This window comes from Pseudomonas sp. 1912-s (genome assembly GCF_029269205.1).
GTDB lineage: Bacteria > Pseudomonadota > Gammaproteobacteria > Pseudomonadales > Pseudomonadaceae > Aquipseudomonas.
In genome coordinates, this window is sequence record NZ_JARIXR010000009.1 from 110,948 (window position 1) to 224,540 (window position 113,593).

110 protein-coding genes and 1 riboswitch (2 of these 111 cut by a window edge) are annotated in these 113,593 nt (G+C 60.9%); of the genes, 54 read left to right on the forward strand and 56 right to left on the reverse strand.

Annotated elements, in window-relative coordinates:
• The 3 genes from P3C29_RS13995 to ltaE all read right to left on the reverse strand — a co-directional run.
• Position 1, reverse strand: partial view of an aspartate kinase gene (locus P3C29_RS13995; protein ID WP_010165647.1) — a 1-nt sliver only. Its footprint begins 1,241 nt before the window's first position; just 1 of its 1,242 coding nucleotides falls inside the window; the start codon is cut by the window's left edge — 1 of its three bases falls inside, at position 1; the stop codon falls past the left edge of the window.
• Positions 2-96: 95 nt separating this feature from the next.
• Complete coding sequence (gene alaS / locus P3C29_RS14000) at positions 97-2,715, reverse strand: alanine--tRNA ligase (RefSeq protein WP_201125099.1); 2,619 nt, start codon at positions 2,713-2,715, stop codon at positions 97-99.
• Positions 2,716-2,861: 146 nt separating this feature from the next.
• Positions 2,862-3,866 (reverse strand): low-specificity L-threonine aldolase, encoded by a 1,005-nt coding sequence (ltaE, locus tag P3C29_RS14005; RefSeq protein ID WP_275964737.1) that lies wholly within the window; start codon positions 3,864-3,866, stop codon positions 2,862-2,864.
• Between the two features lie 191 nt (positions 3,867-4,057).
• Positions 4,058-4,227: riboswitch (FMN riboswitch) on the forward strand.
• A gap of 114 nt (positions 4,228-4,341) precedes the next feature.
• Here ltaE and P3C29_RS14010 point away from each other — a divergent pair.
• Positions 4,342-4,851: a 6,7-dimethyl-8-ribityllumazine synthase gene (locus P3C29_RS14010; protein ID WP_003214313.1), complete on the forward strand. Its 510-nt coding sequence runs from the start codon at positions 4,342-4,344 to the stop codon at positions 4,849-4,851.
• A gap of 146 nt (positions 4,852-4,997) precedes the next feature.
• Here the strand turns inward: P3C29_RS14010 and astE are convergent, their stop codons facing one another.
• From astE to P3C29_RS14045, 7 genes are all read right to left on the reverse strand, one after another.
• Positions 4,998-6,002 carry a succinylglutamate desuccinylase gene (gene astE / locus P3C29_RS14015; RefSeq protein WP_275964738.1) on the reverse strand — a complete coding sequence of 335 codons (1,005 nt, stop codon included), beginning with the start codon at positions 6,000-6,002 and terminating at the stop codon, positions 4,998-5,000.
• Positions 6,003-6,013: 11 nt separating this feature from the next.
• Positions 6,014-6,304: a hypothetical protein gene (locus tag P3C29_RS14020; protein WP_003214319.1), complete on the reverse strand. Its 291-nt coding sequence runs from the start codon at positions 6,302-6,304 to the stop codon at positions 6,014-6,016.
• 23 nt (positions 6,305-6,327) lie between these two features.
• Positions 6,328-7,674, reverse strand: a complete 1,347-nt coding sequence (gene astB / locus P3C29_RS14025) for an N-succinylarginine dihydrolase (RefSeq protein ID WP_275964739.1) — start codon at positions 7,672-7,674, stop codon at positions 6,328-6,330.
• Between the two features lie 176 nt (positions 7,675-7,850).
• Positions 7,851-9,320: a succinylglutamate-semialdehyde dehydrogenase gene (gene astD / locus P3C29_RS14030; RefSeq protein WP_275964795.1), complete on the reverse strand. Its 1,470-nt coding sequence runs from the start codon at positions 9,318-9,320 to the stop codon at positions 7,851-7,853.
• Complete coding sequence (gene astA, locus P3C29_RS14035) at positions 9,317-10,342, reverse strand: arginine N-succinyltransferase (protein ID WP_003214325.1); 1,026 nt, start codon at positions 10,340-10,342, stop codon at positions 9,317-9,319. The genes astD and astA overlap by 4 nt, the downstream gene beginning before the upstream one ends.
• 49 nt (positions 10,343-10,391) lie before the next feature.
• On the reverse strand, positions 10,392-11,411 hold the full coding sequence (aruF, locus tag P3C29_RS14040; protein WP_010165630.1) for an arginine/ornithine succinyltransferase subunit alpha: 1,020 nt from the start codon (positions 11,409-11,411) through the stop codon (positions 10,392-10,394).
• 247 nt (positions 11,412-11,658) lie between these two features.
• The gene (locus P3C29_RS14045) at positions 11,659-12,879 is read right to left on the reverse strand and encodes an aspartate aminotransferase family protein (RefSeq protein WP_275964740.1); all 1,221 of its coding nucleotides are present in this window, start codon (positions 12,877-12,879) and stop codon (positions 11,659-11,661) included.
• Between the two features lie 314 nt (positions 12,880-13,193).
• On the opposite strand from P3C29_RS14045, the gene P3C29_RS14050 reads away from it, so the two are divergent.
• Positions 13,194-18,188, forward strand: a complete 4,995-nt coding sequence (locus tag P3C29_RS14050) for a DUF6543 domain-containing protein (protein WP_275964741.1) — start codon at positions 13,194-13,196, stop codon at positions 18,186-18,188.
• A 3-nt stretch (positions 18,189-18,191) separates the two neighbouring features.
• Here P3C29_RS14050 and P3C29_RS14055 read toward each other — a convergent pair whose 3' ends face one another.
• From P3C29_RS14055 to acs, 7 genes are all read right to left on the reverse strand, one after another.
• Positions 18,192-19,172 carry a GlxA family transcriptional regulator gene (locus P3C29_RS14055; RefSeq protein WP_010165624.1) on the reverse strand — a complete coding sequence of 327 codons (981 nt, stop codon included), beginning with the start codon at positions 19,170-19,172 and terminating at the stop codon, positions 18,192-18,194.
• Positions 19,173-19,329: 157 nt separating this feature from the next.
• The gene (locus tag P3C29_RS14060; protein WP_003214336.1) at positions 19,330-20,094 is read right to left on the reverse strand and encodes an ATP-binding cassette domain-containing protein; all 765 of its coding nucleotides are present in this window, start codon (positions 20,092-20,094) and stop codon (positions 19,330-19,332) included.
• A gap of 27 nt (positions 20,095-20,121) precedes the next feature.
• Positions 20,122-21,234: a succinylglutamate desuccinylase/aspartoacylase family protein gene (locus P3C29_RS14065; RefSeq protein ID WP_275964742.1), complete on the reverse strand. Its 1,113-nt coding sequence runs from the start codon at positions 21,232-21,234 to the stop codon at positions 20,122-20,124.
• Position 21,235: 1 nt separating this feature from the next.
• Positions 21,236-21,934, reverse strand: a complete 699-nt coding sequence (locus P3C29_RS14070) for an ABC transporter permease (protein WP_010165618.1) — start codon at positions 21,932-21,934, stop codon at positions 21,236-21,238.
• On the reverse strand, positions 21,931-22,620 hold the full coding sequence (locus tag P3C29_RS14075; RefSeq protein WP_003214341.1) for an ABC transporter permease: 690 nt from the start codon (positions 22,618-22,620) through the stop codon (positions 21,931-21,933). Before P3C29_RS14075 ends, P3C29_RS14070 begins: the two co-directional genes overlap by 4 nt.
• 91 nt (positions 22,621-22,711) lie before the next feature.
• Positions 22,712-23,497 (reverse strand): ABC transporter substrate-binding protein, encoded by a 786-nt coding sequence (locus P3C29_RS14080; RefSeq protein WP_010165608.1) that lies wholly within the window; start codon positions 23,495-23,497, stop codon positions 22,712-22,714.
• Between the two features lie 667 nt (positions 23,498-24,164).
• The gene (gene acs, locus P3C29_RS14085; RefSeq protein ID WP_201125104.1) at positions 24,165-26,120 is read right to left on the reverse strand and encodes an acetate--CoA ligase; all 1,956 of its coding nucleotides are present in this window, start codon (positions 26,118-26,120) and stop codon (positions 24,165-24,167) included.
• 394 nt (positions 26,121-26,514) lie between these two features.
• Between acs and P3C29_RS14090 the strand changes: the two genes are divergently transcribed.
• From P3C29_RS14090 to P3C29_RS14115, 6 genes are all read left to right on the forward strand, one after another.
• A complete protein-coding gene (locus tag P3C29_RS14090) occupies positions 26,515-26,784 on the forward strand; it encodes a DUF2790 domain-containing protein (protein ID WP_010165605.1) in 270 nt (89 codons plus the stop codon).
• 146 nt (positions 26,785-26,930) lie between these two features.
• Positions 26,931-27,794 (forward strand): AraC family transcriptional regulator, encoded by an 864-nt coding sequence (locus tag P3C29_RS14095; RefSeq protein WP_201125105.1) that lies wholly within the window; start codon positions 26,931-26,933, stop codon positions 27,792-27,794.
• Positions 27,795-27,922: 128 nt separating this feature from the next.
• Positions 27,923-29,176 (forward strand): DUF1479 domain-containing protein, encoded by a 1,254-nt coding sequence (locus P3C29_RS14100; RefSeq protein WP_275964743.1) that lies wholly within the window; start codon positions 27,923-27,925, stop codon positions 29,174-29,176.
• A 416-nt stretch (positions 29,177-29,592) separates the two neighbouring features.
• A complete protein-coding gene (locus P3C29_RS14105) occupies positions 29,593-30,843 on the forward strand; it encodes a ribonucleotide-diphosphate reductase subunit beta (RefSeq protein WP_023659243.1) in 1,251 nt (416 codons plus the stop codon).
• 145 nt (positions 30,844-30,988) lie between these two features.
• Positions 30,989-31,702, forward strand: coding sequence for an HNH endonuclease (locus P3C29_RS14110; RefSeq protein ID WP_275964744.1), 714 nt, complete (start codon positions 30,989-30,991; stop codon positions 31,700-31,702).
• A gap of 73 nt (positions 31,703-31,775) precedes the next feature.
• On the forward strand, positions 31,776-32,417 hold the full coding sequence (locus P3C29_RS14115; protein WP_275964745.1) for an HAD-IB family hydrolase: 642 nt from the start codon (positions 31,776-31,778) through the stop codon (positions 32,415-32,417).
• Between the two features lie 154 nt (positions 32,418-32,571).
• On the opposite strand, the gene P3C29_RS14120 is transcribed toward P3C29_RS14115, so the two are convergent.
• Entirely contained in the window at positions 32,572-33,531 is a 960-nt protein-coding gene (locus P3C29_RS14120; RefSeq protein WP_275964746.1) for a LysR family transcriptional regulator, read from the reverse strand.
• Positions 33,532-33,792: 261 nt separating this feature from the next.
• Here P3C29_RS14120 and argH point away from each other — a divergent pair, with 261 nt between their 5' ends.
• From argH to P3C29_RS14150, 6 genes are all read left to right on the forward strand, one after another.
• On the forward strand, positions 33,793-35,220 hold the full coding sequence (gene argH / locus P3C29_RS14125) for an argininosuccinate lyase (protein ID WP_010169780.1): 1,428 nt from the start codon (positions 33,793-33,795) through the stop codon (positions 35,218-35,220).
• A 120-nt stretch (positions 35,221-35,340) separates the two neighbouring features.
• Complete coding sequence (locus tag P3C29_RS14130; protein WP_003211504.1) at positions 35,341-36,219, forward strand: amino acid ABC transporter permease; 879 nt, start codon at positions 35,341-35,343, stop codon at positions 36,217-36,219.
• Positions 36,220-36,243: 24 nt separating this feature from the next.
• Complete coding sequence (locus P3C29_RS14135; RefSeq protein WP_275964747.1) at positions 36,244-37,008, forward strand: amino acid ABC transporter ATP-binding protein; 765 nt, start codon at positions 36,244-36,246, stop codon at positions 37,006-37,008.
• A gap of 25 nt (positions 37,009-37,033) precedes the next feature.
• Positions 37,034-37,855, forward strand: coding sequence for an ABC transporter substrate-binding protein (locus P3C29_RS14140; protein WP_275964748.1), 822 nt, complete (start codon positions 37,034-37,036; stop codon positions 37,853-37,855).
• A 176-nt stretch (positions 37,856-38,031) separates the two neighbouring features.
• Entirely contained in the window at positions 38,032-39,201 is a 1,170-nt protein-coding gene (locus tag P3C29_RS14145; protein ID WP_169386048.1) for an MFS transporter, read from the forward strand.
• A gap of 64 nt (positions 39,202-39,265) precedes the next feature.
• Positions 39,266-40,213: a hypothetical protein gene (locus tag P3C29_RS14150; protein ID WP_275964749.1), complete on the forward strand. Its 948-nt coding sequence runs from the start codon at positions 39,266-39,268 to the stop codon at positions 40,211-40,213.
• Here the strand turns inward: P3C29_RS14150 and P3C29_RS14155 are convergent.
• Positions 40,210-41,016, reverse strand: coding sequence for a sulfite exporter TauE/SafE family protein (locus P3C29_RS14155; RefSeq protein WP_275964750.1), 807 nt, complete (start codon positions 41,014-41,016; stop codon positions 40,210-40,212). The two genes, P3C29_RS14150 and P3C29_RS14155, sit on opposite strands and share 4 nt — an antisense overlap.
• Before the next feature lie 115 nt (positions 41,017-41,131).
• Between P3C29_RS14155 and P3C29_RS14160 the strand changes: the two genes are divergently transcribed.
• The 4 genes from P3C29_RS14160 (at position 41,132) to P3C29_RS14175 (ending at position 43,050) form a co-directional block, all read left to right on the forward strand.
• Positions 41,132-41,902, forward strand: a complete 771-nt coding sequence (locus P3C29_RS14160) for a helix-turn-helix transcriptional regulator (protein ID WP_275964751.1) — start codon at positions 41,132-41,134, stop codon at positions 41,900-41,902.
• Positions 41,903-42,006: 104 nt separating this feature from the next.
• Positions 42,007-42,327 (forward strand): helix-turn-helix transcriptional regulator, encoded by a 321-nt coding sequence (locus P3C29_RS14165; RefSeq protein WP_201125116.1) that lies wholly within the window; start codon positions 42,007-42,009, stop codon positions 42,325-42,327.
• Between the two features lie 74 nt (positions 42,328-42,401).
• Positions 42,402-42,737: a type II toxin-antitoxin system RelE/ParE family toxin gene (locus P3C29_RS14170; RefSeq protein WP_275964752.1), complete on the forward strand. Its 336-nt coding sequence runs from the start codon at positions 42,402-42,404 to the stop codon at positions 42,735-42,737.
• The gene (locus P3C29_RS14175; RefSeq protein ID WP_169386056.1) at positions 42,712-43,050 is read left to right on the forward strand and encodes a helix-turn-helix transcriptional regulator; all 339 of its coding nucleotides are present in this window, start codon (positions 42,712-42,714) and stop codon (positions 43,048-43,050) included. Before P3C29_RS14170 ends, P3C29_RS14175 begins: the two co-directional genes overlap by 26 nt.
• 34 nt (positions 43,051-43,084) lie before the next feature.
• Here P3C29_RS14175 and P3C29_RS14180 read toward each other — a convergent pair whose 3' ends face one another.
• A complete protein-coding gene (locus P3C29_RS14180; protein WP_275964753.1) occupies positions 43,085-44,023 on the reverse strand; it encodes a GlxA family transcriptional regulator in 939 nt (312 codons plus the stop codon).
• Positions 44,024-44,139: 116 nt separating this feature from the next.
• Between P3C29_RS14180 and P3C29_RS14185 the strand changes: the two genes are divergently transcribed.
• On the forward strand, positions 44,140-44,934 hold the full coding sequence (locus tag P3C29_RS14185) for an SDR family oxidoreductase (protein WP_275964754.1): 795 nt from the start codon (positions 44,140-44,142) through the stop codon (positions 44,932-44,934).
• A 6-nt stretch (positions 44,935-44,940) separates the two neighbouring features.
• Here P3C29_RS14185 and P3C29_RS14190 read toward each other — a convergent pair whose 3' ends face one another.
• The 3 genes from P3C29_RS14190 to P3C29_RS14200 all read right to left on the reverse strand — a co-directional run bounded on the left by P3C29_RS14190 (position 44,941) and on the right by P3C29_RS14200 (position 48,631).
• Positions 44,941-46,335, reverse strand: coding sequence for an amidase family protein (locus tag P3C29_RS14190; RefSeq protein ID WP_201126228.1), 1,395 nt, complete (start codon positions 46,333-46,335; stop codon positions 44,941-44,943).
• Positions 46,336-46,535: 200 nt separating this feature from the next.
• On the reverse strand, positions 46,536-47,321 hold the full coding sequence (locus tag P3C29_RS14195; protein ID WP_275964755.1) for a hypothetical protein: 786 nt from the start codon (positions 47,319-47,321) through the stop codon (positions 46,536-46,538).
• A gap of 251 nt (positions 47,322-47,572) precedes the next feature.
• The gene (locus P3C29_RS14200; RefSeq protein ID WP_169386060.1) at positions 47,573-48,631 is read right to left on the reverse strand and encodes an MBL fold metallo-hydrolase; all 1,059 of its coding nucleotides are present in this window, start codon (positions 48,629-48,631) and stop codon (positions 47,573-47,575) included.
• Positions 48,632-48,755: 124 nt separating this feature from the next.
• Between P3C29_RS14200 and P3C29_RS14205 the strand changes: the two genes are divergently transcribed.
• From P3C29_RS14205 to P3C29_RS14220, 4 genes are all read left to right on the forward strand, one after another.
• Positions 48,756-49,376: a TetR/AcrR family transcriptional regulator gene (locus tag P3C29_RS14205; RefSeq protein WP_010169794.1), complete on the forward strand. Its 621-nt coding sequence runs from the start codon at positions 48,756-48,758 to the stop codon at positions 49,374-49,376.
• A 190-nt stretch (positions 49,377-49,566) separates the two neighbouring features.
• Entirely contained in the window at positions 49,567-50,625 is a 1,059-nt protein-coding gene (locus tag P3C29_RS14210; protein ID WP_275964756.1) for a diguanylate cyclase, read from the forward strand.
• Between the two features lie 239 nt (positions 50,626-50,864).
• Complete coding sequence (locus P3C29_RS14215; RefSeq protein WP_275964757.1) at positions 50,865-52,184, forward strand: PAS domain-containing methyl-accepting chemotaxis protein; 1,320 nt, start codon at positions 50,865-50,867, stop codon at positions 52,182-52,184.
• A gap of 79 nt (positions 52,185-52,263) precedes the next feature.
• Positions 52,264-52,779, forward strand: a complete 516-nt coding sequence (locus P3C29_RS14220; RefSeq protein ID WP_169386064.1) for a DUF1003 domain-containing protein — start codon at positions 52,264-52,266, stop codon at positions 52,777-52,779.
• A gap of 105 nt (positions 52,780-52,884) precedes the next feature.
• Here the strand turns inward: P3C29_RS14220 and P3C29_RS14225 are convergent, their stop codons facing one another.
• Positions 52,885-53,769, reverse strand: coding sequence for a LysR family transcriptional regulator (locus P3C29_RS14225; RefSeq protein ID WP_201125122.1), 885 nt, complete (start codon positions 53,767-53,769; stop codon positions 52,885-52,887).
• 79 nt (positions 53,770-53,848) lie between these two features.
• Between P3C29_RS14225 and P3C29_RS14230 the strand changes: the two genes are divergently transcribed.
• Together P3C29_RS14230 and P3C29_RS14235 are read left to right on the forward strand one after the other, a co-directional pair.
• Entirely contained in the window at positions 53,849-54,544 is a 696-nt protein-coding gene (locus tag P3C29_RS14230; RefSeq protein ID WP_010169799.1) for a CTP synthase, read from the forward strand.
• Positions 54,541-54,864, forward strand: coding sequence for an antibiotic biosynthesis monooxygenase (locus tag P3C29_RS14235; protein ID WP_201125124.1), 324 nt, complete (start codon positions 54,541-54,543; stop codon positions 54,862-54,864). The genes P3C29_RS14230 and P3C29_RS14235 overlap by 4 nt, the downstream gene beginning before the upstream one ends.
• A 170-nt stretch (positions 54,865-55,034) precedes the next feature.
• Here P3C29_RS14235 and P3C29_RS14240 read toward each other — a convergent pair whose 3' ends face one another.
• A complete protein-coding gene (locus tag P3C29_RS14240; protein ID WP_010169801.1) occupies positions 55,035-55,358 on the reverse strand; it encodes a DUF2025 family protein in 324 nt (107 codons plus the stop codon).
• Between the two features lie 231 nt (positions 55,359-55,589).
• On the opposite strand from P3C29_RS14240, the gene P3C29_RS14245 reads away from it, so the two are divergent.
• The gene (locus tag P3C29_RS14245; RefSeq protein WP_275964758.1) at positions 55,590-56,717 is read left to right on the forward strand and encodes a glycerophosphodiester phosphodiesterase; all 1,128 of its coding nucleotides are present in this window, start codon (positions 55,590-55,592) and stop codon (positions 56,715-56,717) included.
• Positions 56,718-57,395 (forward strand): AraC family transcriptional regulator, encoded by a 678-nt coding sequence (locus P3C29_RS14250; RefSeq protein WP_275964759.1) that lies wholly within the window; start codon positions 56,718-56,720, stop codon positions 57,393-57,395. It abuts the gene before it with no gap.
• On the opposite strand, the gene P3C29_RS14255 is transcribed toward P3C29_RS14250, so the two are convergent.
• Entirely contained in the window at positions 57,336-58,265 is a 930-nt protein-coding gene (locus P3C29_RS14255) for a sterol desaturase family protein (RefSeq protein ID WP_201125126.1), read from the reverse strand. The two genes, P3C29_RS14250 and P3C29_RS14255, sit on opposite strands and share 60 nt — an antisense overlap.
• 140 nt (positions 58,266-58,405) lie before the next feature.
• Here P3C29_RS14255 and P3C29_RS14260 point away from each other — a divergent pair, with 140 nt between their 5' ends.
• The 4 genes from P3C29_RS14260 (at position 58,406) to P3C29_RS14275 (ending at position 62,933) form a co-directional block, all read left to right on the forward strand.
• Positions 58,406-58,711, forward strand: a complete 306-nt coding sequence (locus tag P3C29_RS14260; protein ID WP_010169805.1) for a PepSY domain-containing protein — start codon at positions 58,406-58,408, stop codon at positions 58,709-58,711.
• Between the two features lie 185 nt (positions 58,712-58,896).
• Positions 58,897-60,072 carry a GAF domain-containing sensor histidine kinase gene (locus P3C29_RS14265; RefSeq protein ID WP_275964760.1) on the forward strand — a complete coding sequence of 392 codons (1,176 nt, stop codon included), beginning with the start codon at positions 58,897-58,899 and terminating at the stop codon, positions 60,070-60,072.
• Positions 60,073-60,172: 100 nt separating this feature from the next.
• Entirely contained in the window at positions 60,173-61,195 is a 1,023-nt protein-coding gene (locus P3C29_RS14270) for a transporter (protein WP_010169807.1), read from the forward strand.
• 121 nt (positions 61,196-61,316) lie between these two features.
• Positions 61,317-62,933 (forward strand): inorganic phosphate transporter, encoded by a 1,617-nt coding sequence (locus P3C29_RS14275; protein ID WP_275964761.1) that lies wholly within the window; start codon positions 61,317-61,319, stop codon positions 62,931-62,933.
• 105 nt (positions 62,934-63,038) lie between these two features.
• Here P3C29_RS14275 and P3C29_RS14280 read toward each other — a convergent pair whose 3' ends face one another.
• From P3C29_RS14280 to P3C29_RS14290, 3 genes are all read right to left on the reverse strand, one after another.
• Positions 63,039-64,013, reverse strand: coding sequence for a biotin-dependent carboxyltransferase family protein (locus tag P3C29_RS14280; RefSeq protein WP_201125129.1), 975 nt, complete (start codon positions 64,011-64,013; stop codon positions 63,039-63,041).
• Positions 64,010-64,888: an allophanate hydrolase subunit 1 gene (locus P3C29_RS14285; RefSeq protein WP_010169810.1), complete on the reverse strand. Its 879-nt coding sequence runs from the start codon at positions 64,886-64,888 to the stop codon at positions 64,010-64,012. The genes P3C29_RS14280 and P3C29_RS14285 overlap by 4 nt, the downstream gene beginning before the upstream one ends.
• Before the next feature lie 153 nt (positions 64,889-65,041).
• Complete coding sequence (locus P3C29_RS14290; RefSeq protein WP_010169811.1) at positions 65,042-65,830, reverse strand: 5-oxoprolinase subunit PxpA; 789 nt, start codon at positions 65,828-65,830, stop codon at positions 65,042-65,044.
• A gap of 106 nt (positions 65,831-65,936) precedes the next feature.
• Between P3C29_RS14290 and P3C29_RS14295 the strand changes: the two genes are divergently transcribed.
• Positions 65,937-66,854, forward strand: coding sequence for a LysR family transcriptional regulator (locus P3C29_RS14295; RefSeq protein WP_010169812.1), 918 nt, complete (start codon positions 65,937-65,939; stop codon positions 66,852-66,854).
• On the opposite strand, the gene P3C29_RS14300 is transcribed toward P3C29_RS14295, so the two are convergent.
• Positions 66,775-67,746 carry a LysR family transcriptional regulator gene (locus tag P3C29_RS14300; protein ID WP_275964762.1) on the reverse strand — a complete coding sequence of 324 codons (972 nt, stop codon included), beginning with the start codon at positions 67,744-67,746 and terminating at the stop codon, positions 66,775-66,777. The genes P3C29_RS14295 and P3C29_RS14300 overlap by 80 nt on opposite strands.
• A gap of 111 nt (positions 67,747-67,857) precedes the next feature.
• Here P3C29_RS14300 and P3C29_RS14305 point away from each other — a divergent pair, with 111 nt between their 5' ends.
• Together P3C29_RS14305 and P3C29_RS14310 are read left to right on the forward strand one after the other, a co-directional pair.
• Positions 67,858-68,616: an SDR family oxidoreductase gene (locus P3C29_RS14305; RefSeq protein WP_275964763.1), complete on the forward strand. Its 759-nt coding sequence runs from the start codon at positions 67,858-67,860 to the stop codon at positions 68,614-68,616.
• 57 nt (positions 68,617-68,673) lie between these two features.
• Positions 68,674-69,582 carry a LysR family transcriptional regulator gene (locus P3C29_RS14310; protein WP_275964764.1) on the forward strand — a complete coding sequence of 303 codons (909 nt, stop codon included), beginning with the start codon at positions 68,674-68,676 and terminating at the stop codon, positions 69,580-69,582.
• Between the two features lie 57 nt (positions 69,583-69,639).
• Here the strand turns inward: P3C29_RS14310 and P3C29_RS14315 are convergent, their stop codons facing one another.
• Positions 69,640-70,077, reverse strand: a complete 438-nt coding sequence (locus P3C29_RS14315; RefSeq protein WP_275964765.1) for a multidrug/biocide efflux PACE transporter — start codon at positions 70,075-70,077, stop codon at positions 69,640-69,642.
• An 89-nt stretch (positions 70,078-70,166) separates the two neighbouring features.
• Here P3C29_RS14315 and P3C29_RS14320 point away from each other — a divergent pair, with 89 nt between their 5' ends.
• On the forward strand, positions 70,167-71,021 hold the full coding sequence (locus P3C29_RS14320; RefSeq protein ID WP_010169817.1) for a LysR family transcriptional regulator: 855 nt from the start codon (positions 70,167-70,169) through the stop codon (positions 71,019-71,021).
• Between the two features lie 93 nt (positions 71,022-71,114).
• Here P3C29_RS14320 and P3C29_RS14325 read toward each other — a convergent pair whose 3' ends face one another.
• Positions 71,115-71,957, reverse strand: a complete 843-nt coding sequence (locus P3C29_RS14325) for a LysR family transcriptional regulator (protein WP_275964766.1) — start codon at positions 71,955-71,957, stop codon at positions 71,115-71,117.
• Positions 71,958-72,068: 111 nt separating this feature from the next.
• Between P3C29_RS14325 and P3C29_RS14330 the strand changes: the two genes are divergently transcribed.
• Positions 72,069-72,794, forward strand: coding sequence for an SDR family oxidoreductase (locus tag P3C29_RS14330; protein WP_275964767.1), 726 nt, complete (start codon positions 72,069-72,071; stop codon positions 72,792-72,794).
• Positions 72,795-72,935: 141 nt separating this feature from the next.
• Here P3C29_RS14330 and P3C29_RS14335 read toward each other — a convergent pair whose 3' ends face one another.
• Genes P3C29_RS14335 through P3C29_RS14350 form a run of 4 tightly spaced genes read right to left on the reverse strand, consistent with a single transcriptional unit; the run spans position 72,936 to position 75,478 of the window.
• Positions 72,936-74,162, reverse strand: a complete 1,227-nt coding sequence (locus P3C29_RS14335) for an RNA polymerase sigma factor (protein ID WP_275964768.1) — start codon at positions 74,160-74,162, stop codon at positions 72,936-72,938.
• Positions 74,159-74,641, reverse strand: coding sequence for an SRPBCC family protein (locus tag P3C29_RS14340; RefSeq protein WP_275964769.1), 483 nt, complete (start codon positions 74,639-74,641; stop codon positions 74,159-74,161). The genes P3C29_RS14335 and P3C29_RS14340 overlap by 4 nt, the downstream gene beginning before the upstream one ends.
• A gap of 30 nt (positions 74,642-74,671) precedes the next feature.
• Positions 74,672-75,016 (reverse strand): YciI family protein, encoded by a 345-nt coding sequence (locus P3C29_RS14345; protein ID WP_169386078.1) that lies wholly within the window; start codon positions 75,014-75,016, stop codon positions 74,672-74,674.
• 42 nt (positions 75,017-75,058) lie between these two features.
• Positions 75,059-75,478 carry a nuclear transport factor 2 family protein gene (locus P3C29_RS14350; protein ID WP_275964770.1) on the reverse strand — a complete coding sequence of 140 codons (420 nt, stop codon included), beginning with the start codon at positions 75,476-75,478 and terminating at the stop codon, positions 75,059-75,061.
• Positions 75,479-75,624: 146 nt separating this feature from the next.
• On the opposite strand from P3C29_RS14350, the gene P3C29_RS14355 reads away from it, so the two are divergent.
• The 3 genes from P3C29_RS14355 to P3C29_RS14365 all read left to right on the forward strand — a co-directional run bounded on the left by P3C29_RS14355 (position 75,625) and on the right by P3C29_RS14365 (position 78,103).
• Positions 75,625-76,110 carry a GNAT family N-acetyltransferase gene (locus P3C29_RS14355; protein ID WP_201125138.1) on the forward strand — a complete coding sequence of 162 codons (486 nt, stop codon included), beginning with the start codon at positions 75,625-75,627 and terminating at the stop codon, positions 76,108-76,110.
• 19 nt (positions 76,111-76,129) lie between these two features.
• Positions 76,130-76,735 carry a pyridoxamine 5'-phosphate oxidase family protein gene (locus tag P3C29_RS14360; RefSeq protein WP_063027754.1) on the forward strand — a complete coding sequence of 202 codons (606 nt, stop codon included), beginning with the start codon at positions 76,130-76,132 and terminating at the stop codon, positions 76,733-76,735.
• Positions 76,736-76,915: 180 nt separating this feature from the next.
• A complete protein-coding gene (locus tag P3C29_RS14365) occupies positions 76,916-78,103 on the forward strand; it encodes a hypothetical protein (RefSeq protein ID WP_275964771.1) in 1,188 nt (395 codons plus the stop codon).
• Between the two features lie 48 nt (positions 78,104-78,151).
• On the opposite strand, the gene P3C29_RS14370 is transcribed toward P3C29_RS14365, so the two are convergent.
• Positions 78,152-78,631 carry a GyrI-like domain-containing protein gene (locus P3C29_RS14370; protein ID WP_275964772.1) on the reverse strand — a complete coding sequence of 160 codons (480 nt, stop codon included), beginning with the start codon at positions 78,629-78,631 and terminating at the stop codon, positions 78,152-78,154.
• Positions 78,632-78,827: 196 nt separating this feature from the next.
• Between P3C29_RS14370 and alaC the strand changes: the two genes are divergently transcribed.
• Entirely contained in the window at positions 78,828-80,045 is a 1,218-nt protein-coding gene (gene alaC, locus P3C29_RS14375; protein ID WP_076015830.1) for an alanine transaminase, read from the forward strand.
• A 121-nt stretch (positions 80,046-80,166) separates the two neighbouring features.
• Here alaC and P3C29_RS14380 read toward each other — a convergent pair whose 3' ends face one another.
• Positions 80,167-81,522, reverse strand: coding sequence for a GntP family permease (locus P3C29_RS14380; protein ID WP_010169829.1), 1,356 nt, complete (start codon positions 81,520-81,522; stop codon positions 80,167-80,169).
• A gap of 84 nt (positions 81,523-81,606) precedes the next feature.
• Positions 81,607-82,140: a gluconokinase gene (locus P3C29_RS14385; protein ID WP_169386084.1), complete on the reverse strand. Its 534-nt coding sequence runs from the start codon at positions 82,138-82,140 to the stop codon at positions 81,607-81,609.
• Positions 82,141-82,352: 212 nt separating this feature from the next.
• Between P3C29_RS14385 and P3C29_RS14390 the strand changes: the two genes are divergently transcribed.
• From P3C29_RS14390 to P3C29_RS14415, 6 genes are all read left to right on the forward strand, one after another.
• A complete protein-coding gene (locus tag P3C29_RS14390; protein ID WP_201126229.1) occupies positions 82,353-83,384 on the forward strand; it encodes a LacI family DNA-binding transcriptional regulator in 1,032 nt (343 codons plus the stop codon).
• Between the two features lie 341 nt (positions 83,385-83,725).
• A complete protein-coding gene (locus P3C29_RS14395) occupies positions 83,726-83,962 on the forward strand; it encodes a DUF6124 family protein (RefSeq protein WP_275964773.1) in 237 nt (78 codons plus the stop codon).
• 177 nt (positions 83,963-84,139) lie between these two features.
• A complete protein-coding gene (locus tag P3C29_RS14400) occupies positions 84,140-84,772 on the forward strand; it encodes a glutathione S-transferase (RefSeq protein ID WP_010169833.1) in 633 nt (210 codons plus the stop codon).
• Positions 84,773-84,788: 16 nt separating this feature from the next.
• Positions 84,789-85,526 (forward strand): NAD(P)-dependent oxidoreductase, encoded by a 738-nt coding sequence (locus P3C29_RS14405; protein WP_275964774.1) that lies wholly within the window; start codon positions 84,789-84,791, stop codon positions 85,524-85,526.
• 11 nt (positions 85,527-85,537) lie between these two features.
• Positions 85,538-86,947 (forward strand): MFS transporter, encoded by a 1,410-nt coding sequence (locus P3C29_RS14410; protein WP_275964775.1) that lies wholly within the window; start codon positions 85,538-85,540, stop codon positions 86,945-86,947.
• 135 nt (positions 86,948-87,082) lie between these two features.
• A complete protein-coding gene (locus P3C29_RS14415; protein WP_201125148.1) occupies positions 87,083-87,592 on the forward strand; it encodes a hypothetical protein in 510 nt (169 codons plus the stop codon).
• 214 nt (positions 87,593-87,806) lie between these two features.
• Here the strand turns inward: P3C29_RS14415 and P3C29_RS14420 are convergent, their stop codons facing one another.
• Together P3C29_RS14420 and P3C29_RS14425 are read right to left on the reverse strand one after the other, a co-directional pair.
• Positions 87,807-89,126, reverse strand: a complete 1,320-nt coding sequence (locus tag P3C29_RS14420) for a PAS domain-containing methyl-accepting chemotaxis protein (protein WP_201125149.1) — start codon at positions 89,124-89,126, stop codon at positions 87,807-87,809.
• Positions 89,127-89,293: 167 nt separating this feature from the next.
• The gene (locus tag P3C29_RS14425; RefSeq protein ID WP_169386089.1) at positions 89,294-90,163 is read right to left on the reverse strand and encodes a LysR substrate-binding domain-containing protein; all 870 of its coding nucleotides are present in this window, start codon (positions 90,161-90,163) and stop codon (positions 89,294-89,296) included.
• A 98-nt stretch (positions 90,164-90,261) separates the two neighbouring features.
• On the opposite strand from P3C29_RS14425, the gene gstA reads away from it, so the two are divergent.
• Positions 90,262-90,864: a glutathione transferase GstA gene (gene gstA, locus P3C29_RS14430; protein WP_275964776.1), complete on the forward strand. Its 603-nt coding sequence runs from the start codon at positions 90,262-90,264 to the stop codon at positions 90,862-90,864.
• A 107-nt stretch (positions 90,865-90,971) separates the two neighbouring features.
• On the opposite strand, the gene P3C29_RS14435 is transcribed toward gstA, so the two are convergent.
• The 9 genes from P3C29_RS14435 to P3C29_RS14475 form a co-directional block, all read right to left on the reverse strand.
• Positions 90,972-92,366 (reverse strand): aromatic amino acid lyase, encoded by a 1,395-nt coding sequence (locus P3C29_RS14435; RefSeq protein WP_275964777.1) that lies wholly within the window; start codon positions 92,364-92,366, stop codon positions 90,972-90,974.
• Positions 92,363-93,367, reverse strand: coding sequence for an ornithine cyclodeaminase family protein (locus P3C29_RS14440; RefSeq protein ID WP_010169841.1), 1,005 nt, complete (start codon positions 93,365-93,367; stop codon positions 92,363-92,365). Before P3C29_RS14440 ends, P3C29_RS14435 begins: the two co-directional genes overlap by 4 nt.
• Positions 93,368-93,604: 237 nt before the next feature.
• Entirely contained in the window at positions 93,605-94,531 is a 927-nt protein-coding gene (locus P3C29_RS14445) for an aliphatic sulfonate ABC transporter substrate-binding protein (protein ID WP_275964778.1), read from the reverse strand.
• A complete protein-coding gene (locus P3C29_RS14450; protein WP_169386094.1) occupies positions 94,531-95,544 on the reverse strand; it encodes an ABC transporter substrate-binding protein in 1,014 nt (337 codons plus the stop codon). The genes P3C29_RS14445 and P3C29_RS14450 overlap by 1 nt, the downstream gene beginning before the upstream one ends.
• A gap of 224 nt (positions 95,545-95,768) precedes the next feature.
• Positions 95,769-98,408: a TonB-dependent receptor gene (locus tag P3C29_RS14455; RefSeq protein ID WP_201125154.1), complete on the reverse strand. Its 2,640-nt coding sequence runs from the start codon at positions 98,406-98,408 to the stop codon at positions 95,769-95,771.
• Positions 98,409-98,661: 253 nt separating this feature from the next.
• The gene (locus tag P3C29_RS14460) at positions 98,662-99,597 is read right to left on the reverse strand and encodes a FecR domain-containing protein (protein WP_275964779.1); all 936 of its coding nucleotides are present in this window, start codon (positions 99,595-99,597) and stop codon (positions 98,662-98,664) included.
• Positions 99,594-100,103: a sigma-70 family RNA polymerase sigma factor gene (locus P3C29_RS14465; protein ID WP_010169846.1), complete on the reverse strand. Its 510-nt coding sequence runs from the start codon at positions 100,101-100,103 to the stop codon at positions 99,594-99,596. Before P3C29_RS14465 ends, P3C29_RS14460 begins: the two co-directional genes overlap by 4 nt.
• Positions 100,104-100,265: 162 nt before the next feature.
• Complete coding sequence (locus P3C29_RS14470) at positions 100,266-101,045, reverse strand: PhnD/SsuA/transferrin family substrate-binding protein (protein WP_010169847.1); 780 nt, start codon at positions 101,043-101,045, stop codon at positions 100,266-100,268.
• 9 nt (positions 101,046-101,054) lie between these two features.
• Positions 101,055-101,996, reverse strand: coding sequence for a fatty acid desaturase (locus tag P3C29_RS14475; protein ID WP_275964780.1), 942 nt, complete (start codon positions 101,994-101,996; stop codon positions 101,055-101,057).
• A 334-nt stretch (positions 101,997-102,330) separates the two neighbouring features.
• Here P3C29_RS14475 and P3C29_RS14480 point away from each other — a divergent pair, with 334 nt between their 5' ends.
• Both P3C29_RS14480 and P3C29_RS14485 read left to right on the forward strand, forming a co-directional pair.
• Entirely contained in the window at positions 102,331-102,768 is a 438-nt protein-coding gene (locus tag P3C29_RS14480) for a GNAT family N-acetyltransferase (protein ID WP_275964796.1), read from the forward strand.
• Positions 102,769-102,829: 61 nt separating this feature from the next.
• Positions 102,830-103,648, forward strand: coding sequence for a methyltransferase (locus P3C29_RS14485; RefSeq protein ID WP_275964781.1), 819 nt, complete (start codon positions 102,830-102,832; stop codon positions 103,646-103,648).
• Between the two features lie 88 nt (positions 103,649-103,736).
• Here P3C29_RS14485 and def read toward each other — a convergent pair whose 3' ends face one another.
• The 3 genes from def to P3C29_RS14500 all read right to left on the reverse strand — a co-directional run bounded on the left by def (position 103,737) and on the right by P3C29_RS14500 (position 105,592).
• Positions 103,737-104,276 (reverse strand): peptide deformylase, encoded by a 540-nt coding sequence (def, locus tag P3C29_RS14490; protein ID WP_003213049.1) that lies wholly within the window; start codon positions 104,274-104,276, stop codon positions 103,737-103,739.
• A gap of 3 nt (positions 104,277-104,279) precedes the next feature.
• Positions 104,280-105,224, reverse strand: a complete 945-nt coding sequence (locus P3C29_RS14495) for a YihY/virulence factor BrkB family protein (RefSeq protein WP_010169851.1) — start codon at positions 105,222-105,224, stop codon at positions 104,280-104,282.
• Between the two features lie 182 nt (positions 105,225-105,406).
• Entirely contained in the window at positions 105,407-105,592 is a 186-nt protein-coding gene (locus P3C29_RS14500) for a CsbD family protein (protein ID WP_003213044.1), read from the reverse strand.
• Positions 105,593-105,802: 210 nt separating this feature from the next.
• Here P3C29_RS14500 and P3C29_RS14505 point away from each other — a divergent pair, with 210 nt between their 5' ends.
• The gene (locus P3C29_RS14505) at positions 105,803-106,180 is read left to right on the forward strand and encodes a hypothetical protein (RefSeq protein WP_201125160.1); all 378 of its coding nucleotides are present in this window, start codon (positions 105,803-105,805) and stop codon (positions 106,178-106,180) included.
• Between the two features lie 157 nt (positions 106,181-106,337).
• Here the strand turns inward: P3C29_RS14505 and fadD1 are convergent, their stop codons facing one another.
• Positions 106,338-108,029, reverse strand: coding sequence for a long-chain-fatty-acid--CoA ligase FadD1 (gene fadD1 / locus P3C29_RS14510; RefSeq protein WP_275964782.1), 1,692 nt, complete (start codon positions 108,027-108,029; stop codon positions 106,338-106,340).
• A 317-nt stretch (positions 108,030-108,346) separates the two neighbouring features.
• Entirely contained in the window at positions 108,347-110,035 is a 1,689-nt protein-coding gene (gene fadD2, locus P3C29_RS14515; RefSeq protein WP_275964783.1) for a long-chain-fatty-acid--CoA ligase FadD2, read from the reverse strand.
• Between the two features lie 209 nt (positions 110,036-110,244).
• On the opposite strand from fadD2, the gene P3C29_RS14520 reads away from it, so the two are divergent.
• Together P3C29_RS14520 and P3C29_RS14525 are read left to right on the forward strand one after the other, a co-directional pair.
• Positions 110,245-111,189 carry an alpha/beta hydrolase gene (locus P3C29_RS14520; RefSeq protein ID WP_010169854.1) on the forward strand — a complete coding sequence of 315 codons (945 nt, stop codon included), beginning with the start codon at positions 110,245-110,247 and terminating at the stop codon, positions 111,187-111,189.
• Between the two features lie 58 nt (positions 111,190-111,247).
• Entirely contained in the window at positions 111,248-111,718 is a 471-nt protein-coding gene (locus tag P3C29_RS14525; protein WP_003213034.1) for a MaoC family dehydratase, read from the forward strand.
• 56 nt (positions 111,719-111,774) lie between these two features.
• Here P3C29_RS14525 and P3C29_RS14530 read toward each other — a convergent pair whose 3' ends face one another.
• Positions 111,775-112,242: a PA2169 family four-helix-bundle protein gene (locus P3C29_RS14530; RefSeq protein ID WP_010169856.1), complete on the reverse strand. Its 468-nt coding sequence runs from the start codon at positions 112,240-112,242 to the stop codon at positions 111,775-111,777.
• Between the two features lie 206 nt (positions 112,243-112,448).
• On the opposite strand from P3C29_RS14530, the gene P3C29_RS14535 reads away from it, so the two are divergent.
• Both P3C29_RS14535 and P3C29_RS14540 read left to right on the forward strand, forming a co-directional pair.
• Positions 112,449-112,685, forward strand: coding sequence for a DUF3820 family protein (locus P3C29_RS14535; RefSeq protein ID WP_003213031.1), 237 nt, complete (start codon positions 112,449-112,451; stop codon positions 112,683-112,685).
• A 12-nt stretch (positions 112,686-112,697) separates the two neighbouring features.
• A protein-coding gene (locus P3C29_RS14540; protein ID WP_275964784.1) for an aminotransferase class V-fold PLP-dependent enzyme crosses the window boundary here: on the forward strand, positions 112,698-113,593 show its 5' portion. It continues 280 nt past the right edge of the window; the window shows 896 of its 1,176 coding nt (coding positions 1-896); the start codon lies at positions 112,698-112,700; its stop codon lies off the right edge, out of view.

The window sequence follows — 113,593 nt, forward strand, 5'->3', positions numbered from 1 at the left end:
TTTCTAAGCCGCCTCAGCCCGTAAAGGGGCGCCTATTATTCAATCAACCAGCACTGACCGAGCCCGTGACTAGACCACGGGCTCATTAACAGCGTCTTAAATACCTGCCTCGACAAACGGCACGGTCAGGGCCAGGGCCGCGTCCAGGGCACCGGCGTCTACACCACCGCCTTGCGCCATGTCCGGACGACCACCGCCCTTCCCGCCCACTGCCGCGGCGGCTTGCTTCATCAAATCACCGGCCTTGAGTTGGCCAGTAAGGTCCTTGGTTACACCGGCAACCAGAACGACCTTATCCTCATGGACACTGCCGAGCAGGATCACTGCGCGGCCGAGCTTGTTCTTCAACTGATCGACCAAGGCCAACAGCGCCTTGCCATCCTGACCGTCCAGGCGCACGGCCAGGACCTTCACGCCTTTGACGTCCAGGGCGGAAGCCGACAGGTCATCGCCCGCCGCGCTGGCCGCCTTGGCCTGCAACTGCTCCAGCTGTTTTTCCAGCTGACGGTTGCGCTCCAGTACACCGGAGAGCTTGTCGATCAGGTTGTCGCGGCTGCCCTTGACCAGGCTGGCCGCTTCCTTGAGTTGTTCTTCAGCCGCATTGAGGTAGGCCAGGGCCGCAGCACCGGTGACCGCTTCAATACGACGCACGCCGGAAGCCACACCGCCTTCGCTGATGATTTTCAGCAGGCCGATGTCGCCGGTACGGCTGGCGTGGATACCGCCGCACAGCTCCACCGAGAAGCTGCCGCCCATGCTCAGCACGCGCACTTCGTCGCCGTACTTCTCACCAAACAGCGCCATCGCGCCCTTCTTCTTGGCGGTCTCGATGTCGGTTTCTTCGGTTTCCACCGGAGTGTTCTTGCGAATCTCGGCGTTGACGATGTCTTCCAGGGCCTTCAACTGCTCAGGCTTGATCGCCTCGAAATGACTGAAGTCAAAGCGCAGACGCTGGCTGTCCACCAACGAACCTTTCTGCTGCACATGCTCACCCAATACCTGACGCAACGCGGCGTGCAGCAAGTGAGTGGCAGAATGGTTCAAGGCAGTTGCATGCCGTACGTCGGCATCTACTTGAGTGTCCACCGGCGCACCGACGGTCAGGTTGCCCAGCACCAGCACGCCGTGGTGCAGGAACGCACCGCCGGTCTTGGTGGTGTCGCGCACATCAAAACGACCGGAGGTCGAGCTCAGGAAACCACAGTCGCCGACCTGGCCACCGGACTCGGCGTAGAACGGGGTCTGGTCGAGGACCACAACCGCCTCGTCACCTTCGTTCAGCACGTCGACCGACTTGCCGTCCTTATAGATAGCCACGATCTTGGCCGAGCCAACGGTGGCCTCATAACCAATGAACGAAGTGGCTACATCAACCTTTACCAGCGTGTTGTAGTCCAGGCCAAAGGAGCTGGCGGAACGGGCACGGACGCGCTGGGCTTCCATCTCACGCTCAAAGCCTGCTTCGTCGATGGTCAGCTCGCGCTCGCGGGCGATGTCGGCGGTCAGGTCCATCGGGAAACCGTAGGTGTCGTACAGCTTGAACACCACATCGCCCGGCACCACGGTGCCTTTGAGCTCAGCCAGGTCCTGTTCGAGGATCTTCAGGCCGTGCTCCAGGGTCTTGGAGAACTGCTCTTCTTCAGCCTTGAGCACGCGCTCGATGTTGGCTTGCTGCTGCTTGAGTTCCGGGAAGGCATCGCCCATCTCGGCCACCAGCGCGGCAACGATCTTGTAGAAGAAGCTGCCGGTAGCACCCAGCTTGTTACCGTGACGGCAGGCCCGACGGATGATGCGGCGCAGCACATAGCCACGGCCTTCGTTCGACGGCAGCACACCGTCAGCGATCAGGAAGCCGCAGGAACGGATGTGGTCCGACACGACCTTGAGCGACGACTGATTGTCGTTGGCGCAGCCAATGGCCGCAGCCGAAGCGCTCAGCAGGTTGGTGAACAGGTCGATCTCGTAGTTGGAGTGAACGTGCTGCATCACCGCACTGATCCGCTCCAGGCCCATGCCGGTGTCGACCGACGGGGCTGGCAGCGGATGCAACACGCCATCGGCGGTGCGGTTGAACTGCATGAACACGTTGTTCCAGATTTCGATATAGCGATCGCCGTCTTCTTCCGGCGAGCCCGGTGGGCCACCCCAGATGTCGGCGCCGTGATCGTAGAAGATCTCGGTGCAGGGGCCGCACGGGCCGGTATCGCCCATGGTCCAGAAGTTGTCGGAGGCGTAAGGCGCGCCTTTGTTGTCGCCGATGCGAATCATGCGCTCAACCGGCACACCGATCTGCTGGGTCCAGATGTCGTAGGCTTCGTCATCGGTGGCGTAGACGGTCACCCAGAGCTTTTCCTTCGGCAGCTTCAGCACGCCGGTCAGGAAGGTCCAGGCGAAGGTGATCGCATCTTTCTTGAAATAGTCGCCGAAGCTGAAGTTACCCAGCATCTCGAAGAAGGTGTGGTGGCGGGCGGTGTAGCCCACGTTTTCCAGGTCGCTGTTCTTGCCGCCGGCGCGTACGCACTTCTGGCTGCTGGTGGCGCGGGTGTAGGCGCGCTTTTCCTGGCCCAGGAAGCAGTCCTTGAACTGGTTCATCCCCGCGTTAGTGAACAGCAGGGTTGGGTCATTGCCTGGGATCAAGGAGCTGGAGGCGACACGGGTGTGACCTTGCTCTTCGAAGAAGCGAAGGAAGGCTTCACGGATTTCTGCGCTTTTCATTAGGTTCTTCCACGGAGGCTGCGGCCAAAGGCCAGTGCTAAACGTCATCAGACGGAGCGACGGCAAAGGGCCGCATTATATCGGCCCTTTGCCCGTGGTACAGCGTGTTTATGTGATAGAAACAGTCAATTAGACGGTCTGCACTGTCATTTTCGGGAAAACTCGACGAATGTCGCGAGCACTTGCTCCATCTGTGCCCGATTGACGTCCAGGTGAGTGACCATGCGCAGGCGCGGCGCGGCACTCAACTTGATCCCGCGCTCGGCGGCAAACGCCTTCAAGGCCTGGGCCCGATCGCCGATATCAACGTAGACCATGTTGGTCTGCACCGGCTCCACCGTGTAACCCGCCTTGCGCAGTTCATCTCCCAGCCATTGGGCATTGGCGTGGTCGTCGGCCAGGCGCTGCACGTGGTGGTCCAGGGCATACAGCCCCGCCGCCGCCAACGAACCGGCCTGGCGCATGCCGCCACCGACCATCTTGCGCAAACGGCGGGCCTTGGCGATCAAGGCCGTGGAGCCGCACAACACCGAGCCGACCGGCGCACCCAGGCCCTTGGACAGGCACACCGACACCGAATCGAAGTGCCGGGCAATCTCCCGGGCATCCACGCCCAGCTTGACCGCCGCGTTGTAGAGTCGCGCGCCGTCGAGGTGCAAGGCCAGGCCGTGTTCCCGGGTGAATGCCCGCGCAGCCGCCAGGTATTCAAGAGGCAGGACTTTGCCCTGCATGGTGTTTTCCAGCGCCAGCAAGCGTGTGCGGGCGAAGTGGAAGTCGTCCGGCTTGATCGCCGCCAGCACCTGCTCAAGGTTCAGGGAACCGTCAGCCTGCACGTCCAGGGGCTGAGGCTGGATCGACCCCAGCACTGCCGCGCCGCCGCCTTCGTATTTGTAGGTGTGGGCCTGCTGACCGACGATGTATTCCTCGCCCCGCTCGCAGTGCGCCATCAACGCCAGCAGGTTGCTCATGGTGCCGGTGGGCACGAACAACGCGGCGGCAAAACCCAGGCGCTTGGCCAGTTCGGCTTCCAGGCGGTTGACGCTCGGGTCTTCGCCGTAGACATCGTCGCCACTGGCCGCAGTCGCCATTGCGTCGAGCATGCCTGGGGTCGGTTGGGTCACTGTGTCGCTGCGCAGGTCAATCACGGTCATCAAACTAGCCTCTAGCGGATTTGGGGCGTTTCTTGTGTTGATGATTACTGCGGGCAAACCCGCGGAATATCAAGCCCCGTGCTTGCACAATCGAATACCAACCAAACAAACCGATATAGGTTATCGATAAACCAACCGTGCAGTTTCTGAAAAACCATGATAAAAACTCTCCGCCGCCAGGGTTCTGGCGGCAACGTTCTCAGGGCGGGGTGTAATTCCCCACCGGCGGTAATTGCACGCAACGTGCATAGCCCGCGAGCGCTTGGCGCCTCGAACTGCCTCGGCAGGACGGCGACAAGGTCAGCAGACCCGGTGTGATCCCGGGGCCGACGGTCATAGTCCGGATGAAGAGAGAACGGGATTGGCACCTAAGGGCCGAACGCTGGATTTCATGCTCGCATGACCCGGCTGTCCGTACCCTTAAATCCCATTCGATTCATATCGCCCTGTTTTTTTCTTAAACAGGAGTCAGAACATGCAACCCACCGCAATCGACAGCAAAAGCAAAAACCATCACGGCGAGCGCGTCGCGTTTATCCAGGCCTGCTGGCACAAGGATATTGTCGATCAGAGCCGTAAAGGCTTCCTCGCCGAAATGATCGCCCAGGGCTACCAGGAATCGGACATCGATTTCTTTGAAGTCGGCGGCGCCTTTGAAATGCCCCTGCACGCCAAGCTGCTGGCCAAGTCCGGCCGTTATGCCGGTATCGTCGCGGCCGCCCTGGTGGTGGACGGCGGGATCTACCGTCACGAGTTCGTTGCCCAGTCAGTGGTCAGCGGCCTGATGCAGGTTCAACTGGAAACCGAAGTGCCGGTGTTCTCGGTATCCCTGACCCCGCATCACTTCCACGCGGGCAGCGAGCACCACACCTTCTTTTATGAGCACTTCGTGCACAAGGGCCAGGAAGCGGCACGCACCTGCGCCGACACCCTGCACAAGGTGCGCGCGCTGCGTCGCAATGAGCCACGGGCTCTAGCGGTTTAAGCAACACCACAAAGCCCAGTCTCAGAGCCGGGCTTGTGTGGGAGCTGGCTTGCCTGCGATAGCATCGCCTCGGTGTATCTGGCAGACCGAGTTGATCCTATCGCAGGCAAGCCAGCTCCCACATTTGACCGAGTCGGCCTCGGGATTCAGGCCAGGCTGGCATCCGTAGTCGGCACAATCAATATCCCGGCTCGCAAGCCATTCTTGACCTTCGGGTTCGGGAAGATGATGCGCGCGCCCTCCTCCTCGATGACCCAGCGGGTCTTGGCAATGTCCTCGGCCAGCAGGTAACCCTTCTCCAACTCCGAAAAGTTTTCCACGTCGGCCGGCAAATGCAGGACGAAGGTATCGCTGTGCTTGATCACTTCCCGTGAGACGCTGAACAGCTTCAGGCCGTCCAGGCTCTCGGTAGCTGGCTCGTTGCCTTCGATGATCTGCTTGAGGCGCGCCTCCAGGCGGGACACGTCCACGCCCTGGTTCTGCCCGAACGGCCGGGCCTTGCCCAGCTCCAGGGTAAAGGACTCGGCCTCCAACTGTTCGTAGGTAAACGCCGTGAAGGTGATCGAGGTCTTGTTCTGCAACAACACCGCTTCCATGCCGGCAGCTCGCAGGCGCGCCAGTTCGCGGCGTGAATGCTGGCGACCGTCCTTCCACGGGTACAGCGCGAACTGCTCGATCTTCGAGCCACGAATGGCGGTGTGCAGGTCGTAATGCAAACGGCTACGCCCCGGCACGCTGAAGAACGTGCGGGCCAACTGCTCAAGCTCGGCAGCGCGCATGGCTTCAGGGCCGATGTTTTGCTCGTGACGGCCGTTGAACAGCCGGTTGACGTCCAGTTCGAGATAACGCTCGCCGCGGCGCATGGCCTCGGGGTTACCGAACAGGAACAGAATACGGGTACGGGGCTTGATCTCCCCGCGGGCAATGCCATGCAGCAAGCGGTCGGCCAATTCGATCGGCGCGGTTTCATTGCCATGGATGCCGGACGACAACAGCAGGTCGCCGCCGCTGTCCCGCGCCTCGGGAGGCCGCACTTCCAGCGCGCCCTCGCTGAGCCAGCGCAGTTGCACGCCGTCGACAGTCAGTTGAATTTTTTGCGCCGGTTCGCGACCGGCGAGGGTCAGTTCAAGCAGTTTGCCGAGGGCGAGCATAAGCAGCTTCCTTAGTGGTTGCAGCCAGGACCGTGGACGTGATCGTCGTCATCACCTTCAACGTCGGCCGGTTCCATTTCCAGTTGCAGGCTCATCAGGTTGGTGGCCAATGGGCGCATCAGCAGGTTGGCGTATTCGGCGTCGCCTTCTTCCACGTCCACGCCGATCAGCAGTTGGCCGCGGCCGTCGTGCTGGATCCAGATCTCCTTGCCCTGCCAGACCACGGCGACGCGGGTGCAGGAAGTTTCCAGCTGGGTGCCGTCAGTGTCTTCAAGGATCAGTTTCAGGGTGTCGGTGGTCATAAATAGTTCTCAGCCGTGCGGCGTTAATTGATCTGGAAAGGATAAACCGAGCCCAGTTTAAGGATTTGCGTCAGTTCATCCAGTGCCGTCCGGCACTCAAGCAGCAATTGCGGGTCAGCCAGGTCGGTTTCCCGCAGGCTGTCGCGGTAGTGCTTGTCGACCCATTGGGTGAGCGTGTCGTACAACGGCGCCGTCATGATAACCCCTGGGTTGACCGCCGCCAGTTCGGTTTCATTCAAGGCCACGCGCAAGCGCAGGCACGCGGGGCCACCGCCGTTCTGCATGCTTTGCTTGAGGTCGAAGACTTTGACTTCGCGGATCAGCCCGCCGGAAGACGTCAGGCCTTGCAGGTACTGCCAGACGCGCTCGTTGGCGCGGCATTCTTCCGGCACGATCAGCAGCATCGAGCCGTCGGCGCGGGTCAGCAACTGGCTGTTGAACAGGTAGGAACGCACCGCGTCTTCCACACCGACCTGGGCCCGGGGCACGCAGATCGACTGGAAATTGCCGCCGAGCTTGCCGAGTTTGCCCTGCAGCTCGCCGAGCATCTGTTCGGTATTGAGGAACGCATCCTCGTGATAGAACAGCACTTCGCCGTTGCCCACCGCGATCACATCGTTGTGAAACACGCCGGCATCAATCACCGCCGGGTTCTGCTGGGCGTAGACCACGCCGTCATCCCGCAGGCCGTGCAAACGGGCGACCGCCTGGGAAGCTTCGAGGGTCTGGCGCGCCGGGTACTTTTGCGGCGCCGGGTAGCGGGTATCGAACGCGCTGCGGCCGAACACGAAAAACTCTACGCCCGCCTCGCCATAGTCACGGCAGAAACGGGTGTGGTTGGCCGCGCCTTCGTCGCCGAACTGCGCCACTGCCGGCAAGGCCGCGTGGTGGGCGAAGTGTTTTTGATCGGCAAACATCGCCCCCAGCACGCGGCTGGTGGTCGGGTGTTCGATGCTGCGGTGGTATTTGCAGTTGAGGTTGGCGGCAGTGAAATGCACGCGGCCATCGGCGGTGTCGGCGCTTGGGCTGACAGTCGCGGCGTTGGCCACCCACATGCTCGACGCCGAGCAACTGGCGACCAGCAACGGCATGGCCTGCTTGGCCGCTTGCTGGATGACTTGCGCGTCGGTGCCGGCAAAGCCGAGGCTGCGCAAGGCGGCCACATCAGGACGCTCCTGGGGCGCCAGCACACCTTGTACGAAGCCCATTTCCATCAGGGCTTTCATCTTCGCCAGGCCCTGCAACGCCGCTTCCTTCGGGTTGGAAGACTGCTGGCTGTTGCTCTGGGACGCGACGTTGCCGTAGGACAAACCGCCGTAGTTATGGGTCGGCCCCACGAGACCGTCAAAATTGACTTCACAGGATTTCATCGGCGAGGCTCCACGAACATCTGTATTTTTATAGGCATCAAGTGCAGATCTGTATCTGTTAACCCGATCAAGTGTGGGAGCTGGCTTGCCTGCGATGCGGGCAACTCGGTCATTCAGATACACCGAGGTGATGCCATCGCAGGCAAGCCAGCTCCCACATTAGATCAGTGTCACTTTCACTTAAGCGTTACGCCTGGGGTCAGCGACGCAGGCAGCACCAGGCTCGGGGTCTCAAGCGAGGCCACCGGGTACGCGCAATAATCCGCCGCGTAATAGGCGCTGGCGCGATGGTTGCCCGAAGCCCCTACGCCGCCGAACGGCGCGCTGCTCGCGGCACCTGTCAGCTGTTTGTTCCAGTTGACGATCCCGGCACGGCTCTCCAGCCAGAACTGCTGGTAACGCGCTTCGGAATCCGACAGCAAACCCGCCGCCAAGCCGTATTGTGTGTTGTTGGCCTCGGCAATCGCCGCCTCGAAATCAGCGTAGCGGATCACTTGCAGCAGCGGGCCGAACAGCTCTTCGTCAGCACGATCAGCGACCTCGGTCACATCAATAATGCCCGGGGTCAGCAGCGCGGCCTGGGACTGTGGCTGAGTCATCTCCAGCAACGCGATCGCGCCATTGGCCAACAGCAATTCCTGGGCATCCATCAACGCCTTGGCGGCGCCGAGGGAAATCACCGAGCCCATGAACGGCGCCGGTTGTTGGTCGAACGCGCCCACTTCAATGGTCGAGCTCACCGCCACCAGGCGTGCGAGCAGTGCATCGCCCCAGGCGCCTTCCGGCACCAGCAAGCGACGGGCACAGGTGCAACGCTGGCCGGCCGAGATAAACGCCGACTGGATAATGGTGTACACCGCGGCATCCACATCGGCCACTTCGTCCACCACCAGCGGGTTGTTGCCGCCCATTTCCAGTGCGAGGATCTTGTCCGGGCGCCCGGCGAATTGCTGGTGCAGATGGTTGCCGGTGCGGCTGGAGCCGGTGAAGAACAAGCCGTCGATGCCCGGGTTGGCCGCCAGGGCGATCCCGGTTTCCCGTGCGCCTTGCAGCAGGTTCAGCACACCCGCCGGCAGGCCGGCGTCGATCCAGCATTGCACGGTCAGTTCGGCGACTTTCGGGGTCAGTTCGCTGGGCTTGAACAGCACGGTATTACCCGCCAGCAACGCTGGAACGATGTGCCCGTTGGGCAAGTGACCCGGGAAGTTGTAAGGGCCGAACACCGCCACCACACCGTGGGGTTTGTGACGCAAGACGGCCGTGGCGTCGCCCAATGGGCCGCTCTTCTCGCCGGTACGTTCGCGGTAGCTCTGCACCGAGATCGCAACCTTGTTGACCATGCTGGTGACTTCGGTGGCCGATTCCCACAAAGGCTTGCCGGTTTCCTCACCGATGCAACGGGCGAGTTCGTCGGCACGGCTTTTCAGGTTGGCGGCGAAGGCTTCCAGCACGCTCAGGCGCTCCTCCAGGGAACGCTTGGCCCAAGCCGGGAACGCCTGGCGCGCGGCCTGAACGGCGGACTCGACCTGCTCGGCAGTCGCGCTGTTACCCGACCACACCACCTGCTGGGTCACCGGGTTCAGCGATTCAACCACGTCACCCTGGCCAGCCAGCCAGCTACCTGCGATATACAACGAATTCATTATTTCGACTCCCGGGCAGCGGACAACGGTACGGCACGCACTTGATCACCGGCGATCAGTTGCAGGCGCTTGGCGGTCTGTTGATCGACCACCAGGGTGCCGGCAGCCAACCGCGCCGGTGCTGCGGTGATGCGGCAATCTTCACGTTTACGGTTATGGATCAGGAACGGCGTGGCGTCGTCGCCCGGCGTGCCAATCGCCAACACCAGCGCTTCGCTGTCGCGTACCGCGCGGATCTTGGTGGTTTCACACTCCACCGCCGGGCCTGCGTCGAAGATGTCGACGTAACCCTGGTAGCTGAAGCCTTCGCTCTTGAGCATGCTCAAGGCCGGCTCGGTGTCGGTATGGACCTTGCCGATCACGTTGCGCGCGTCTTCGGACAGGAAGCAGGTGTACAGCGGAAACTTCGGCATCAGCTCGGCGATGAACGCCTTGTTGCCCACGCCGGTAAGGTAGTCGGCCTGGCTGAATTCCATCTTGAAGAAGTGCCGGCCCAGGCTTTCCCAGAACGGCGAGCGCCCGGCTTCGTCGGACATGCCGCGCATTTCGGCGATGATCTTGTTACCGAACAGCTGCGGGAATTCCGCGATAAACAGCATGCGCGCCTTGGCCAGCATGCGGCCGTTAAGGCCGTTGCGGTAATCGGCGTGCAGGAACAGCGAGCACAGCTCGGAGTTGCCGGTCAGGTCGTTGGCCAGAAACAGCGTCGGGATTTCGCGATAGATGTTCAGTTCCTGGGAGGCGCTGACGGTAAGGCCGACCCGGAAGTTGTACCAGGGCTCGCGCAGGCCGACCGCGCCGGCGATGGCGGAAATCCCCACCACACGGCCTTCGTCGTTTTCCAGCACGAACAGGTAGTCTGCATCACCGCGCCCGGCTTCGCCGCGAAAGGTCTTCTCAGCCCAGCCGACCCGGTGGGTCAGGCGCTCTTCGTTGGCCGGCAAGGTGGTGAGGCCGGTGCCGGTGCTGCGCGCCAGATCAATCAGGGCCGGTAAATCGCTGCTGCGTACGGGACGAACGATCATGCTATCTCCTCAAACGGGCCGCTGTTGTCAGCCACCCGCGAAACTCTGTTTATACCGCTACCAGGCGCACGCTCGCGCCTTCGCCAACGCCCAGGGCCTCGGCGGTTTCCAGGTCCAGGGTCACTGGCTTGCCGGGCGCGTAGTCCAGCTCCAGCATCACTGCGCGGTAATCCTGCAACTGGCCGTTGCTGACCAGGTACTGGCGGCCGACACCCTTGGCCATCTCGCCGATCTTCACCGGCACTACACGGCTCTGGGCGATCGAGCGAATGCCCGACACCCGTGCGTGCAGCGTGGGGCCGCCGTCGAAGATGTCGATGTAATGGTCGGTCTCGAAGCCTTCGCGCATCAGGATGTCGAAGGTGATCTGCGCCCGCGGGTGCACCTGGCCCATGGCTTCCTGGGCGGCGTCCGGCAACAGCGGCACGTAGATCGGGTAATGCGGCATCAATTCGGCAAGGAAGGTCCGGCTCTTCAACCCGCACAGGCGTTCGGCGGCGGCGTAGTTGAGGTCGAAGAAGTTGCGACCAATCGCATCCCAGAACGGCGAATCACCGTTCTCGTCGCTGTAGCCCACGATCTCGGTGACCACCGAATCGGCAAAACGCTCCGGGTGACCGGCCACGAACAGCAGGCGGCCACGGGAGTTGAGTTCCGACCACGGCGAACCCACCAGCTCCGGCACCACGTAGAAACTGGTCAACAAGCTGTTGCCGGTCAGGTCGTGGCACTGCGAAAGCACGTGGATCTTGTTGTGGATCTTCAGCTCGCGAGAGGCGTGCACGAAGGTTTCGTTACGGAAGCTGTAGAACGGTTCCGAGTAGCCGGCCGAAGCGACGATGGCCGAGCAGCCCACCAGCTTGCCGGCGGCGGTGTCTTCGAGGACGAAGAAATAGCTTTCTTCACCGTTGAAACTGACCTCGGCGGCGAAGGACGCTTCGCTTGCGGCGATCTTGTCGCTCAGGCGTTCGACATCATCCGGCAAGGAGGTGACACCAATCGGGCTGTCCGCAGCCAGACGCTGTACCTCGCCCAGATCAGCCATTTGCGCGGGGCGCATCACCAGCATGGTGTCACTCCTTAACTCGAAAAACTCACAGAGGGAAAAATGCCGGACAGGGGGGAACTGCCTACACAGGACTTATTGTGTAAGCAGATCCATGTGGGAGCCGGGCTTGCCCGCGATGACGGTGTGTCAGTCAGCACAGGTGTTGCCTGTGGCACCGCCATCGCAGGCAAGCCAGCTCCCACACTTGATCCGGTCCGGCCTTAAAATTTTTGTTCGACGCCAGGATCGCCAGGCGCCAAACGGTCCATCAGGCTAGCGTCAGCTTTTTAACAGCACGTTCGAAGCGGTCCAGGCCTTCCTGGATGTCGGCATCTTCCACCACCAGACTCGGGGCGAAACGCACCACGTCCGGGCCGGCTTGCAGGATCATCAAGCCTTCACGCTCGGCGGCGTTGAAGATGTCCTTTGCCTTGCCCTTCCAGGCATCGCTCAGCACGCAGCCGAGCAGCAGGCCCAGGCCCCGCACTTCGGTGAAGATGCCGTATTGCTGGCCGATCTTCTCCAGGCGGGAAACGAACAGGTCATGCTTGGCATTAACACCGGCCAGCACTTGCGGGGTGTTGATCACGTCGATCACCGCTTCCGCCACCGCGCACGCCAGCGGGTTACCGCCGTAGGTGGTGCCGTGGGTGCCGACCACCAGGTGCTTGGCCAAGTCCTCGCGGGTCAGCATGGCTGCGATCGGGAAACCACCGCCCAGGCTCTTGGCGCTGGTGAGGATGTCGGGCACGACGCCGTAATGCTGGTAGGCGAACAGCTCGCCACTGCGGCCCATGCCGGTTTGCACTTCGTCGAACACCAGCAGCGCGTTGTTCGCGTCGCACAGGTCGCGGGCACCTTGCAGGTACGAAAGCTCAGCCGGCAATACGCCGCCTTCACCCTGGATCGGCTCCAGCACCACGGCGCAGGTCTTGTCCGAAACGGCGGCTTTCAGTGCCTCCAGATCGTTGTAAGGCACGTGGGTGATGCCAACGATTTTCGGACCGAAGCCGTCGGAATACTTCGACTGGCCACCCACGTTCACGGTGAACAGGGTGCGGCCGTGGAAGCTGTTCAGCGCGGCGATGATTTCGTATTTCTCGGTGCCGAAGCGGTCGAACGCGACACGACGGGCCAGCTTGAAAGCGGCCTCGTTGGCTTCGGCGCCGGAGTTGCAGAAGAACACACGCTCGGCAAACGTGGCGTCGATCAACTTGTGGGCCAGGCGCAGGGCCGGCTCGTTAGTGAAGACGTTGGACACGTGCCACAGCTTGTTGGCCTGTTCGGTCAGTGCACCGACCAGCGCCGGGTGGGCGTGGCCCAATACGTTGACCGCGATGCCGCCGGCAAAGTCGATCAGCTCTCGGCCCGCCTGGTCCCAAACGCGGGAACCTTCGCCACGCACGGGGATGAAAGCGGCAGGTGCGTAGTTGGGAACCATGACCTGGTCGAAATCGGCACGTTGCACCGGGGCTTGCTCAACGGACATCGGAGTCTCCTGAAGAGGAACGCCTGCCTGAAACTGGCGGGCGATGCAGGGATTGTAAGGACAGTTTTCAGCGCGGCCTTGCCGCCAAGCGACAACTTCTTATAGCGCCAACCCGTGATTTTCGCGGGTTTACGCCAATGCGACAAATAGCATCGCAATGGCGCAGTTTAAACCGCCCGGCGTGGTTATGGGCGCCGTTGGCCGTAATTGATTTGAACCGGCGGCCGCGAGCGCCAATGCGCAACTATGTAGCTCCCGGGCAGGCGACTGCTTTGTGAAAGTGTTGATCTCATCTGCCTAAAAGGAAAGGCGCCATGCCTGGCATCGACGATCAACGTTTCTCCCCTGATGTTGCAGAACACCCCGACAGCCATTATCAACTGCTGGCCCAGGCCACTCCCGAATGGCTGGTGCTCGCCTCCGTGAACCGCCGCGCACGACTCAAGAACGCCACGCCTCATGTAAAGCCCTGGTACAAAACCGCCACCGGCGAGCAGCACCGCCAGTTACGCCTGCACACCGTCAGCCACTGGACCGCGCAAAACCAGGTCGAGCAACGCCTGGCATCGCTTCAAGACGTCAACGCGTTCGCCGCCCCCTTGCTGGCCGCAGCCCTGAAAAGTCGGTTCGGGCTCACGCTGGATGTCAGGGCCACATTTTTGCGCTTGTACATCCCCACCACCATTCCCTGGTTTGCGGTTAAAACCGGCGCCGCGCGCACCTGGACCGTTTCGCTGCTGGACGCCGCGCTGCACAACTTCGAGGCCAGCGAGACCCGGCCCGACGCCTTCGAGGCCGCCAGCGCGTTCATTACCCAGCCCGATGCACGTGGCCACTTCCAGGTGTTGCCCGAGATCAACCGCAGCCTGTCTGTCCCCGCGTTTACCCAACTGTGCAGAACCCTGGATATCGGTGCGCAGTACAAAATCTACCTGGAAGAGAACCTGGGCATCACCAATGGCCTGGTCGCGACGGTTCTGCAACGCGAAGTCAGGGCGAGTGAGCGTGCCGCACTGGAGAGCGCGTTAAAGCTGGCCCATATGAAGGGCGACCTGGACGGTTCTATTTATGAGGCGTTGCAGGGCGTGCTGGATGGCCGGCCCGGCATGCAGATGGCGGGCAAGCCTGTGCATTGCCATGACCTGAGCATGATGTCTGCGCGACTGACCGCGATTGTGCTCTTCGCACCCGACCTGGAGCGCCATCGCGCCACGGTGCCGGTGGTGGCCTACGTCCCGGACGACCCGGAACACCCCATCAAGCAATACGCCTCGACGGGCGCTCTGTGTGCCGAACTCACCCGGCAACTGCGCGACAGGGACTATCAACATTTCTTCAGCCGGTTCGTCGCCCACGAAGACCGTGGGTTCTTTTTCGCCAACCTCAACGACCGCCTGAGCAAGATCACCTGGCACCCTCACAACCCTGCCGATCCGCAACCCACCTGGCGCGAAACCCCGCAGGCCCGGCCCAACCTGCAACTGAGTGCGCCGGGGTTTTCCGGTGATTTATTGACGCATGTGTATCAGCAAAAGCTCAACAAGATCCTCAACGACGCCCAAGTCATCGCCGTTTCCACCGCCAGGGTCGACCAGAAAGCGCGCTGGGAGCTGTGGGATTCGTTCCAGAAAATCGCCACAACGCTGCTTGATATCGCCGCGCTGGTGGTTGCTCCGCTGGTGCCCGTACTGGGAGAACTGATGATGGCCTATATGGCCTATCAACTGCTGGATGAAACCTTCGAAGGCATCGTCGACTGGGCGCAAGGCCAAACCACTGAAGCCTTTGAGCACCTGATGGGCATGGTCGAGGCGTTGGTGCAACTGGGTACCTTCGGTGCGGGCGCAGCGATTGTCGCTGGTGAGTTTCGAGCGCTGTTACCGCAACGTACGGTCGCCTTCATCGACAGTTTCAAACCGGTTCAGGCTCCCAACGGCAAACCTCTGTACTGGAAGCCTGACCTGAAACCCTATGAGCGCAAAGCCACGCTCCCCGAACACTCAACCCCCAACAAACAAGGTATCCATCAACACCTGGACCAGGCCGTGATCCGCCTGGACGACACCCCCTACGTGCTGAATAAATCACCCGGCGATGACGACTTCTCGCTGTTGCATCCGCGCCGCCCCGACGCCTATCAACCCAAAGCCTGGCACAACCAAACCGGCGCCTGGCAAACCGAGCTTGATCACCCCTTGTACTGGGACACAGACACACTGCTGCGTCGGCTGGGGCATACGGCAAGTACCTTCAGCCGCGAGCAACTGGAGCAGATACGACGTGTGAGCAACACCCCTGAAAACGTGCTGCGCCAGGTGCATGTTCAGCGCGAGCCCACCCCCGTGCTGCTGGAGGACACACTCAAGCGCTTCAAGATCGAGCAAGACATTTCGGCCTTCATCGAACAAATGAACAGCGACGATCCGGCGGTGTATAGCAACGCGTCCCCCCTGACTCAACTGCAATTACTCTGCGACAGCGGCATCTGGCCCGAAACCAGAACGCTGCAGGTGGTCGATGCCAGAGGCCAGATACTGTGGCAGTACGCGCCCCGCCAGAACGTCGCACGGGTGCGGATCAGCCAGGCGCAACTCACCAGCGGCGACTTGCCGAAGACCTTGCTTTTGTCATTGGATGAGCCTGAGATCAAGACACTGTTGGGCGAGGCGTTTGGTCAACCGCCCCGAGCGCTTGATGTGCGCGCCCGCCTACTCAGGAAAAAAATTGCACAGACCGCTGAAGCACAAAAAACCAACCTGTTCGAGTCGCGCTACAGGGCCGCGAACCCACCCGAGCACGGCGCCGCTCAGCGACTGATGGACAGTAAACCCGGGCTCCCGGCCTCGGTAGCCAATGTGCTGCTGGAGCAGGCCAGCGACCTGGAGCGGGCGGAACTTCGCAGCGCAAAAATTCCCAAGCGCCTGGACCAACTGGCCAGCTGGGCACGCCAGGAAACCCGCTTGAACCGCGCCTATGAAGGCCTGTACCTCAACGCCCCGACAAACCTGGACACCCACACCCTGGCCCTGCATTCCCTGCCGGAGTTGCCGGGATGGTCGGGCAATGTTCGCCTGGAAGTGCGTGAACACACCTTCAGCGGCGCCCTGCGCGACAGTATTGGCAACGCCACCGCAAAGGAACGCAAAGTACTGGTGCATGAGGAGGGTCAATATCAGGCCTACGACAACGAAGGCCTGCACCTGCAGGCCGATTCCGATTTTTACACGGCGGTGCTGCAAGCCCTGCCCGACAACGAGCGCAATGCACTCAACCTTCACATCCGGCAAGGTCCACAACTACGCCAAGCCCTTGCCAGGGTGGCCTTGCACCGTGACCGGCTGCGGCCCATTCTCGAACGCCACCCCGTCAGACCACCCGCCGCCGGTCAAATCCCAAGGCTGCCAGGCGGCCTTAAGGGTTATCCGGAACCCCACCCGCCGATGCCCGCAGTGGGTGCTCCACTGTCTTTGCTCCAGCGCGCACAAGCGCTCTATCCCGCCGACACGCCAGAGCAAAACACATTATTGCTGCAGCGCCTGAATCGTCTCCCCGGCGGTGCATTGCCACAGTTGGAGCAATTGCACATGGAATACGCACGGCTGTCCCGGGATATGGCGGATTGGCGTAGAGACATCCCCCGCACCGATCCACAAACACACGCCCCGCTTTCCGCTGACACCTACGCCTATGAACAGCAAAAACGTGGCGTACTGGCCGAGCAGATCCAACGCTGCTGGCGCCGGGAAACCGCGCCTGCCATGAATGAAGATGGCGGAATTGTCGGCTATAGCCTGGTGTACGAAGAACCCATCATGGGGCAACTGCCCACACTGACAGCCAACTTCGAGCATGTCTCGACACTCGGCTTGATGGGGGATGAAGGCGCCTCGGGCGCCCTGGGGTTCATCCAGCACTTTCGCAATCTGCGAACCCTGGAATTGCGCGGCATGCCGCTGGGGGTTTTTCCCGATGAATTGGCGACGATGCCGCACCTGACCGAACTGGTGCTCGACAGCTGCAACGTTCAACTGACCGGGCAGAGCCTGGCGGCGCTGTCGTCGATGACGCGCCTGGAATCCCTGGATCTGTTCAACAATCCGCTGGGCAGAGTACCGAGTGTCGAAGCGATGCCCAGCCTCAAGTACCTGGACCTGTCCTCCACCGGGATTGACCAAATCCCGGCCGGCTTACTCACACGCCCCAGGCTTGAAAGTGCAATTCTCAATAACAACCGCATCGCCGAATTGCCCGATGCGATATTCGAACTGTCGGGCGCGATCAGTGAGGGGTTAGACCTGGAGAACAACCCCTTCCCCGAGCCCCTCATCGCCCGTATCAAACAGCATTTCCAGCACACCGGGGAACGCTGGGAAACGACTGCGCCATGGCCCGACATCAATAGCCTCAAAGCACTCTATCCGACCTTCAGCACCCACGAATGCAACCGGTTCATCTTCAACATGCCCGGCAGTCTCGAAGCCGGTCGACTGGAACTGACCCGCCTGGGCGCCGAGTACGAAAAACTGACAGCAGACCTGCAAGAGTGGCAAATCAGCGTCCCCACGCACCACCCCATCCTGGGCACGGAACTCCCGCAGCAGGTTCGCGCGCAGGAGCAAGTCAAACGCCAGGCGTTCAAGGAATTGCTGGAAGCCTGCTGGCGCCGCGAACTTTCAACGGATGACGCCGACGACGGCCCCACCCTCACCCACGAGCTGAGTTACACCACCACGCTGCTGGGGGATTTCCCCACCGTGACCGCCAATTTTGATCATGTGACACTGCTGTCGCTATACGGCGAAGACGCCACCAGCGGCATCGGCCATTTTCTTGAAAGTTTCCCCAGGCTCAGAAGCCTTTCCATCCAGGGCTACCGGCTGCAACGCATCCCCGAGCAAGTCTTCCGGCTGGCACGCTTGCATGAACTGATCCTGCCACACGGCGATATCCACCTCACTGTTGAGTCGAACAACGCGCTGGCAGACCTGCACCAGCTGACCTATCTGGACTTGAGCGACAATGTGTTGAGCCTCACGCCGCGGCTGGGCAAGATGCAGCAACTGGCGATCCTGGACTTGCAATCCACCGGTATCCAGCAGGTACCACAAGGGCTGTTTTCATTGAGGAACATCGTCGCCGCCGACCTCAGGGACAATGCAATCCGGCATATCGACAGCGGCATCCTGGAAATGCCCGCGTCAAATTTCAACGCAATACTATGGGACGGGAATCCACTGTCGAGGCCAAGCCTGGCCAACCTGCGACGTTATGCGCAACGCCACCGCGTGGGTTTGTCGATCGAGCAATAAAGCCTAACCGCGCTCGGACGGCACCGACGACAACTCGAACGGGCTGCTGCTGCGGCGCTGGTTACGGTCTTCACGGGGGGTGGCGCCAAAGAAGTTGCGGTAGGCGCTGGAGAAGTGCGGCCCCGAGGAGAAGCCGCACGACAGGCCGATCTGGATGATCGACTTGCTGGTTTGCATGAGCATCTGGCGGGCCTTGTTCAGGCGCAATTCCAGGTAGTACTGGCTGGGAACACGATTGAGGTATTGCTTGAAGATGCGTTCGAGCTGTCGTCGGGACACGCACACATGCTGGGCGATTTCGTCGGTGGTCAGCGGCTCTTCGATGTTGGCCTCCATCAGCAGTACGGCCTGGGTCAGCTTTGGATGACTGGAGCCCAGGCGGTTTTGCAGCGGGATACGCTGGCGCTCGCCGCCTTCGCGGATGCGCTCCACCACCAGTTCCTCCGAGACCGCGCCCGCCAGTTCGGCACCGTGATCACGGGCCAGCACCGCCAGCAGCAGGTCGAGTACCGACATGCCACCGCAGGCGGTCAGGCGGTCACGGTCCCAGTCGAACAGATGGCTGGTGGCGATGACCTTGGGGAAACGCTCGGCGAAATCGTCCTGCCAGCGCCAGTGCACGGCGGCGCGATAACCGTCGAGCAAACCCAGTTGTGCCAACGGGTAAACACCGGCCGACAAACCGCCGATCACGCAACCGGCGCGCACCAGTTGTTTGAGTGCGGTGCTGAGTTGGGACGCGATGACGGTCGGCGGCTCATCCGCCAGCAGGAACAGCTTTTGAAAGCCTTCCAGCTTGCCGGCCCACGGCTCACCCGGCAGTTGCCAGGCGCCGTCGACGGGCGGTTCGGCCTGCAAAAACGAGAGTTCGTACACCACGTCCGGATGCACCCGCTGAGCAACGCGCAAGGCCTCCTCAGCCAGCGCAAGCGTCAGTGCTTTAGTGCTGGGCCAAATCAGGAAACCAATTCGATGGGCAGTCATGGAGTGCTATCCGAAGCGAAAAACAGTAATGAAGACAAAGGCCAATGCTAGCCCGTAAACCAACACAAATCTCAAAACATATAGAGATCTAATGGGGGAGCTGGGCCAGCTTAAGCTGTGAAGCTTGCACTAATTCAGTGCATAAAAGCAGTTCTGTTTACTTCAAGCTGCCGGAAAGAAACTGCTGCAAACGCTCAGACTGCGGATTAACCAGCACTTCGCGCGGGTTGCCACGTTCTTCGACGATGCCTTTGTGCAGGAACACCAGTTGGTTGGAGACTTCACGGGCGAAGCCCATTTCGTGGGTCACCACCACCATGGTCCGGCCTTCCTGGGCCAGGTCCTGCATCACTTTGAGCACTTCGCCCACCAGCTCCGGGTCGAGGGCCGAGGTGGGCTCGTCAAACAGCATCACCTCAGGTTCCATCGCCAACGCACGGGCAATCGCCACACGCTGCTGCTCGCCACCGGACATGTGGCCGGGGAACGCATCCTTACGATGGCCCACACCCACTTTAGCCAGGTAGTGCTCGGCCTTTTCCCGGGCGTCTTTTTTCGACATGCCGAGGACGTGCACCGGCGCTTCCATGACGTTTTCCAGCGCGGTCATGTGGGACCACAGGTTGAAATGCTGGAACACCATCGACAGCCGCGAACGCATGCGTTGCAGCTGCTTGGGGTCCGCGGCCTTCATGGCGCCGTCTTTGTTGGCCACCAGTTTCAGCTCTTCGTTATTGAGCAGAATCTTGCCGGCGTGGGGTTGCTCCAGCAGGTTGATGCAGCGCAAAAAGGTACTTTTGCCCGAACCACTGGACCCGATGATGCTGATCACATCACCGGCCGCGGCGGCCAAGGACACACCTTTGAGCACTTCATGACTGCCATAGCGTTTATGCAGGTCTTGGACTTCAAGTTTGTACATGCGGTCGGTTCTCACAAAAACAGTTGGTCAGTCGTTGAGCAAGCGCCCGTGCCGCAGCGCTTCGCGCCCCGCCACCTTGGCCAGCCAGAAACCCGCTTGGGCATAACGCAGCCGTTCAACGGCAAACAACACCCCAGGCGTGCCCGCGCAAACAATGCTCACGCGGTCGGACAAGGGATCGATCACTTCAAATATCGGGTCGCCGGCTTCCACGACATCCCCGGCTTTACGCAGGTAACTGATCACGCCGGCGTGGGGCGCGAACAACAACTCGGTGCCTTCAAAGGGCAGGCCTTCGCAGGGTTCGTGTTGCGGCGCGGGCCATTCACCACGGATCAGGCCTTGCTCAGCGAGGAACGCCAGAATGCCTTCGGCGTGGAAAATCGCTTCGTCACGGCCGGTGTCGGCCTGGCCGCCCAGCTCCAGGGTCGTCGCCAGGCACGCCAGTGGAATCTGCGCCTCGGGGAACGCCCGGGACAAGCGCAACCACGGCAGCGAACAGGCTTCGTCAAATGAACTGCCGCCGGAATCTTCCGCCAGCAGGCCGACCTTCACATTCAAATGCGCAGACAGCGATCGCCACTGCGGCCAGTGCTGCGGCAGCGCGTACATGTGCAGCGCGGCTTCGGCATCGCAATGCAGATCGAGCACCACATCGGCGGTGCAGGCATGGCTCAGCAGTATGCGCTGCATGCCTTGCAGCTGGCTGCTTGGCTCGGGCAATGCGTTGAGTGCATCACCCATGGCCTGGCGGATCATGCGCACGTTGGCGTGGGGATCATCGCCCAATTTGCCTTCGAGCAGCTCGGCAACCGGCTCGCTCAACTCAACGAAATCCCGGTTGAAATTCTTGCCGCTGCCGATCTCGAAACGGCCCTGGTGGCTGCCTTGCAGCAACTGCCCAAGGCCCATCGGATTGGCCACCGGCACCAGCTCGATCACGCCGTTAAGAGCGCCTTGCTGTTCCAGTTCGGCCAGGCGCTTCTTCAGCTCCCAGGCGGCACGCATGCCGGGCAATTCATCGGCGTGCAGGCTGGCCTGGATATAGGCCTTGCGCTCGCCGCTGCCGAAACGGAACACCGTCAGCTGGCGTTCGCAGCCCAGGTGTCCCCAGGGCAACAGGTGATCGATACGTTCCATATCAATGCTTCCGTGGAGCCAGGTAGCTCAGCCAGCGGCCTTCGGCCAACTTGAACAGGCGCACCAGGATGAAGGTCAGGCACAGGTAGAACGCACCGGCGGTGATATAGGCTTCGAACGGCAAGTAGTACTGGGCGTTCACCGTGCGCGCGGCACCGGTGATGTCGATCAGGGTGACGATGGAGGCCAGGCTGGTGGTCTGGAGCATCATGATCACCTCGTTGCTGTATTGCGGCAGCGCCCGGCGCAGGGCCGATGGCAGCAGGATCCGGCGGTACAGCTTGTAGCGCGACATGCCCATGGCCTTGGCGGCTTCGATCTCGCCATGGGGCGTGGCCTTGAGGCTGCCGGCGATGATTTCGGCGGTGTAGGCGCTGGTGTTCACGGCGAACGCCAGGCACGCGCAGAAGGTCGCACTGGACAGCAGCGGCCACAGGAAGCTTTCACGCACCGCTTCAAACTGGGCCAGGCCGTAGTAGATCAAGAACAGCTGCACCAGCATCGGCGTGCCGCGAATCACGTAGGTGTACAGCCAGGCCACGCCGTTGACGATTGGTTGCTTGGACACACGCATCAGGCCCAGGGGCAAGGCCGCGAGCAAGCCGAAGAACAGCGAAATGGCCAGCAGTTTCAGGGTGGTCAGCAAGCCGCCGAGGTACAGCGGCATGGCCTCCCAGATGACGTTGTAGTCGAAGATCATAGATCAGCCGCCTTTACGCCTACCGAGTAGCGCTTCTCAAGATGACGCAGGGCCAGCAACGACACGCTGGTGATCACCAGGTACATCGCCGCCACTGCGAGGAAGAAGGTAAAAGGTTCGCGGGTGGCGTCTGCCGCCTGCTTGGCCTTGAACATCATGTCTTGCAGGCCCACCACCGAAATCAGTGCGGTGGCCTTGGTCAGTACCAGCCAGTTGTTGGTAAACCCGGGGATCGCCAGCCGAATCATCTGCGGCACCATCACCCGGAAAAACACCTGGAAGGGGCTCATGCCATAAGCAAGGCCGGCTTCGGCCTGGCCCTTGGGAATGGCCATGAAGGCGCCACGGAAGGTTTCCGAGAGATAGGCGCCAAAGATGAAACCCAGGGTGCCGATGCCGGCGGCCAAGGGGTTCAAGTCAATGTAGTCGTTGTAGCCGAGCAGCGGCGCAACGCGGTTAAGCAGGTCCTGACCGCCGTAGAAAATCAGCAGGATCAGCACCAGGTCGGGGATCCCGCGGATCACCGTGGAGTACAGGTCGCCCAGCCAGGCCAACCAGCGCACCGGCGACAGGCGTAACGCGACCCCGATCAGACCCAGAACAATGGCCAGGGCCATGGACGACAAGGCGAGCTGAAGCGTCAACCATGCGCCATCGAGGATGACAGCCCCGTAGCCTTTCAACATGATTCAGGTCCTCGAAAAGGGGGATGAAAAAATGGCGCAAACTTCAGAGACCCTGTTGCTTGCGCCATTCTGGACAGACAGCTGCGACGGTTTACTTGGCTTCTGGGCCGTAAATGTCGAAGTTGAAGTACTTGTCCTGGATTGCCTTGTATTTGCCGTTGGCACGGATCGCGGCGATAGCAGCGTTGATGCGGTCCAGGTTTTCCTTGTCGCCTTTACGCACGGCGATGCCGATGCCGTCGCCGAAGTATTTGGCGTCGGTGAAGGCCGGGCCGATGAACGCGTAGCCTTTACCGGCTGGCGTGTCGAGGAAACCTTCCTGCAACAGGGTGGCGTCGGCCACGGTGCCGTCGAGGCGACCGGCTTCTACGTCCAGGTAGATTTCGTTCTGCGAGCTGTAAGGCACCACGGTGGCGCCTTTCGGAGCCAGGACTTCCTTGGCGAAACGGTCGTGGATCGAACCGCGCTGTACGCCGATCTTCTTGCCTTTCAGTTCATCCAGGCTGTCGCTGACAACGGTACCTTCCTTCAACACCAGGCGCGCCGGGGTCAGGTAGTAACGGTTGGTGAAGTCCACGGACTTCTTGCGATCTTCAGTGATGGACATCGAGGACAGGATGGCGTCGATCTTGCGCACTTTCAGCGCCGGGATCAGGCCGTCGAACTCCTGCTCGACCCAGGTGCACTTGACCTTCATCTCTTCGCACAGGGCGTTGCCGATGTCGTAGTCAAAACCGACGATGCTGCCGTCCGGTGCCTTGGAGGCAAACGGAGGGTAAGCCGCTTCAATACCAATCTTCAGTGGCTTGCCTTCGGCGAAAGCCTGCATGGACAGCACGGACAGCGCCAGGGCGCCCAACAGCACGAGTTTCTTCATCTTGGGACTCCATCGGTATAGGGCAAAACAGCAGTATGAGCCAGAGCCCACGATGCGACTGAGTGAAACCGAATAGCGTTGCTGCGTCCTGCGCCAGTTCAAGATCGGCGACGACGAGCGAGTGATCGGCATTCTAACGACAGGCCGGAAGCCGATATTTCCTCAATGCGACAACAATTTACAGAAGCACCGAGAAAGCGGTTCCAGCACATTGACAGCCTCTGAATTTTATGCAGAGGCAAAAGATATTAAACCTGTTAACGCTGCAAATTGCGGGCCTATTATTCGCAAACCCTTCTAGCACGGCAAGTGTAGCGTTTGATCTAATTTTTCAGGGCGTCTAAAACGCGGGTTTTCGGGGCATGGGCGTAGCACTTTGCCTCATGTTTGGGCGTGGGGTTACACATTTACGGGGTTCGGTAACATTCAGAAACCTCCCACAATGAAAACCGATATTTATTGGTATGGAAGTTGAAACGCGATCCACTGTGGGAGCTGGCTTGCCTGCGATAGCGGTGGGCCAGCCAACACAGTGGGGTCTGATACGCAGCCATCGCAGGCAAGCCAGCTCCCACATTAATGCGGTCTTGGGAGTGGCATTTGCCGCTCCTCACAAAAAAGCCCCACCCGGCCTACGCCGAATGGGGCTCTACCCTACAACCCCGCCTTACGCGACATTCATGGTCTTGTGCGTCTCGATCAAATGCGCCACCACACTCGGGTCCGCCAGGGTGGAGATATCCCCCAACCCGTCGTACTCAGCCGTCGCAATCTTGCGCAGGATCCGGCGCATGATTTTCCCCGAACGCGTCTTCGGCAAGCCCGGCGCCCACTGGATCACATCCGGTGACGCAATCGGCCCGATCTCTTTGCGCACCCAGTTTTTCAGCTCCAGGCGCAGCGCTTCATTCGGCTCTTCACCGTTTTTCAGCGTCACATACACATAGATGCCCTGGCCCTTGATGTCGTGCGGCACACCCACCACCGCCGCTTCAGCGACTTTCGGGTGGGCAACCATCGCGCTTTCAATCTCGGCGGTCCCCATGCGGTGGCCAGACACGTTGAGCACGTCGTCCACCCGGCCGGTGATCCAGTAGTAGCCATCCTCGTCACGACGCGCACCGTCACCAGTGAAGTACATGCCACGGAAGGTCTTGAAGTAGGTGTCCACAAAGCGGTCGTGGTCGCCATACAGCGTGCGTGCCTGGCCCGGCCACGAATCGAGAATCACCAGGTTGCCCTCCGCCGCGCCTTCGATCAGGTTGCCCAGGTTGTCCACCAGTGCTGGCACCACGCCAAAGAACGGCCGCGCCGCCGAACCCGGCTTGAGCGCATGGGCGCCAGGCAGCGGGCTCATCATGTTGCCGCCGGTCTCGGTCTGCCACCAGGTGTCCACGATCGGGCAACGGGATTGGCCGACGTTCTTGTAGTACCAGTCCCACGCTTCCGGGTTAATCGGCTCACCCACCGAACCCAACAGGCGCAAGCTGCTGCCGTCGGCGCCTTCCACGGCGGCCTTGCCGGACGCCATCATGGCGCGGATCGCGGTCGGTGCGGTGTAGAGGATGTTGACCTGGTGCTTGTCGACGATCTTCGCCACCCGGGTGATGTCCGGGTAGTTCGGCACGCCTTCGAACATCAGCGTGGTCGCGCCGTTGGCCAGCGGGCCATAGACGATATAGGTGTGGCCGGTGACCCAGCCGACGTCGGCGGTGCACCAGTAGATTTCGCCCGGGCGGTAGTCGAACACGCGCTCGTGGGTCAGGGCTGCATACAACAGGTAGCCGCCGGTGGTGTGCTGCACGCCCTTCGGCTTGCCGGTGGAACCCGAGGTGTAAAGGATGAACAGTGCTTCTTCGGCGCCCATCTCTTTCGGCGCGCACACGGTGCCCGCCACTTTCATCAGGTCTTCGTACCAGATGTCACGATGCTGGTTCCACTTGATGTTGCCGCCGGTGCGCTTGCACACGATGACTTTCTGGATGCTGCTGGTTTCCGGGTTGGTCAGGGCGTCGTCGACGTTGGCCTTCAGGGAAATTTTCTTGCCGGCACGGATGCCTTCGTCGGCGGTGATCACCACCTTGGATTTGCAGTCGATGATCCGACCGGCCAGGGCCTCTGGCGAGAACCCGCCAAACACCACCGAGTGAATCGCACCGATCCGGGCACAGGCCAGCATGGCGACCGCAGCTTCGGGAATCATCGGCATATAGATAGTCACCACGTCGCCGCGGTGCACATCCTGGCCGCGCAGGGCGTTGGCGAACTTGCAGACTTCTTCATGCAGCTCGCGGTAGGTGATGGTGCGGCTTTCGGCAGGGTCGTCGCCCTCCCAGATGATTGCCGCCTGGTCGCCACGCTCGGCGAGATGACGGTCCAGGCAGTTGTAGGAAACGTTGAGGGTGCCGTCGGCAAACCACTTGATGTCGACATGGTGATCGTCGAAGGAGGTCTGCTTCACCGTGGTGAAAGGCTTGATCCAGTCAAGGCGCTTGGCTTGCTCGCGCCAGAAACCGTCGGGGTTGACCACCGACTGCTGGTACATGGCCTTGTAGGTCGCCTCATCGGTCAGCGTATTGGCTGCTACTTCGGGGCGAACGGGGTACAGAGAAGCCGCACTCATCTTTCTTACCTCGGTGACATAGTTGTTGTTGTATGGCCCTGTTGTAGCCGGGCCGGGCCTATAGAACCATTCGACGATGGTAGTAACAAGCCCCTACAAATTGCCCACCTATACCCCGGCGGCGCTCTGGCCCGCGGCCTGTGGCGCTTTGCAGGTTTCTGAAAAAACCTTCATCTCGGGATTGTTACAAAAACCACCAATAGTGTTTATCAAAAGCACGGGTATATGAATTAAACCCGTGCGCCTAAAATCAACCACGCCATCAAGGCACTGTGATTAACAACGTAACAGCCCCCACGAAGGCAACGTTAATCCGAACTTCCCAATCAAGTTACACACGTGGCCTCACAAGGGCCCCGTGACCCCTTTCGACCGCCAAAAGGTAAATAGTAAAATGAAAGCGTTATTAGTTATGGCCCTTAGCAGCTTGTGCGCCACCGCCGCCCTGGCCGACGAAGCCCCGACTGACGTAGCCAGCCAGAGCACTCCGATTGTTGAGGATTACACTTACAGCACCCACTTGGACGTCGCCAAAGTTTTGTCGATGAGCAATGTTCCGGATGTATGCGAAGTTGTACCGGTAAAAATGGAATATGAAGACTCACAAGGTCAGCGTCATATTCTTCAATATCAGGTCATGGGTAACGGTTGCTCTAACGGCTGATAACTTCGTTAGTTGCCATTGACTCAGATCTTATTCGCCGCAAGAAATCGTTCTTGCGGCAAAGAGCCGGCTTCTCCCCCCCCACCGCTTGAATCGAATGCTACGATTGTGGCGCCGCCACCTCACCTGTACGGCAGGATGCATTCATGCGAGCCAGTTTCGAAAAAATCCCAACCGAGGCGAACACCTCCTGGACCCTGCTGAACAGGCGTCTACCGGAGGCGATTCCGTTTGAATGGCATCACCATCCCGAATACGAACTGACCCTGACCCTCAACAGCCGCGGGCACCGCTATATCAGCAACGATGTGGCGCTGTACGATGATGGCGACCTGGTGCTGGTGGGCCCGAACGTGCCCCATAGCTGGTCTTCCGCCGAGCTGATCGACCCCGCCAAACCGCACATTGCCTTGGTCATCTGGTTTTCCGAGGCCTGGGCGGATTCGCTGGTGCAGCTGTTTCCGGAGATGGCATCGACGCGCGCACTGTTGGCTGCAGCGCGGCAGGCACTGAGCTTCAGTGACGCCACGTCCCGGGCACTGCGGCCGGTGATCGAAGCCATGGTCGAGCAAGACGCCTCCCAGCGGCTGATCTCGTTGCTCACCGTGCTCAACACATTGTCCCGGGACATCGCCGCGCAGCCTATTGCGATAGAAGTTGCGACGCCTCACATCACGGAAGACGCACGCATCCGCCGCGTCCTGGACCACTTGCACGGCCACTATGCGCAACCTGTGGGCATTCCCGAATTGGCACAAATGGCCTGCGTCAGCGTCTCCGCCTTCCACCGAATGTTCCGCAAACACACACGCTGCACGGCACTGGACTACATCGTTCGGCTGCGTATCGGACACGCCTGCGCGCTGTTGATGCAGGGCAACCTGGCGGTCAGCGCGATTTCCGAGCAGGTGGGCTATGCATCCCAGGCGTTGTTCAATCGGCAGTTCAAGGCGCACAAGGGCATGACGCCTTCACACTTTCGGGCTCAGCACGGCCATCACTTTCAATAAGCCGATTCTTCTACACGCCTTACAACAAACGCCAGAATCGTACTGCTCAACGCGCCAAATCAGGCTGCCGCCCGAGCAGGCCGGAGTGATTCCATACCTGTATGCACAACAACAATACAGGTCACCCCATGAGCAACTACCACGCCTTCGAAAGTGCCGAGCTACCGGACGACTACAAGCGCAGCATCGTCGCGATGAAAAAGGCATTGCGCGCGCAAATCGGCGATGTGCCCGCGCTGTTTGCCGAGGTCAGCGAGTTTATCTGCGGTGAAATCGCCTCGATCAAGGCTACTACCGCCTGGCCCGAACTCGACTTTGAGACCATCGCCAACGGCCGGGTCACAGAGGAACAACGGGCACTCATCAAGCGCCGGGGCTGCCTGGTGATCCGCAACCACTTCCCCCGCCAGCAGGTGTTCGGGTGGGACAAAAGCCTGCTGGACTACCTCGACCACAACCATTTCGACGAGGTCTACCGCGGCCCGGCCGACAACTTCTTCGGCAACCTCGAAGCCTCACGCCCGGAAATATTCCCCATTTATTGGTCCGACGCCCAGATGCAGGTGCGCCAACACGAACGCATGGGCGCCGCACAGTCATTCCTCAACCGCCTGTGGACCATCAATTCCCAAGGCCGGCAATGGTTCGACCCGGACATCAATGCGCTGTACCCCGACCGCGTGCGCCGCCGCCCACCCGGCACCACCTCCAAAGGGCTTGGCCCGCACACCGATTCCGGCGCGCTGGAACGCTGGCTGCACCCCGCCTACCTCAAGGTGTTCGACAAGATCTACCGCAACGACTTCAAGTCCTACGACCCCTGGGACGCCGCGCATCGCACCGAAGTCGATGAATACGCCTACAAGGATACGGTGAAATGCTCGGCCTTCCGCACCTTCCAGGGCTGGACCGCGCTGTGCGACATGCAGGCCGACCAGGGCGTGCTGCATACCTTGCCGATCCCCAAGGCCATGGCCTACCTGCTGCTGCGCCCGTTGCTGGACGACGTCCCCGAAGATGAGCTGTGCGGTGTTGCACCGGGCAAAGTGCTGCCGATTTCAGAGAAATGGCACCCGCTGCTGGTCCAGGGCATGACCCCGATCCCTGATGTGCAGGCCGGCGATTCCGTGTGGTGGCACTGCGACGTGATCCACAGCGTCGCCCCCGTCGAAAACCAGCAGGGTTGGGGCAACGTGATGTACGTGCCCGCCGCGCCCATGTGCCCGAAAAACCGGCGGTACGCCAAGGATGTGCTCCGGGCGTTCGAGCAAGGGGTTTCGCCGGATGACTTTGCCCGGGAGGACTACGAGAAAGACTGGAAAGACCGCTTTATGACACCACAACTGAATGCCCTCGGCCGTAAAGGGCTGGGGCTGGAATAAGCACTGCTCCGGCGCCTCGAAACAAACGCCTACCGCCCGTCAAAAAAATCCAAGCCAGGCAAAGCCTTGTAAACCCGGACCTTGGCTGCAAACACCACCATTTTGGCCGCTCACCGAGACCATCCGCCGCAACACAAAGCCGAATTTTTCCCTATAATGCGCGGGTAAATCGGGCCTGCAATATCCCTTTACACTGGGATGAAGAGCCAGACCTGAGGCCCCCGCTGGAGCTCGCAAGCACTGCTCCGCCCCTCAAGCCTCAAGCAGAACACCCGTAACCCTGATTCCGTTTAATGCGTGCGCTAGCTGCAACAAACGATTCCTTAAGATCCACCGCGGCCTTTGGGCCGTGTGAACACCCAACCATCCGGTTTCACACGGGCACCTTAGAGCCCTCACGCAGGAGACGACACGTCATGCTGAGCTGGGACGAGTTCGACAAAGAAGAAGACGGCGAAGTAGTTGCCAAAGGCGCCAACGCCGGCCACGCCACCGAAGCCAACATGGACCGCCTCGACGGTGCCGGCGCTGCTGCCGCCATCGAAGCCCGCGCCGTCACCGCCGCTGACTCCGCCGCCATCGTGCGCGCCAAGGCTGCGCTGGACAAACTCGACGTCGCCGAAGGCCTCGCTGAGCTCGAAGGCTCCGCCGCCCGTGTCGCCGTTGACGAAAAGCGCATGATCAACTGCCGCGCAGACCTCAACCAACTCGTGCCGTTCAAGTACGACTGGGCCTGGCAGAAATACCTCGACGGCTGCGCCAACCACTGGATGCCGCAAGAGGTCAACATGACCGCCGACATCGCCCTGTGGAAAAACCCCGAAGGCCTGACCGACGACGAACGCCGCATCGTCATGCGCAACCTCGGCTTCTTCTCCACTGCGGATTCGTTGGTCGCGAACAACCTGGTCCTGGCCGTGTACCGCCTGATCACCAACCCGGAGTGCCGCCAGTACATCCTGCGCCAGGCCTTTGAAGAAGCGATCCACACCCACGCCTACCAGTACTGCATCGAATCCCTGGCCATGGATGAAGGCGAGATCTTCAACATGTACCACGAGATTCCATCGGTCGCTAAAAAAGCGGCTTGGGGCTTGAAGTACACCCGCTCGATCTCCGATCCGAAGTTCGAAACCGGCACCGTCGAGACCGACAAAGAGCTGCTGCGTAACCTGGTCGCGTACTACTGCGTCCTGGAAGGCATCTTCTTCTACTGCGGCTTCACCCAGATCCTGTCCATGGGCCGTCGCAACAAAATGACCGGCGTGGCCGAGCAGTTCCAGTACATCCTGCGGGATGAGTCGATGCACCTGAACTTCGGTATCGACGTGATCAACCAGATCAAAATCGAAAACCCGCACCTGTGGGATGCCGAGATGAAGGAAGAAGCGACCCAGATGATCCTGCAAGGGACTCAGCTGGAGATTGAATATGCTCGCGATACCATGCCACGCGGTGTACTCGGCATGAACGCGGCGATGATGGAGGACTACCTCAAGTTCATCGCGAACCGTCGTTTGTCGCAGATTGGGTTGAAGGAAGAGTATCCAGGGACGACGAATCCGTTCCCGTGGATGAGCGAGATCATGGACTTGAAGAAAGAGAAGAATTTCTTCGAGACCCGTGTGATCGAGTACCAGACTGGCGGCGCGCTGAGCTGGGATTGATTCCTAAGCTAACTAAAAAGCCCTGACTTGATCAGGGCTTTTTTGTATTTGCAGAAGGCCAAATCCGACAGGCTGGTAGGAAATTTCGTGGACGCGTTAGTGGCCACTCAGTATCGTCCGAAGGTTTTCTACCTTTGGCGACTGCATGGATATCACAAAAGATAAAACGGACTGGGACGACGCGGAGTTAGCCGCAGCGGTAGAGGCTTACTTGAAAATGTTGGCCTGGGAGAAGAGCGGCCAACGTTTTAATAAAGCCTATGAAAACCGCTTGCTACGTCAGGGACCAATCGCAGGCCGCACAGAAGGCTCTATCGAATTTCGTATGCAGAATATTTCTGCGGTTCTGGTCCAAATGGGCCTGGATCGGATCAAGGGATACAAACCCGCAAAGAACGTGGGCTCGGGAGTAGAACAACAGATTCGCAAAGTTCTCACCGCGCTTCGTATATTTGAATCAGATGAAACAGCCCAAACTGCAGATGAGCAAACCCTCGTCCGCCGAGCCTCCAAGCTACTGGAGCGGCCAATCGATAAAGTGCCGGAAGGAATTGCGAAGCCACAGAAAGTGTCCATTGTCGGTACCGCTTATGTTCGCGATCCCAAAGTACGCGCTTGGGTATTGAATGAGGCCAGTGGCATCTGCGAAGGCTGCGGCTCGAACGCGCCTTTCGAGGTCGACGGTCAGCCATTTCTTGAAGTACATCACGTCAAGCACCTCGCCCAGAAGGGTTCGGATCGCATCACCAATGCTGTAGCCTTGTGCCCCAATTGCCATCAGCGGTGTCACCGGTCAAGCGACCGGGATGTTTTCACCAAAGGGCTTTACTCCAAAATCAACAGATTGATACCGGAGTAAACTCTTGCTGTCAGAGCAGATGCACCTCCAAAAAAATAGTAGATAGGACCGAGACCCGCCCGTGAACCCAGACATGCTCGAATCCGGCCCCTTGGATGCCAAAGTACTTTCCGTCTTTGACTTCGACGGCACCCTGACCCACCACGACAGTTTCGTGCCGTTCCTGAAGTTCGCCTTTGGTAAAAGCGAATTCGTGCGCAGGATGGTGAAGCTGGCGGTGCCTGGCGCGCAGTTTCTGCTGCGCGTCATCAGCCGTGATGAGCTAAAGGCGCAGTTGATCCGCACCTTTATGACCGGCGTGGACAAGGCGTGGGTTCAGCAAAAAGCCGAGGAATACTGCCAGGCGTATTGGAACAAGTTGATGCGCCCAACCGGGCTGCAGTCGGTGGCCGATGAGGTGAAGTCCGGGGCGGTGGTGACGCTGTGTTCGGCGTCGCCGGCGTTGGTGTTGCAGCCGTTTGCGGATCGGCTTGGGATCAGGTTGATTGGCACTGAGCTGGAAGTGGTTGACGGGGTGTTGACGGGCAAGCTCACGGGGAATAATTGCCGGTGTGAGAATAAGGTGCTTCGGCTTGAGGCGGTTTATGGGGATCTGGGGGAGTATCGGCTCAGGGCCTGGGGTGATACGCGCGGGGATCGGGAGTTGTTGGCGGCGGCGCAGGATGCGCATTTTCGGCATTTTCATGCGAAGAAGAAGCGCAAACAACTGCGGTGATCGCGCACTAGCATGGGGTGCCAGGGGTCGAGTGCAGGGGTGATGCTGAGGGTTCGGGAGGACAGGGAAACCGAGTCGATGCCATCGCAGCCTCGCTAAAGCTCGACAGCTCCCACAGGGGATCTCTGTAGGTTCTAAGGGTGGAGTGAATTCACTAGATGGGCGCTTTGAGATCCACGCCCAGTGCCGTTGCGAAGGCTTTGACCAGCGGGCTGCGTGGGGTGTTGTGTTTGAGGATGACGTTGAACGGCGTGCTCAGGTGGATCTGCTCCGGGCATAACACGCGCAGGCGCCCTTCTTTCACCAGCGGCGCGGCGTAGTGTTCCGGGAGGAAGCCCAGGAAGCGGCCGGTGAGGATGAGGATGGCCACGGCTTCAACTTGTGAGGCCGACGCGGACTGGCTGTCGTAGCTGACGAAGTTGGCTTTGTCACTGTGGATCGCGTACCGATGATTGACCACTTCATGCTGGCGCAACACATCTGCGTTGATGTTTCTCGCGTCGAACAGCGGATGCCCGACGGCGCAGTACGCGTGGGACTTTTCTTCGTATAGCGGGAAATAATCGAATTCTTCCCGGCGCTGGTACACCGGCACGATGCCAACGATCAGCCGCCCTTCCACCACGCCCCGTTCAACTTCGTCCAATTGCGAGGCATGTAGGCGCAATCTTATTTTTGGCGATTCTGTATGTAGTTTTCCCAGCGCGTTAATCAGCGGCGAATTAACGTCCGATACGGTGTTATCAATAACGCCCACACTAAGGTCGCCGATCAGTTCATTCTGCGCCGAACTAAGCTTGTCTCTGAAACTGTCCACGGAGGCAAATAATTCAATGGACGCCTGATAGACCAACTTGCCTTCTTCGGTCAGGCCAAACCCTTCCCGCCCCCGTGTGCACAGGCGCATGCCGATGCGAATTTCCAGGTCGGAAATCTGCTTGCTGATCGCCGCCAGGCCCACATTCAGCTCATTCTGCGCCGCGCTGAAGCCGCCCGCTTCGACCACAGCCTTGAACACCCGCAGCAATTTGAAGTCCAGGCCGCTGAGTTGCAGCGGAGGTCTTGTGCCGGGTTTTGGCGGTATGTTTCCAGAATTGGAAAGTGGGGTTTCCATAATACGTGTTGACCTCAAGTGCCATATTCAACAGGCTTTGACCTACTCCATGAACATCGCCGGGCGGCAATAATGAACATACTTAACCGCCCTTGGCAACCTTGAATATAGCGGGTTGAACGGCTTTACCGGCTGATTTAACGCCCATGAAAACCTGACACTTCGATCAGGACTTTTCGTTTTGCTACTGCCCTCCGAATCCATAAGGCCAAGCCTCGTCCATTGGGCTTGTCACTTCTAAAAACAAGCGTGAGGAACACCATGTCTCAGCCCACCGATCGCCTCTGGGGTGCTCGTTTCAAGTCCGGCCCGTCTGCTGCTTTGGCGGCGCTGTCCCGTTGCCCTGAGCGCTATTTTCGCCTGACGCCCTACGACCTGGCCGGCTCCCGGGCCCATGCCCGTGAGTTGCAGCGCGCCGGGTTGCTGGATGAGTCGGAAACCTTGCGCACCCTGGAAGCGCTGGACCGGATCGGTGAGGACTTCGCCGCGGGCCGCCTGCACCCGACGCTGGATGACGAGGATGTGCACACCTTCATCGAGCGGGTGTTGACCGAGCGTTTGGGCGCCCTAGGCGGCAAGCTGCGCGCCGGGCGTTCGCGTAACGACCAGACCGCCAACGATTTGCGCCTATTCCTGCGGGACCACGCGCGCACCATCACCACCGAGGTGTTGGGTTTGCAGCAGGCGCTGGTGGACCAGGCTGAGCAGCATATCGAGAGCATCTGCCCGGGGTTTACCCACTTGCAGCAAGCACAACCGATTGTGTTCGCCCATCACTTGCTGGCTCACGCGCAATCGATGCTGCGGGATGTGCAGCGCCTGGTGGATTGGGATGCGCGCACGGCGTTGTCGCCGTTGGGCGCAGCAGCGATGGCAGGTTCGGCGATTGCTCGCCAGCCGGAGCATTCGGCCAAGGAGATGGGTTACACCGGGCCGTGCGAAAACTCTATCGACGCTGTAGCCAGCCGTGACCACGTGGCGGAGTTTCTGTTTGTGGCGGGCATGCTCGGGGTGAATATTTCGCGGCTGTCGGAGGAGTTTTGCCTGTGGTCGTCGCGGCAGTTTCGCTGGGTGCAGTTGGACGATGCCTACGCCACCGGTAGCTCGATCATGCCGCAGAAGAAGAACCCGGACATTGCCGAACTGGCGCGGGGTAAGGCTGGGCGTTTGATTGGCAACCTGACCGGGTTGATGTCCACGCTCAAGTCCTTGCCGCTGTCGTACAACCGCGATTTGAGTGAAGACAAGCACAGCGTGTTGGACAGTGTGGATACGTTGCTGCTGGTGCTGCCGGCGATGGCCGGGATGGTCGCGACGATGAAGGTGCAGGTGGAAGAGCTGCGGCGCCAGGCGCCGATGGGGTTCACCCTGGCGACTGAGGTGGCGGATTGGTTGGCCACCCGTGGTGTGCCGTTCAAGGAGGCGCATGAGATTACGGGCGCCTTGGTACAAGCCTGTGAGAAGCATGAGATTGAGTTGTGGGAAGCCTCGCCGGCGCTGTTGGCGGAGGTGGATACACGCCTGACACCTGAGGTGCGTGAGTGCCTGACCCTGGAAGCGGCGATTGCGGCGCGCAGTGGTTGGGGTGGGACGGCGCCGGAGCGGGTAAGGGAGCAGATTGGGCGGTTGAAGGTGGCGTTGGCAGCTCAGCAGCAGTGGGCAGAGCGTTACACCGGCTTTCGAATTTAGCGCCCACCTTGTAGGAGCCCGGCTTGCCGGCGATGGCGTTCTTGAAAGCGCAATCGCCGGCAAGCCGGGCTCCTACAGGGATGTTGGTATCCAGTTAGATCGTTGTTTTGGAGAATCACCATGAAACAAACCCCGGCAGAGCGCTTGCAAGCCGAGCGCCAGCAGACCGAGAACCAGTTCGATATCACCCAGTACGAGCACGTGCCCCGTCGCTATTACGGGCGGATGTTTTTTGCCACGTTGATCGTGATCGCCCTGGCCGCCTTGCTGCGTGCATTCGCCAACGGTCAGATCGAATGGTCCTACATCGGTCAGTTCCTCACGTCCGAGGCGATTATCTGGGGCTTGGTGAATACCATCATCATGTCGATCCTGGCCATGGCGCTGGGGGTGGTGATCGGGGTGATCACCGCCATCATGCGCATGTCGGCCAACCCGATCCTGCGTTACGTGGCCATCACCTACACCTGGCTGTTTCGTGGCACGCCGCTGATTCTGCAACTGCTGTTGTGGTTCAACCTGGCGCTGATTTTCCCGGTGATCGCGATTCCCGGGCTGTTCAGCATCGACACCGTGGACCTGATGACGCCGTTCGTGGCCGCCCTCCTCGGCCTGAGTATCAACCAGGGTGCCTACACCGCTGAAGTGGTGCGCGCCGGCCTGTTGTCGGTGGACACCGGCCAGTACGAAGCCGCCAAGTCCATCGGCATGCCGAGCCTTCAGGCGCTGCGTAGGGTGATTCTGCCGCAGGCGATGCGGGTGATCATTCCGCCTGTAGGCAACGAGTTCATCAGCATGGTGAAAATGACCAGCCTGGCGAGTGTGATCCAGTACTCGGAGCTGCTGCACAACGCGCAAAACATCTACTACGCCAACGCCCGGGTCATGGAGCTGCTGATTGTTGCCGGCATCTGGTACCTGGCGGTGGTGACTGTTCTTTCATTCGGTCAGAGCCGCCTTGAGCGTCGTTTTGCCCGCGGCGCCGGCAAGCGTTCGTAAGCGCTGACTGAGGAGATTTGCCCCATGAGAAGCATCGTCAAGGCCGTGAACCTGAACAAGTATTACGACCAGTATCACGCGTTGCAGGACATCAACCTGGAAGTCGAACAAGGCGAAGTGCTGTGCATCATCGGCCCGTCCGGTTCCGGCAAAAGTACCCTGTTGCGCTGCGTCAATCAGTTGGAAAAAATCGACAAGGGCGGCCTGTGGGTCGACGGCGAACTGGTGGGTTACCGGGTCGTCGGCAACAAGCTGCATGAGTTGAATGAATCGCAGATCGCCCGTCAGCGCCTGGCCACCGGCATGGTGTTCCAGCGCTTCAATTTGTTCCCGCACATGACGGTGTTGCAGAACATCATCGAAGGCCCGTGCCAGGTGCTCAAGCGCTTACCCAAGGAAGCCACCGAGGACGCGCTGGAGTTGCTGGCCCGGGTTGGCCTGGCGGACAAGCGCAATGCCTACCCGGTGGAATTGTCCGGCGGCCAGCAACAGCGTGTGGCGATTGCCCGCGCGTTGGCGATGCGCCCCAAGCTGATGCTGTTTGACGAACCTACGTCAGCCCTCGACCCGGAGCTGGTAGGAGAAGTGCTGTCGGTGATGCGCGATTTGGCCACCACCGGCATGACCATGATTGTGGTCACCCATGAATTGGGCTTCGCCCGCGAAGTGTCCAACCGCATGGTGTTTATGGATGCCGGCCAGATTGTGGAAGCCGGCAGCCCTGAAGAAATTCTAATAAGCCCACAAAACCCGCGCACCCAAAGCTTTATTTCTGCCGTTCGCACTTAACTAAAAAACTAACGAGAACGCCCCCATGAAAAATCTGTTTCTTCCAAGTTTGCTCGTAGGCCTGATGGCCTCCACTTCGGTTTTGGCGGCATTGCCGGCAGCGATCAAGGACAAGGGTGAGATCAGCGCGGCCATCGTGCCGAACTACCCGCCGATGGATTTCAAGGACACCGCCACCAACCAACTCACCGGCCTGGACTTTGACTTGGGCAACGCCCTGGCCGAACGTCTGGGGGTGAAGATCAAGTGGCAGGAAACCGGCTTCGAACAGATGCTCAGCGGCCTGACCACCAAGCGCGTGGACATTGTGCTGTCGGGCATGAGCGACACCGCCGAGCGCCAGAAGGCCGTGACCTTTATCGACTACTTCACCAGCGGCCCGCAGCTCTACACCCTGGCCAAGCGTGAAGACCTCAAGGAATTGACCGACCTGTGCGGCAAGAAAGTCGGCACCAGCCGACGTACCACCTGGCCGTCGGAAATTGCCGCGTGGAGCAAGGAAAACTGCGAAAAAGCCGGTAAGCCAGCGATCGTGGTGATTGGCACTGAAGGTTCGGCGGACGCCCGGGCGCAGTTGCAGCAGAACCGTCTGGATGCGGCGATGCAGGGCAGTGAAACCATTCCTTACCTGATGTCGCTGGACAAGGGTAAGTACAAGCCGGTGGGCCTGGCGATTTCCAAGCAGTTCACCGGGTTGGGGATTGAGAAGAGCAATACCGAATTGGTCACGGCCATCAGCGAAGCACTGCAGGGCATGATTGATGACGGAACGTACGGCAAGATCCTGAAGAAGTGGGACCTGGAGCAGGGTGCGGTGGAAAAAATCAGCATCAATGCCGGCCAGTAACACCGCGTAACCCTGTGGGAGCCGGGCTTGCCCGCGATTGCGGTGAGTCAGGCGACGAATATACAAGCTGACCCACCGCCATCGCAGGCAAGCCAGCTCCCACATTTGATCTTCATTGATCTGTAGAACCATGCTCGGCTTGACTACGCATTTATGACAAGGACATCCGCACCACCGTGGCCACCTACTCCCTGGTAATCCGCCGCCTGATGATCTGCTCGGTGACCATCGTCGTCAGCCGAGCCATGACCAGTCCGCTACTCGCGCTGTTGCTCAGCACCCGCCTGGGCCTCAACCAGCAAGACATCGGCTTGCTGATGGGCATCGCCGTGTTCATCGCCACCCTGCTGGGCCTCTACGGCGGCTACATCATCGACCGTCTGGAAAAGCGCAAGCTGCTGATCCTGGCGATGCTCTCCAGCTCCATCGGTTTTTTGTTGCTGACCTTTGCCAGCAACCTGTACCTGACCACCCTGACCCTGGTGATCACCGAAGCCGCGTCGGCGCTGTTCCTGATCGGTTCCAAGGCGATCATCAGCGAGAACCTGCCGGTGGGCCAGCGCGCCAAGGTGTTTTCCCTGCGCTACACCCTGACCAATGTCGGCTACGCCACCGGCCCCATGCTCGGCGTGGTGATTGCCGGCCAGATGCCGCTGGCGCCGTTCCTGATCGCCAGCGCGATTGCCTTTGGCAGCCTGTTCCTGATGATCGGCATCCCGCCGACCCAACGCGACGACAGCAATAAGCCGTTAAGTTTTCTCAGCACCCTGAGGACGTTGCGCAGTGATCGCACCTTGATCCTTTTTACCAGTGGCAGCCTGTTGAGCACCATTGTCCACGGGCGCTACACCCTGTATCTGTCGCAGTTTCTGCTGGTGGCCTACAAGCCGGAGAGCGCGCTGAAAATTCTCTCCGCGGTGCTGGCGTGCAACGCCATCACGGTAATTCTGATGCAGTACCAGATCGGCCGGTTCCTCAAGCGTGAACAGCTGCGCTACTGGATCGTGCTCGGCACCTCGCTGTTCATTGCGGGGCTGATCGGCTTCAGCATGGCGGACGGCCTGGTGTCGTGGTGTGTCGCGATGTTTGTGTTCACCCTGGGGGAGATGATCATCTACCCGTCCGAGTTCCTGTTTATCGACACCATCGCCCCCGACGCCCTGCGCGGCAGCTATTACGGTGCGCAGAACCTGGCGGCCTTTGGTGGCGCATTGAGCCCGGTGATCTGCGGCTATCTGCTGATCAATGCCTCGCCCGCCTCGATGTTCTATGTACTGAGCGGGCTGACGGCGGTGGGCGGCACCTTGTGCTTCTTGAGTGGCCGGCGGGTGACGGTGCGTACGTGATTTCTGCTGATATTTGCGCGATATCCCGCTATTAATAGCGAAATCTCTCACGGACCCGAGCCCCATGAAATTCGACACGGCCTACAGCCTGAGTCTCGACGACAAGCTGTCGATCTATGACGTGCGCGACCTGAATTTCGACGAAACCGCCGCCTACGATTCCGACAAGGACAGCTTCCTGTGCCCCAACGATGAATGCCGGGCGGCGTTTGCGGCGGGCAATGTACTGGGCACCTTCAATGCGAAAAACGTCAATTACCTGCGCACACCGCATTTCAAGAATATCCCCAGCACCCGGCATATCGACGGTTGCCGCTACGCCAGCCGTCAGGCCGGAAAAGGTGAAGCTGAGGATGGTCCGGAGGAGAATTTCCCGTCGGAATTTGTCCTGACGCGACGCCAGTACGAACGCAAGACACCGGTGATCGGTGCCGAGGGTGGCACCCCACAAGAACCACCGAAAACGCCCACAACCCGCAGCGCCGTGTCTTACAGCTCAAGCGACACCACCCCGGACAAAACCAGCGTCTTCGCCCACCCGGTGGAGTGCTACGTGTCCAATATCGGCGACAAGGACAAGCTTAAAAGCATGCCCTTGAAGATCGGCGATCACACCGCGACCTATTGGACGTTTTTCAAGAAGATCGAATACCTGCAAGACAACAAAGGCTTGATCTACTGGGGCAAGATCAAGGCGATCAAGGACTACACCAGCAGCTTTCGCATCGACTTCGAAAAGAAGGCCTGGCTCGACAAGAAGCCCTACTCCATCAACGTTTACCTGAGCAAAAAACTGATCGAGAACTACCGCAAGCGCAAAGCGTTCCTGGAGCAGATCAAGGCGGCGGTGGACAGTGAGCGGGCTTTGTATTGCTTCTTCTACGGGGTAACGCCGGAGCTGAAACAGGTGCCGAGCAAGAAGAACCCCGAGCAAACGTTCGGCGTGTTCAGTGCCAATATCGAGAACCTGGACCACCTGATTATTCGCGAGGCGCCGGGGTTGGAAAGCTAGAGCAGCATGCTCACCATCACCGCGCCCAACAACCCGATATACACCCGCGCATGCAGCGCGTCCGGGATGCGACCGATCCACGGCGTGGCCAGGCGAATGCCCAGCAGCGAGCCCAGGGTGAGGATGGCAAACGCCAGCAAGTCGACATAGCCGACAAACCACGCGCCCAATTCCACCTTGGCGAATCCCGCCATGACCATGTAGGTAAAGGTACCGGCCAGCGCCACCGGCACACTCAACGGGTTGGCCATGGACGTGGCCTGGGACATGCTCAAGCCGCACCGGCGCAACAGCGGCACCGTCATCACGCTGCCGCCCACCCCCAGGAAGGTCGCGATCAACCCAATGGCAATGCCGCCGCCCGTCACTTCCGTGCTGCCCAGGCGCCGTGGTTGGCGCGTGTCGTCCTGGCTGAGAAAGCCCCTGCGCAACAGGCAATCGACGAGGGTGACTGCCAGGTAAGCGATAAAGGCATAGCGGATGAAATCGCCGCTGGCGAATATCGCAGCGCCTGCCCCCAGCACCGCGCCAATCCCGATAAACCCGCCCAACGGCCACAGGTAATGGCGAATCAGATTACCTTTGCGCCGGTGTTTTCCGGTGGCGATCAGCGCGTTGACGATCATCACGCAGGTGGAGGTGGCGACCGCGATATGCATCGCCGATTCACTTACGCCCGCTTTGTGGCTGAGGCTGAGCATGCCGTACAGCAACGGCACCACCACGAACCCGCCGCCGAATCCGAACAGCACGGCGGTCACGCCGGTCATGCAGCCGAACAGCGCCAGTAATAGATAGAGCATCGCGCATCGCCTTCAGTATCGGAGAGAGCTGACGACGATAGAGATTCAAGACTTGGCCCGCTTGCGCAAGTCGGCCAATAATATGTGAGACTTTGCCACTCTCGGAATCAGCTCCATGCGTAACGTTTCCATCGCCCAATTGGACCTGACGCCACGTACCGTCGTGGCGATCGGCACTGACTATCCCGACGGCTATCTGCTCAAGCGCCACAGCCATCGGCGCGGGCAGTTGTTGTATGGCGCCACCGGCGTGATGCAAGTCAGCACCCAGGAAGGCAATTGGGTGGTGCCCCCCCAGCGCGCCGTGTGGATTCCCGCCCAGGTGCCCCATGAGGTGCTGATGCTCGGTGTGTCGACCCGTAGCCTGTATATCGAACCCCAGGCCGTCGCCGAGTTGGGGCCCAACTGCCACGTCATCAGCATTTCGCCTCTGATGCGTCAGTTGCTGATTGATGCGGTGGAGATGCCCCTCGAGTATGAAGAAACCGGGCGCGACGGCACGCTGATCAGCCTGCTGCTGCACGAACTGGCACGCGCCGCGCACTTGCCGCTGCATATCCCGCTGCCGCAAGACCCGCGCCTGCTTGCCTTGTGCCTGGAGTTTCTGCAGCAGCCCGATGTGCATCAGTCGCCGGTTCAATGGGCCGAGCACTCGCACCTGAGCCTGCGCACCTTCAGCCGGCATTTTCGCCAGCAAACCGGCTTGAACTTCTTGCAATGGCGCCAGCGAGCCTGCGTGGTGCAGGCCCTGGCGCGGCTGGCCAGCGGCGAAAGCGTCACCCGGATCGCCCTGGACCTGGGCTATGAAAACCCGGCGGCTTTTTCCAGCATGTTCCGGCGGGTGCTTGGCCACGCACCGAGTACCTACCTTGAAGAGGCCAAATAGAGCGGCGGCCACCCTATCGAAAAAATCCAGTTGATGAGCGGTCAAAACAACTGTACAAAAACACAGTATAGTTTGCCCTCTTCCGTCGAACCTGGAGAAAGCCCATGTCCTCTCTGGCACTGAGCAGCACCGTAGAACAGCAGATCGTCCTTCACCAATTTACCCCGAGGCACAGCGTGCAGGCCCGCCTCATGCTGGGCTGGAGCCGGGAAGACCTGGCCCGGGAAGCGGAAGTGGACGTGGATTCGCTTCAGCGTTTTGAGAGCCATGGCGAGGTGGATGATGCCGTCCGCCTGAGTGTGGCGTTTCGCCTGGAGGCTGAAGGGTTGGTGTTTTTCCCGGGGTTTGCGCCGGGGTGGGGGATGAGTGTGAGGGGCTCTTTGCCCTTGTCGTCAGAGCATTCAGCGGTTGAAACGGCTGATTGAGATTTCTCTTTGCACTGACGTTTATCCCTATTTAGGTATATCCTCTCATGAGTTCATAGAAGCCACTCCTGTGGGTGGGCGGTAGCAAGAAAGATCTGCAGCAAATGCCTGGGGCTGTTCAAGATGTGTTTGGCTTTGCGCTCCACCTTGCTCAGGGAGGAAGCAAGCATTCACAAACCAAGGCACTGAAAGGGTTTGGCGGTAATGCGGTGCTTGAGGTCGTCGAGGATTGCGACGGCAACACTTATCGAGGGGTATATACCGTCCGTTTTGACTCAGCTGTTTACGTCCTCCATTGCTTCCAGAAGAAGTCGACAAAAGGCATCGCTACGGCACAGCACGACATACAACTGATCAAACAGCGACTCAAGGCGGCACAGGATCATGCACAAGCATCACAACGCGATTGAGATCGAAGAAAGCAGCGGCAATGTCTATGAAGACATCGGGCAACCCGACGCCAGTGAAATGCAGGTCAAGGCTCAACTTGCGGCGAAGATCGGGGAGATTCTCAAGACACGAAACCTCACTCAGGCACAAGCGTCCGTCATCCTTGGTTTATCGCAGCCCAAGGTGTCTGAAATGCTGCGTGGCAGGTTCCGGGGTATCAGTGAAGCCAAGATGCTTGAGTGTTTGTCCCGCCTGGGGCGAGATGTGCAAATCGTCATTACGGCTGCGCCCGCTTCGCGTACTCAAGGGCGTATTGAAGTGCTATTCGCCTGAGCTGCCCAAGGTTCTGGCCACCGTAAATTGACGTCTATGCCTGCAACTGCAACGCCCGGCGGATCATTTGTGGTGGCTGGCCAAACGCCCGCAGAAAGGCACGACGCATGCGCTCCGGGTCACCGAAGCCCGTCTCCCGTGCGACGACATCGATGGAATGGCTGCCGGATTCGAGCATCAGCCGCGCCGCTTCAATGCGCAGGTGTTCGACCGCCTTGGCCGGGGACTGGCCGGTTTCGGCGCGGAACAGCCGGCTGAACTGACGCGGGCTGAGGTGCGCCGCTTCGGCCAGTTGCTCTACCGAGAGATCCTCCTGCAGGTGTCCTTTGGCCCACGCCAGGGCGGTTTGTATACGGTCGGATTTGGGGTCCAGTTCCAGCAACGCGGAAAACTGCGACTGGCCACCGGCACGGCGATGGTAGACCACCAGTTTCTTCGCGACGTCGCGGGCCACTTCCACGCCCAGGTCGTGCTCTACCAGGGCCAAGGCCAGGTCGATGCAGGCGGTCATCCCGGCGGACGTCCATAGAGGGCCGTCGACGGTGAAGATCCGGTCTTCCTCCAGCTTCACGTTGGGGTAGCGCTGGCGAAACGTCATGGCGTGGTACCAGTGGGTGGTTGCCTTGCGCCCCTCCAGCAGCCCGGCCGCGGCCAGGTGGAACGAACCGGTACAGGCCGACGTGACCCGGCGCGACGCCGTCAATGACGCCTGCAAATAGCCCACCATGCCAGGCGTGGGCTCCAGTAATTCGTTGTCCCCCAGCACCACGATCGTGTCGTAGTCCTGCTGCCCAAAGGCGAGGCTATCGATGGCAAAGCCCATGGAGCTTTTGATCGGCCCACCGTGCTCCGACAGCAAATCCACCCGATAGAACGGTCGCCCCACCACGAAGTTGGCAAATTCGAACACGCTGCTGGTGGACAGGCTGAGCACCTGAAAACCGGGAAACAGCACGATACCGACGGACACCATGGCCAAACCCTCATGTCTCTAAAGGTGGGATATATGACATTGCAGCCACCACATTACACCCATAATCTTGGTTCCAACAAGGCCGATCCTCTCCCCGGCCATTTGGAGCAACTGCCATGTCACAACACAAAGGTTATGCCCTGATCACCGGTGCTTCGTCTGGAATAGGCGCGGTGTATGCCGACCGCCTGGCTCGTGCCGGCTACGACCTGATTCTGGTGGCCCGCAATCAGCAACGCCTGGAGCAACTGGCAACCCGCTTGAAGGCCAGCACTCAACGTAACGTCGAGGTGATAGCCGCCGACCTCAATCTGCCGGCCGACCTGGCGCGGATCGCCCAGGTTGCCCACGACGACCGCCGTATCAGCCTGCTGGTGAATAACGCCGGCGTAGGAGCCACCGCTTCGCTGCTGGAGTCGGACGCCGACAAAATGGACGCAATGATCCTGCTGAACGTACTGGCGCTGACCCGCCTGGCCAAGGCTGCAGCGACCAATTTTGTCGCCCAGGGTCGCGGCACGATTATCAACATTGGCTCAATTGTCGCCCTCGCCCCCAAGCTGCTGAACGGCGTCTATGGCGGTACCAAGGCCTTCGTGCAGGCCTTCAGCGAATCGTTGCAGCATGAACTTGCCGACAAGGGCGTGGTGGTTCAGGTCGTGCTGCCGGGCGCCACCGCCACGGAGTTCTGGGACATTGCAGGGCTGCCGGTGAACAACCTGCCGGAAACCATGGTGATGACCACCGAAAATCTGGTGGACGCTGCCCTCGCCGGCCTTGCCCAAGGTGAACGCGTGACGATCCCTTCGCTGTCGGACAGTGCGGATTGGGAGGCGTACGAAAGCGCGCGGCTGGCACTGGGCCCGAACCTGTCGCACCGTAATCCTGCCGCACGCTACGGGTTGAACTGAACCGGATTAACCCGGCCCGGGAATGAATGCAGGCTCCCTGATTGCCAGGGAGGCCTGCTCATACCCGTAGGCAACCGAGAGCAACGTGGGTTCGTTCAAACTCGCACCGTAGAAATGAAGCGCCGTCGGCATACCGTCATCGTCCATGCCCGACGGCACGGAGATTCCCGGGTAACCGGCCGCCGCTGCGAAGTAGTAGCTGTCTGAAAGGAAGTTCGACACGATTGCATCCAGCTTGTGCTCGGTCAGTGGTTTGTTGACGGTGCCCTTGAAAATCGGGCTGATAGCGGCCCACAGCCCTTCCCGCACGTCATCGCTCACGTCCAGGTCCTTGATCATGGTGAGCAGCCCTTGGTCGGGAACGCCCGGCCCGGTGTTGCGCTCGTTGAACTCAACCAGCTCTGACAACGATTTCACCGGCAACCCTTCCCGCCCGGCCAGGTACGCCTCAAGCTTTTGCTTAACGTCGGCGTACAGGGCGAGGCTATAACTGTCGTAGGTATCGTCCGACACACCTTCGGCCAGCTTTCCCACCGGTACCAGTGTCGCGCCCTTGGCCTGCAGCAAGGTGAGAGCGTCTGCAAAATGCTGCCTGTCGGCTCTGATGTCAGGGTCTTCGGCGTCATCCGCCGATAACTCAGGCAAGGGCGTGTAGCCTATGCGTTTGCCCACCAGCGAGTCAGGCGTGAGCCCGCTGGTGTGATGGTTTGTTTCGGTCATCGCATCCAGTGCTTGCGCAGCATCTCGCACGGTGCGGGTGAAGGTACCCACCGTGTCCAGGCGCGAGCTGGTCATCACCCCTTCGGTACTCACCAGGCCCACGGTGGGTTTGAAGCCAATCACACCGTTATAGGCCGCCGGCGCAATGATCGATCCATTGGTTTCGACCCCCAGTGCCAACGGCACCAACCCTTGGGCCACCGCTACGGCCGAGCCTGTACTCGAACCCGCCGGCTGGCCATTTAATCGGTGAGGGTTGAGGGTTTGACCGCCCCGGGAACTCCAGCCGTTGACCGGCGTGTCAGAGCGAAAATTGGACAACTCGCTCATGTTGGTTTTTCCGACGATGACCACGCCCGCCTTCAACAGGTTATCCACCACCCGGGCATTTTTTGCGGCAGGTGTACCCACCAGCGCCGATGACCCCGCGCTGGTCTGCATCTTGTCGCTGGTGTCGAAGACGTCTTTGAGAGCAATCGGCACACCATGCAAAGGGCCACGCACCTTGCCGCCGGCGCGCTCCCTGTCCAGTGCGCGGGCGTTCTCACGGGCATCCGGATTGATTTCAATAAACGCGTTGCCGCCCTGCAGGCCCTTGTCCAGGTTGGCTATTTGTCTGAGCGAATCCCTCACCACCGCCTCCGAACTGACTCCGTTGGGGCTGGCCATGTCGGCCGCCAACGCCTGCGCACTCCGGAAGCCCTGCGGCGCATTCGTTATCGCGTCGAAAACACCTGTACTCCATCCCGCGCCCAAGTTTGGCCCAATCATTGATGACTCCCCGGCTGTCTGAAGGTGAGGGGTATCACTTGATAACCCTGGCTCAGTCTAAGAAGAGAATCACTCAATGGCGTTGGGGCAAATCTCCCAAATTTGTGCGATCACTCGCTCCGCGAAGTAGGCCCGTCAGGACTGCTCTTGTCCGCCAACAGCACCTGCCGGAAACCGTGCACCAGCGTCGCCAGGCGATCTCCGGCCCACCGCGCCCCATAGAACCAGACACCGGCCGATACACCCTCGACGTCAGCGCCGACCGGTAGGCAGAAACGCGGATGAACAGTGGTGGAAGCACGATGGAAAGCGGGGGTTTGTGCGTCGGATATCAGCGCGTCCAACTGATACTCAGTGACCCGCTCGTCGATCTCATTACTGTGGGCAAGGCTGAAATACCGCGTGTCATCCGCGATCAGGGCCGGCACGGGCACCAACTGGGCACCGGCAGTGCGCAGCAGGCTCAATACCCGGGAAAAATACTTGCTGTGGGAGACGGCTTCCCGACGCTCACCGCACCTGTATTCACCGGCAAAACCGATACGGCTGCCGGCGAGCGACGGAGTATTCCTCAAATGCCCGGCATCGGCGACCGGGGGAATCTCCACCATCACCTTCCCTTCGGGTTCGACGCCGCTCAAGGCGACCAGTGACAGCGCGGGGTCGCGCACGGTGCGCATCATGGGGCCCGGGATATCGAACCTCGGGCCTGGATCAACGCCCAGAGGACTCCCGGCGTGAAGACTGGCGCCAAACTCGAGCCCGCCCTGGTGCGTACTTTTATCGACAATCGCACCACCGCCGTGGCTGCCGAACACCAGTGGCGTCGAGCCAGGCTCGTGGCCCTTTTCTGCCGCAGCAATACCGGGCCCGACAACGGCAGTTTCTCCAAGCACGGGGGGCCTGATGTTGCGATGCTTCGACGGCACTCCCTCAACCTTGTCCGTCACCGGAACGTCAGGTGCGGGGCCGGATCCTTTCCCGGGCAACAACGGCCGGATCGTCAGTGACACGCCCGGCCCTATCCCTTTCCCGCTGTTATCGTCCATATATCCCACTCCTCGAAGGTTCTCACGAGGAGCAATTGCACCTTTTTGTCGGGAGGGGCGTATGTCGGAAATGGCTTGCAGCGCCCGCTGCCAAGCCCTTACCCGATGACGTGCTCTTCGCTGCCTTGATGCTCAACCTCCAGCCACCAGGCCTGCCCGCGCTCCGGCTGATTGAGCATGAACGCCTGCCCCATCGGCGGCGTGGTGATGGACACATTACGCTCCCACGCCAGCGCCATGATGCGGTCGAAGGGTTCGTGCCACGCGTGAAATGCCAGGTCGAACGTGCCGTTGTGGATCGGCAGCAGCCAGCGGCCCTTCAAGTCGATGTGCGCCTGCAGGGTTTCTTCCGGCTGCATGTGAACGTGTGGCCAGTCGACGTTGTAGGCGCCGGTTTCCATCAGGGTCAGATCGAACGGACCGTACTGCTCGCCGATGCGCTTGAAGCCGTCGAAATAGCCGGTATCACCGCTGAAGAAAATCCGTCGTGGACCGTCGATCATCACCCACGAGCACCACAGCGTCTGGTTTCCATCGAACAGGCCACGACCGGAAAAATGCTGGGCCGGGGTCGAAACAAAACGGATCCCGTCGACTTCGGTGCCCTGCCACCAGTCCAGTTGCCGCACCTTGCTGGCGTCCACGCCCCACTTGACCAGCGTATCGCCCACACCCAGCGGCGCGAGGAAGTAGCGGGTCTTGTCCGCCAGTTGCACCACTGCCTTGTGGTCCAGGTGGTCGTAGTGATTGTGGGAAAGAATCACCGCCTCGATCGGCGGCAGGTCCTCAAGGCTGATCGGCGGCTGGTGGAAGCGCTTGGGGCCGGCCCAACTGAAGGGCGACGCACGCTCGGCGAACACTGGGTCGGTCAGCCAGAACTTGCCGCGCATTTTCAGCAGCACAGTGGAGTGCCCGAGGCGGAAAACGCTGTGGTCGGGGGCGGCAAACAGTTGCTCGCGGGTCAGCGGCTGCACCGGGATCTCACCCACCGGCCGTGTACTGCGAGGCTTCTGGAAGAGCATCTTCCACATGATGCCCAGGGTTTTGCCCAAGCCGCCATGCTGGATGGGCTTTTGATTGGTGAAGTGACCTTGATGCTGTTCGGAAGACTTGGGCGCTGAAGAAGAACTGTCGAGACGGGTTGAGATCGTGGCCATTACCGAGGAACTCCTGCAGACTGCTCAAAAAATTACACTGCACAGTGTAGTTTCTAGATTGCAACAAAACCGGGAGCAAGTAAACTACCGAGTGTAAGTTTCCCTTCAGAGCCGAAATCCCCCCATGACTGCACCCCAGCGCCTCACCGACCGTAAACGCGAAGCCATCGTGGCAGCCGCCATCGCCGAGTTTCGCGACAACGGGTTCGAGGTCACCAGCATGGACAAGATTGCTGCCACCGCGGGGGTTTCCAAGCGCACGGTGTACAACCACTTCCCGAGCAAGGAGGAGCTGTTCGCCGAAATCCTGCACCAGCTGTGGGCCAGCAGCGTTGCCCAACTGGACGTCAGCTACGCCAGTGACCGGCCGCTGCGCGAGCAACTGCGCGGGCTGCTGCAAGCCAAGATGACGATGATGTCGGACGCCAACTTCCTCGACCTGGCTCGCGTGGCGATTGCCGCCACCATCCATTCGCCGGAACGCGCCCAGGACATGGTCAACCGCCTGAGCAAACGCGAAGAAGGGTTCACCCAATGGGTGCGCGCCGCCCAGGAAGATGGCCGGTTGAGCTGCACCGACCCGTGCTTCGCGGCCCACCAGGTACAAAGCCTGCTCAAGGCTTTCGCCTTCTGGCCGCAGATCACCCTGGGCCAGCCCACGCTGGATGCCGATGCCCAGGCAAGCGTCATTGAGTCCGCCATCGACCTGTTCCTGGCCGGCTATGAGGTCGTGCCACGGCACTGACCTGTTGCAGGAACGACACCCAAGGTCGTTTTTTGACTTATTCGTCTCATGTCCTTTGCAAATGGCCCCGAAGGACACTGATTATTCCCACGCGAATAACTGACAATATTCATACGTATTATCCGACCAGTGGTTTTCCCGATCACGTGTGCCGTCGTACCTGCAAAAAAAAGAATCGACCCAGGAATCTATGGAAAACCAACGAGGCAAAGGGCTGTCATTTGCCAGACGTATCTACAGGCCAAGGATCATCGGCCTGGGCATCGGCTGCATCAGCGTCATCGCTGCGCTTTACCCACTGCACATGCCAGGCTGGGTCTGGGCGTTGCTGCTGTTCAATGGTTTTGGCTGGGCGCACCTGGCGTATCAGCTTTCCTCTCGCTCCGACTTCCCCTACAAGGCTGAACGACGAAACCTGCTGTACGACTCGCTGCTCGGCGGGTTCTGGGCGGCCACCACCCAGTTCACGCCCCTGACGGCGGTGACCATCCTGTCGATGATTACCATGAACAACGTCGCCGCCGGCGGCAAACGCCTGTTCTTTCACGGCATCGTGGCGCAATTGGCGGGCATCGGCGTGTCATGGCTGCTGTTCGGGATGACCTTCAATCCCGACGTCAGCCTGATCCAGGTCTACGCCTGCCTGCCGATGCTGACGCTGTATCCCATGGCCCTGGGCATGGTCTGCTACCGCCTGGCGATCAAATTGTCGGAACACAAACGCGCCCTGAGTGCCCTGAGCCGCACTGACAGCCTCACCGGCCTGCTCAACCACGGTTCGTGGAAAGACCTGCTGCACCTGAAGTTTCACAAGTGCCAGCAACAACACGTGCACGCCACCATCGCGCTGATCGACATCGACCACTTCAAGCAGATCAACGACAGCTATGGGCACATCATCGGTGACCAGGTACTGCGCCAACTGAGCCTGGAACTGCGGCGCAACCTGCGGGAAAACGACCTGGCAGGGCGTTACGGCGGCGACGAATTCTGTGTGATTCTTCCGGACATGCCCCTGGAACAGGCCGCGCAGGTGATGGAGCGCATGCGCGAAGTGTTCAGTAATTATCGCAACCCGGAAATTCCCGAGCTAAGGGTCAGCCTGAGCATTGGCCTGGCCTCGTTCCAACCCGCCTTCACCGACGCGGCCATGTGGCTCAACGCAGCGGACCGAGCGCTGTATGCCGCCAAGGACACCGGCCGTAACCGGGTCAATATCAGCGACTACGCGGTCGCCCATACCGCCTGAAACCCGCGCACTGCACCTCGTCTGAATTAAACGCAGCCGTCACCGACCGATAGCATAATGCCGCCATTGGTCGGCAGCCGTAGAACTTCTTGCTGGCAGTACCACTCAGAACCCGCTGTTCCACCCCGCTGTCAGCACAAGGAAGCTGGCAATGAGCACGCTCGCCGTAAGCTGAAGCCTTACGGTGGCAGGCGCCCCCATGGATACCCCTGACGCTTGCTTCCCCCGAGCACACGACCATGCTATTCAACGCCCACAAAAAAACCATCAGCGCCCTGCAAGCCACAATCGCCCAGCAGGCCAGCCTTCTCGACGCCATCGACCGCTCCATGGCGGTGATCGAATTCGACCTGCAAGGCACCGTCCTGCGGGCCAACGAGAATTTCCTCAAGGCCATGGACTACACCGCCGACCAAGTCCTGGGCCAATCCCATCGCCTGTTCTGCACCCCGGCCTTTGCCCGCAGCGCCGAGTACGGCCAGTTGTGGACGCAACTGCGCAACGGCCAATTCCAGTCGGGCACCTTCGAACGGGTGACCCGCAGCGGCCAGCCGATCTGGCTGGAGGCCAGCTACAACCCAGTGCGCGATGAGTCCGGCAGCGTGGTGAAGGTGGTGAAATACGCCATGGACGTCACCCCGAAAATGCAGGCCGAGAGCGAAGCCAACGCCAAGCTGCAGGCCATCGACCGCGCCATGGCGGTGATCGAGTTCAACCTCGACGGCACCATCATCAGCGCCAACCAGAATTTCCTGCACCGCATGGGTTACAGCCTGGCGCAGGTGCAGGGCAAACATCACCGCATCTTCTGCACACCGGAGCTGGCCAACAGCAGCGCCTACAGCGATTTCTGGCGTCGGCTGAACCAGGGCGAACTGTTCAACGGCCAGTTCGAGCGCATCGACAAAAACGGCCAGATTGTGTGGCTGGAAGCCAATTACAACCCGGTGTACGACGCCAGCGGGCGCCTGTGCAAGGTGGTGAAGTACGCCTCCGACGTCACGGCCATGGTGGAGAAACACGCCGCCGACGCGCAAAGCGCGACCCAGGCCTATCACATCTCGCTGCAAACCCGGGACATCGCCGAAAAAGGCGCCGAGGTGATCCAGCAGACCGCCACGGGCATGCGCGAGATTGCCGCCAACATCGACGGCTCTTCCGCGCTGATCGCCAAGCTCGGCGAGCGTTCTCAGCAGATCACCGCCATCGTCAACACCATTCGCGGGATTGCCGACCAGACCAACCTGCTGGCCTTGAACGCCGCCATCGAAGCGGCACGGGCCGGTGAGCAAGGCCGTGGTTTCGCAGTGGTGGCCGATGAAGTAAGGCAATTGGCGGCGCGCACCAGCGGTTCAACGGCAGAGATTTCCTCGATGATCGAGATGATCCAGAACGAAACCCGCCAGGCCATCGACAGCATGGACGGCACCCGAGACCGCGCGGCCCAGGGCGTGGACCTGGCCAACCAGGCCGGTACGGTGATCCTGCAGATTCGCGAAGGCGCCAGCGAGGCGGTGCAAGCCGTCAGTGCGTTTGCCAATGAGCAGGGCAACCGGTAAACGACAGGCTTCTTCATGTGCCCGGTCAAGGGCTCGGTCTATAGTGGTGCCTGTCTTACGCCACGGATTCGAGCCCGCCATGACCCCGGATAAACCTGAAGCCAACGTTGATCATCTGCGTTTTCACCGTAAACACGCCCATCTCGCGCCGACTTTTGGCAACGACACGTTTGCGCTGAAAGCCGAAGCCTTTGCGCGGTTCTTCGGCACGCCGACTTTCCTTGGGGCGCAAACCGCGATTGTGGTGCTCTGGGTCGTGCTCAACATGACCGGCGTCACGCACTTTGACGTGTACCCATTCATCCTCTTGAACCTGGCGTTCAGCCTGCAATCGGCCTATGCCGCGCCGTTGATCTTGCTGGCCCAAACCCGCCAGGCCGCGCGGGACAAGGCCCAGTCCGACGCCGACGCCCAGCACCGCGAAGCCCTGGCCGTGGCCAACACCGAACGCCAGGCCCAGGCGGCGCACACCACCAAGCAGTTGCTGGAACTGCTGGAACAGAACACCAAGCTCACCGAGATGACCAAACAACTGACCGAACGCATCGAAGGGCTGACCAGCGAAATGCATGACCACTTCGTCCGCAAGACCTGACCCTGCCACACCTCCAATGTGGGAGCTGGCTTGCCTGCGATTGCATCACTGCGGTATGCCTGATGCACCGCAGCGCCTGTATCGCAGGCAAGCCAGCTCCCACAGTCAGTTCACCGGCAAGCGCACATGCTGGCCCAACTGATCAAATAACGTCACCACCGAGCGCAAGGCCCGGCAATCGGGGCGTGTCAGCAGCCACAGGGCGGTGTCGTGCCCTACCAGCGGCGGGCTCAGCGGGTGCAAGTCCGCGCCCAGCAGGTAATCCGGCAACGCCGCCACGCCAAGCCCCGCGCGCACCAGTTCGGTCACCGAGACCATGCTGTTGCAGCGATAGGCCGGCATTACCCCCGGCAAGTGCTGGCGCCGCCAGGTGACGGTGGGGTGGTCCGGCAGGAAGTCATCCGGCGCGATCCAGTTCAGGGCAGCCAGCTCCGCGCCCGCGTGCTGGCGGGCATAGTCGGCACTGGCACATACCCGATACGACACCGTGCCCAGGCAACGTCCTACCAGATGCTCGGGCGGTGCCTTGGTCAGGCGCAGGGCGATATCCGCGTCGCGGCGGCTGAGGTTGGCAAAGTCATTGGACGTGCTCAGTTCCAGGGTCAGCGCCGGGTAGCCGGGCATGAACTGCGCCAGGGCCGGCAATAACAGCGCTTGCAGCACCGAATCGGTACAGGTCAGGCGTACCGTGCCGCTGATCACTTCACCGCCCTGCTCCACCCCCACGCGCGCCGCCTCCAGTGCCTGTTCGGCACGTTCGGCCTGCTCGGCGAGGGTGGTGGCCAAGGTGGTGGGCAGGTAGCCAGCGCGGCTCTTTTCGAACAGCGTCTGGCCCAGCGCCGTCTCCAGCCGCCGCACGGCGCGAAACACCGTAGACACATCCACCCGCAGCAACGCCGCCGCCCGTGCAAGCGTGCCGCCGCGCACCAGTGCGAGGATCAGGGACAGGTCGGGATAGTCGATTTGATAGTGCGCCGCTGCATTGAACATATGTGCTAACGCCAATATTGATTGCGTGGACGCCAATCTATAGTGAGCGCCAGGACTCAACAAGCCACGGATACCCTCGATGAATAAAACCACCCTGCACCTGGCCCTGATCGGCGACTACGATGCGCAAGTCACCGCACACCAGGCCATTCCCTTGGCGTTGCAACAGGCCGGCGAGGCGTTGGGCCTGACGGTGCGGTTCGACTGGCTGGCCACCGACACGATCAAATCCACCGAACAATTGCAGCACTACGATGGCTTCTGGTGCGTCCCCGCCAGCCCCTACCGCGACCTCGACGGTGCCTTGCTGGCCATCCGTTATGCCCGTGAGCAGCGGCGTCCTTTCCTCGGCACCTGCGGCGGTTTTCAACACGCGGTGCTGGAATACGCCCGCAACGTGCTGGGCTGGGCCGACGCCGAGCATGGTGAACTGGCCCCCGACTCGCCGCGCGCGGTACTGACACCCCTGACCTGCGCCCTGGTGGAGGCGACAGACAGCATCCGCCTGATGGCTTTTACCCGCATCGCCGAGGCCTACGGCACCCTCGATCTCCACGAAGGCTACCGCTGCCGCTATGGCATCAACCCAGACTTCGAAAGCGCACTGCTGGAGGCCGACCTGATCGCCAGCGGCCACGACTCGGCGGGCGACCTGCGGGCGGTGGAGTTGCTGGACCATCCGTTTTTTGTCGCCACCCTGTTCCAGCCGGAACGTGCGGCGCTTAAAGGCATCACCCCGCCGCTGGCCATTGCGCTGCTGAAGGCCTGCGCATGATCGCCAAGACGCCTGCCCCGCCGTACTACGCGGTGATTTTCAGCTCGCTGCGCACCGAAGGCGACCAAGGCTACGGACAAGCCGCCGAGCGCATGCTGGAGCTGGCCCGGCAACAACCCGGCTTTCTCGGCGTGGAATCGGCGCGTGGGGACGACGGGCTGGGCATCACCGTGTCCTACTGGAACAGCGAAGCCGCGATCCTGGCCTGGAAGCAGCACGCCGAACACACTGAGGTGCGCGAGCAAGGGCGCGCCGCCTGGTACTCGGCGTGCCATACACGGGTGTGCAAGGTGGAGCGGTCTTACGCGTTCGAACGCTGAAACATCAACCTGTGCAAAACACTCAATGTGGGCAAGGGGCTTCTGTGGCGAGGGAGCTTGCTCCCGCTGGAGTGCGCAGCGCTCCCAAGCTTTTGGGTCTGCTGCGCAGCCCAGCGGGAGCAAGCTCCCTCGCCACAAAAAGCTCTCTCGCCGCAGGGGCAATGTGGCGCTCAACTGACCAAATGACGCACCGCACTGATCTGTGGAATCTCCACCCGGCGCATGTACACCCGAAGCGGTTCGGTGATGTTGATGCGATCGTCGATATTCTGGTCCAGCAACAACTGGATCCGCTCGCGGGACAAGGTCATGGCCTGCCCGTCGACCGGCAGCCAGACAAACTCGGAGGTAGGGATAATGCCGTCATCGGCCACGTCCATGCCGAAGGAATCTTCGCTGAAACGTACGATGTACTGGCCGGTCTTGCGGTTCAGGCCGACAAAACCGTGGAGTTGGTCGGCGGCCTGGCAGATAAGCTCGGAGGTGATGCGCATGGTAAACCTCACTGAAAAGTCCTACTTGGACTGGAAAGATGGTTTACACGCGTGGCAAAAAATCTGCCCTCTGATGGGGCAGCTGAGGGCAAGAGTACTGCATAGCACAGCACAAAAGCGCAGAAAAATGGCCCGTGAACACGTTAATGTCGGTTTGGTGATAGCGCCATTCGCATTCAATTGTTAAAAAGGAGCCCTTCTCAAAGTTACCTCCACGAAAGGACTTCGCATATGCCTGTCACGTTTACCAAGAGTGCCCTGCTGCTGGCCCTGATGCTGGGCCTTGGCCACGCACAGGCGGCAAGCCCGATCAGCCCTACCGAGTTGGCCACCAACGAAGGCATTCCGCACCCTGCGGTGATTGCCCACCGTGGCGCGTCCTTCGATGCACCGGAATCCACCGCCGCGGCCTACAAAGTGGCGCGCGACCTGGGTGCCGACTACCTGGAAATGGACCTGCAACGCAGCAAGGACGGCGTACTGTTCGCCCTCCATGACAACAACCTGCAACGCACCACTGACGTTGCCACCAAGTTCCCCGAGCGCAAAGACAGCCCCGCCAACGAATTCACCTGGGCCGAGCTTAAAACCCTGGACGCCGGCAGCTGGTTCAACGCCGCCTACCCGGACCGCGCCCGCCCTGGCTTCGTCGGCCTGAAAATCCTGAGCCTGGACGAAATCATCAAGATCGCCGAAGGCAACCCGCAGCACAAACCCGGCCTGTACATCGAAACCAAAGAGCCGAAGCAATTCCCGGGTATCGAAGCCGACCTGAAGAACAAGCTGCTGGATAAAGGCTGGCTGAGCTCCACCGGCTCCAACCAGGCCCAGAAAAACATCGGCGTCGGCCAGGGCAAGGGCCGCGTAGTGCTGCAAACCTTTGAGAAGGACAGCCTGAAAGAGCTGCAAAAAGAGATGCCCAACACCCCGAAAATCCTGCTGCTGTGGGTGGGTGAAGGCAGCATCGAACCGAAATCCAAGGTGACCTTCGCCGAGTCCGGCGAGCCGACCAAAGCCGCCTACTACGCCAAGCAGGAGCCCAAGGACGCCGCCGAATTCGAAAAATGGATCGACGAGGCCAAGAGCCTGGGCGCCATCGGTACCGGCCCTTCGGCACAGCTGACCAACCTGGGCGACCAGAGCTACTCCGACCTGGTCAAACCCGAGATGAACCAGTTGACCCACGACAAGGGCCTGCTGGTGCACGTGTACACCGTGGATGAGCCGGTGGACTTCGACAAGGTGATGAAGGCCGGCGTCGATGGCATCTTCACCAACCGCGCCGCTGAACTGCTGAAGTACTACAAGCGCTGGCCGTCCTCGAGCGTGGCCGACCTGCTGCAGGACAACGGTTACTGAGTGAGTTCCGAATGGTCAGGTCGCCTGTGGCTGGGGCCTGACTACGGGCTGATCCAGGGCATACCGGGGCGCACCGCGCCCCATGCGCACTATGCCCATCAGTTGATGTTCTCCCCGGGCGGGCCGATCACGGCCAGCCTCGATGGCCGTGTCACCACGGCCCATCGCCTGTTTATCCCCTCAAGAACGCCCCACGCCATCCTCCACACCGAGGGTGAGGTGTTGATGGTGTATGCCGAGCCCGGCGCGTTTGATCTCGACCTTTTGCAGGCCGCCCTCGCCGATAGCCAACTGTCCCTTGAGGCACTCGACCGCACGCTGCGGCAGTCGCCGCGACGCGCACTGGAAGACACCCGTGTGGAGCGCGCGCTGCTGGCGCTGGATCAGCAACTGAGCGGCAAGGTCTCGGCCCAGGCTCTCGCGCAGGCAGCGCACGTTTCGTTGAGCCAGTTGGAGCGCTTGTTCACCCATCAGTTGGGGTTGCCGGTGCGCCGCCTGGTGCTGTGGCGGCGCTTGCGGGTAGCGCTGGGGCTGGCGCTCGGCGGCAACACCTTGACCGAGGCGGCCCATGGCGCGGGGTTCGCCGATTCGGCGCATTTTTCCCGGACCATGAAGCAGCTATTTGGCGTCACGGCCGGGGCGTCGTTGCGCAACCTGCACGTGCGAATCCTGGAATAGACCGGCCGGAACCGGCGGTTCCTTGCTCAATCGCACGGCCCTGAACGGATCGCGCAACTGCGCCACATAATCCCGTGGAAAGTCCGGCCGGCTGCCGATCCCCAGATCGCCCTGCCCCATTCGATAGTCCTGGCGGTAAAACGCCGTCCCCAACAGCCAATCCCACAGATTGAAAAACAGCCCGAAATTCACATCCCCCGCCCGGCCATATTTCATGTGGTGAAACCGATGCACCGGCGCCCAGGCAAACACACAGCGCAGCGGCCCCAGGCGCATGTCGACGTTGGAATGCTGCAACAACAGCTGAATGGCAATCGCCAGCGCCAGCAGCAGCGCCACATCCGTGGGAATGCCCAGCAGGATCAACGGCAGCAGCCCGGCCGTGGCTTCCAGCATCTGGTGCAGCGGGTGCTTCATCAAGCCATTGAAACCGTACAGCCGCTGCACGCTGTGATGCACCGCATGCAGGCGCCACAACGCCCCGACCCGGTGACTGGCGTAATGCATCAGGGTGATGCCCGCATCGGCAATGAAAATCGCCAGCAGCAATTGCTCCCAGAGCGGCCATGCCCGTGGCCATAGACCGTCGATGGACAGCAGTGCGGTCAACCCCGGCAGGATCAACAAGCCCAATGCGTTGAGGCCTTCATTGACCAACGCATGAAGAACGTCCCGCCTGCGATCGCCCTGGTTTCGATTCCATTGGGGCTCGTAAGGCGACCACGCCTCAGCGATAAACGACACCGCCACCGCCGTTACAAACACCAGCCCCAGCCAGTGCAGCGCGCCCACCTCGACCAGCCACAACGCCCAACCGATAAATCCCGCCCAGAACACGGGCGCATAGACCCAGGTCATCAACCGTTTCATCTGTGTCTCCCATAAGTGAGACGCCAGCATGAAACCCCGCACTCGTCGCCGATTGAACAAACGGCGCAATTTTAAGGGTGAGTTAAGTTGCGCTGGTTAACCTGATCCCACTTAAACAGCTCACCCCAAAGGATGACACCATGAAAAACCTGACCGCTCTGTTCGCTGCCGCCGCCCTGACCATGACCGCCGGTTTCGCCCAGGCCGATGTTCGCCCGGACCACATTCCGAGCCTGCTCAAGTCCGGTGCCGTGATGGATTTTGAAAAACTCAACGCCAAGGCCCTGGCCCAGCACAAAGGCGCCACCATCGCTGACACCGAGTTGGAAAACGAAGCCGGTCGCCTGGTCTACGAGACCGAACTGCGTGACACCAGCAATGTGAAGTGGGACGTGAAGCTGGACGCCAAGACCGGCGAAGTCCTGGAAAACAAGCAAGACACCTGAGTTGAACCACAAAAACGCCGCGCCGCCTTCGGGCCGCGCGGCTTTTTTATGCGCGCTCGTCGCCCAGAAGAGTAAATAGTCTAATTCCCTTGCACGAAGTTGTACCTTCAACCTTCAAGGCCGCTAGAATCCCAGTTATCAGCCAAGGCACAACGCCAGCAGCATCAGGATCGAGACCGTTCGCCATGGGGCAAAGAGCCGCAGACATTGCCACCATTGGCCGAATCAGTGCTGTACCCGCCATTCTCCAGGTGATCAGCGAAATGACCGGCCTGCGGTTTGCCGCCGTGGCCCGGGTGACCGATGATTCATGGACGGCCTGTGCCGTGCTCGACCGCCTGGACTTCGGCCTGCCCGTCGGCGGCGAACTGGACCTGACCACCACCCTGTGCCACGAAATCCGGGGCTCCCACGTCTCGATCGTGATCGACAAAGCCAGCGAAGACCCGCTGTACCGCGATCACCACACCCCACGCATCTACCACTTTGAAAGCTACATCTCGGTGCCGGTGTTCCGCACCGACGGGCGTTTTTTCGGCACCATCTGCGCCCTGGACCCGAACCCGGCACAGCTGCGCAGCAGCACCATCCAGTCGACCATGGAGTCGTTTGCCCGGGTGCTGTCGCTGCAAATCGAAGCCGAAGAAAGTCTCCAGCAAACCGAGGCCGACTTGCAGCAAGAGCGGGAAACCGCCGAACTGCGGGAACAGTTCATCGCCGTACTCGGCCACGACCTGCGCAACCCGCTGTTCGCAATCAACGTGGGCGCCGAGCGCCTGTTGCGCAAACACCCGGACCCGGCCACCGACACCCTCGTGCGGCACATGCTCGCCAGCGGCCGTCGCGCCTCGCAGTTGGTGGAAGATGTACTGGACTTTGCCCGAGGGCGCATGGGCAGCGGCATCCCGGTGAACATCGGTGAATGCTCCGGGCTGGAAGACACCCTGCAGCACGTGGTGGACGAGGTGCAGCACGTTCACCCGACACGCCAGATTCACGCGCGCATCGGCAGCCTCAAGGGGGTGCAAGGCGACCGCGAACGGCTGGCGCAATTGCTCTCCAACCTGGTGGGCAATGCCATCAGCCACGGCAACCCCGAAGGGCCGGTTGAGGTCAGTGCGCAAGTCAACGACGGTACGTTCGAGCTGACGGTGAAAAACCGTGGGGTGATCAGCGATCAAGCCATCCCGCTGCTGTTCCAGCCCTACTCCCGACCGACCGGCGCCCTACCCCAGGCCGGGCTGGGCCTGGGTTTGTACATCGTCAAACAGATTGCCGACGCCCATGGCGGGCGGTTGGAGGTGTCGTCCCACGAACAGGACGGTACGGTGTTCAGCTTCAGTTTGCCCACAGGCAATTGACGCCCACCTCAAATTGTCACAAAACCGTCAAATCCAGTTGCCATGATGCGCTCAAGTGAACCTGTGAAATCTCCTACAGGCACTTTCCCTGCGAGCCTCCATGAACCACAGCATCGACCACAGCCACCAGGACTCCGACCTGTTTGGCTTGCTTTACGGTTTTCGTTTTCGCCCCGGTGAAAAGGGCGAACAGATCGACTCAGCCACCGCCCTGGCGGCCTTGCAGCAACCCGGTGACCCCGAGGAATTCCTCTGGCTGCACTTGAACCTGGCCCACGCCGCCTGCGAGCGCTGGATGCAGGGGCACCTGAACCTGCCGGAAGAATTCTTCGAAGCCTTGCACGAAGGCTCACGCTCCACCCGCATCGAACACGTGGACTCGGCCTTGCTGGCGGTGGTCAACGACGTGGTGTTCAACTTCAGCAGCATGGTGTCTTCAGACATTTCCACGTTGTGGGTCTGCGCCCGCAGTCGGCTGTTGGTCAGTGCGCGTCTGCAACCGCTGCACTCGGTGGACAAGCTGCGGTCGTCGGTGAAGGCCGGTGAGCACTTTCGCTCGCCGCTGGAACTGCTGGTGCATTTGCTGCGGGACCAGGGCGAGGTGCTGACGCAGATCGTGCGCAAGACCAGCCTGAGCGTCGACCAGATCGAAGACCAACTGCTGTCGTCACGCTTGTCCACCAACCGTGCCGAACTGGGTGCCGCGCGCCGGGTGCTGGTGCGCCTGCAACGGCTGCTGGCGCTGGAGCCCGGCTCGTTGCTGCGGCTGCTCAATCGCCCGCCGCAATGGTTGCAGAAGGAAGACGTGAAGGAGTTGCGCAAATCCACCGAGGAGTTTGCGCTGATCATCAACGACCTGATGGCGTTGGGTGAACGGATCAAGCTGCTGCAGGAAGAGATCGCCGCCAACCTCAACGAGCAGAGCAACCGCACGCTGTTCACCCTGACCGTGGTCACGGTGCTGGCGCTGCCGATCAATATCATTGCCGGTTTTTTTGGCATGAACGTCGGGGGCGTACCGCTTTCTACGGACCCCGAGGGCTTCTGGATCCTGGTGGCACTGGTGGCTACGTTCACCCTGATTGCCGGGCGTTGGGCGTTCCGCAAGCGCAAGGATTATTGAAATTCAGGGGGTTGCAGACCAGTGGCAGCCCCTTTCACCTAAACACTGACTTACCGCAGCATCTCTGTAACATTTTGCAATGATCATGACCGACATCCTCCCCAACACTGGATGTTCCGGCATGGCAACCCCTTCGCTGACCGCCTCCACCTCCTCCGCTACAACCGATCCCAAACCGCGCCTGGACAAGAAACCGGGCCTGGTGACGGTGATCATTTTCTTCGCCGTGCTCGCCATGGGCCTGTTGTTCACCGCCTACAGCCTGATGCACGACATGCACGAACTGGGCACGGTGGTCACCACCTGGACGCCGTTCCTGCTGTTGGGTGTGGCGCTGTTGATCGCCCTGGGCTTTGAGTTCGTCAACGGCTTCCACGACACCGCCAACGCCGTGGCCACGGTGATCTACACCAACTCGCTGCCGCCGCATTTCGCGGTGGTGTGGTCGGGCTTTTTCAACTTCCTCGGTGTGCTGCTGTCCAGCGGCGCGGTGGCGTTCGGCATCATCGCCCTGCTGCCGGTTGAGCTGATTTTGCAGGTCGGCTCCTCCGCCGGCTTTGCGATGATCTTCGCGCTGTTGATCGCCGCGATCCTGTGGAACCTCGGCACCTGGTGGCTGGGCTTGCCAGCGTCGTCGTCCCACACGCTGATCGGCTCGATCATCGGCGTGGGCGTGGCCAACGCGCTGATGCACGGCCGCGACGGTACCAGCGGTGTGGATTGGGGCCAGGCGATCAAGATCGGTTATGCGCTGCTGCTGTCGCCGCTGATCGGCTTCGCCTTCGCCGCGCTGCTGTTGCTGGCGCTGCGGGCCTTTGTGAAAAACCGTTCGCTGTACAAGGCACCCAAAGGCGACACCCCGCCGCCATGGTGGATTCGCGGCATGCTGATCGCCACCTGCACCGGCGTGTCGTTTGCCCACGGTTCCAACGACGGCCAGAAAGGCATGGGCCTGATCATGTTGATCCTGGTGGGCACCCTGCCGATGGCCTACGCGTTGAACCGCACCATGCCGGCGGGTGAGTCATTGCAGTTTGCCGCCGTGGCCGAAGTGACCCAGGCCGCCCTGGTGAAAAGTGCCCCGCAACTGGCACCTGCCGACTCCCGCGCCACCCTGTCGACCTATGTGCGCACCAAGGAAGCCACGCCGGAACTGGTGCCCGCCCTCGCCGCCATCACCGGGCATATCGGTGAAGAAGTGAAGAGCTACGGCTCCCTCGCGGCCGTACCGGTGGAAGCCGTGGGCAACGTGCGTAACGACATGTACCTGACCAGCGAAACCATCCGCCTGATGGACAAGGGCAAGGTCGGCAACTTCGACGCCGACACCCAGAACAAGCTGCAACTGTTCAAGCAACAGATCGACAGCGCCACACGGTTTATTCCGCTGTGGGTCAAGATCGCGGTGGCCATCGCCCTGGGGCTGGGGACCATGGTCGGCTGGAAGCGCATCGTGGTGACGGTGGGCGAGAAGATCGGCAAGACCCACCTGACCTACGCCCAGGGCGCCTCGGCCGAGATGGTGACGATGCTGACCATCGGCGCGGCGGACATCTATGGCTTGCCGGTGTCCACCACCCATGTGCTGTCGTCGGGTGTGGCCGGGACCATGGTGGCGAATGGGGGTGGCTTGCAGATGAAGACCATCCGCAACTTGCTGATGGCCTGGGTGCTGACCTTGCCGGCGGCGATTCTGTTGTCGGGCAGCCTGTATTGGCTGTTTACCCAGTTGTTCTGACACAGCCCGATAAAAATGTGGGAGCTGGCTTGCCTGCGATAGCGGTGGTGACTGATACACCGCTATCGCAGGCAAGCCAGCTCCCACAGGGGTTCGGCGGCGTTCTCAGGTATTAAACAACCCACCCATCACCCTCAACCGCTTCTTGTACACCCGCCGCGCCTCCAGTGCTTCCTCCAGCGTCACCGCCACAAACCCCGCCCGCTGGTTCGGCTGCATCTGCCCGATCAGATCCAGATCGGCACTGATCACCGTGCCAATCATCGCGTAGCCGCCACCCGACACCGCATCCCGATGCAGCACGATCGGCTCCAGCCCGGCCGGTACCTGGATCGAGCCGATGGGGTAGCAACTGTCGACGATGTTCGACGGATCAGACCCGGCACCAAACGGCTGTTCCCGTGGCTGAAAGCTCAAGGCGCTGCCGCCCTTGAAGCGATAGCCGATGCGGTCCGCTTCCGAACCGACCGTCCAGGGTTCGGCAAAAAAGCTGCTTTTTGCGCCGGGTGTCAGTCGCTCGTAATACAGCCCCGGTACCACCCGCAGGGTCACGTCGCCGCCTACCGATTGGCGCAACGCCATGGGCAAACTGTTCCCCGCCCGGCCTTTGCCACTGGCCTCGCCGACCGGCAGTTCATCACCTTCTACCAGTCGCCGCCCCTGAAACCCGCCCAAGGCGCCAAGGGTGTAAGTGGAACGACTGCCGAGTACCAGCGGCACATCGATGCCACCGGCCACCGCCAGGTAAGTCCGCGCACCGGCCTTGGGGAATTCGAAGCGCAGCACTTGCCCGGCACGCACTTGAAACGCGGTGTCCTGATGCACCACCACACCGTCCAGGCGCGGCGACATCAGCGCCCCGCACAGCGCCACCAATGCATCCTGTTGAAACTCCAGCTCCGGCCCGATCAACGTGCATTCCAAGCCGGCAGCACCGGCCGGGTTGCCCACCAGATGGTTGGCCGCGCTCAAGGCGTATTGGTCCAGCGCGCCGGACGGCGGGATGCCCAGGTGGTAATAACCTTCGCGGCCAAGGTCCTGCACCGAGGTGGCGAGGCCAGGTTTGAGTACCTTGATCATGCCAGCGCCTCCTGCAGGGTTTTCGGGTAGCCAATGGGGTCGGCAAGAAAGGCATCGAGGGAAAATTCCACCGGACGGATGCGCAGGTCAAAACGCCCTGCATCCACTTCAGCCACGGCCAGGTCATAGGCGTCGCGGTCCATGGGTTTGAACTGCACGATGTCGCCGGGGCGGAAGAACACCATGTGCTCTTTCAGGTAAGCCAGTTGCTGTTGCGGGTCGTAGATCGGTGCCGGGGTGACGCCGAACATCTGGTAACCGCCGGCGCCGCGTACCGAGTAGATACAGCCGAAGCAGCCGCCGTGGCCGAGGGTCAATTTTGGCGTGTCGGTGCGCGGGCGCAGGTACTTGGGCACCTGCAACTGCCGCTCGCGCTCGACCATCTGGAACATGAACGGCAGGCCCGCCACAAACCCCACCATCGAGACAAACCATGGCGCGCCACTGTGGGCGGCGATAAACGCCTCCACGTCCGCCAGGCCATTGATCCGTGCGGCGTACTCCAGGTCGGTGCCGGTCGGGTCCTGATGGCGGTCGCGAAAACGCATCAGGGTTTCATGGGTCCAGGGGTCGTTGTACAGCACCGGAATTTCAATGATGCGGGTGTGCAAGGTGCGTTCGGCCACCGCCAGAGCTTCGGCGCTTTGCACGGCGTCGAGCAGCACGTGAGGCGCGATGCGGTCCGGGTCGAAGCGAATCTGGAACGAGGCATTCGCCAGGCAAACGTCCAGCACGCCGTCCAGGGCCAGGCGTTCCACCGCGCGGGTCACGGCCATGCCCTTGAAGAAGGCCTCCAGGGACATGCTCTCACTGACCTCGGCAAACAGGTGTTCATCACCGCCAAAGCTGTAGCGGATCGGGGAAGATTCGGCCATGTCTGTTCCTCTTGGAATCATTGTAGAAAGGCAGGCAAAAAATCATGAGTGTTGGCAGAAGTAGTCATTGTGGCGAGGGGGCTTGTCCCCCGTTGGGCTGCGTAGCAGCCCCAAAACCTGACCTTGAATGCTGCCTGGGGAAACTCCGTGGGCTTATAGGGGCTGCTGCGCAGCCCAACGCGGGGCAAGCCCGCTCACCACAACAATCCCCGCCTTATCCAAGGCTTCACGGGTGGCTTCCACCAGTTCAAGGGCCCCGGGGGTGTCGCTGTGCAGGCAGATGGAATCGAATTCGATAAACAGGTCTTCCCCTTCGACGGTACGCACCAGCCCGGTCTGACACGCCCGCAGGACCCGCGCCGCCACCGTCGCAGGATCCAGCGCGCGCACATTGCGGGTAAACACGATGGAGCCCGTGAGATCGTACTCACGGTCGGCGTAAAACTCCCGCACCACCGGCTGGCCCAGTTCCTTGGCAATACGCCAGATCACCGAGTTGGGCATGCAATACAGCAACAAGGTGGGCTCCAGCCGTTGCAGGTTTTCCACCAGCAAGCGTGCCGCTTCTTCGTCCCGGGCCAGGTGCATGTAGAGCGCGCCGTGGGGTTTGATGTGTTGCAGCGTCAGGCCCTGCGCCCGGGCGATTTCCCGCAAGGCGCCAAGCTGATAGAGCATATCGTCCACCAGCTCCTGGGCCGGGGCATTGATATGGCGACGGCCGAAACCCACCAGGTCACGAAAGCCCGGGTGCGCCCCAATCGCCACGCCCAGTTGCTTGGCGCGCTCGACCGTGCGACGCATGGTGCCCGGGTCGCCGGCGTGGAAGCCGGTGGCGATGTTGGCCGAGCTAATGTACGCCATCAGTTCACTGTCGACGCCGTCGCCGATGGTCCAGGGGCCAAAGCCTTCGCCCATGTCCGAATTGAAATCCACTGCCTGCATCGGGGTCGCTCCGTTGAAGTTCATGCCATGGAAATTAGGCTGCGGCTTGACCCCTTGGGAAGATCTATTATCAGATGGCCCATCTTCTGAAAATCAGATACCCGCCATGTCCCTGACCCTGCGCCAAATCCGCTACTTCGTCGCCACCGCCGAAATCGGCCAGATCTCCCAGGCGGCGATTCACCTGAACATCTCGCAGTCCGCGGTGACCACTGCGATCAAGGAGCTGGAAGCGATGCTCGGCGCCCAGCTGTTTGTGCGCTCGGCCCAGGGCATGAGCCTGACCGACGCCGGGCGGCATTTTCTCAACCGGGCCTACGTGATTGTGCGCAGCGTCGACGATGCCCTGAACAGCCCGCTGCCGGACTACCGCGCCAGCGGCGTATTGCGGGTGGCGGCCAGCTACACCGTGCTCGGCTACTTCCTGCCGCACCATTTGCAGCGCATGGAACACTGGCACCCGGACGTGACCATCGAGGTGTTCGAACAGGAACGCCAGGCGATCGAACACGGCCTGCTCAACGGCCAGTTCGACATGGCCGTGGTGCTCACCGCCAACCTCACACACCCGGATATCGTCTCGGAAATCCTCTTCAACTCCGAGCGCCGCCTGTGGCTGCCCAGCCATCACCCGTTGTGCGAGCGCCCCGCCGTCAGCCTCGCGGACGTGGCCAGGGAACCTTACATTTTCCTCACCGTCGACGAAGCCGAACAAAGCGCCATGCGCTACTGGGAGCAGGCCGGGCAAACACCCAAGGTGCGGTTGCGCACCAGCTCGGTGGAGGCGGTGCGCAGCATGGTTGCCAATGGCAGCGGCGTGGCGATTTTGTCGGACCTGGTGCATCGCCCGTGGTCACTGGAAGGCAAGCGCATCGAAACCGTGAGCGTGACGGACAAGGTCACCCCCATGAGCGTCGGCCTGGCCTGGCACCGCGAGCGTGAGTTCACTCCGGCGATGCAGGCATTCCGTGATTACTTCCACGATGCGTTCCTTGCGCCGCAGCAGTTGTCAGCCCGGCGTTAAACGCGAATTGCAAGGTAGCAGCCAGCCAGTCCATGAACACCCGCACCCGCAGCGGCAAATGCCGTTGGCCGGCGTACAGCAGGGACACGTCCAGCGCGGGGGCCGGATAGTCCGGCAGCACCGAAACCAACTCGCCGCTGGCCAATAGATCGAGAATGCCCAGGGCTGGCACTTGGGTCAGGCCGAAGCCACCCACGCACGCGGCCCTGTAAGCGTCGGTGCTGTTGACGGTGACGCGCCCGGCCATGGGGATCCGGTGCACCTTGTTGCCTTGCACGTACTCAAACCCTGGCGAGCGCGAACCCAGCGGGCGTACGTAATGCACCAGATGATGGTCGGCCAAATCGTCCAGCGTCTGAGGGACGCCGTAGCGTTCCAGGTAGGTGCGACTCGCGCAGTTGATCATCGGCATGCTGAACAGCAACCGGGCCACCACCGACTGGTCCGGCTGTGCGCCCACACGCAATACGCAGTCAAAACCCTCGGCCAACAGGTCAACCTGGCGGTCGGTGCTGCTGATCTCCATCTCGATCAGCGGGTGCTGGTCCATGAATTCCGGCAGGCGCGGCAGGATCAGTTCGCGGGCCATCACGTTGGGCATGTCCACCCGAACCCGTCCCGCCAACTGCGCCTCATCCTGACGAAACAAGCCTTCCAGTTCCTCCATGTGGGACAGCAAGTCCTTGCTGCGCTCGTACAACACGCGGCCGTCCTGGGTGGCCTGCACCTTGCGCGTGGTGCGCTGCAACAGGCGCGCGCCCAACAGTTCTTCCAGCGCCTGCACATGCTCGGAAACCGTAGAGCGCGGCAGGTCCAGGCTCTCGCCCGCCCGGGTGAAACTCGACAGTTCGGTGACGCGCACGAAGGTGCGCAGCAGCTCAAGTTTGTTCATGGATTGTTCGCCTTATCCGGCCAGTGATTCCGGTATAGCGCTGTTTATCACGTTATGGGCGGACAAATACACTCAATCCCACGAACATTCACACGCTCCGAGGACTACACCATGACCCGTAAAATCGCATTGATCACCGGCGCCAGCCGCGGCCTGGGCAAAAGCGCTGCGCTGCACCTGGCGGCACAGGGCGTCGACATCATCGGCACCTACAACCGCGCGGCGGACGAAGCCCAAGCCGTGGTCGCCCAAGTCGAATCACTGGGCGGCAAGGCGGCCATGCTGCAACTGGACGTCAGCCAGAGTTCTACCTTTGAGGCGTTCACCGCCCAGGTCGGCGCAGTATTGAAAGACGTGTTCGGTCAGGCGCACTTCAACTTCCTGATCAACAATGCCGGGATCGGCGCCCATGCCAGCTTCGCTGAAACCACCGAAGCGCAGTTCGACCAACTGGTGGCGATTCACTTCAAGGGCCCGTTTTTCCTGACCCAGAAACTGCTGCCGCTGATCAGCGACGGTGGCCGCATCATCAACATCTCCAGCGGCCTGGCGCGCTTCAGCCTGCCGGGTTACTCGGCCTATGCCTCGATGAAAGGCGCGGTGGAAGTACTGACCCGCTACCAGGCCAAGGAACTGGGCGCCCGCGGGATTACCGTCAACACCCTGGCCCCCGGCGCGATTGCCACCGATTTCAGCGGCGGCGTGGTGCGGGACAACCCGGACGTGAACGCCATGGTCGCCAACAACACCGCCCTGGGTCGCGCGGGCTTGCCGGATGACATTGGCGGGGCGATCTCCACCCTGCTGGCCGATGGCAGCAACTGGATCACCGGGCAACGGGTCGAGGCCTCCGGCGGGATGTTTCTGTAACCCGGTCTGATTCTCCGCTAGCATCAATGCTTTCGGATACCTGACAGGCAATCACCCATGAGTTTTGATCCAGGACTGGCCGGCGGCATGGGCGTACTGGCCGCCGTGGTCGACAGCGGCAGTTTTGCCCGCGCCGCCGACAGCCTGGAGATGACGCCTTCGGGGGTCAGCCGGGCGATTTCCCGGTTGGAAAAACGCTTGGGCATCCGCCTGTTCGACCGCACTACCCGCTCGGTGCAATTGACCGACGAGGGCCGGCGTTTCTACCAGGAAATCGCCCCGCTGCTGGCCGGCCTGGAAGAGGCCGCCAGCTCGGCGGCCGACAGCGCCCTGACGGTACGCGGACGGCTGCGGGTGAATATCGACCCGTACTTCTCGCGGCTGGTGCTGGGGCCGGTGCTCGGTGAATTCATGGGCCAATACCCGCAGCTGCAGTTGGACCTGCACACGCGGGATCAGCTCGGGGACCTTGTGGCGGATGGCTTTGACCTGGCCATCCGTTTTGGCATTCCGCAATCCTCCTCGTTGATCGCCCGCAAGCTGATGGAGGTGCGAGTGCTGACGTTGGCCTCGCCGGCTTATCTTCAGCGCCATGGTCGCCCGGCCCATCCAATGGACCTGGAAGACGGCCAGCACGTGTGCATCGACTTTCGCGACTCCCAGACCGGCCGGCCATTTGGCTGGGAATTCCACCGCCCCGGCGAGCAAGTCAACGTCGCCACCCGCGGGCGGCTGGTGGTCAACGATGCCGGGACCTTATACAGCGTGTGCGAACACGGGCATGCGGTGGCGCAGATGCTCGACCTTGGGCTGGCGCCGGCGCTGGAGTCGGGCGCGCTGGTGGAGCTGTTTCCCGACTGGCCCGACGAGCGTTTCCCGTTGTATGCCTTCTACCCGTCGCGGCATTTGCCGGCGGCCAAGGTGCGGGCATTCCTCGATTTTGTGGCCTCGCTACACCCCCTGTAGGAGCTGGCTTGCCGGCGATGACGTATCCAAAATCGCCATCGCCGGCAAGCCGGACTCCTACGCGGTGCGCATCCGTTTCTGCATGATCCTTTCCCGCACCGCGTCATACGCCCAGTGATACACGTAGGTATACGGCAGGAAAAACAGCAACACACCGATGTCGAGGATAAACGCCTGCATCAGGCTGATGTTCAGCCACCAGGCGATCAACGGAACGCAGATCGCCACCAGGCCGCCTTCAAACATCAACGCATGCAGCACGCGGGTCCAGGCCCCGCCAGACAGTTGCAGGCGCGCCTTGAGACGGTCGAACAGGCCATTGAAAATCACGTTCCAGGCCAGCGCCATGAGGCTGATGGCCAAGGTCACCATGCCCATCTCCAGGGCCGGTTTATCCATGATCCACGCCAGCAGTGGCGTACAGATCATTAAGGCCAGGCCTTCAAAACCAATGGCTTGCCAAACGCGTTCAGTAATCGACTTGGTGGGTGTCATGACCCGTTCTCCGTGAGTGACGATGGTTGCCATCATTACCCTTTAACCCGATACTTCATAATCAATAACCATCGATCAAGGCGATAGTCATGGCCTCACATGAAGTGCTTCAGGCGTTTGTGCAGGCGGCGACCCAGGGTTCGTTTTCCGCAGCGGCGCGCAAGCTGGGCAAGAGCCAGTCCACCGTCAGCGCGGCAGTGGCGAGCCTGGAGATTGACCTGGACGTGGTGCTGTTTGATCGCAGCAGCCGCAAGCCGACGCTGACGCCGGCCGGGCATGTACTGCTGCAACGCGCCGAGCAGGTGCTGGAAGCCAGTAGCCGCCTGGAGTTGGCGGCCAGCCAGTTATCCCAGGGGCTGGAGCCCAAGCTGAGTATCGCGATGTCCGATACCTATCAATCGGACCGTTTCGAAACCGCCCTCAGCGCCTTTGAGCAACGCTACCCGGACCTGGAACTGGAATGCCTGATCGCCGAATGCGAAGACTTGATCGCCCTGGTGCAAAGCGGCCGGGCGCAGATTGCGTTTATCGAAATGCAGGAGGTCTACCCGCCGGACCTCACCAGCACCGCCGTGGAAGAGCGCACGGAAATCGCGCTGTTTGTCGCCCCCAAACATCCGCTGGCGAACCTTGCGGACATCGACCAGCAAACCCTGGAACAACACCGCGAACTGCGCCTGGCGAGCATCATCAACCCGAATGAAACCCGTGGCCTGGGTCGTGTGTGGTCGGCGCCCAGTTACCTGATGCTGATGGAAATGGCGCAGTTGGGTTTCGGCTGGGCGCCTCTGCCGCGCTGGCTGGTGGAGCGGTTTGGGGGTGACCACCTGTGTGAAATCAAGGCTCGAGGCTGGCCGCGTTCGGTGGCGGTAGATGCATTGTGGTCACGCCAGCATCCGCCCGGCCCGGCAGGCAGTTGGCTGCTGGGCAAGATGCTGGAATAACGCCGGAACACACTATTCGGAACAATGAAGATCAAATGTGGGAGCTGGCTTGCCAGCTCCCACATTGGATTGGCGGTGCACTCAAAGGCGCAGTCAGGCCGCTTCAATCTGCGGCGGGCGGTTGCTCTGGAAGTATTCATGCAGCGCCCGCAACGCCGGCAACTCCAGGGCCTGGGCGGCAAAGCACAACCCCACCCGGCGCGTCGGTGCCGGCAGGTGCCACGGGCGAATCACTACCCCGGCGCGCTCCGCCGCCAGCGACTGCGGCAACATCGCTACACCCACTCCCGCCGCCACCATGTGCAAGGCCTGGGTCAACGAACCGGCATGCCCGGCCACCGCCTGGGGCGAACGCCCGTACAGGGCCATCAGCCGTTGATGGGAATCATGCTGCGGGCAGGTGATCCAGTCTTCGATCGGCGCCCAGGCCTGTTCTTTTCCACCCGCCGCCATCGGGTGCGCAGCCGGCAGCGCCATGACGTAGGACTCTTCCCAAAGCGGCAGGAACAATTCGTCCTCGCAGCACATTTCCTCCACGGCCAGGCGACCTTCTCCTTCGCAGCCTTCCTGCAAGGTCAGCAGCAAACCCGGCAGGCCCTGGTGCGCCATGCGCAGGAAGGTTTCGATCTGGCTGTCGGCAATGTCGCCCTCCACCCCCAGTTCCAGGGCGATGCGGTTTTCGCGCCCGCGAAACAGCCGGCTCAACGCATCGGCCTCGGCCACCATGCGCCGCGCCTGCGGGTACAGCACCCGCGCTTCATCACTGACCTCAACCCCACGGGGCTGACGCAGGAACAGCGCCACGCCCAACTCTTCTTCCAGTTGCTTGATGGTCACCGACAACGTCGGCTGGCTGATGAACAGGCGCTGGGCGGCGGCGGTGATATTGCGCTCTTCGAACACCGCGAGAAACGCCCTGAGATGACGCACATCCATAGTTATTACCGATGACAGACAGAGGAATAAGGCATTTTTCAGCCACCCAAGGGCTAAATATACTGCGCCCCACGTTCAGTTATTTGTTTTTCTTATCTCAGGAGTTCCACCATGAGCAAGCCCTTGATCATCATCACCGGCGCCAGTTCGGGCATTGGCGAAGCGACTGCGCGCTTGCTGTCGGCCGCCGGCCACCCGCTGTTGTTGCTGGCACGTCGCATCGACCGGCTGAATGCCCTGAACCTGCCGAACACCCTGAGCCGCGGTGTCGACATCACCGACCGCGCCGCGCTGGTGGCGGCGGTGAAAGAAGCCGAAGCCCAGTTCGGCCCGGCCGACGCGCTGATCAACAATGCCGGCGTGATGCTGCTGGGCGCCGTCAGCGAACAGGACCCGGCGCAGTGGGAGCAGATGCTCGACGTCAACGTGAAAGGCCTGCTGAACGGCATTCATGCGGTGGCCGGCAGCATGGTCGAGCGCAAGGGCGGCACTATCATCAACGTCAGCTCGGTGGCCGGGCGCAAGACCTTCCCGAACCACGTTGCGTATGTCGGCACCAAGTTTGCCGTGCACGGGATTTCGGAAAATCTGCGGGAAGAATTGTCGCCTCACAACGTGCGCGTGATCACCATTGCGCCGGGCGCGGTGGAAACCGAACTGCTGAGCCACACCACCGATGAAGCTATCAAGACCGGCTACCAGGCATGGAAACAGGACATGGGCGGCACCGTGCTGAGCGCCGACGACGTGGCCTCGGCGATTGCCTATGCATACCAGCAGCCGCAGCATGTGTGCATTCGCGAGATCGTGTTGGCGGCGACGCGTCAGCAGCCGTAAGAAGCCAAGGCAGACAACACAAATCCACTGTGGGAGCTGGCTTGCCTGCGATAGCGGGGTATCAGCAACAGTTGTATGGCTGACCCACCGCTATCGCAGGCAAGCCAGCTCCTACAGTGGATCGCATTTCAGTCTCACAGGCTATTTGAATTCCGCCAGGCGCCGCTCGATAAACCGTTGTTCGGGCGCTTGCCGGGTCAATGCCAGCGCCAATTCAAACGCCCGCCGCGCGTCCTCCATCCGCCCCAGCCGCCGGCAAAATTCGCCCCGCGCCGAGTGCGCCAGGTGATAGTCGACCAACTCTCCCCGCGCCAGAATCCCGTCCACCAACTCCAGTCCCGCCAACGCCCCATCGCGCATCGCAACGGCCACCGCGCGATTCAGCTCGATCACCGGCGACGGCACCGCCGTTAGCAGCACGTCATAAAGCCCGACGATCTGCGGCCAGTCGGTCTCATCAGCGCTCGCCGCTTCAGCATGCACCGCCGCAATCGCCGCCTGCAGGCTGTAGGGCCCGAAGCCTCGCGAGGTCAGGGCTTTCTCCACCAGGGCAGATCCTTCAGCGATCAACGAAGCGTCCCACAGCGAACGGTCCTGCTCATCCAGCAACACCAACTCACCACCCGCCGAGGTGCGTGCCGGGCGCCGGGATTCGTGGAGCAGCATCAGCGCCAGCAAGCCCATCACTTCCGGCTCCGGCAACAATTCCATCAGCAAGCGGCCCAGTCGAATCGCTTCGCGGGTCAGGTCTTCCCGGGTCAAATCAGTGCCCATGGACGCCGAATACCCTTCGTTGAACACCAGGTAAATCACCCGCAGCACGCTGTCCAGGCGCTCGGGTAATTCCGCCAGGGATGGCACTTGATAGGGGATTTTCGCCTCGCGAATCTTGCCCTTGGCCCGCACGATGCGCTGGGCGATGGTGGCGGGCGTGGCGAGAAACGCCCGGGCGATTTCCTCGGTGGTGAGGTCGCAGATCTCACGCAAGGTCAGCGCCGCCTGGGCATCGGCCGCCAGCGCCGGGTGGCAGCAGGTAAAGATCAGGCGCAGGCGGTCATCTTCCACGTCTTCGGCGCTCCAGTCGGCGTCTTCCAGTTCATCGGCCTGAGCCAGCAACTGGTTCTGGTGCGCGGCAAAACGGGCCTGGCGGCGCAGGCGGTCGATGGCCTTGAAGCGCCCGGTCGAGACCAGCCAGGCCCGGGGATTGTCGGGCACACCGTCCTGCTCCCAGCGCTCGACCGCGACGAAAAACGCCTCGTGCAAGGCTTCCTCAGCCAGGTCGAAATCGCCGAGCAGGCGAATCAGGGTCGCGAGGATGCGCCGCGATTCGCTGCGATAAACCGCTTCGACCCGGGCCTGCACCGTCAATCGCGCATGCCTTCAGTCACAAGCGTCACCAGGCGGTCCAGGCTCTGGCCCCAGCCCTCGTGAAAGCCCATGGCTTCGTGAGCCTGCTTGGTTTCAGCGCTCCAGTGCATGGCACGGGCGGTATAAAGCGTCTTGCCATCGACGTCTTCAAAGGTCACTTCGGCGGTCATGAACGGCTGGCCCGAAGGAATCCAGCCGGGGGTGAAGGCATCGGTAAACACCAGCCGACTGGGGGCGGTAATTTCGAGGAATACGCCCTGGGTCGGGTACTCGCTGCCGTCGGGCGCGCGCATCAGCGTGCGAAACTGCCCACCTACCCACAGGTCCATTTCGCACTCGGGGGTGGTCATGCCGTGTGGGCCCCACCACTGTTGCAACAAGGCGGGTTCGGTCCAGGCGCGGAACACCCGGCTGCGCGGGGCATCGATCAAGCGACTGATGGACAGTTCAAATTCGGCGGGTTTGGGTTGATGAGTCATGGGAAAACCTCCTGAGTTTTATTGTTGTGATCAGAGATTCAGTTCACGCACCGGGCGTACTTCCACACTGCCGACCCGGGCCGCCGGAATGCCGCCGGCCACCTGGATCGCTTCATTCAGGTCCTTGGCTTCGATCAGGTAAAACCCGGCGAGCTGCTCCTTGGTTTCGGCAAACGGCCCGTCGGTGATCGACAGCTTGCCGTTGCGCATGCGCACGGTGGTCGCGGTGGTCACCGACTCCAACGGTTCGGCGGCCAGCAACCGCCCGCTGGCCTGCACGGCGGCACCATAGGCAAAACATTCCGGGTCCTTGGGGCTGTCGGGCGAATCATGCAGCACCTGCTCGTTGCTATAGATCAGGCAGAGGTATTTCATGGGATTCTCCGTTTTCGGACAACTGACTATAGTTCGCGGCGTTCAAGGTTTCAGGTCGAACAGACCGGCGCCGGTTTCCATGTCGAAGGGTGCCGACCAATGTTCATGCACCACTTTCCACTCCCCGCCAACGCGCTGGTAACCGGCGCTGACGCGCATCCAGCAGGTCTTGAGCACACCGTCGGGCCCGGTGCCGCCACAGTGCGCCAGCCAGTGGGCAAAGGCGCTGTTATCGGCGGCGACGATATGCAGCTCGTGGAAGTCAAAGACCCCGGGGCCCGGGCAGAACTCCATGCACGCCTTCCAGTGCGCCTGGTAGGCGGCCTTACCCTTGAACTGCAGGGCGTTAACGGCGTCGAACGAGACGATATCGTCGGCGTAAAAGCTGACAATCTTCTCAACGTCCTTGGCGATGACCGCCTGTTTCCATTGTTCGATCAAGCTGTTGATTGCAGTGCTCATGGCGATACTCCTTGCGGGAAAAATCACTGAAGACACCCTTAGTCGACTGGGATATCGGCCAATCGACAGTCCCGCGAAAAATAATTGCGAATACCGCAAACCCGCTAGAATCCGCGCTTCTTTGTAGGATTTCGGATGCTACGCCGATGGAAACTCGCCTCGTTCCCTATGAGACGTTGACTGCCCTGCAGCAACAGCAACTCGGCACCCTGGAAGTGCATCCCGAACAACTGGCGTTTTCCGGCGATATCTACTGTGCGCTGAACACTCTGCTGGCCAAGCCGAGCCCCGGCGTGGCGGGTTTTGCCCTACTCGCCGACGAGATTCCCGTGGCGTTCCTGCTGCTCAAACGCCCGCCCTGCCTGCCCCATTGGGCCGATGAACACAGCGCCACGCTGCATGCACTGCAAGTCGACCGCCATCAACAGGGCCAGGGGTTTGGCAAAGCCTGCCTGCAGGCCCTGCCAGCGGCTGCGCGCCTGGTATGGCCGCAGATCAAGGCACTGGAACTGTCGGTGGACACGGACAATGTGGCGGCGATGGGGCTGTATTTGCAGCAGGGCTGGGTGGACAGCGGTGAGGCGTACAAGGGGCGGATTGGGTATGAGCGCCGGTTGGCGTGGGTGTTTTAAACAACGAGGAGGTGGTGAAATGCTAACAACCCTGGAACAACTCGAGTCCCTCTATGGCCTCCCCCACGAGCGGGCCGTGCGCAAGGAAATTCCGTTCCTCAACGAGGATTACCAGGCGATGGTCCGCGCGTCACCCTTGGTGGTGGTGAGTTCGTCCGGCCCGGACGGCATTGATGGCTCGCCCCGCGGCGATGTGCCAGGGTTTGTACGAATCATCGACGAGCGCACGTTGGCGATTCCGGATCGGCCAGGGAATAACCGCCTCGACACCTTGCGCAATCTGGTGGTGGATCCGCGTATTGCGCTGCTGTTCATCATTCCGGGGATTGGCGAGACATTGCGGGTCAATGGTCGCGCGCAGATTTCCATCGAGCCCGAGTTGCTGGAGAGCTTTGCGGTGAATGGCAAAGCGGCCCGCTCGGTGATCCTGGTACAGGTGGAAGCGGCGTATTTCCATTGTTCCAAAGCCTTCGTGCGCTCCGATTGCTGGAACCCGGAAAAGCATCTGGATCGCTCGGCACTGCCCAGCGCCGGGGCGTTTCACAAGCGGCTGAACGACGGGGCGTTTGACGCCGAAGCCTATGACCGGGAAATGCCGGAGCGGGTCAAGGCCACGTTGTATTGAGAGGCCGTTGCAAAAGCCTTGCCGGCCCTTGGGCCAAATTCGTGGGCCGGCACGCACTACCTGTTATTTCTAACAGCTATCCACCCGATGGTTTGTGAGATGTACTGCTGTTCCCACGTAGTCGCTTCGTGATGTCGAACAAGCAGGTATGGAGGACTTCCCCCCACAAGGAGCCCCATCATGGCCAACTCCCAAAACATTGCCGGCAGTTTTGATACAAGCTTTGGCACAGACCGCAACGGCACCGTTCGCCTGGAATTGCTGGCCGGGTTCACCCGGTTGCTCAAGGACCAGACACTGCTCACCGTAGGCAACAAGCGAAAATCCCAAACCGAATATATCGTTGAGGCGGTAAAACACCATGCCGACGGGTATTACGATAAAGCGCTGGCCGAAACGTCCATAAACGGTTTTAACCTGTTCGCGGCCCTGACAGTACAGGCAGACGATAAGTACCTGGTGTTATGGGGCCTGCTCAACGGGGCCCACTATGATGCCCACCTCACGCGCTTCACCAAAGAAGGCGATCCCGACCCACAGTTCAACCCTGGCAACAACGGTACCGTACGGCTTGATGTCGCTGTCGAGGACGATCTGCTGGGAAAACGAGGCTTGAAGGTCCGAGACAAAGACGGCGCCGTCTATGTGGCGTTCGAAATTCACGAACACGACAGCATCATTATCAAGATCGATAAAAACGGAGGTACCGACCCGCTTTTTGGTGACGGAACCGGGCGGGTATACGTGCCCGACACACAACTGCGCGCCCTGGCATTTTCGTACGACGATCACCTGTTGGTCGCAGGCAACACCAGAGACAAAGCCCTTATCAGTTGCTACGACAACAGGGGTTCGCTGGTGACAGGTTTTGGCAGTGGCGGCCATGTTGAGCTGGGCTCCGCAGATACCGGCAACCCGCTTAGCGTCTTCAGCATTGTGGTGGACGATCAACATCGGATCACCGTAGCAGGGTCCAACGCAAAACTGCGACAAACCCATAACTTCGTCGCCAGTTTCACCGCCAGCGGGCAACCCGACCCCACGTTCAACCAGGACGTTCCCGTGCACACCACTGTTGAAGATGGCTCGTATGTGAGCCACGTGGTCCAGCGCGACGGAAAAGTCGTGGTATTGGCCCGGGAACAAGCAACGGGCTTAACCACAAAACTGGTGAGATACACTCGGGCCGCTCACAAGGACCCCGCATTTGGTAATGCCGGCGTTGCGCCGGTCTATACGAGGCAGGACAGTCCACTGCGGTCTTATGTCGACACCGTCGAGTTGCAACAACCGGGGGAAAAATTCCTGGTATCCGGTCCCAACGCAACCTACTACACCTATATCGCGCGCCTGCTCAACGACGCCTGAGTGACCGGCACCCGGGTGGGGAATTCTCCCACCCGGAACCTCAAGTCATCAGAGCTTTTCTATCGGTATCCAGATTTCCACGGAGCCCGTACCCTTGCCCACATCGAAGTCGGCGCTGTAACGCTCAAAATCGGCCCCGATCACCTTGTGGCCGGAACCCGGTAGCCACTCGAACATGATGCGTTCATAGGTCTGCGCCAGCGCCTGCACTGGGCCGTAATGCGGGAACACCGCATAGCGATGGGCGGGAATTTCAATCGACTCGAAGTTGCTCGGCACATCGCCCTTGGTCGGCACTTCGACGCCCGCCAGGTAGTCGAATTCATCGTGTTTGGCGTTGTAGCACACGCCGTAAGTCACGCCGCCCACACGCTGCTTGATCTCTTTGAAGCAGCTGTCGAACAGTTCCCACAACTTGGGAATATCTCCCAGCGTGGCCTTTGAATAACGCCCTTGCACACCCGCGATCACCAGGGCCTTGCCCTCTTCCATGTGCGGCTGTAATGGCAGTTTTGTCTGTTGATCCATCTGAACAGTCTCCTTCTTATGAGGGAACAAACCCGCGTCGAGTATAGGGGCATATCCCCGCCGTACTCCAAGCAGAAATTTTTGCCGCAACATCTGGACAATTGGCCATCATCGACCGTATTGTCTGCCCCGCAGGCCACCGCAGTGGCCGACGTCGCTCGGACGGTTCCGGGCGCTTACGTATTTCGAGGCAACAATGGCCGACCAAGGTTCGCCGCGCCGCTTTGCGCGCATAGATCGACTCCCCCCTTACGTTTTCAATATCACTGCCGAGCTGAAGATGGCTGCGCGTCGGCGCGGCGAAGACATCATCGACTTGAGCATGGGTAACCCTGACGGCGCCACGCCACCGCACATCGTGGAAAAAATGGTCACCGTCGCCCAACGCGAAGACACCCACGGTTACTCCACCTCCAAAGGCATTCCGCGTCTGCGCCGGGCGATTTCGCGCTGGTACAAAGACCGCTATGAAGTGGACATCGACCCGGAAACCGAAGCCATCGTGACCATCGGTTCCAAGGAAGGCCTGGCGCACTTGATGCTGGCCACCCTGGACCAGGGCGACACGGTGCTGGTGCCCAACCCCAGCTACCCGATTCACATCTACGGTGCCGTGATTGCCGGCGCCCAGGTGCGCTCGGTGCCGCTGATTCCGGGCGTGGATTTCTTCGCTGAACTGGAGCGCGCGATTCGCGGCTCGATCCCCAAGCCGAAGATGATGATCCTCGGCTTCCCGTCCAACCCCACCGCGCAGTGCGTGGAGCTGGACTTCTTCGAACGGGTGATCGCCCTGGCCAAACAGTACGACGTGCTGGTGGTGCATGACCTGGCCTACGCCGACATCGTCTACGACGGCTGGAAAGCCCCCTCGATCATGCAGGTGCCGGGCGCCAAGGACATTGCGGTGGAGTTTTTCACCCTGTCCAAGAGCTACAACATGGCCGGCTGGCGCATTGGTTTCATGGTGGGCAACCCGGAACTGGTCAACGCCCTGGCGCGGATCAAGAGTTACCACGACTACGGCACCTTCACCCCGCTGCAAGTGGCGGCGATTGCGGCGCTGGAAGGCGATCAGCAGTGCGTGAAAGACATTGCCGAGCAGTACCGCCAGCGCCGCAACGTGCTGGTCAAAGGCCTGCATGAGCTGGGCTGGATGGTCGAGAACCCGAAGGCATCGATGTACGTCTGGGCGAAAATCCCCGAGGCGTATGCCGCGATGGGTTCGCTGGAGTTTGCCAAGAAGCTGCTGCTGGAGGCGAAGGTGTGTGTGTCGCCGGGGATCGGCTTTGGTGAGTATGGCGACGATCACGTGCGCTTTGCGCTGATCGAAAACCAGGACCGGATTCGCCAGGCGGTGCGGGGCATCCGGGCGATGTTCCGGGCGGATGGGCTGGTCAAGAAAGCTGACGCCTGACCCGATCCAACTGCCGGAACCCAATCAATGTGGGAGCTGGCTTGCCTGCGATAGCGGTGTTGAATTCACCATCGCCATCGCAGGCAAGCCAGCTCCCACATTTTGTTTTGCGGTGCGCCTGTCAGACCACCAGCGACAGCAACAGGATAAAGCCCAACGCCACCACCGACAGGATGGTCTCCATCGCCGTCCAGGTCTTGAACGTCTCGGCCACGGTCATGTTGAAGTACTGCTTCACCAGCCAGAACCCCGCATCGTTGACGTGAGACAACACCAGCGAACCCGCCCCCGTCGCCAATACCAGCAACTCGCGGTTCACCCCCGGGATCATCCCCACCACCGGCACCACAATGCCTGCGCCGGTAATGGTCGCCACGGTGGCAGAACCGGTGGCCACACGAATCACCGCCGCCACCAGCCAGGCCAGCAGGATCGGGTTGATCTGCGCGGTCACCGCCATATGGCCGATCACATCACCCACGCCGCTGGTCACCAGCATCTGCTTGAAACCACCACCGGCACCGATGATCAGGATGATCGCTGCGGTCGGCGCAAGGCTGGCGTCGAGCAGCTTGAGGATTTGCTTGGAACCGATGCCCTGGCGATGGCCAAAGGTATAAAGCGACAGCAGCAAGGCCAGCAGCAAGGCGGTGATCGGGTGACCGATCATGTCCATCCAGTTGCGGATCACGTGGCCGTCCGGCAGTGCAACGTCCGCGAAGGTTTTCAGCAGCATCAGGAACACCGGCAACAGCACGGTGATCAGGGTGATGCTGAAGCTCGGCAGGGTCTTGGATTCCGGTTGCTCGCTGGCCAGCTGGTCCACCAGTTCCTGGGACGGGTTGCCCGGGATGTACTTGGCGATGAACGAACCGTAGAGCGGGCCGGCGATGATGGCCGTAGGCAGCGCGACGATCAGGCCGTAGAGAATGGTCTTGCCGATGTCGGCACCGAACACGCCGATCGCCAGCAACGGGCCCGGGTGCGGAGGCACCAGGCCGTGCACCGCCGACAGGCCCGCCAGCAGCGGAATACCAATCTTGATCAGCGACACGCCAGTGCGGCGCGCGACGATAAACACCAGCGGAATCAACAATACAAAGCCGATCTCGAAGAACAGCGGAATGCCCACCAGGAACGCGGCGAACATCATTGCCCACTGCACCTTCTCCTTGCCGAAGGCCCGCACCAGGGTTTGGGCGATCTGATCGGCACCGCCGGAATCGGCCATCATCTTGCCGAGCATCGTACCCAGCGCCAGGATAATCCCGACAAAGCCGAGCACCCCGCCGAAGCCGTCCTGGAACGCCTTGATGATCTTGTCCACGGGCATGCCCGACGTCAGGCCGAGAAAGCCTGCGGCAATGATCAGCGCAATGAACGGATGGACTTTGAACCGGGTGATCAACACGATCAGGCCGATGATGGTCACCACTGCATCGAGCAGCAGATAGGTATCGTGGGACAAGCCAAACATGGGGGTCTCTCCTGTTTGTTGTTGTTATTAAAGCCGGTAAAAAATTCAGTGCAGGCGGACAGCGCTATCTTGTCCGGCAAAAAATTATTTGTTTGGTTCAAAGCCGTGTTCGAGCCACCAGGCATTGGTTTGCTCGGCCAGCTCTTCGACGCTGTCTACGCTGGCGTTGAGGGCCAGGGTCAACGGCTCACCCACCGGCGATTCAAGGGTGGCGAACTGGCTGTCTATGAGGCTTGCCGGCATGAAATGGCCGGGGCGATGGGACACACGGTCGGCGGCGACTTCGCGGGTCAGCTCCAGAAACACAAAGCCCAGGCCCGGCGCGGCTTCGCGCAGGTGGTCGCGGTATTTCTTTTTCAGGGCCGAACAGGTGAGCACCGGATGCTCGCCGGCTTTGAGCGAGCGGCGCAGTTCATCGCACAGGATGTCGAGCCAGCCGGCGCGGTCGTCGTCGTTAAGGGGATGGCCTGCGCTCATCTTCTCGATGTTCGCGGCGGGGTGAAAGCTGTCGCCTTCGATGGCCGTGGCGCCGTTCAGCAGGCACAGGGCCTCGCTGACGCTGGACTTGCCACAGCCGGAAACACCCATGATCACGAGGGCAGTAACAGGTTGACTCATGAAACACCTCAAGACGCAGATAGCGCTACCTTTGCACGCTGTAAGGCTAGTGCAAAAACAGGCTTTTCCCGCGCCGTCTTGTCATTTTTATGGAGTGACGCGTGCATCTGCTCCAAAGGTTTGAACGGGAACAGGCATCCCGACGTTCAAGAATTTGCAGGGTCTTGGAGACAGCGCTACCTTAGTGCCTCGATTTTTGTTTGGCAAGCCGCCTGATGACTCCCAAGAACGATAAAAATACCCGCACCACGGGCCGCCCTACCCTGAATGAAGTAGCCCGCCTGGCCGGCGTAAGCCCGATTACCGCCTCCCGGGCCTTGCGCGGCATCAGCACCGTGGCCACCGAACTGGTGGAAAAAGTGCAAAAAGCCGCCGCCGAATTGAGCTACGTGGTCAACCCGGCCGCCCGTGCCCTGGCGTCCGCCCAGAGCCAGTCGGTGGTGGTGTTGGTACCGTCGCTGTCCAACCTGCTGTTTATCGAAACCCTGGAAGCCATCCACCAGGTACTGCGGCCCAAAGGCTTTGAAGTGCTGATCGGCAACACCCACTATTCCCGCGACGAAGAAGAAGACCTGCTGCGCAACTACATGGCCTACCAGCCACGGGGGTTGCTGCTGACCGGGTTTGACCGTACGGAAAGTGCCCGGCGAATGGTGGAATCAAGCAACGTGCCGTGTGTGTACATGATGGACCTGGACCCGGGCGCCGGATTGAACTGCGTAGGATTCTCGCAGTTGAACGCCGGGGAAACGGCGGCCGCGCATCTCATCTCGCGGGGTCGCAAACGCCTGGCCTACATCGGTGCGCAACTGGACCAGCGCACGTTATTGCGCGGTGAAGGCTTTCGCCGGGCGTTGCAGCAGGCGGGGTTGTACGACCCGGCGCTTGAAGTGCTGACGCCACGGCCATCGTCAGTGGGGTTGGGCGGTGAGTTGTTCCTGCAACTGCTGGCCAGCCATCCGGATGTGGACGCGATCTTCTTTGGTAACGACGACCTGGCTCAGGGCGCGTTGCTGGAAGCACTGCGCCATGGCATCAAAATACCGCAGCAGATCTCGGTGCTGGGCTTCAACGACCTGCCCTCCTCCTCGTTCATGGTGCCGCGTTTGAGCAGCATCAGTACGCCTCGCGAAGCCATTGGCCGGCGCGCGGCAGAGCATTTGCTGACGGTGATGGCCGGTAACAAGATCGCCCGGCCGGTGGTGGACATGGGGTTTGAGTTGAAGGTGCGCGAGAGTACCTAGGCGGTAGCTGTAGGAAGCGACTGATGTTGATGGCAGCGCCTTGCTCCGTTGCCTACAGGTACGTCAGAATCCGCCGGCTTGTGCGCCTGGATAGGGCTCTCTAAGGTTGCCCGGTCGCTGAATTTCTCGGTGATCGGGTTTAGTAGCCTGAGCAGTCATACAAAATGAGCATGAGCTTCATCTATCAGACTTACGTGTCTGTGCTTGATGGTGGCTGTGCGCAGGGCGCCCTTGTGGCGCGCCGGATTTTTGTGTGACTTTGCCGGTCTACTAACCTGCGTGCAGCCGCCACCCTTTCGTTTAGTAGCGATCAGGTGATGGCCCAGATAGAGGTCACGCTTATGTTCAAAGTTACTCCCAATCCTCCTTCCTTATTCACCGTCAGCACCGACGTCAGCAGCGAAAGCCTGATCGCCAACAGCTACGAGACGTTTTCCTCGGTCAGCACGTTATTGCTCGACCTGTCTGATGAACTCACCGGCAAAGACCGCGACACGGCATTGGCGATTCACCAGTTGAGTGAGTTGGGCGTATTGCTGATGGGCAAGTTGATGGACCAGGAATCACCGCGCTGCTAAAGGCCCGAACGCGGTCAATGTAGGAGCTGGCTTGCCGGCGATGCAGACACCTCGGTGCATCAGCCATACCGGGGTGATGCTATCGCAGGCAAGCCAGCTCCTACATTTTTGGTCGTCGTCGGCTGATGCCCCTGCTAAATTGCCTCCCTGCCTTCTCACCGTCGCCAGGAAAGCACCATGGGCCATTCGCTGAAAATCTTGGGTCGCACCTCCTCTATCAACGTGCGAAAAGTCCTGTGGACCTGCCAGGAGCTGGCTATTCCCTACGAGCGCGAAGACTGGGGCATCGGCTTCACGCCCACCCAATCCCCCGAATTCCTGGCCCTGAACCCTAACGCCCAAGTCCCGGTACTCATCGACGACAACGGCGTGCTGTGGGAATCCAATACCATCTGCCGCTACCTCGTGGGCCTGCACCAACGCCACGACCTGCTGCCCGCCGAACCGGCAGCCCGTGCCAAAGTGGAGCAATGGATGGACTGGCAAGCCACCGAACTCAACCCGTCCTGGGGCTACGCCTTCCACGCCCTGGTGCGCAAAAACCCGGACTACCAGGACCCGCAACGCCTCGCTGCCGGTGTGCGCGGCTGGAACGACAAGATGGGCCTGCTGGAACAGCAACTGACCAAAACCAATGCCTACGTGGCCGGTAATGCGTTCACACTGGCCGACATCCTCATCGGCCTGTCCGTACACCGCTGGCGGATGACGCCTATGGAGCATCCCTCCTACCCGGCTGTCAGCGCCTACTACGCAACCCTCAGCCAGCGCCCTGGCTTCAAGGCCTTCGCCCTCGACGGCCACAACTAAAAACAAGGACGACACCATGAAAGGACTCAACGTACTGCTCACTGGCGCTTGCGGCCGCATCGGCAAGACGTTTTTCGAAGCCTCGAAAGACCGCTACCGCTTCACCCTCACCGACCGCATCGAGCCGGATTTCGCCCTCGGCGAACATCGCTTCGTGCACGCTGACCTGAGCGACAAAACCAGCCTCGCCGCGCTGCTCGACGGGATTGACGTGATCGTGCACCTGTCGGGCATCCCCCACGCCAGCGCCACCTTCGACGAGTTGCTGCCCAACAACATCCTCGCCACCACCTACCTGTTCGAAGCCGCCGTGGCCGCCGGGGTAAAACGGCTGGTGTTCGCCAGCAGCGCCCAGACCATCGAAGGCTACCCGGTCGACCGCCAGATCACCCCCGGCATGCCCGTATTGCCCGCCAACCTGTACGGCGTGAGCAAATGCTACGGCGAGGCCTTGTGCGGTTTTTACGCCGCCAAAACCCCGCTCTCCACCATCGCCCTGCGCATCGGTGCGTTTGAATTCCCCGAAACCCACGACCTGAACAACGCCCGCGACCTCAGCGCCTGGCTCAGCCCGCGGGACGCCGTGCAGTTGCTGCAACGTTCGGTGGAAACCATCGGGGTGAAACACCTCATCGCCCACGGCATTTCCAATAACCGTTTCAAACGCCTGGACCTCAGCGAAACAACCCGTGTGCTGGGTTACCAACCGCTGGATGATGCGTTTCAGGCATTCGAGATCCCGATCACTTACTGAGTCTTCTGCCCATGTCTTCACCCTCTACCGCAGACGGCATCGACCCGATCCGCGCCGCCCACATCAGCGCGCGCATCGACCGGCTGCCCGCCGTCGCCACCGTGTGGCGCCTGGTGGCGTTGCTGTCGATTGGCGGCTTTTTCGAGCTGTATGACCTGTTCCAGACCGCCTACATCAGCCCGGGCTTGATCAGTGACGGGATTTTCCACACCGGCAGCCAGGGCGTATTCGGCTTCTCCGACCAGGCGGCCTTTGCCTCGGCCACCTTCCTCGGCCTGTTCCTCGGTGCCAGCCTGCTCAGCCCGATTGCCGACCGCTACGGGCGCCGGGCGATCTTCACCTTTGCGCTGATCTGGTACACCGTCGCCACTGTGCTGATGGGTATTCAGACCTCTGCCTTGGGGATTATCTGCATGCGCTTCCTGGTGGGCATCGGCCTCGGCATCGAGCTGGTGACCATCGATGCCTATCTTTCGGAACTGGTGCCCAAGCGCATGCGCAGCTCGGCGTTTGCCTTTGCGTTTTTCATCCAGTTTCTGTCGGTGCCGGCGGTGGCCTTGATGTCGTGGTGGCTGGTGCCCCAGGCGCCGTTCGGGGTCTCTGGCTGGCGCTGGGTGGTGCTGAGCAGTGCGGTGTTTGCGCTGTTTATCTGGCAACTGCGCAAACGCCTGCCGGAGTCACCGCGCTGGCTCGCGCAAAAAGGCCGCTTCGACGAGGCCGGGCAGATCATGGCCAGCCTTGAGGCACGTTGCCAGAAGGACCACGGCAAGCCACTGGATGAACCGGAGCCGGAAGCCGTCAGCGTGCAGGGCCACGGGCGGTTTGCCGATATCTGGCAACCGCCCTACCGGCGGCGGGCGTTGATGCTGATTGTGTTTCATGTGTTCCAGGCCATCGGCTTTTTCGGCTTTGGCAATTGGTTGCCGGCGCTGCTGTCGGGCCAGGGCGTGAGCGTGACCCACAGTTTGGGTTATGCCTTCATCATCACCCTCGCCTACCCGCTGGGGCCGCTGCTGTTTGTGAAGGTGGCCAACCGGTTTGAAAACAAATGGCAGATTGTCGGCTCGGCCCTGGGCGCGGTGATCTTCGGCAGTTTGTTCGCGCTGCAAACCACCGCCTTGGGGCTGGTGATTTGCGGGGTGATGATCACCTTCTGCAACGCCTGGCTGAGCTTCAGTTATCACTCCTACCAGAGCGAACTGTTCCCCACCAACATCCGCGCCCGGGCGGTGGGCTTTTGCTATTCGTTCAGCCGGTTGTCGACGGTGTTCAGCAGCTTGCTGATCGGTGTGATCCTCGAACACCTCGGCACGCCCGGCGTGTTGGCGTTTATCGCCAGCAGCATGTTGATCGTGATGATCACCATCAGCTGGTTCGGCCCGCGCACCCGCAACCTGGCGCTCGAGAACATTGCCCACTAGCGGCAAACAATGGCCGTCGGCACGCCAATGCTTGCCGACGGTGGCGGCCAAAAACCCCGTAAACACGGGGCCATATCACTGGGCACGCTAATTGCTCCACCTGTGGGACCGCTCACATCCACAGGTGTCCTGATCATGCTGATCAACAACAATCCCCAGGCTCAGTCAACGATCCAACGCATCAAACGCGCCGACATGGACCCGGCCAACGCCGCAGCCAGCGCGCTGTACAGCGGCGCCGCACAAAACGTGCAACAGGGCACCACCACTGTATCGACCACACAGGCAGCGGCCGACGCCACTGCCGACAATATCAATGCCGCCTTCGCCAAGACCCGTGTGCAGTTGCAAGCCACCACCGCAACCACCTCGACCACCGATACGGCCAAGACTGACTCCACCACTTCGGCCCGCAGTGACTTCACCGACTACATGAAGAAAAGCCCGGCCGAGCGCATCCGCGAGCAACTGCTCAAGGAACAGGGTTTGACCGAGGATGATGTGAAGAACATGCCTCAGGAAAAGCAGGACGCTATTTCCAAAGAAGTGGCAGAACGCCTGAAAGAGCAGCAGACGCAGCAGGTAGCGGCGAAGACGGCTGACCCGCAGGCGCAGAACGTGAAAGAAACCCTGGCTGCGATCTAAGCCCTGACGATACAAACCCTGGGGCGAAGGGCTTTCCTGTGGTGAGGGGGCTTGTCCCCCGTTGGGCTGCGAAGCAGCCCTAATCCGGTCGCCGCGTTCCTTCTGATGGAATGAGGTGGCCGCTTTTGGGGCTGCTGCGCAGCCCAACGGGGGACAAGCCCCCTCACCACAAAAGCTCCCTCGCCACAGGTTATTGCTCGACCATAATGGTGTGTTACTGCAGTTGTAGCGTGGAGTTGAACTGACTGATCGCATCCACCACATGCCGTGACCCTTCCTGAATCTCCAGGATCACCTGCCCCGCCTCATTCGCCAGCTCCACCCCAAGCCCCGTACGGCTCAAGCTCGACTGCATGCTCGACACCGCGCTGATCGACAGGTCGTGGTTCTTGCGCACCACGTCCACAATCTCGATCGTCGCCTGGCTGGTGCGCGCCGCCAGACTGCGCACCTCATCCGCCACCACCGCAAACCCGCGCCCATGCTCACCGGCCCGGGCCGCTTCGATCGCGGCGTTCAGCGCCAGCAGGTTGGTCTGGTCGGCGATGCCGCGAATGGTCTGGACGATGGTGCCGATGATGTCCGACTGTTTGCTCACCGCATCGATACTCACGGCGGCTTCGTTAAGGTCGCGGGAAATTTCTTCGATGATCTGCACGGTCTGCTGCACCACTTCCGACCCCTTGCGGGCACAGGCGTCGTTCTGCACCGAGGTGGCGTGGGCCGAGTCGGCGGCGGTGCGCAAGGTGGTGACCTGGTCAGTGATGTCGCTGGCGAACTTCACCACTTTGTACAGGCGCCCGTTGGCATCGAAGATCGGGTTGTAGGAGGCTTCCAGGAACAGCGTCTGACCGTATTTGTTTTTGCGCTCGAAACGATGGGAGTGGTACTCGCCACGATTGAGGGAAGCCCAGAACGCCTTGTAAGTCGGCGACTCGGTTTCGTGACGATGGCAGAACATGCTGTGGTGCTGGCCGACGATTTCGTTGAGGGAATAGCCGACTGTCTTCAGGAAGTTGTCGTTGGCATTCAGGATCTGGCCTTGCGGGGTGAATTCGATCACCGCCATGGAGCGGCCGATGGCGTCGATCAGGCTCTGGTTTTCATGCTCGCGGTGAATCCGCGCCGAGATGTCCGAGGCGACCTTGATCACGCTCTGCACCTGGTTGTCGGCACCGAGCACCGGCATGTAGCTGGCTTCCAGCCACACTTCCTGGCCATGCTTGTTCAAGCGCATGAAGGTGCCGCTGAGGGCCTCGCCCCGCGCCAGGTCGCGCCAGAGCTTGGCGTAGGCATCGGTGTGGGTGTAGGCCTCTTCGCAGAAAATCCGGTGATGTTTGCCACGGATTTCTTCAGCGCTGTAGCCCATGGTCTTGCAGAAGTTTTCATTGGCATCCAGCACGATGCCGTTGCGATCAAACTCGATCATCGCCATGGAGCGGCTGATGGCGGCCAATTTAGCCTTGGCTTCGGAGAGGGCACAGGAGAAGCGTTCGATTTCCAGCAGGTCGGTTTTGTGTTGGCGGTTGAACATGTCAGATCACCCTTTATTTTCCCGACGCCCACGCGGGCGCATTCCATTCACGGTTTGAATCTTGATCGCAGACCTTTATGGGGAAACCTATCCGAAACGCTTTATATGCCGAGCGTCATCAACGGTTCTGGGTGAGCATAGACAGGCGTTGGCGCTATGCAAGGCCACTAGTCAGCCAGCATTTGCAACAAAGCATTTACCGCTGCGGAGGGCGATTGATGGCGTGAAGTCACCAACGCAAACTCGCGGTGAACCGGCTCCGCCAGCGGCATGATGCGCAAGCCGTGGCGCTGGGCCGGCAGGGTCATCTCGGGCACCAGCGTCACACCCACGCCTTCGCGCACCAGGCTGAAAGCACTGTTCCACTCCCGCACTTCCACCCGCACCTCGCGCAACACCAGCCCGGCCTCCTGCGCCAGGCTGCGAGCGTTGACGGTGCAGCCGCCGGTGGCGAGCACGAACGGCTGCTCCACCAGTTCCTCCAGCGTGACCGTTGCCTGCGCAGGACGCCGGGATAACACGTGCGCCATCGGCAACACAGCCACCCAGTTATCGCGCCCCAGCACTGCGGCATTGCGCTCCGACGGCGGGTTGAGCACCACGCCCAGGTCGATCAGGTTCGCGTCGAGCAAGGTGTTCACTTCATCGTCGGTGACTTCCAGGGCCGTGACCTCAATGCCCGGGTAAAGCTGGTTGAACCGACGCAACAGCGGCGGCAGGAACACCGCCAGCACCATGGGGAAACTCGCGATGCGAATCGTCCCACGCAGCATGGGCCGCGCTTCGTCCACTGTGGTGCGAATCGCCTGCAAGGCCCCGAGCATCACCCGCGCCTGCTCGATCACTTGCAGGCCCAGGGCGGTGGGCACAGTCTGGCGCGCCTCGCGCACAAACAGTTGCGCACCCAGGTTGGCCTCCATGGCCGCCATCGCCTGGCTGGCCGCAGACTGGGTCATGCCGACGCGTTCGGAGGCGGCGGTAATACTGCCGTTGTCCGCCACAGCCACCAACAGGCGCCAGTGCATCAGGTTCATCATGGCAGTAGCTGTCCTTATGGCAGGATTCTGAAAGATTAATTTTACGCAAGGTGCCATGCCCAGGAGACTGAAGGCAACTGTCCTGCGGAGTTGTCCCGATGAAGCTGTATTTTTCCCCGAATGCCTGTTCCCTCGCCTCCCATATCGTGCTGCGGGAATTGGCCCTGCCGTTTGAATTGATTCGCGTCGACAACCAGAAAAAGCTCACGGCCGAGGGTGATGATTTCTTGCAGATCAACCCCAAGGGCTACGTGGCGGCACTGCAACTGGACAACGGCGAGGTGCTGACCGAAGGCGCCGCCATCCTGCAATACCTGGCCGACCAAGTGCCGGCGGCGGGCCTGGCACCGGTCAATGGCAGTTGGGAGCGGGTGCGTTTGCAGGAGTGGCTGAACTTTGTCTCCAGCGAGATTCATGGCGGGCTGGGGGTGCTGTTCAAGGACGCGATCCCTGCGGAGGTGAAGGCGCTGTTCAAGGCCACGTTGTTCAAGCGTTTTGCGATTCTGGTGCAGACCCTGGAGCGTCAGGATTACCTGCTGGGCGCGCAGTACTCGGTGGCGGATGCGTACCTGTTTGTGGTGCTGCGTTGGGCGGGGTTCTTTGATATCGATTTGCAGCAGTGGCCGGCGCTGGCGAGATTTCAACAGCGGATCGGTGAACGCCCGGCAGTGATTGCCGCCCTGGCCGCTGAAAATCCATGACCTGAAATACGATCAAAAATGTAGGAGCTGGCTTGCCTGCGATAGCGATGGTGAATCCAACACCGCTATCGCAGGCAAGCCAGCTCCTACAGTTGATCTTCTTTGATTTAGAGAATGGGGTTCAAGCCTGCGTTCTCGATGAATGCTGCCAGGGCCAACACATCCACCGACCCCGAGCGATCCTGATCCAGGTGCGCCACCTGGCGGCGCACCGCCTGATGAATACGCCGGGTGCCCTGCCCCAGTTGAACCGTGCCGCGCAGGTCTACCGCCTGCGCGGCCACGATCAGTTCAATACTGCCCAGCCACACCACCCGCTGCACCAACTGCCGGGTTTTCTCGATCACCGCCAGCGCCTGTCCCGCGTAATCTTCCACGCGATCTGCCACCGGCACAGTCACCGCCGGGATTGGATTGGCCAAATGCCCGATCTCCGCCACCAACGCCGAACTGGTGCGCTGCAACGCGGCCATGCCCACCTGCCCCGGCTGATTGATCAGAAAGCGCGGCAGCTCACTGGACGCCGGCGACAACAGTTTGGCTATCCGCTCGGCGCTGCACGCTGCCACACGGCTCAACGCCAGGCCCAATCCTTCTGCCGCCAGCGCCAGGTGCGTGCTGTCGAAATTCGCCGTGGCCAGCACCAAGGCCTCTTCGCTGATCAACGCCGGATTGTCCGCACCGCTGGCCAGTTCCAGCTCAACCAGCTCACGCAGTTGCTGCAACGCTTGATGCGCCGCGCCCTGAACCACCGTGGCACAGCGAAAGCTCAACGGGTCTTGCAGACGGCGTGGGTTGTCGGCCAATTCGCCGCCGTCCACCCACTGCAGCAACGCCGCTGACTGCTCACTCTGACCCGGCACCGGACGCAACCGCGAAGCCCATGGCTGGAACGGACTGAGGTTGGCCCGATAACCCTCACACGACAACGCCAGCGCCGCCAACAGCGCCTGCAAGGCTCGCTCAGCCTCGGCCACCAGCAAGGCGCCAAGGCCGATACTCGCGGAGTTGGCCGACACCAGCGCCAGGCCATCCTTACCGGTCAGCGGCACATTCAGCGCCAGGCTCAAATGCGCCAACGGCGCCAGGTCGCTCTCGCCCAACGACCCGAGCAACGGCACTTCGGGCTCGACGCCGCTATTGAGCAAATCCAGCAGCGCCTGCGCCGCCCCCGGCGAAATGCCCGAGCGCCCCTGGGCCAACCCGGCCAGGCGGGCGGCGGTAATCGCCCGTAGTTCCTGTCGATTGGCCAGGCGCCCCACGCCCACCGCGCGCCCCAGTGGAATGCTGGCCTGCACCGGCGCCACGGGCGTATCCACCGCTGCACCGAGGCCGGTGGTCACGCCGTAAATCGGCGTGCCTTCAGCCACCAGGCGCAGCAACAGTTGATGGCCTTCGTTGATACGCTGGCGGGCTGCATTGCTGAAGTCAGCCGGTGCGTCTTGCCGGGCAATCGACAGCAAATCCTCAATCGCCAGGCCATTGGGATCGAAGTGAATCATGCCCAGCGCAGCCGCTGGCCGATCCCGAGGCGTCTGGATTTTTCCAGCAGTGCATGGCCCAAGGCGATATCGCTGAGGCTCAACCCACGGTGCCAGAACAGGATGGTTTCCTCAGGTGATTCCCGACCGGTTTTCAAGCCGGCCACGATCTGCCCCAACTCGGCATGCAAGGTCTCGGCGCTGAGTTTTCCGGCGTCGACATGGGCGCGCAATGCGCCAAACATGCCGCCTTTGCACTGGCCCCAATCGTCCACCACCAGCTTGTGCATGATATCGGTCAACGACAGTTCCACCGCGCTCATGGTGCCGTAGGGCACAACGAACGCACCGGGTTTGATCCACTCGGTATGCAGCAAGGGTTGGGGCTGATCCAGGCGTGACGCCTCGACCACAATGTCGGCGCCGCGCACCGTGGACTCCCAATCGTCGGTGACAATCACCGGCTTGCCGAGGTCGCGGCGCAGGCGTTCGGCGAACGCTTCGCGGCTTTCGCTGCGGCGTGAATGCACGCGGATCTCGTCGAAGTCGAACAGGTGATCCAGCAAGCGCACGTTCCAATAGGCGGTGCCACGGGCGCCGATGTGCGCGAGGATTTTACTGTCGGGCCGGGCCAGGTATTTGGCGCCGATGGCGGTGACGGCGCCGGTGCGCATGTCGGTGATCGCCGAGGCGTCGAGGATGGCTTTGGGGATGCCGGTGGCCGGGTCCAGCAGGTTGAGAATCGCCAGTTCCGAGGGCAGGCCCTTGCGGTAGTTGTCGACAAAGTCCCCCACCACCTTGACCCCGGCGTAGCCGATCGCGCCGCCCAATACGCCGCGCAGCACGTTGAAGTGGCCGTTGATATCGCCGCCGGGAATCAGGTGCATGCGCGGCTCGATCACCGCCTCACGGCGACCCTGGATAGCGAGGCTGGATTCGATGGCGTTGAGGATTTCGTCGTTGGTCAGGGCCAGTTCGTCGATGTCCAGGCCGTTGAGAAAGTCGATGTAGATCGGTTGCATGGTCTGCTCACTGATGGGTTACGAAGGGACCTTGAGAATTTTTTTTGTGGCCGGAAGGCTCGTTGTGGCGAGGGGGCTTGTCCCCCGTTGGGCCGCGAAGCGGCCCCAATAAGATCGCCGAGCTTTTTCAGACAGAGCGGGTTGGCAGGTTTCAGGGCTGCTTCGCAGCCCAACGGGGGACAAGCCCCCTCACCACAAAAGCTCCCTCATCACAGGGGTACTCGCATACCGGAAAAGTTACGGGGCCTTGAACACGACTTGCTGCACATCGACCTTTTTCGGGATAAGGCCGTTGGCAAAAAACGCGTCGGCCGTGCGTTGCTGGTTGGCAATGTCCACGGCTTCCAGTGGCCGGCTCGGCGTCGGCGAGCGATGCTGGAAGTAGCTTTCCACCACCGCCGGCTGCAGGCCCAGGGTCTTGGCCATCAACGCGACGCTTTCGTCATGCTCATCCAGGGACAATCGCTGCGCCTGGGCAAACACCTTGAGAATCGCCGCAATCGCCTGCGGGTGTTGCTTGGCGAACGGGCCGCTGGCGATGAAAAAACTGCCCGCCGGATTCAACCCCTGGCCATCCCCCAATACTTTTGCCGAGCCGTCCACCACGGCCGCCGAGTAGTACGGGTCCCACACCACCCACGCGTCGACCTTGCCTTGTTCAAACGCCGCACGGCCGTCGGAGGGCGACAGGTACACCACGTTCACGTCCTTCCACTGCAAGCCGGCCCGCAGCAGGCTTTTGAGGAACAGGTTGTGGGCGCTGGAGCCCTTGAGCAGCGCCACGCGTTTGCCCTTGAGTTCGGCCACGCTCTGCACGGTGCTGTCTTTGGGCAGCAGGATGGCTTCGGTGCGCCCGTCATTGGGTTCGACGCCGATGTAGCGAATGTCGATCCCGGCGGCCTGGGCGAAGATCGGCGGGATGTCACCGATGTTGCCGATGTCGATACTGCCGCCGTTCAAGGCTTCGATCAGCGGCGGGCCGCCGAGGAATTCGATCCACTCGACCTTGGTGCCCGGCAGCCCTTCTTCGAACAGGTGATGCTCACGGGCGAGCACCATGCTCACCGAGCTTTTCTGGTAGCCGACGCGCAGGGTGGCCGGTTCTGCCGCCAGCAGGGGCCCGGCGCACAGCGCCAACAGTGTGGCTGCGATGAGCTTGCGCATCAGAGACTCTCCTTGACCTTGGCCGCGACGTCCGCCGGCACCCATTGCTGCCAGACCTGCGGTTGTTCTTTCAGGAACGCTTCAGCCACCAGGCGCGGCGCGGTGCGCTTCTCGGCCATTTGCGCGAGGATGCCGTTGAGCAGGTCAATCGGCAGGTCGACCTTTTCAAAGAACGTCACCAGTTGCGGGTACTGCGCCTTGAACGGTGCCGACACGCCAATCGCCAAGTGCGCCGGCATCGAACGGGTACCGATGGGGTGCGGGTTGTTGGCGTCGGCCAGGGTCTTCCAGGCTTCGGCGTTGAACGGTGGTTCTTCCAGTTTGATCAACTTGAAGCGACCCAGCAGGGGCGTAGGCGACCAATAGTAGAACAGCACCGGCTTGCCGCGACGGATCGACGAAGCCACCTCCGCATCCAGCGCCGCGCCGGAGCCGGTGCGGAAGTTGACGAAGCTGTCGGTCAGGCCGTAGGCCTTGATCTTCTGGCTGTTGACGATCTCCGAGGTCCAGCCGGTGGGGCTGTTGAGGAAGCGCCCACGGGTCGGGTCTTCGGGGTCGCGGAACACGTCTTTGTAGCGGGCCAGGTCGGCGACGGATTTAAGCTCCGGGGCCAGGGGTTTGATGCCGCGTTCGGCGTCGCCCTTGATCACGTATTCCGGCACCCACCAACCTTCGGTGGCGCCTTTGACGGTGTCGCCCAGGCCGAACACTTTGCCTTCGCTTTCGGCCTTGACCCACGCCGGACTGCGCCCGGCCCATTCTTCGCCGATCACCTGGATATCGTCCTTGGCCAGGGCGGCTTCCAGGCTCACGGTGCTGCCGGGCAAGGTGTCGGTGGGCAGGCCGTAGCCTTTCTCGACAATCAGGCGCAGCACTTCGGTGATCAGGCTGCCGCTTTCCCAGGTGATGTCACCGAAGTGGATCGGTTTGACGGGTTCGGCGGCCGGGGTGTGTTGGGCCAACAAGCTCAGTGCCAGGAGGCTGCTGCTCAGTATTTTTTTCAAGTGGTTCATCGTCAACCTCGTAGTTGTTCGGTGAAAGAAGGTGATTCCAATGGGGTGAACGGGCCTCATGTGGTGAGCGGGCTTGCCCCGCGCCGGGCTGCGGAGCAGCCCCAATCAAGTCACCGTGTTCCTGCAGACAGAACTCGGCAGCCGGTTTCAGGGCTGCTTCGCAGCCCGGCGCGGGGCAAGCCCGCTCACCACAAAAAAACTTATCCACCTAAGTTTGGTGTCGGTTAAAAGTCATAACTGAGCCGCGTGTAGTAAAACGCCCCTTCCGGCGCCGTCGGCGACAGGTAGCTGTATTGCTGGCCCGGGGTCTGGCGCAAACGGGTGTTGTAGTCGTCAGGCTTGCTGTCGAACAGGTTGTTGACGCCCACCGACACCCGCAGTTGTTTGGTAAAGGCGTAGTTCACGTCCAGGTCGGTGGTCCATTGCGCGCTGAAGGTCTGGTCGTATTGGGCGTTGGCTTCGCTGGACGCATATTTGCGGTACTTGCCGTAACGGGTTTCGTTGAGGGCGATGGTCCATTGGTTGAGTTTGTGGACCGCGCCAAACACCAGCTTGTCTTCCGGGTAACCGTGCTCCAGGAAGCCTCGGGATTCGCGGGTCAGCACTTCAAAGCCGTTGGGGTTTTCGTGGACTTTTTCGATGGTGGTACGGGCCTTGGTGTAGCCCGCCGACAGGTTCAGGTTGCCGAACTGCTCAAGGTCCAGGTTGTACTTGCCCACGATGTCGACGCCACGGGTGCGGGTGTCGGCGGCGTTGGTCATGAACTGCGCCCAGGAGTACTGGCCGTAGCCGGCATCCTTGAGGATCTGCTCGGCCAGCGGCCCGGAAATGCCGCCGCTGAACAGCAGGCGGTCACGAATCGAAATCTGATAGGCATCGATGGTCAGCGAGGCCTGCTCGGTTGGGCGCAGCACCAGGCCCAGGGAGTAGTTGGTGGACTTCTCGGGCTTCAGCGGCTGGGCGCCCAGGGCACGGGCGGCCGGGTTGTCGGCCGGCAGCATGCGGGTCAGCACCGGGTTGCCGTTGGCGTCGAGGTTGGTGGTGGTGGTCCAGGAGGTGCCGATTTGGCCCAGGCTGGGGGCGTGGTAGGCGTTGTTGACCGTGGCCCGCAGGCCGACTTTCGGGGAGAAGTCGTAGCGCGCCGAGAGCTTGCCGGTGGTGGCCGACCCGAAGTCCGAGTAGTGCTCGGTACGCCCGGCAATACCGACCTGGAGCTTGTCGGTCACCTGGTTTTCCAGGCCGAAGTACACGCCGCCCACGTCACGCTTGAAGGTGCCGGCGTCGTCCGGCGTCAGGCCCGAAGCCTGCACCGCCCCCACCTGCACACCATCGATGCCGCCATAGGAGTAGGAGTCGTAGTCGCCCGCCTCCAGCCGATATTGTTCATGCCGGTAGGCCACGCCCGCCGACACGGTGAGCGGATGGCTCGACCAGTCGACGTCCAGATCCTTGGCGTAATCCAGGGTGATGTTGGTCTGGTCGTTGACCAGGGTGGCGACGTTGAACTTGGTCGGGCTGTTCAGGCCATAGCTCGGGTTGACGGTGTTGAAGGCCAGTTCATCGTGTTCGTCGCGGCCATAGGTGGCGCTCAAATCGAAGCGGCCGATGCTCTCGTCTTCGTAGCGGGTGCCGACGGTGATTGCGCCGTCCTCATAGCGATAGCGGTATTTCGGAATGGTGCCGTTGGGGTAGATCCCTGCAACGTTGTTCGGGCTGCTGGCCAATAGTGGCGGCGTGTTGTTCACCGAAGTGTCCTGGCCGAACGTGGCGAAACTGTAGAGGCGCCACTGGTCGTTCAGGCCGATTTCGGCGTTGGCCGCCAGGTTGTATTTGTCGCGCCCGGCACCGCCCCAGCGCGGGTCTTGTACCTGGCCGTCGGCGACGTATTTGTCGCCGATGTCATCGGGTTTGTTGTTCAGGGTGTTGAAGCTCAGGGTCAGGAAACCGTCCCCCGGCAAGCCGATGCCGTACCAGCCGTCGGTGGTTTTGCTGAAACCGTCGCCCTGGGCGTACTTGCCCAGTTGAGTGTTGATGCCGCCACCGCTGTCGCGCTCCTTGAGCACGATGTTGACCACACCGGCCACCGCGTCAGACCCGTACTGCGCCGAGGCACCATCGCGCAGCACTTCGACATGGTCGATGGCGCTGATGGGGATCATGTCCAGGTCCACCGGCTGCGCGCCAATGAACGGCACGCCACCGGAAATATTCACCACCGCCGAGGTGTGCCGGCGCTTGCCGTTGATCAGCACCAGGGTCTGGTCAGGCGACAGGCCGCGCAGGGAGGCGCCTTTGGGGTCTTGCCCGCGGGTCGCACTGTTGTTCTGTGGAAAGTTGAATGAAGGCAGCAGTTGGAACAGCGCCTGGTTAAGGCTGGTGGCGCCGGTTTGCTTGAGTTCTTCGGCATTGATCACATCCACCGGGGCGCTGCTGGTGAGGGCCGTGGCGTCGCTGCGGCGGGTGCCGATGGCGACCACGCGGTCGAGGGTCGGCGCCTGGGCTTCGGCGGTTTGCGCCTTGATGCTGTTGCTGGCAGGCAGCGCTTTGGCGCCTTCCTTGATGATGAATGCACCGTCCGGGCTGACCTGGACTTGCAGGCCGGTGCCCTTGAGCGCGGCGTCTACCGCCTGTTGCGCCGACAGCGAACCGTCGACACGGGCCGAGGAATAGTTACCCAACTGCGGCGTGAACGAAATCACCTGGCCGCTCTGGCGGCTGATGTTCAGCAGCACCTCATCCAGCGGGCCGGGCGCGATGTGGTAGACCTGCCGCGCGTCTTCGGCGCTGGCTGCGAAGGACAGGAACAGACTGGCCAGCGGCACCAGGGCAAAGGTTCGAAGCGGTGTACGGTTGAATGGGCTCATGTTGGCTCCCCCCAAGGAAACTCCTGAGCGCTGCTCCCCGCAGCGCTTACGGGAGTGATGTGGGATGGCCGGGGCAAAACTTGCAGATCGTTTGGTTATGTCGTTAGAACCGACCTTTGGACGCGACTCGATCAAATGTGGGAGCTGTCGAGCTTTAGCGAGGCTGCGATGGTATCGCTGCGGTACATCTGAGAGGCCGAGGTGCTCGCATCGCAGGCAAGCCAGCTCCCACATTGACCGGGGCGAACCGTTTTTATGTGGCACTGACTGTCACCCACAAGCCGGTCCGGCGGGTGATATGGATCGGCAGCGTGCGGGCCAGGGTGTCGAGAATCTGGTCGGGATTGTCTAGGCGGTACAGGCCGCTGACCCGCAAACCTGCCGCGGACGGATCAAGGCGCAGCACACCGTTGTGGTACGGCCGCAGGGCATCGATCACCTCCACCAACGGGCGGTCGCGCACTTGCAGGAAGCCGTCGACCCACGCAGTCGCCCCTGAAGAACTGGCCAGCACCGGGCCGAAGCCGAAGCGGTCGTAAGTCACCTCGTGCCCGGCCTCCAGTTGCAGGCGCTCGCCGTTCTGGCCGTCGATCTCCAGGGGGCCGTTGAGCGCCACCACGTGGCCCTGCCCTTCACGCTCGCGCAGCAACAGGCGGTTGCCATAGGCTCGCAGCCGGGCCTGGTCGGTCTGGATGAAAAACGGTCGGTTGCTGTCCTTGGCAATCTTCGCCAGCAGCTCGCCGTCGCGCAGGCGCACCACGCGGCGTTGCGGGTCGAACTGGATGTCGGCGGCACTGCGGGCGTTGAGCAGTAACTCGCTGCCATCGGCCAATTCCACGGTGCGCCGTTCGCCGGTGCCGGTGCGAATGTCGGCGGTCAAATCCTCCACCACCGGCCGGGCCAGCCAACCGGCGCCCAGCATCAGGCCAGCGCCGACCAGGGCGCCGCGCAACACGGTGCGGCGGCTGGAGGGCGCGTCCAGTGCCTGCTGCAATACCTTGCCGCTGACGCCTTGGGCCTGCGGAATTTGAAACACGCCGAGGCGGGTTTCCAGTTGTTGGCACAACGCTTCGTGGCGCGGGTCTTCGGCGCGCCATTGGTGGTAGCGCTGCCAGTCGGCGGCACTCGCCTCGCCGGAGCGCAGCAACACTACCCAGCGGGTGGCGCTGTCGATCAGTTCGTCGGTCATTCCAGGCACAGCCGCAGGCAGCGGTTGACGGCGCGGGTCATGTAGTCGCTGACCGAGCGTTGGGAGATGCCCAGCTCCGCCGCGATTTCCGGGTAGGTCAGGCCATTGAGTTGCGACAGCAGAAAGGTCGCCTTGACCTTGGCCGGCAAGCCGTCGAGCAACTCGTCGATGGCCTGCAGGGCTTCGAGCATTTGCGCCAGGTCCTCAGGGGATGGCGCGGGCGAGGTTTCGTCCTGGTCGAGGGCGTCGAGGTAAGCACGCTCCAGGTCACGGCGGCGCCACAGCTGGTACATCAGGCGCTGGGCGATGGTGGTGAGCAAGGCGCGAGGCTGGCGAATCGGCGCCACGCCCGGGGAACTCAAGAGCTGGACGAAGGTGTCGGCGGCGATGTCTTCGGCGTGGGCACGGGAATCGAGATGACGGTGCAAACGGCTGCACAGCCAGTCGTAATGACTGCGGAATAATCCGCCCACGTAGTCGCTGTGAGAGGTGTCGGCGCCGGACATAGTGGCTCCATCTGAGTAGGTTGCGCGTTATGTCCGGTGTTCCGGTGGAGCGATCCTAGCAAGGCTGCTTATTCTTTAATAATATTTAAAAGGCATTTTTATATAACTTATAGTTCCTATCCTCTACGTAACAGATCGTTCCCACGCGGAGCGTGGGAACGATCATTGGAGCTTTGGATAACCCAGGGCTTCGGCCTGTTGTCGGTAATCCAGCAGCACCTGGTAATCGGCTTCAGTGGCGGGCAGCACTTCGTGTACGCCGAGGGTTTGCACCACCTCGGGCAGATCCTGCAAGGCCAGGTTCATGGCTTCACGCAGGGCTTCACTTGCGCCCAACGCGCTGATGTAAGGCAACGTCGGGCTGGGCGCACTGCGGCTGACGATTCGCAGCCCGGCCACTTCATCCGGCGCAAAGCGTGCAAGGTAGTCGAAGGTCACGCTGTCGATGGCGGCCAGGTCCGCCCGGTCTTCCCGCAGCCAGCGCAGGCTTTCGCGATGGGCGCCACTGATGCCGACGTCGGCAAAGAACCGACCGCCCTGCTGCAACGGCGCCAGGCGTTCGCGCAGCAGGTTCATGCCGCTGTTGGAGTCATGGCCGTTGATCACGCCGCGACTGTCATAAAAGTCGGCCAAGGCAACGCGTGGGTTGTCGTCGCGGGTCAGCAGCAGGCTGCAATGGACGCCGCCGCTGCTGTGGGCCAGCTCGTAGCGCGGGCGGCCGATCACCTGGACTTGCCCGCGCAACTCGGTCATCAGCGGGTAGCCGCAGGTTTGCGTCAGCAGCAATTCGGGGGCGCGCCACAGGCTGCGCAAGTCGAGGTGGTCAGCGTTGCGGCGAGTCGCGCCCAGGTGCTCCAGGATGCGCGACAGCCAACGCTCGTTGGCCTGTTGTACGGGCTGCGGGGCCACGTACATCTGCAATTCGGCGTAGCGATCACTCATGGTTGTCTCTCAAGCAAAGGGGTGCCGTGGGCTGTCGATGGCCTTGAGCCCGTGACGGCCGATCAACTGGCCGTAACCCTGCACCAGGAACCCGCCGCTGCGCGCCACCCATTGTTCGCGGCGCGCGCGGTAGACAGTGGGAAGCAGGTACCACGGCAGCTTCGGCAAATCGTGGTGCACCAGGTGCAGATTGTTGTTGAGGAACAGCCAGGTCCACGGCCAGGCGGCTTCGTTAAGCACCGTGCGCTGTTCCGGTTGCGGGTGCGGGCGATGCTCATAGTAGGAACGGATCGCCGCCACCGACAAGGCCGGCACGCTGACCAGCACCACGTAGTGCCACACGGGCAGTGCGCTGTAGTGGGCGATGAAGGTCAGCATCAGCACGGTCACGGTGCCATGGCTCAGCCACATCAACCATGCCTGGCGCTGGCCCTGGCGCAGGCGCCTGAACTCGTTGCGCGCCAGCTTCCACAGCGCAAGGGGCGAACCCAGCAAGAAGCGCCCGAGGACGGTTTTGGTCAGCCAATGCAGGGTGCGCTCGAACAGTGAACTGGCGTCCCACTGCCGCTGATTCAGGTAGCGGCTTTCCGGGTCGACGCCGGGCACCGTCAGGTCTTCATCGTTGTGGTGCACAAGGTGGCAGTTGCGGTACAGGGTGTAGGGATACCAGACGGCAAAAGGGGCGTAGCCGAGGACTTTGTTCAGGGCCGTGAAACGGGTGGGATGGCCGTGCAGGAGTTCGTGTTGCAGGGACATCCACAACGCCACGAGCGGGATCAGCAGCGCGGTACTCAGCCACAGGCCGAGCCAATGGCTGCCAAGGATCACGGCAAACCAGCCGGCGTACACGCCCATCAGCAGCAGCCAGGTCGGCCACTCGGTGCGGGCGGTAAAGGACTTCGCCAGGGCTTCGATTTCCCGGCGCTGGGTTTCATCAAGGTAGTTGGACATCGGCAGCTCAGGGCAGGCGTGGCCGACGAAAAAGTCGGCTTCATCCTGCTCTGTGCAATGAGGCGGGAAAATCTTGCAGATCGTTTGGTGCTTAGCTTAGAACTTAATGACCGAACAGATTGCTGTCCGTTTTCTTGGCCTTTTTGTCGGCGCGTTTTTCATCGGCGGTCTTTGCCGGTTTCTTCTTGTCAGCTTTCTTGGAATTCAGACCTTTGGCCATGATGCGTGCTCCACTTACAGGGGATGTAACACTGGGTATAACACCTATTGCCCAACAGAAGGCGCTTTGCCCGACTTATAATCCGCAGCCCCGGAACCTGTGTGTTTGAAAACCATGCCCGAGTTGCACATCGATCGACTGGCAGAGCCTTTGTGGCCGCTGCTGAACAAGTTTTACCGCAGCCACCACTCACCGATGAAAGCCCTCAAGGGCGGTCAGTTGTGGGTGGCCAAGGGCAGCGAGATTGTCGCGGGCCTGTGCCTGACGCCGGTGGTGGGCGGGCAATGGCTGACCGGGCTGTTTGTGGACCCGGCGTTGCGTGGCCAGGGGCTGGCGGCGCGGCTGATTCGGGCATCGGTCAGCCGCGTCGACGGGACGGTGTGGCTGCTGTGCCATCCGGAGCTGGAAGGCTTTTACCAGCGCCTCGGTTTTACCCAGGACACGTTGCTGCCGCAGTCCCTGTCCGAACGCCTGGTGCGCTACAAACGCAACAAGCCCATGATCGCCATGGGCTTAGAACCGTTGGTGAGGTCGACCTTCAATAAAGTGTGATCAGCGGTCTTGGGCACCATGCTAGCCTCGGCTGCACTAGCGGCCCATTACCAGGATGATCATGAAAGCGACCCTTGCAGCTATATCCCTTGCAGCCCTCCTCGCCCCGGCCTTGAGCCAGGCAGCCGAAGCCCCGGTTTCCGCCGAGCAGTATGCAACCGTGCTCGCCGGCAGTTGGCGGGTACCGGCCAACAGCGCACGGGATGTGTATCGTCACCCGCAACAGACCCTCGAATTCTTTGGCCTGCGGTCCAACCAGACCCTGATCGAAATCACCCCGGGTGGCGGCTGGTACAGCGAAGTGCTGGCGCCGCTGCTCAAGGACAACGGCCATTACATCGCTGCGGTGCAGGCGCCAAGCAGCAGTGCTTATGCGCGTACCTCAGAAGAAAACCTGAAAAAGAAATTCGCCGCAGACCCGGTGCATTACTCAAAGGCCGGCTTCGCCGAGTTCGACCCCAAGGCACCGGTGCTGGGCAAGCCTGGCTCGGCGGACACAGTGCTGACCTTTCGCAACGTGCATAACTGGGTGATGGCGGATACGGCGCCGGCGATGTTCGGCGCATTCTTCAAGGTGTTGAAACCGGGCGGCGTGCTGGGTGTGGTGGATCACCGGGCCAAGGACGGGGCGTCGCTGGAAGACATCAAGCACAGCGGTTACCTGACCACCGCCTATGTGGTGAAACTGGCGACCGACGCGGGGTTCAAGCTTGAGGGGCAGAGCGAGGTGAATGCCAACCCGAAAGACACCAAGGACTACCCGGACGGGGTCTGGACCTTGCCGCCGGCGTTGACGTTGGGGGAGAAGGACAAGGCGAAGTATGTGGCGATTGGTGAGTCGGACCGGATGACGTTGCGGTTTGTTAAACCGGCTAAATAAACCACACATTCTGTGGCGAGGGAGCTTGCTGTGGCGAGGGAGCTTGCTCCCTCGCCACAGCAAGCTCCCTCGCCACAGGGATCGCCGGTTATTCGTCTGCCGTCGGATCCATGTCCGGGAACATCACTTCGATAAACCCGAACTTGCTGAAATCGGTAATCCGCGACGGGTACAGCCGGCCGATCAGGTGATCGCATTCGTGCTGTACCACCCGCGCGTGGAAGCCTTCGGCAATCCGCACAATCGGCTCGCCCTTGGGGTCAAACCCTTCGTAGCGAATCTGCTGATAACGGTCCACCGCCCCGCGCAAACCAGGCACCGACAGGCAACCTTCATAGCCCTCTTCCAGTACCGGGCTGAGGGGCGTGATCAGCGGGTTGATCAGGATGGTCTGGGGCACGGCGGGCGCGTCCGGGTAGCGTTCGCTGCTCTCGAAACCGAAGATCACCAGTTGCAGGTCCACTCCGATCTGCGGCGCGGCCAGGCCGACGCCGCCGACGTGTTCCATGGTCTGGAACATGTCATCAATCAACTGCCACAACTCGGGGCTGTCGAACATCTCCGGCGGAACCGGCGGGGCAATACGCAGCAGGCGCTCATCGCCCATTTTCAGGATTTCACGGATCATCGATCAGACTTCGTCGGTAGTGGGCTTGAGTGAGTGGTCCCGGCCAAGGCCTGAGACATGTTGTTTGTCGTCGTGCTCGCCAAAGTCCTTTTCACCAGGGTCCTTGCCTTCGGCCGACATGTGTTCGATCACCGCGTTCATCTCCGCCCCCAGCAACAGCACGGCGGCGGAAATGTAGAAGTACAGCAGCAACACAATGATCGCGCCGATACTGCCATACATGGCGTTGTAGTCGGCAAAGGTTTTGACGTAGTAGCCAAAACCCAGGGAAGCGATGATCCACACCACCACCGCCAGGACCGAACCCGGGGTGATAAAGCGAAATTTCTGCTTCACGTCAGGCATCAAGTAGTACATCAAGGCCACGGCGAACATCAGCAGGATCACGATCAGTGGCCAACGCAGGATGGTCCACAGCGTGACCACGAATTCCTGCATGCCGATCTGCCCCGCCAGCCATTCCATCACCTGCGGCCCGAGCACCATCAACGCGGCGGCGGCCAACAACATGCCGGCGATGCCAACGGTGTAGAAAATCGACAGCGGGAAACGTTTCCAGATCGGCCGGCCTTCCACCACGTCGTAGGCGGCGTTCATCGCGCTCATCATCAGACGCACACCCGCCGAGGCGGTGTAGAGCGCAATCACGATACCCACCGACAACAGGCCGCCTTTGGATTGCTGCAACTGGTCGATTACCGGGTTGACCTGTTCCAGGGCCTGGGGCGGCAACACCAGTTCCGACTGCATGCGCAGCCAGGTGAAGAAGTCCGGCAGGTGCAGGAAACCGATCAGGGCAATCAGGAACAGCAGGAAGGGAAACAGTGAGAACAGCATCTGGTAGGCCAGTGCCGAGGCGTACGTAGGCATTTCGTCATCGAGGAACTCTGTGACGGTGCGCACCAGCACTTTGTGCAAGGGCAAGCCTTGTAATACCGGAAAAATCATAGCGTCTCCTTTCGCCGCAAAAAGGTTGAGTTCGTGGGCGACTCAGGGGCCGTTTTCTACATCAAGGTAGCCCATTTGGCGACCTTGAAACAATTTCCAAACTTTAATCACTGCAGGTGACACAAAAACGGCCATCCGTGGATGGCCGTCGGGCTGCTGGAATGCACGCAGCCAGGTCGGGACTATTTGACCGCTTTCTTTACCGCGTCCTTGGTGTCGCCGACTGCTTTTTGCACTTCGCCTTTCTTTTCCTGAACCACGCCTTCAGCCCGCAACTTGTCGTTGCCGGTGACTTTGCCAACACCTTGCTTGATGTTGCCGACGGCTTCGTTCGCCAAACCTTTTGCCTTATCCGATGTGCTACTCATGGTATTTCTCCTGGGAACAATCAAGGATTTTGGTCACTACGTAATCGTTGACCCTTGGCCTTTCCAGAGAGTTTCAATTATTTTTTGCGGGCATTTCATCGCGCATTTGCTCATCGGCAGCAGGTTGGGCTTTATGTTTTGCGGCCAACCCACGAGAATGCCGGGCACATCCGGGCGCAAGCGCTGGATAACAGATCCCGTAGGAAGGTTATGAAACTCAATAAAGCACAGGCCATTGCCCGCAGAAACCAGGAACTGGGCGGTGCCGTACTCGGCGTCAACAACTGCCACTTCACCGACCTGGACCGCAAACGCAACATCTGGTGGTTCGACCTGCCGGTGGGCCGGATTGCCGTAGGCCAGTACGAGTGGATTCACTTGTTGATGCACAACGCCGATAGCGACCAGTTGCTGCACTTGAAAGTGCCGACCGTGTTTTTGCGCGAGAAGCTTGAAGGCCTGGTGGTGCGCAATGCCGGCAAGCGCAAGCCGGAGATTACCCTGGAGCTGAGTGCCGACAAGGATTCGTTCCTCAAGGATGTACGCCCGGCGGGTGCTGGTGTGAGCTTCGCGCAATTCGCGCTGTAACCTGTGGGAGCTATAGCGGTGGGTCAGCTAACACTGCTTTGACTGGCCCACCGCTATCGCAGGCAAGCCAGCTCCCACATTTGGATTGCATTTCAAGTGGCGGGATCAGCGTTCAATAAAAAGCCCCGCATCTGCGGGGCTTTTTGTTTTAGACCGGTTACTTCTTCAAGCCGGCCTTCTTCAGCTCTTCATCCCGCAGTTCACGGCGCAAGATCTTGCCCACGTTGGTGGTCGGCAGTGCGTCGCGGAATTCCACGGCCTTGGGCACCTTGTAGCCGGTGACGTTGGCACGCATGTGCTCCATCACCTGATCTTTGGTCAGGGTGGCACCCGGCTTGACCACGATGAAGATCTTGATGTGTTCCCCGGACTTCTCGTCCGGCACGCCAATGGCTGCGCATTGCAGCACGCCTGGCAAGCCCGCCAGCACGTCCTCCAGCTCGTTGGGGTACACGTTGAAACCGGAGACCAGAATCATGTCCTTCTTGCGGTCGACAATGCGCATGTAGCCATCCGGCTGGATGATCGCGATGTCACCGGTCTTCAGCCAGCCTTCGCTGTCGAGGATCTCGGCAGTGGCTTCTTCGCGCTGCCAGTAGCCCTTCATCACTTGCGGGCCCTTGACGCACAGCTCGCCCACCTCACCCAACGCCAGCTCCACGCCGTCATCGGTGATGACCTTGCACAGGGTCGACGGCACCGGAATGCCGATGGTGCCGATCTGGATGTGCTGGATCGGGTTCACGGTGGCCACCGGGCTGGTCTCGGTCATGCCGTAACCTTCGCAGATGGAACAACCGGTGACCGCTTTCCAACGCTCGGCCGCCGCCAATTGCAGGGCCATGCCGCCGGACAGGGTGACTTTCAGCGCCGAAAAATCCAGCTTGCGGAAGGCGTCGTTGTTGCACAGCGCAACAAACAGGGTGTTCAGGCCGACAAAACCGCTGAACTTCCACTTCGACAGTTCCTTGACCATCGCCGACAGGTCGCGCGGGTTGCTGATCAGGATGTTGTGGTTGCCGATCAGCATCATCGCCATGCAATGAAAGGTGAAGGCATAGATGTGGTACAGCGGCAGCGGGGTGATGAGGATCTCGCAGCCTTCATTGAGGTTGGAGCCCATCAGCGCCTTGCACTGCAGCATGTTGGCGACGAGGTTGCGGTGGGTCAGCATCGCGCCCTTGGCCACGCCGGTGGTGCCGCCGGTGTATTGCAACACGGCGACGTCGTCACTGGCGGGGCTGACTTCGTTGATCGGCTGGCCGTGGCCCTTGGCCAATACGTCGTTGAACTTGATCGCCTTGGGCAAGTGATACGCGGGGACCATCTTCTTCACGTACTTGATGACGCTGTTGATCAGCAGGCGCTTGAGCGGCGGCAACAGGTCGGCGACTTCGGTGACGATCACGTGCTTGACGGAGGTCTTGGGCACGACTTTTTCAGCCAGGTGCGCCATGTTGGCCAGGCAGACCAGGGCCTTGGCACCGGAGTCGTTGAATTGGTGTTCCATTTCCCGCGCGGTGTACAGCGGGTTGGTGTTGACCACGATCAGGCCAGCACGGATGGCGCCGAACACGGCGACCGGGTATTGCAGGACATTGGGCAGTTGCACGGCGATTCGATCACCGGGCTGCAAGTCGGTATGCTGTTGCAGGTACGCGGCAAAGGCGCCGGACAGTTCGTACAGTTCACCGTAGGTGATTGTCTTGCCCAGGTTGCTGAAAGCCGGTTTGTTGGCGAAGCGTTGGCAGGACTGCTTCAGTACCGCCTGAATATTCGGATACTCGTCTGGATTGATTTCTGCAGCAATCCCGGCGGGGTACTTATCCTTCCAAAAGTCTTCGATCATGGAAGCCCACTCCTCAGCGACGCGAATTCATTCATCGCATTTGATGCGATTATTATTTGTTTGTTTTTGGGTGAGTCTGGCGGTTAAAAGCAGGCCAAGAGGTCACAAAGCGCGCCGAGAGTAGCAGCTTTGCCAAGGGCCGCCTAGAGCCAAAAGAGGCCCCTACGGTCATAAAAATGACTCAAGAATATCTAATAGTCATTTTTAGAGCAAAGATTCTACAAGCCGAGGAAAGGCTCTGGAATGGGCTCTACAGGGCTAAAAAAACAATGTGGGAGAGGACTTGCCTGCTCCCACATTTTTGAGCCTATTCCAAATCAGGCGATGTCGCGAAGCTCGCGCCGCAGGATCTTGCCCACCGGCGTCATCGGCAACGACTCACGCAACACAATGTGCTTGGGCACCTTGTAGCCGGTGAAGTTGGCCTTGCAGTAGGTCTTCAGCTCTTCAAGGCTCACGCCCTGCGCACGGGCCACCACAAACAGCTTCACCGCCTCGCCGGTACGCTCGTCGGGCACGCCGATCACCGCGCAACTGGCCACTGCCGGGTGTGCCATCATGACGTCTTCGATCTCGTTGGGGTACACGTTGAAGCCCGAGACGATGATCAGATCCTTCTTGCGGTCCACGATGCGCACAAAGCCGTCCGGGTCGATCACGGCGATATCGCCAGTCTTGAGCCAGCCTTCGGCGTCCAGGGTCTCGGCGGTCGCCACCGGTTGCTGCCAGTAGCCCTTCATCACTTGCGGGCCCTTGATGCACAGCTCGCCCCGCTCGCCCAGCGGCAACTCCACGCCGCTGTCGTCGACGACCTTCATTGCCGTGCCCGGCACCGGAATGCCCACGGTGCCCAGCTTCGATTTGCCGCCATACGGGTTGGTGCTGGCCACCGGTGAGGTTTCGGTCAGGCCGTAGCCTTCGCCAATCGCGCAGCCGGTCAGTTGCTGCCAGCGCTCGGCCGTCGCCTTGACCAGCGCAGTGCCGCCGGAATTGGTGAGCTTGAGGTGGGAGAAATCCAGGGTCTTGAAATCCGGGTGGTCCATCAACGCCACAAACAGCGTGTTGAGCCCCAGCAGCCCGGTAAAGCGCCACTTTTTCAGCTCCTTGATAAAGCCGCCAATGTCCCGGGGATTGGTGATCAGCACGTTGTGGTTGCCCGACACCATCATGCACATGCAATTCGCGGTGAAGGCATAGATGTGGTACAGCGGCAGCGGCGCGACCATCACCTCCTGCCCTTCCTTGATCAGCGGATGGCCGTCGTCGCCCAGTTGCGACATGCACGCCCGCACCTGCTGCATGTTGGCCACCAGGTTGCCATGGGTGAGCATGGCGCCCTTGGCCAGGCCGGTGGTGCCGCCGGTGTATTGCAGCACCGCGATGTCATCGAGGGTCACCGGGTGGCGGTTGAGCGCCTGGCCCGCGCCCATGCTCAGGGCGCGCTTGAAGGAAATGGCCTGCGGCAGGTTGTACGCCGGGACCATCTTCTTGACCTTGTCGACTACGGTGTTGATCAGCCAGCCCTTGGCGGCGGGCATGAAGTCGCCCATCTTCGCTTCGATCAGGTATTCGATCTCGGTGTCTTTACTGACTTCTTCTACCCGCGAGCCAAACAGGTTCAGGTACACCAGCGCCCGAATGCCGGCGTCCTTGAACTGGTGGCGCATTTCCCGCGGGGTGTACAGCGGGTTGGTGTTGACCACGATCAGCCCCGCGCGCAGGGCGCCGAACACGGCAATCGGATAATGCAGGACGTTGGGCATCTGCACCGCAATGCGGTCACCCGGCTTGAGGTCGGTGTGCCATTGCAGGTACCCGGCGAACGCTGCACTGCGGCGATCCAGCTCGGCGTAGGTCAGGGTGATCCCCATGTTGCTGAACGCCGGACGATCGGCAAAGGTCTTGCAGGACCGCTCGAAGACTTCGATCACCGACTTGTAGGCCGTGAGGTCGATCTCGTTGGGAACCCCGGCCGCGCGTTTGTCATTCCAGAAATCAGGTTGCATTATTCTTGTCCTCTTACCTGAGTGGTCCGGCCGCTTTTGATGCTGCGATGAAAGCGGAGCTTTGGGGACGTTAGCAGCTATGGTCAATCAGGCAAATACAACAAGATGCGTCATTGATTGTGTGAATCTCCCTGCCAAGGCCAGCGCTGATCCAGCAGCCGCGGGCAGATGAGCTATACACTGCAACGACCCTGAGCAAAGGAAGCGTCATGAACCACACCACTTTCTGGCTGACCGCGAATGACCGCAGTCGGGTGTACGTCAACCAATGGCTGCCGGACGGGCCGCCCAAGGCGTTGATCATGCTGGCCCACGGCATGGCCGAGCACAGTGGCCGCTATGGGCGCCTGGCCCAGGCGTTGTGTGACGCCGGTTACGGCCTGTACGCCCCTGACCAGCGCGGCCACGGGCGCACCGCCGACGAAGGCACCCTGGGGCTGTTTGCCGAGAAAGATGGCTGGAACAAAGTGGTGGGCGACCTGGCCAGCCTCAACCAGCACATCGGCCAGCAGGCGCCGGGGGTGCCGATCATTCTGCTGGGCCACAGCATGGGCAGCTACATTGCCCAGGCGTATCTGCTGCACCACAGCGCGAGCCTCAACGGGGCGATTCTCAGCGGCTCGAATTTCCAGCCGGTGGCGCTGTACGGCGCAGCCAAGGTGATCGCCCACATCGAGCGCTTGCGCCAGGGCTTGCGCGGGCGCAGTGCGCTGATTGATTTCCTGTCATTTGGATCGTTCAACAAGGCATTTAAACCCAATCGAACTGCTTTCGACTGGCTCAGCCGCGACCCGGCCGAGGTCGACAAGTACGTCAGCGACCCGCTCTGCGGCTTTCGCTGCACCAACCAGCTGTGGATCGACCTGCTGAGCGGCTTGCAGCAAATCAGCAAAGCGTCCAATCTCGCTCAGATCGACCCGGGCCTGCCGATCCTGATAATGGGCGGAGAATGTGATCCGGTCAGTGAAGGCAAGCGTCTCAAAAGTCTGGCCAACGCTTTGCGCGAAGCCGGCTGCCAGAACCTGGAGCTGAGCATTTACCCGCAGGCGCGCCACGAATTATTCAACGAAACCAACCGTGATGCGGTCACAGCCGATGTGCTGACGTGGCTGGACCAGGCTGCAATACTGCGCCGCCCCGCTCGCTGCGAATGATATTTCGTTTAAAATCAATACATTAAGATTATCGATTAGCCACAGGATGCACCATCTGATGACCCAGGTTACCAACACGCCTTACGAAGCCCTCGAAGTCGGCCAGACCGCCAGCTACAGCAAGACCGTCGAAGAGCGCGATATCCAGCTGTTCGCGGCGATGTCCGGCGACCACAACCCGGTGCACCTGGACGCCGAATTCGCCAAGGCGACCATGTTCAAGGAGCGCATTGCCCACGGTATGTTCAGCGGCGCCCTGATCAGCGCGGCAGTCGCGTGTGAGTTGCCTGGGCCCGGCACCATCTACATCGGCCAGCAAATGACTTTCCAGAAGCCGGTAAAAATCGGCGACACCTTGACCGTGCGTCTGGAAATCCTGGAGAAGCTGCCGAAGTTTCGCGTGCGCATCGCCACCCGCGTATTCAACCAGCGCGATGAGCTGGTGGTGGATGGTGAAGCCGAGATCCTCGCGCCGCGCAAGCAGCAGACCGTGACCCTGACCGAACTGCCGGCCATCAGCATCGGTTAAACCGACACGCATAAAAAAGCCCCGCATCTGCGGGGCTTTTTCTATTCAGGCCGGGCTCAAGACTGAGCGCGTGCCTGGTTACGCAGGGCTTTCACCTGGTCGTGGTTGCGTTGCGCGCCGTGGAACTGACGCTCCACCAGGTCGCGGATACCCAGCAGGTTGTGCTTGTTGATCTTCTCGATCGCTTCTTTGTAAGCCTTCAGCGCGTGGTCTTCACCGCGCTCGGCTTCGTTCAGCACAGCTTCTTCATCTTTACCGGTGACCAGCGACTTCACGTCGACCCAGCCACGGTGCAGGGCGCCAGCGACGCTGCCGGATTTTTCCGGATCGCCACCCAGTGCTTTAACGGCGGTCTGCAGTTCGGCAGCGGCGGTGGCGCAATCAACGGAACGTTTGGCAAACAGGGCTTTGAGTTCTGGATGCTTGATGTCTTCTGCGCAGGTCTTGAAGCCTTCCTGGCCGTCCTTGCTGGTCTCGATCAGGTCATTGAGTACGGAGATCGATTCTTTGTTGATATCAGTCATTTTTCAATTCCTTCGCGGGTTAAGTAACGTGCATTAGTAACTGCAGCGCCCGTGCCAGCTTTTGAAAAACAAATTAATCCTTATATTTCAACAAGTTAAATATTACCCAAAAATCTGTATCCGCTTTATTTGCATGATCTGTCATTTGGCCTCCATGCAGAATGCCTGTATTTTCCAACGCATCGACTCAAACACTTGAAGCCCCAATGAACCCTGAAAAACTTGAACTGCTGATCACCCGCGAAATGCCCTTCGGCAAGTACAAGGGCCGGATCATTGCCGACCTGCCTGGCCCCTACCTGAACTGGTTTGCCCGTGAAGGTTTCCCCCACGGCGAGTTGGGTGGGTTACTGGCACTGATGCAGGAAATCGACCACAACGGCTTGTCCGAACTGCTGGAACCCCTGCGCGCCAAACACGGCAAGCCAGCCCCTCGTCATTAATAGAGCACGCACATGGACAGTACCCGCGACGAACAACACTGGCACCAAATCGCCCAGCGCTACGACCTGGAGCCCGGCCCGATCAACCTCGAAAACGGGTACTTCGGGCGCATGAGCCGCGCGGTGCTGCAGCAGTATCAGGACCACGTAGCCTTCATCAATCGCAGCAATTCGATCCATGTGCGCCAGCGTTTCGAGCAGGGCGAAAACCTCGAGATTCGTAACCAGTTGGCGCAGTTAATGGACGCCGCCCCTGAAGCCGTCGCCCTCACCCGCTGCGCCTCGGATGCCTTGCAATCGCTGATCCGCAACTACAACCGCCTGCAGCCGGGCGACCAGGTGCTGATCAGCGACCTGGAATACGACACCGTCAAGGGCGCCATGCGCTGGCTGGCGCAGAACCGTGGGGTGGAGGTCATCGAGATTGCCCACGAACACCCGGCCAGTTTCGACAGCCTGGTGCAGACGTATCGCGATGCGTTCGTGCGCTACCCGTGTCTGAAATTGCTTGCACTGACTTACGTGACCCACCGCACCGGACTGGTAATGCCGGTGGAGGCAATTGCCACCGCCGCCAAAGAACACGGGATTGATGTGATCCTGGATGGCGCCCATGCGTTGGGGCAGATCGAGTTCAACCTGGCGCAGTTGGGCATCGCGTTTGCCGGCTTTAATCTGCACAAGTGGATTGGCGCGCCGCTGACCCTGGGCTTTATCTATATCGACCCGCAGCGGCTGGCGGACATTGATCCCGACATGGGCGAGTTTCACTACCCGGTCACCGATGTACGTGCGCGTACGCCATACAGCACGCCGAATTTCCCGGCACTGATGACGTTGCCGCTGGTGTTCGAAGAGCATCGGGCATTGGGCGGCTCGAAGGCCAAAGGCGCCCGGCTCAACTACCT

Coding starts and splice junctions, on each gene's coding strand:
- alaS (WP_201125099.1), bottom strand. CDS start 2,715: ATGAAAAGCGCAGAAATCCGTGAAGCCTTCCTTCGCTTCTTCGAAGAG.
- ltaE (WP_275964737.1), bottom strand. CDS start 3,866: ATGACCGTGATTGACCTGCGCAGCGACACAGTGACCCAACCGACCCCA.
- P3C29_RS14010 (WP_003214313.1), top strand. CDS start 4,342: ATGCAACCCACCGCAATCGACAGCAAAAGCAAAAACCATCACGGCGAG.
- astE (WP_275964738.1), bottom strand. CDS start 6,002: ATGCTCGCCCTCGGCAAACTGCTTGAACTGACCCTCGCCGGTCGCGAA.
- P3C29_RS14020 (WP_003214319.1), bottom strand. CDS start 6,304: ATGACCACCGACACCCTGAAACTGATCCTTGAAGACACTGACGGCACC.
- astB (WP_275964739.1), bottom strand. CDS start 7,674: ATGAAATCCTGTGAAGTCAATTTTGACGGTCTCGTGGGGCCGACCCAT.
- astA (WP_003214325.1), bottom strand. CDS start 10,342: ATGATCGTTCGTCCCGTACGCAGCAGCGATTTACCGGCCCTGATTGAT.
- aruF (WP_010165630.1), bottom strand. CDS start 11,411: ATGCTGGTGATGCGCCCCGCGCAAATGGCTGATCTGGGCGAGGTACAG.
- P3C29_RS14045 (WP_275964740.1), bottom strand. CDS start 12,879: ATGTCCGTTGAGCAAGCCCCGGTGCAACGTGCCGATTTCGACCAGGTC.
- P3C29_RS14050 (WP_275964741.1), top strand. CDS start 13,194: ATGCCTGGCATCGACGATCAACGTTTCTCCCCTGATGTTGCAGAACAC.
- P3C29_RS14055 (WP_010165624.1), bottom strand. CDS start 19,172: ATGACTGCCCATCGAATTGGTTTCCTGATTTGGCCCAGCACTAAAGCA.
- P3C29_RS14060 (WP_003214336.1), bottom strand. CDS start 20,094: ATGTACAAACTTGAAGTCCAAGACCTGCATAAACGCTATGGCAGTCAT.
- P3C29_RS14065 (WP_275964742.1), bottom strand. CDS start 21,234: ATGGAACGTATCGATCACCTGTTGCCCTGGGGACACCTGGGCTGCGAA.
- P3C29_RS14070 (WP_010165618.1), bottom strand. CDS start 21,934: ATGATCTTCGACTACAACGTCATCTGGGAGGCCATGCCGCTGTACCTC.
- P3C29_RS14075 (WP_003214341.1), bottom strand. CDS start 22,620: ATGTTGAAAGGCTACGGGGCTGTCATCCTCGATGGCGCATGGTTGACG.
- P3C29_RS14080 (WP_010165608.1), bottom strand. CDS start 23,497: ATGAAGAAACTCGTGCTGTTGGGCGCCCTGGCGCTGTCCGTGCTGTCC.
- acs (WP_201125104.1), bottom strand. CDS start 26,120: ATGAGTGCGGCTTCTCTGTACCCCGTTCGCCCCGAAGTAGCAGCCAAT.
- P3C29_RS14090 (WP_010165605.1), top strand. CDS start 26,515: ATGAAAGCGTTATTAGTTATGGCCCTTAGCAGCTTGTGCGCCACCGCC.
- P3C29_RS14095 (WP_201125105.1), top strand. CDS start 26,931: ATGCGAGCCAGTTTCGAAAAAATCCCAACCGAGGCGAACACCTCCTGG.
- P3C29_RS14100 (WP_275964743.1), top strand. CDS start 27,923: ATGAGCAACTACCACGCCTTCGAAAGTGCCGAGCTACCGGACGACTAC.
- P3C29_RS14105 (WP_023659243.1), top strand. CDS start 29,593: ATGCTGAGCTGGGACGAGTTCGACAAAGAAGAAGACGGCGAAGTAGTT.
- P3C29_RS14110 (WP_275964744.1), top strand. CDS start 30,989: ATGGATATCACAAAAGATAAAACGGACTGGGACGACGCGGAGTTAGCC.
- P3C29_RS14115 (WP_275964745.1), top strand. CDS start 31,776: ATGCTCGAATCCGGCCCCTTGGATGCCAAAGTACTTTCCGTCTTTGAC.
- P3C29_RS14120 (WP_275964746.1), bottom strand. CDS start 33,531: ATGGAAACCCCACTTTCCAATTCTGGAAACATACCGCCAAAACCCGGC.
- argH (WP_010169780.1), top strand. CDS start 33,793: ATGTCTCAGCCCACCGATCGCCTCTGGGGTGCTCGTTTCAAGTCCGGC.
- P3C29_RS14130 (WP_003211504.1), top strand. CDS start 35,341: ATGAAACAAACCCCGGCAGAGCGCTTGCAAGCCGAGCGCCAGCAGACC.
- P3C29_RS14135 (WP_275964747.1), top strand. CDS start 36,244: ATGAGAAGCATCGTCAAGGCCGTGAACCTGAACAAGTATTACGACCAG.
- P3C29_RS14140 (WP_275964748.1), top strand. CDS start 37,034: ATGAAAAATCTGTTTCTTCCAAGTTTGCTCGTAGGCCTGATGGCCTCC.
- P3C29_RS14150 (WP_275964749.1), top strand. CDS start 39,266: ATGAAATTCGACACGGCCTACAGCCTGAGTCTCGACGACAAGCTGTCG.
- P3C29_RS14155 (WP_275964750.1), bottom strand. CDS start 41,016: ATGCTCTATCTATTACTGGCGCTGTTCGGCTGCATGACCGGCGTGACC.
- P3C29_RS14160 (WP_275964751.1), top strand. CDS start 41,132: ATGCGTAACGTTTCCATCGCCCAATTGGACCTGACGCCACGTACCGTC.
- P3C29_RS14165 (WP_201125116.1), top strand. CDS start 42,007: ATGTCCTCTCTGGCACTGAGCAGCACCGTAGAACAGCAGATCGTCCTT.
- P3C29_RS14175 (WP_169386056.1), top strand. CDS start 42,712: ATGCACAAGCATCACAACGCGATTGAGATCGAAGAAAGCAGCGGCAAT.
- P3C29_RS14180 (WP_275964753.1), bottom strand. CDS start 44,023: ATGGTGTCCGTCGGTATCGTGCTGTTTCCCGGTTTTCAGGTGCTCAGC.
- P3C29_RS14185 (WP_275964754.1), top strand. CDS start 44,140: ATGTCACAACACAAAGGTTATGCCCTGATCACCGGTGCTTCGTCTGGA.
- P3C29_RS14200 (WP_169386060.1), bottom strand. CDS start 48,631: ATGGCCACGATCTCAACCCGTCTCGACAGTTCTTCTTCAGCGCCCAAG.
- P3C29_RS14205 (WP_010169794.1), top strand. CDS start 48,756: ATGACTGCACCCCAGCGCCTCACCGACCGTAAACGCGAAGCCATCGTG.
- P3C29_RS14210 (WP_275964756.1), top strand. CDS start 49,567: ATGGAAAACCAACGAGGCAAAGGGCTGTCATTTGCCAGACGTATCTAC.
- P3C29_RS14215 (WP_275964757.1), top strand. CDS start 50,865: ATGCTATTCAACGCCCACAAAAAAACCATCAGCGCCCTGCAAGCCACA.
- P3C29_RS14220 (WP_169386064.1), top strand. CDS start 52,264: ATGACCCCGGATAAACCTGAAGCCAACGTTGATCATCTGCGTTTTCAC.
- P3C29_RS14225 (WP_201125122.1), bottom strand. CDS start 53,769: ATGTTCAATGCAGCGGCGCACTATCAAATCGACTATCCCGACCTGTCC.
- P3C29_RS14230 (WP_010169799.1), top strand. CDS start 53,849: ATGAATAAAACCACCCTGCACCTGGCCCTGATCGGCGACTACGATGCG.
- P3C29_RS14235 (WP_201125124.1), top strand. CDS start 54,541: ATGATCGCCAAGACGCCTGCCCCGCCGTACTACGCGGTGATTTTCAGC.
- P3C29_RS14240 (WP_010169801.1), bottom strand. CDS start 55,358: ATGCGCATCACCTCCGAGCTTATCTGCCAGGCCGCCGACCAACTCCAC.
- P3C29_RS14245 (WP_275964758.1), top strand. CDS start 55,590: ATGCCTGTCACGTTTACCAAGAGTGCCCTGCTGCTGGCCCTGATGCTG.
- P3C29_RS14255 (WP_201125126.1), bottom strand. CDS start 58,265: ATGAAACGGTTGATGACCTGGGTCTATGCGCCCGTGTTCTGGGCGGGA.
- P3C29_RS14260 (WP_010169805.1), top strand. CDS start 58,406: ATGAAAAACCTGACCGCTCTGTTCGCTGCCGCCGCCCTGACCATGACC.
- P3C29_RS14265 (WP_275964760.1), top strand. CDS start 58,897: ATGGGGCAAAGAGCCGCAGACATTGCCACCATTGGCCGAATCAGTGCT.
- P3C29_RS14270 (WP_010169807.1), top strand. CDS start 60,173: ATGAACCACAGCATCGACCACAGCCACCAGGACTCCGACCTGTTTGGC.
- P3C29_RS14275 (WP_275964761.1), top strand. CDS start 61,317: ATGGCAACCCCTTCGCTGACCGCCTCCACCTCCTCCGCTACAACCGAT.
- P3C29_RS14280 (WP_201125129.1), bottom strand. CDS start 64,013: ATGATCAAGGTACTCAAACCTGGCCTCGCCACCTCGGTGCAGGACCTT.
- P3C29_RS14285 (WP_010169810.1), bottom strand. CDS start 64,888: ATGGCCGAATCTTCCCCGATCCGCTACAGCTTTGGCGGTGATGAACAC.
- P3C29_RS14290 (WP_010169811.1), bottom strand. CDS start 65,830: ATGCAGGCAGTGGATTTCAATTCGGACATGGGCGAAGGCTTTGGCCCC.
- P3C29_RS14295 (WP_010169812.1), top strand. CDS start 65,937: ATGTCCCTGACCCTGCGCCAAATCCGCTACTTCGTCGCCACCGCCGAA.
- P3C29_RS14300 (WP_275964762.1), bottom strand. CDS start 67,746: ATGAACAAACTTGAGCTGCTGCGCACCTTCGTGCGCGTCACCGAACTG.
- P3C29_RS14305 (WP_275964763.1), top strand. CDS start 67,858: ATGACCCGTAAAATCGCATTGATCACCGGCGCCAGCCGCGGCCTGGGC.
- P3C29_RS14310 (WP_275964764.1), top strand. CDS start 68,674: ATGAGTTTTGATCCAGGACTGGCCGGCGGCATGGGCGTACTGGCCGCC.
- P3C29_RS14315 (WP_275964765.1), bottom strand. CDS start 70,077: ATGACACCCACCAAGTCGATTACTGAACGCGTTTGGCAAGCCATTGGT.
- P3C29_RS14320 (WP_010169817.1), top strand. CDS start 70,167: ATGGCCTCACATGAAGTGCTTCAGGCGTTTGTGCAGGCGGCGACCCAG.
- P3C29_RS14325 (WP_275964766.1), bottom strand. CDS start 71,957: ATGGATGTGCGTCATCTCAGGGCGTTTCTCGCGGTGTTCGAAGAGCGC.
- P3C29_RS14330 (WP_275964767.1), top strand. CDS start 72,069: ATGAGCAAGCCCTTGATCATCATCACCGGCGCCAGTTCGGGCATTGGC.
- P3C29_RS14340 (WP_275964769.1), bottom strand. CDS start 74,641: ATGACTCATCAACCCAAACCCGCCGAATTTGAACTGTCCATCAGTCGC.
- P3C29_RS14345 (WP_169386078.1), bottom strand. CDS start 75,016: ATGAAATACCTCTGCCTGATCTATAGCAACGAGCAGGTGCTGCATGAT.
- P3C29_RS14350 (WP_275964770.1), bottom strand. CDS start 75,478: ATGAGCACTGCAATCAACAGCTTGATCGAACAATGGAAACAGGCGGTC.
- P3C29_RS14355 (WP_201125138.1), top strand. CDS start 75,625: ATGGAAACTCGCCTCGTTCCCTATGAGACGTTGACTGCCCTGCAGCAA.
- P3C29_RS14360 (WP_063027754.1), top strand. CDS start 76,130: ATGCTAACAACCCTGGAACAACTCGAGTCCCTCTATGGCCTCCCCCAC.
- P3C29_RS14365 (WP_275964771.1), top strand. CDS start 76,916: ATGGCCAACTCCCAAAACATTGCCGGCAGTTTTGATACAAGCTTTGGC.
- P3C29_RS14370 (WP_275964772.1), bottom strand. CDS start 78,631: ATGGATCAACAGACAAAACTGCCATTACAGCCGCACATGGAAGAGGGC.
- alaC (WP_076015830.1), top strand. CDS start 78,828: ATGGCCGACCAAGGTTCGCCGCGCCGCTTTGCGCGCATAGATCGACTC.
- P3C29_RS14380 (WP_010169829.1), bottom strand. CDS start 81,522: ATGTTTGGCTTGTCCCACGATACCTATCTGCTGCTCGATGCAGTGGTG.
- P3C29_RS14385 (WP_169386084.1), bottom strand. CDS start 82,140: ATGAGTCAACCTGTTACTGCCCTCGTGATCATGGGTGTTTCCGGCTGT.
- P3C29_RS14395 (WP_275964773.1), top strand. CDS start 83,726: ATGTTCAAAGTTACTCCCAATCCTCCTTCCTTATTCACCGTCAGCACC.
- P3C29_RS14400 (WP_010169833.1), top strand. CDS start 84,140: ATGGGCCATTCGCTGAAAATCTTGGGTCGCACCTCCTCTATCAACGTG.
- P3C29_RS14405 (WP_275964774.1), top strand. CDS start 84,789: ATGAAAGGACTCAACGTACTGCTCACTGGCGCTTGCGGCCGCATCGGC.
- P3C29_RS14410 (WP_275964775.1), top strand. CDS start 85,538: ATGTCTTCACCCTCTACCGCAGACGGCATCGACCCGATCCGCGCCGCC.
- P3C29_RS14415 (WP_201125148.1), top strand. CDS start 87,083: ATGCTGATCAACAACAATCCCCAGGCTCAGTCAACGATCCAACGCATC.
- P3C29_RS14420 (WP_201125149.1), bottom strand. CDS start 89,126: ATGTTCAACCGCCAACACAAAACCGACCTGCTGGAAATCGAACGCTTC.
- P3C29_RS14425 (WP_169386089.1), bottom strand. CDS start 90,163: ATGATGAACCTGATGCACTGGCGCCTGTTGGTGGCTGTGGCGGACAAC.
- gstA (WP_275964776.1), top strand. CDS start 90,262: ATGAAGCTGTATTTTTCCCCGAATGCCTGTTCCCTCGCCTCCCATATC.
- P3C29_RS14435 (WP_275964777.1), bottom strand. CDS start 92,366: ATGATTCACTTCGATCCCAATGGCCTGGCGATTGAGGATTTGCTGTCG.
- P3C29_RS14440 (WP_010169841.1), bottom strand. CDS start 93,367: ATGCAACCGATCTACATCGACTTTCTCAACGGCCTGGACATCGACGAA.
- P3C29_RS14445 (WP_275964778.1), bottom strand. CDS start 94,531: ATGCGCAAGCTCATCGCAGCCACACTGTTGGCGCTGTGCGCCGGGCCC.
- P3C29_RS14450 (WP_169386094.1), bottom strand. CDS start 95,544: ATGAACCACTTGAAAAAAATACTGAGCAGCAGCCTCCTGGCACTGAGC.
- P3C29_RS14455 (WP_201125154.1), bottom strand. CDS start 98,408: ATGAGCCCATTCAACCGTACACCGCTTCGAACCTTTGCCCTGGTGCCG.
- P3C29_RS14460 (WP_275964779.1), bottom strand. CDS start 99,597: ATGACCGACGAACTGATCGACAGCGCCACCCGCTGGGTAGTGTTGCTG.
- P3C29_RS14465 (WP_010169846.1), bottom strand. CDS start 100,103: ATGTCCGGCGCCGACACCTCTCACAGCGACTACGTGGGCGGATTATTC.
- P3C29_RS14470 (WP_010169847.1), bottom strand. CDS start 101,045: ATGAGTGATCGCTACGCCGAATTGCAGATGTACGTGGCCCCGCAGCCC.
- P3C29_RS14475 (WP_275964780.1), bottom strand. CDS start 101,996: ATGTCCAACTACCTTGATGAAACCCAGCGCCGGGAAATCGAAGCCCTG.
- P3C29_RS14480 (WP_275964796.1), top strand. CDS start 102,331: ATGCCCGAGTTGCACATCGATCGACTGGCAGAGCCTTTGTGGCCGCTG.
- P3C29_RS14485 (WP_275964781.1), top strand. CDS start 102,830: ATGAAAGCGACCCTTGCAGCTATATCCCTTGCAGCCCTCCTCGCCCCG.
- def (WP_003213049.1), bottom strand. CDS start 104,276: ATGATCCGTGAAATCCTGAAAATGGGCGATGAGCGCCTGCTGCGTATT.
- P3C29_RS14495 (WP_010169851.1), bottom strand. CDS start 105,224: ATGATTTTTCCGGTATTACAAGGCTTGCCCTTGCACAAAGTGCTGGTG.
- P3C29_RS14500 (WP_003213044.1), bottom strand. CDS start 105,592: ATGAGTAGCACATCGGATAAGGCAAAAGGTTTGGCGAACGAAGCCGTC.
- P3C29_RS14505 (WP_201125160.1), top strand. CDS start 105,803: ATGAAACTCAATAAAGCACAGGCCATTGCCCGCAGAAACCAGGAACTG.
- fadD1 (WP_275964782.1), bottom strand. CDS start 108,029: ATGATCGAAGACTTTTGGAAGGATAAGTACCCCGCCGGGATTGCTGCA.
- fadD2 (WP_275964783.1), bottom strand. CDS start 110,035: ATGCAACCTGATTTCTGGAATGACAAACGCGCGGCCGGGGTTCCCAAC.
- P3C29_RS14520 (WP_010169854.1), top strand. CDS start 110,245: ATGAACCACACCACTTTCTGGCTGACCGCGAATGACCGCAGTCGGGTG.
- P3C29_RS14525 (WP_003213034.1), top strand. CDS start 111,248: ATGACCCAGGTTACCAACACGCCTTACGAAGCCCTCGAAGTCGGCCAG.
- P3C29_RS14530 (WP_010169856.1), bottom strand. CDS start 112,242: ATGACTGATATCAACAAAGAATCGATCTCCGTACTCAATGACCTGATC.
- P3C29_RS14535 (WP_003213031.1), top strand. CDS start 112,449: ATGAACCCTGAAAAACTTGAACTGCTGATCACCCGCGAAATGCCCTTC.